The sequence below is a fragment of the Haloarcula rubra genome (assembly GCF_019599465.1).
Taxonomy (GTDB): domain Archaea; phylum Halobacteriota; class Halobacteria; order Halobacteriales; family Haloarculaceae; genus Haloarcula; species Haloarcula rubra.
Genome location: NZ_RKLR01000007.1, coordinates 1 through 111441, shown reverse-complemented (window position 1 = coordinate 111441; position 111441 = coordinate 1). Strand labels below are relative to the sequence as shown.

Sequence of the window (111441 nt, the reverse complement as noted above, 5' to 3'; positions counted from 1 at the left end):
CGAGTGCGGCCTCAACGGCCGCGTCGTCACGGTCGGCCTTGACCGCGTCGAGGCGGTCCCGCTGGCGGCGCTGGACGTCCTCGTCGACTCTCAGTACGTCCGGTTCGGTGTCCTCCGCGACGGTGTAGGCGTTGACGCCGACGACCACCTCGTCGTCGTCCTCGACGCGTCGCTGGTACTCGTAGGCCGAGTCCTGTATCTCCCGCTGGAAGTACCCCTGTTCGATGCCGGCGAGGACGCCGTCACGGACCGACCCGTCGCCCAGTTCGTCGCGGACGTGGTCGATGTGGGTCATGGCCTTCGACTCAATCTCGTCGGTCAGCGCCTCGACGGCGAAACTCCCGCCCAGTGGGTCGACGATGTCGGCCGCCCCGGACTCCTCGGCGATAATCTGCTGGGTGCGCAGGGCGACCCGGACGGCGTCCTCCGAGGGCAACGCGAGCGCCTCGTCGAAGCTGTTGGTGTGGAGGCTCTGGGTCCCGCCCATCACGCCGGCGAGTGCCTGAATCGTCACGCGGACGACGTTGTTGAGCGGTTGCTGAGCCGTCAGCGACTGCCCAGCGGTCTGTGTGTGGAACTTCAGTTGCTTGCTGGCGTCGGCCTCGGCGTCGTACCACTCGTCCATCACGCGGGCGTAGATGCGTCGGGCGGCGCGGAACTTCGCCACCTCCTCGAAGATGGAGTTGTGGGCGTTGAAGAAGAAGGACAGTTGCGGGGCGAACTCGTCCACGTCCAGTCCCCGGTCCAGACAGTCCTCGACGTAGGCGAAGCCGTCGGCCAGCGTGAAGGCGAGTTCTTCGACGGCCGTGGCCCCGGCCTCGCGGATGTGGTAGCCGGAGACGGAGACGGGCTTGAACTTCGGCGTCGTCTCGCTGGCGAACTCGATGACGTCCGTGACCAACTTCAGCGAGGGTTCCGGCGGGACGACCCACTCCTTCTGTGCGATGAACTCCTTGAGCATGTCGTTCTGGAGGGTGCCACGAACCTCCTCGCGTGGGACGCCCTGCTGGTCGGCGATGGCGAGGTACATCGCGTAGACGACCGGAGCGCTGGGGTTGATGGTGAACGAGGTGGACACCTCGCCGACGTCGATGCCGTCGAAGAGGCGTTCCATGTCCGCCAGCGTGTCGACGGCGACGCCCTCCTTGCCGACTTCGCCGTCGGCCATCGCGGCGTCGGAGTCGAGCCCCATCAGCGTCGGCATGTCGAAGGCCGTCGAGAGGCCGGTCTGGCCCTCGTCGATGAGGTAGTGGAACCGCTCGTTGGTCTCCTCGGCCGTGCCGAACCCGGCGAACTGCCGCATCGTCCACTGTCGGCCGCGGTACATCGTCGGGTAGACGCCGCGGGTGTACGGTTCCTCGCCGGGGAAGCCGAGGTCGGCCTCGTAGTCGGTGTCGGCCACGTCTAACGGGGTGTACAGGCGGTCGACCTCCAGGTTCGAGACGGTCGCGAACCGCTCGCTGCGTTCGCCGTAGGCGTCGAGTACCGGGTCAAGTGTCTCACGCTCCCACTCGCCCTTGGCGTCCCGTATCCGCTGGAGGTCATCCTCGTCGTACATACCACGCCATATGTCACCAGTCCGCAAGAGTGTTCGGGCGGTCGTGTCGGCGTCCGCCCCGTCCACGGGCGGCGTGTGGACGGACCTACGACGGGTTGCCCTCGTGAAAGTGTGCGCGAGGCCGCACGACGGTCACTCGTCTTGCAAGCGCTGTGTCGTCTCGACCAGTGGGTGGCGGGCGTAGTCGACCACCTCGATGTCGTCGATGCGTTCGAGGTCGGAGTCGGCGGCCGTCTCGGCCATCCCGAGTTCGACCGACCCCTCGAGGACGATGACGTAGGCGTCCATCCGGTCCACGCCGAGTCTGTCGGCCGCTTTCACCCGGTGGTGGCCGTCGGCGAGCAACAGGTCGCCGCCGTTGTCGATGACGACGAGCGGTTCGGCCAGTCCCCGTTCGAGTTCGTACACCCGCCCCTCCAGTTCGTCGGCGTACACCGTCTTCTGTGTCGGCGTCAGGCGGGCTAGCTCGACCTCGCGGCGCTCCTCGTGGGTGGTGATACCGTGGATGTTCTCCAGCGTCCGACCGAGTTTCTCCACCTTGTCCGGCGTCGCACGCTCTATCTGCGAGCGGATGACGTCCGCGTTCGAGATGATTCCGACGAGGTGCCCCGCGTCGTCGACGACCGGGAGTTTCTGGATGCCCGACCGGAGGATGACCCGGGCGGCGTCCTGCACCGCCATGTCCGGGTGAGCTACGAGGATGTCGCCGCTCATCACCCGGAACATCGGTTCGTGGTCACCCGCCAGCAGGAGGTCACGGGCGCTGACGAAGCCCTCGACGCGTCGGCCGTCGGTCACCGGGAAGCCGCTGAACTCGTCGCTCTCGGCGATTCGCTTCGCTACCTCACCGACCGTGTCGTCGAGTTCGACGGTCGCAACCTCTCGCGTCATGTACTCCCCGACCGTCGGCCGACTCGATTCGTCCATCACTTCGAGTTGACCGGGGACGATGAAAAAGTCTCGGCTACTCTTCGCCGTCGCCCGCCGAGTTCCCGACCGGGTCCGGTTTCATCTCGGCGTACGTCTCGGGGCCGTACTCCGAAGAGCCGTAGACGCTGCCGAGTAGCCGGTGCGAGCGAGACTGGACCGACTCGATGAACCGGTCGTTGACGACCGAGCGGACGATTTCGTGCAGGGACTCGTCCCGGTCGTCGATGGAGTCGAGCACCCCGAGCGTTATCTGAGCGCCGGCCATGTCGGCGTGGCCACCCGCCGACCCTATCTGTCCGAAGGCGTCGCGCAGGGCCTCGCCGAGGTCGATGTCCGCACCGCGGGCCCGCGCGGAGGCGAAGATGGTGCCGTCGATGACGCCGTACACCATCGTCGCGTGGACGTCCTCCAAATCGAGCAGTCTGTCGGCGGCCTGTGCCAGTGCGTCCCGGTCGCCGAGTTCGCCGACGCAACTCAACAGCACCGACCCCTCCTGCTCCCGGTTGTCGATGGCACGCCCGATGACCGACAGCGTCTCGGCGCTGACGCTGGGGTCCTCGATGCGCTGGAGCGCGCTCATGTCCGCACGTCGGACGAGGTGTGCGGCGGCCTCGAAGTCCTCGGCGGAGACCTCACGACGGAAGTCCTTCGTGTCGACCCGGATACCGAAGAGCAACCCCGTGGCGATGGGTCCGGGGATGTCGACGTCGAAGCGACGGAAGTAGTCGACGAGCAAGGTACTGGTCGCGCCCGCGGCGCTTCGCAGGTCGACGTAGCGGGCCTCGACCGGGAGGCGCGGTGGGTGATGGTCGATGACGATGTCGATAGCGAGGTCCTCCGGCAACTGATCGTTGACGCCGGGGCGGGAGTGGTCGACGAGCGCGAAGCCGTCGTACTCGTCTAGCGCGTCCGGGTCGTCGCCGGTGAGGTTCACGAGGTCGTAGTCGAGCAAGTTCACGAACGCGCGGTTCTCCTGGTGAGAGATGTCGCCGTAGTAGCAGATGGAGACGGTACAGCCGGCCCGCTCTGCGAGTTCCCCGAGTGCGACGGCGCTGGCGATGGCGTCCGGGTCGGGGTTGTCGTGGGCGACGATGGCGAGGTGGCCGCCGATGTCTCGGAGTACCTGCTGGAGGTGTCGGGTCCGGGTCCCGTCGGTCCCGACGGTCTGGTACAGTTTGTCGACCACGACCGTCGCACCGTCGACGACGCGGTCTGCGACGGCGCCGAGACGCGACCGCTGCTCGGCCGTCGCGTCGGTGCCGAGATAGCCGAGCAGGAACGCGTCGGCGAACAGCGTCCCGGCGGTCTCAGCGGCGGCGACGGTGACCGAGGGGGCCTCGGTCGCGACGACGACGCTGTCCGGGTCAACGTCGAGTGCGGCGAGCGTCGCCCTGTCGGTGGGATCACCGACGGTCACGGCCACGTTGTCGGTCCGTATCGTCTCGGCGCGGTGCTCGTCGTCGGTGACGACGTGGAGCGGGTCGTGACCGTCGCTGGCGGCGTCGATGAGCGCCAGTGCGGTCGAACCCGCTCCGAGGACCAACCGAGACGGCATACCTTCTGGTCTGCTCCGGAGCGTCTAAAAACCCGTTACTTCAGTCGTTCCTGCAGGAACGATGGGTGGGCGGCAGTGACGCCGTCGAGTGAGAGGATGTCGTCCTCTATGACTGCCGCCAGCGAGTCCCCGTCCGTCGCGCGAACCTCGGCCATCAGCATGTGGTCGCCGCTGGACGTGTACAGCGACTCGACGGCGGCTATCTCCTTCAACTTGCGCGTGGCCTCGACGTAGCGTTCGCTGGCGACGTCGATGCCCACCATCGCGATGGACTGCCCGGCGAGTTTCTTCGGGTCGACGTCGGCAGAGTACCCGACGATGACGCCCTCCTCCTCGAGTTTCTTGATGTACTTGCGGACGGTCGGCTTCGAGACGTCCGCTCTGTTCGCTATCTCTGCGTACGATGCTTGCGCATCGTCCTCCAGAACCGACAGGATTCGACGCTCCGTAGACTCGGCACTCATGTACGTTTCTTTTCCATGGACGAAAAAATATCTTCCGAACCGGAAACCCGGGTTCGGGTACCCCGATACACGCCACGGGGACACCCGGAACGGGCAGTTACTTGTGGTGTTCGAGGAGGTTGTCGTAGGTCCGCTCCCACTCCGCGTCCTCGTCGAAGTACCGCTCCGCGAGCGGTTCTTCCGGCATCTCGCCGATGGCGCGCTTCTCCGCTCCGTAGGAGGGACGTGCGTCCTCGACGTACATGCGACCGGTCAGCACTTCGCCCTCGTACAGTCGCTCCTCGGTCTTTCGCATCATCTCGGCGGCTTCGACGCGGTCCGAAACGTCGAAGTCGAACTCGTCGGACTGCTGGACGTCCGTGTACGGGACGTAGTGTTTCGCGTCCTTGTTCCAGGTCGGACACTGCGTCAGGAAGTCGATGTGCGCGAAGCCGTCGTGTTCGATGGCCTCGGCGATTATCTCCTTCGCCTGGTTGGGGTTGACGGCCGCTGTCCGGGCGATGTACGTCGCGCCGGCGTTCAGCGACTGGCTGAGCGGTCGGATGGGCGACTTCGCCGAGCCGTGAGGCTGGGTCTTCGACTTGTGACCCTTCGGCGACGTCGGCGACGTCTGGCCCTTGGTGAGCCCGAATATCTCGTTGTTGAACACGATGTACGTCATGTCGTGGTTCTCACGGGCCGTGTGGATGAGGTGGTTCCCACCGATACCGTAGCCGTCGCCGTCACCGCCGGCGGCGATGACCTCGAGGTTCGGGTTGGCCAGTTTCGCGGCCCGGGCGACGGGCAGCGAGCGGCCGTGGATGGTGTGGAAGCCGTAGCTGTTGAAGTAGCTGTTGAGCTTCCCGGAACAGCCGATACCCGTAAACAGCGCGACTTCGTCGGGGTTCTTCCCGACTTCGGGCATGGCCTGTTTCAGCGCCTTGAGGACGCCGAAGTCACCACAGCCCGGACACCACGTCGCCTGTGGTTCGATGCCGGGTGTAAACTCGTCACGGTCTATCTCGCGTTCTTCGCCGATTGCACTGAATGCACTCATGGTTAGTCACCCGCTGCGGGGAGGTACTTCATGTTGGTCGCGGCGAGGTCTTCGCCGTTGATACTGGACTCGAACCCGTCGACGATTTCGGCGGGTTCGAAGGGGTTGCCGTTGTACTTGAGGAGGCTCGACATCTTGTCGCCGTACTTGCCGATCTCCTTCTGGGTCAGGCCGCGGAACTGCGCCGTGGCGTTCATCTCGACGACGAGCGCTTCGTCGACGGAGTCGAGCCACTCGCTGACCTCTTCGACGGGGTAGGGCATCATGTCGGAGACGCCCAGCGCCTTCACGGAGTGACCGTTCTCGTTGAGGCGGTCGACGGCCTCGAAGACGGTGTCCTGCTGGCTCCCCCAGACGAGGACGCCGTAGTCGGCGTCGTCCGGACCGTAGTAGGTCTGGTGGCCCGCGTTCTCGTCTAAGTCCGCCCGGATGTCGTCGAGCTTGTTCAGCCGACGGTTCATCTGGGCGATGCGATTCTCGGGGTCCTCGCTGATGTGGCCCGACGGGTTGTGCTCGTTACCCGTGGCGAGGTAGCGCCCGTCCTTCTGGCCGGGGACCGAGCGCGGACTGACGTTCGAGCCGTCTTCCGGTTCGTGGAGGAACCGCTGGAACTTGCCCGAGGAGTGGTGGGCGGCGTCCTGAATCTCCTCTTCGGTCAGCACCGACCCGGGGTCGGCGTTCGGTTCCTCGTCGAAGTGGCTCGCCGGCAGATTCCGGAGTTCGCCCTGAATCTTCTGGTCGTAGACGACGATGGCCGGAATCTGGTACTCGTAGGCAATTCGGAACGCGGCGCGGGTCTGCGTGTAACACTCGCGGATGTTCGCGGGCGCGAACACGACCCGAGCGGAATCGCCCTGCGAGGTGTACAGGACGTGTTCGAGGTCGGCCTGTTCGGGCTTGGTCGGCATCCCGGTCGAGGGGCCGGCACGCATCGCTTCGACCAGCACGATAGGCGTCTCGGTCATCTCCGCGAGACCGAGCGGTTCGGACATCAGCGCGAAGCCACCACCGGAGGACCCGGACATGGCCTTCACGCCGGCGTGAGACGCACCGAGCGCCAGCGCCGCCGCCGCGATTTCGTCCTCGACCTGCTCGGAGATACCGCCGAACTCGGGCAGGTGTTGGGACATGATGGTGAAGACGTCGGTCCACGGGGTCATCGGGTACCCCGAGATGAACCGACAGCCCTCGTCGAGCGCACCGTAGGAGATGGCGTTCGACCCCGAGAGGATGACCTGCTCCTCGTCGTGGGAGTTCTCGGGTACCTCGATGTCGTGGTCGATGTCGAGTTCCGACGCCGCGTCGTAGGCGTCCTGCAGAACGTTGAGGTTGGCCTCCTGCATGTCGCCGGCCATGTTCTGCTCGATGAGTCCCTCGAACTCCTCGGTGCCGATGTCGAGGATGGCTGCCGTCGCGCCGATACCGGCCGTGTTCCGCATGATCTCGCGGCCGTGCTCCTTGGCGATGCCGCGGAGGTCCATCGGGACGACGTGCCAGCCGTTCTCCTCGGCGGCCTCTTCGAGTTCTATCTCTTCGACGTCTTCCTCGTCGAGGAGACCCTCGTCGTACAGGAGGACGCCGCCTTCGCGGAGTTCCTCGAAGTTCTCGTACAGCGGTTTCAGTTCCTCTTTGCCGTAGTAGGCCTCTTCCTGCGGGTTCCGGGCGAAGGAGTCGCCCAGTGCCAGCAGGAAATTGTAGCCGTCACCGCGCGACTGGACGGGTTCGTCCTTCGCGCGTACCTCTACGTACGTGTGACCGCCCCGGATGCGCGACGGGTAGTGACGATGTGTGAAAACGTGAAGTCCCGAACGCATCAGGGCCTTCGCGAAGTTCTGGCTGGTCGAGTCGATTCCGTCACCGGAACCACCAGCGATTCGCCAGATTAGTTCGTTGTCTGTCATGGTGAAATCCTCGGCCCCAGCTCTGGTGCCGTACCGGGAGATTGGGGGGCCACGACTAAAGATTTTCCACTACATCAAGGTTCATTAATCGTGATTAATGGGGCCTGTGACTCAGATTTGTGGCCAAACGGGCGAAACGAATTCCGTCCGAGAAGCGCGGTCAGAACGGCGTCGTCGCAAGGCCTAAATCGGTCGCTCACCACACTGTTCGTGTGAATGTCGCTCACGGAACTTATCGCTGGTGTTGAACACCACGAGAAAACGCTCACGGTGTTCAACGCCGACGAGTCGGCCGTCGACGAACTGCGAGAGCAGTTCGCCGACCGGAACGTCCGCGTCGTCACGGAGCGGACGGAGAGCGGCCGCCCCGGCGAGTTCCTCACGCTGAGCGACGAGGACGGCGTCGTCACTGCGACGGACCTCGACTCCTTCTACGAGACCATAGAGAATCGCGACCGGCACCTCACCGACGACGAGCAGCCGTATCGGTCCATCCTCGACCACCTCGACGAGACCATGTTCACGTCGTGGTCCATCGGCCGGATGGTCGCGGCCTCCCGCGAGATAGAGGACCGGGCGTGGCGCGTCGGCGAGGGCGCCCTGTACGCCGGGTTCCAGACCCTCTCGACGCTGAAAGGCGAACTCGACCTGTACGAGCGACTCGGCGAGTCCGCCGTCGACGTCCACGCCTACGCCGTGCCCGACGTCGAGCCACCCGAACGAAGCGCCTTCACGCTCCACCTCGAACGGAGCGACGAGATAGCCGACTCGTGGTTCGTCGTCTTCGACGGCGGGGGCGACCCGAGCCAGAAGTGCGCCCTGTTGGCCGAGGAGCGCGAGCCGAGACAGTTCTACGGCTTCTGGACGTACGACGGGGATACGGTCGACTGGATAATCGAGCATCTGGAGACGAGTTACGGGTTCGTAGAACAGTAGCGAACACCGAGGCACGGCGAGGTGCTGCTGATTGCGAACGGGCGAGTCGTACCACCACGTCGAGAACCACCTATCTAGTCCGAGACCCATGGCCACCGACCCAGCCGCGTACCGAATCGAGGAGACGGGCCAGCGAGTCACCGCCGTCGAACTGGACCTGCACCTCTTCTTCGGCGTCTGGGCCGCCGTCGACAGGTCAGACGGCGTGTGGACGGTCCGGACCGAGAACGGCGAGGAACTGACGCTCGTCCCCGACGATGGCTGATCAGGCCAGTGCTTCGAACGCCGAGAGGTCGTGGCCCAGCAGAACCTCGGCCCCAGTCTCGCGCTGGATGTTCCGGCACTGTTCCAGACTGTCCTTCCACGCGCCGTTGTTCCAGAGCAGGCTGGTCGCCATCGGGTGGCCCTCGTAGTTCGCTTCGACGTAGGCCTCGTCGCCGACGACCAGCAGGGGGTCGCTAGGTCTATCGACGAGGGCACCCAGCAGGCCCGGCGTGTGACCCGGCAGGTGGAGCAGTTCGACGCCGTCGGTGAGGTGGTAGCTGTCGCCGTGGACTATCTGCCAGTTCAGGTCGTGGTCGAAGTCGCTGGCGAGGTAGGCGATAGAGCCCTCGTCGGTCTTCGCGCTGTAGTACGCGAAGGGGAGTTCGTCGCGGTGGACGTAGATGGGCGTGTCCGTGCCGGCGAAGTTGTAGAGGCCGCCGGCGTGGTCGAGGTGGAGGTGGCTCGTCACGACGGCGTCGACGTCTTCGATGCCGTAGCCCACGGCCCCGAGGTCGTCGGCGAGGGTATGTTCGGCGGCGTCGACGTGGGCGAACGCCTCGTAGAGCGGTTCGGGCCAGTAGCCGTCGCCGGCCTCGGGATGCGAGCCAGTGTCCCAGAGAATCGTCTGCTCGGGCGTCTCTATCACGAGGTTCCAGACGACGTAGGTCTCGTACTCGTGGTCGGGGTGGGGGTTCGACGCCGTCGCGACGCTCGTGCCGTCGACGACGAAGTTGCGGTCTGCCTGCACGCGCCCGCGGTCCACGAACGTGACGCTGATATCGTCCATGATAGATGTAGGTACTCTGAAAGCAAAAACGCGGCGTGAGACGTGTACTCACGACCGGAAACTCGGCACCGACGACCACCCGACGCCGACGGGTTCGGGGCGGCCCTACTGCGGGGCCTGTCGGTAGATGAGGTTGCGCTGGATGTCGTTGGCACCCTCGTAGATGACCGGGATACGCACGTCGCGGTAGACGCGGGAGATGCGGTTCTCGGTCAGCACCGAGCGACCGCCGTGGAGTTGCATCCCCTTCTCGGCGCAGTCCATCGCGGCCTCGGTGGCCTCGGTCTTCGCCAGGGCGGCCCAGTAGCCGGCGTTCTCTTGGTTGGCGACCCGGTCGGCGGCGTCCCACGTGAGCGACCGGGCCGACTGGAAGGCCAGATGCATGTCCGAGAGTTTGTGTTGGACGGCCTGGAACTCGTCGACGCTCTTGCCGAACGCCTCGCGGCCGTGGACGAACTCCCACGCCTCCTCGATAGCGGCCGCCGCGAGGCCGATGCCGTGGCCCGCGACGACGACGCGGCCGTGGTTGAAGAACTCCGCGAGCATGTAGAACCCGGCGCCTTCGACGCCGACGAGGTTCTCCTCGGGGATGCGGCAGTCGTCTAAGACGATGTGGCCCTGCTTCGACGCCCGGAAGCCCATCTTCTCCGGGATGTGTTCGGCGTGGTAGCCGGGTGCGTCGGTGGGCACGATGAACATCGAGTAGTTGCCGTAGCGGTTGTTCGGGTCGTCGCCCGTCTTCGCGTAGAGGGTGAGCCAGTCGGCCTCGACGGCGTTGCCGACCCAGTACTTCTCGCCGTTGATGACCCACTCGTCGCCGTCCTTCTCGGCGCTGGTGGTCATCCCGGCGAGGTCGCTCCCCGTCTCGGGTTCGGAGACGGCGAGACCGGTAATCTGGTCGTTCTCGGCGACGGGCCGGAGGAACTCCTCGTGTTGCCAGTCGGCGCCGTGTTCCTCGACTATCTCCGCGCCGAAACTCGCCAACTGCAGTGTCAGGGCGATGCCGGCGTCGGCCTTGTAGAACTCCTCGGCGATGGCCAGCACCTGATGTAAGTCGTACCCCTCGCCACCGACCTCTTCCCCGAGGTCCTGTGCGACGAGGCCAGCGTCCATCCCCGCTTCGAGAATCTCCCAGGGGTACTCCCCCGAGGCGTAGTAGTCTGCGGCGTTGGGTGCGATGTGTTCCTCTGCGAACTCCCGGGACGCCTGCTTGACGTCGAGTGCGTGGTCCGGGACCGGGTAATCAGATAGTAACTCCATGGGGAGTATCATGGACGGTGTCACCATATACCTCGTGGAACTCCCAGAAACCTCTCAGAAGTTGTTCCCTCGAAAATACTGATAATCGGAACCGCACACTTTTTGAGCGGACTCGCCACCCACCGGTATGAACCGTCGTGACTATCTAGCCATCGGAGCGAGTGTTGGTGCCGCCGGGCTGAGCGGGTGTTCGTCGTTCTTCGCCGCCGCGGAGACGCCGCGCCCGTCGGTACCGACCGACCGACTCGAATCTGGAGGGTGGGAGCAAACCGAGGAGAACAGCGGCACCGTTCTCGAAGAGGCCTACGGCCCCGTGACGTTGACAGCGGTCCAGCACACCCTCCAGTATCAGGACGCAGAACTGGCACAGACTGTGGCCGACCGGACGCTCGGACAGGTCCAGACGGCGCTGTCGGTGTGGTTCGCCTCCCGCATCGACTTCAGCCCGAATCTGGACAACCTCCCGGCGGGTGTCGGACAAGAGCAGATAGTCGACCAGGTGCGGGCGAACGCCCGTAACCAGTTCGAACAGCAGATGCAGAACCAGGGGCTGACGGGCATCGAACAGACCGGCACCGGGAGCATCGACGTCGACACCGGCGAGACGGCCGAGACGGTGGACCTGACCGCCGTCTACCCCTTCGAGGGTATCAGTTTCGACGTCAGCGAGTCCGAGAGCGTCGAGATACCCCCCACGGACATCGCCATCGACGCGGTGCTGGCGGTGTGGCACCACGGCGACTACGTGCTGGTGTCCGGCGGTGCCTACCCCGCGGAGAACTTCGCCCAGAGCATCGACAGCGACCTGAGTGCGGGCATCAGCGTCACCGTCGACGTCGACCTCGGTCTAGAACCTGAAGCCTACCGCGAGGAAGTGCGCTCGCTGGTCGCCGGCGTGCAGTGAGACACGTCGACAGACGGTAGCAGCGGCTTACTCCGGCGAGGCGTCCTCCGGGACGCGGCCCTCCACGAGCGACTCGTCGGCGTACTCCTCACGGAGCGCCTTCTTGTTGAACTTCCCCGTCGCCGTCTTCGGCACCTCCTCGATGGTGACGACGTTGTCCGGCACCCACCACTTCGGGTACTCCTCGAGGACGTGGTCGCGTAACTCGTCGGCCAGCGTGTCCGTGTCGGCCCCCTCGCCCGGGACGACCAGCGCCAGCGGTCGCTCCTGCCAGCGCTCGTGGGGGACGCCGATGACGGCCGCCTCGGAGACGTCCTCGTGGGCCATCAGCGCGTTCTCCAGTTCCTGTGAGGATATCCACTCGCCGCCGCTCTTGATGACGTCTTTCGCCCGGTCGACGATTTTGATGTAGCCGTCCTCGTCGACGGAGACGACGTCACCGGTCTTCAGGTAGCCGTCCTCGAACTCCGACTCGTTGGCCTCCGGGCGCATGAAGTACTCCGTCGTCACCCAGGGTCCGCGAACCTGTAGTTCGCCGAACGCCTCGCCGTCGGCGGGCACCTCGTTCCCGTCGTCGTCGATGACCCGGTACTCCAGTCCGGGCGTGATGAGCCCCTGTTTGGACCGCTTCTGGAGTTGCGTCTCGTAGTCAGCATCTCGGAGGTCTGACTTCAGGTGGGCGACGGCGCCGACGGGGGCAGTCTCGGTCATCCCCCACGCGTGGACGAGTTCGACGTCGTGGTCGTCGAAGAAGCGAATCATCGCCTCCGGCGCGGCGCTCCCGCCGACGACCAGTCGGTCCAGCGAGGAGAGGTCCACGTCGTTCTCCTTGACGTACTCCATCAGGCCGAGCCACACCGTCGGGACGCCGGCAGTGACGGTGACGCCCTCGTCTTCAATGAGATGAGCGAGGTCCGCCGGTTCCGGCTGCGGCCCGGGGTAGACGTGTTTCGCGCCGCCGGCCGTCGCCGAGAACGGCAGGCCCCACGCGTTGACGTGGAACATCGGGACGACGGGCATCATCACGTCGTCGTCGTCCAGCGGAATCCCCTGCGGGGACTGGATAGCCATCGTGTGGCTCCACATCATCTGCTGGGTGTACTCGACGCCCTTCGGTTGGCCCGTCGTCCCCGACGTGTAACAGAGGCCGGCGGGTCGGTCCTCTTCGAGGTCGGGCCAGTCGTAGGTGGTCGGCTGGTCGCCGACGAACGACTCGTAGGCGACGGCGTCCAGTTCGGTGTCGGGCACGGACTCGCCCATCACCACGAAGCGCTCGACGGACTCGAACGGATCGGGGTCGTCTGCCACCGCACCCTCCAGTTTCGGCAGGAGCGACTGGTCGACGAAGATGGTCCGGTCCTGTGCGTTCTCCACGATGTACTGGATGTGCTTGTCGGGCAGGAGCGGGTTTATCGTGTGGAGTTGTGCCCCCATCCCCGGCACGCCGAAGTACGTCTCGAAGTGTCTGTGGTGGTTCCAGCAGAACGTCCCGAGACGCTCGCCGTCGCCGTAGCCGGCCTCGTCGAGCGCGTTCGCTAACTGGGCGGCCCGGTCGGCGAACTCGTCGTAGTCGTAGCGAACGATGCCCTCGTGGGTGCGAGAGACGATTTCCGTGTCCGGGTACAGTTGATCTGCGCGCCACAAGAACGGTCGCAGCGTCTGGGCTGAGCCACCTGGCATACCGTGTGGGTAGAGCGCATACTACAAGAAGGTCGGTAAATTAATCGTGAAGGACTAGGCGTTGTTTCACGTCAGACCTCTATCCGTTGCATCAGGTCGACCAGTTCCTCCAGTTCGGGGAACGTGTACACCTTCACGTTGATGTCGGAGTCGAGGGCGTGGACCCGCGAGTCGAACATCAGCGCCATCTCGTTGTCGCGGCCGCCGACCAGCTGGTCGACCATGCCGCTGCCGGGCCCGAAAGTGAAGTTCGGCGTCGAGATGTCGATGGTCGTCTCTAACACGTTCGCCCACCCGTCGATGAACCCGCTGGTCATGATGTTGCCTATCTCCTGAATCGCCGACCGCTCCATGTCGGTGAACCCGTTCGCGTTGGGGTCGGTCTCGCCCATGTCGCCTATCATGCCGTGTGCGAGGTCCTTCGCGCTCCGGGCGTTGAACAGGAAGAGGATGTGGCCGTGGGGTTTCTCGACCATCTCGATGCTGATGCCGATCTGCTTCTCGTCGCCGACGTGGGTCTTGATGTCCGGAATGTCGATGAAGTTGATCTTCGTGATCTCCATCTCCGTCTCCATCCCCGTCATCTGGCTCAGGTGGTTGGCGACGGTGTTGCCGCCCTCCTTCGCCATCTGGTTGAACAGGCCGAGTTTCCGGATATCTATCATCAGACTCATGAGTGTTCGGGTGGCGCTGACTTGCCGGGCCTGCCACATAAGCTATGCACCCCCATTTTCGCAGGCGAGAATGGGGCCCGCTCAGAACTGTTCGGCGGTGTCGATACCGACGACGACGCCCTCCTCGTCGGGCCCGAAGTGGTCGTCGCCGCGGACCGACTTCGCGAACAGGAGGCGGGCCTGTTCGGTGTGGGCGTACCGGACGGCCGCCTCGGTGTTCGACTCGAAGTCGAACTCGTCGAGGAAGTCGTCCCAGACGGAGTCCTCGACGCGGTACGCGCGGACGCCGCCCTCCGTAACGTACTCCGTGGTGCGTTCGAGGTTCGAGTGTCGGCCGATGAGTTCGGCGTGGAGGACGTCGAGCGCCCCCACCAACCGGTCCGTCTCCATCTCGGCTTTCTCGGCCGTCCGGTCGATGACGGCACCGTCTAGCCCGAACATGTCCGCCGTGGAATCCGAACCACTCTCTGCCATGGTGTGCGTAAACTATCAGCACGGACACGAATCATTCTTCGGGTCGGTCGGCGAGCAACCCGGAACTGTCAGGCCACTCTAACGCTCACGGCGACGCCCTCGCCCAGTGGCAACAGTCCAGTCTCGAAGTCGGGGTCGTCCCGCACCCGTTCGAGATAGGTCGCGATACCGCGGCTCGTCGCGTTGGCGTCCACGTCTTCGCCCGCGAGGAGCGCCCGCACGTCCTCGAACTCCAGCGGTCCGGCCTCGATGGCGTTGTCGGCGGCGACGACGCCACCGACCGGCACCTTCTCGCGGACGGCCTCGAACGCCTCCACGTACCGGTCCTTCTCGTTGTCTATCAACACCACGTCGAAGGGGCCGTCGTAGCGCTCGACGACGTCGATGGCGTCGCCGTGTTCGAACTCCGCCCGGTCGGCGAACCCGCCGCGGGCGAGGAAGTCGCGGGCCTCCGCGAGTTCGTCGGCGTCGACTTCGGTCAGGACTATCTCACCGTCTGCGGGAATCGCCGGTGCCATCCAGTACGCCGAGTAGCCGAACCCGGACCCGAACTCGAACACCTGTCGGGCGTCGGTCATGCGGGCGAGCATCCGGAGCCATCCCCCGACGGCGGGGCCGACGGTCGGGAACCCCTCGCGGTCGGCCTTTGCGTCCATCTCGGCGATGACCTCGTCCCGGTCGGGGGCCAGCGTCCGAGCGAACTGTTCGGTCACGTCCGGTAGCGGCGTCTCGTCCATACGGTGGCGTCCGACCGGGTGGGCGGTAAACCCTCGCCTCACCGGTTCCGACTGACGGGGAACTTCACCCGGTCGGGATGTTCGTTGAACGCCGCGAGGATGCGCCGGTACAGTTCGTTCTTCACTCGCTGTCCCCGTCGCGGGTGGGCCAGATACCGCAGGCGGAACTCCACCCACGACTCGTCTTGCACGACGTTGACCGTCGGCCGGTCCTGTACCTCCAGTTCCACCGGTGTCTCGTCGAGGCGCTCCCGATACCGACCGATTCGGGCGGCCATCTCGTCGCCTAGATAGTCGTCGGCGACGGTGCGCATCGTCTCGGTGGCGAACTCGAAGTCCGTCTCGTAGGCCACCTGCACCGAGAGTTCGTTCCAGACGTAGGGGAACTCCTCCTGCGTGAAGTTCTTCACGTGCGAGGAGAGGACGACGCTGTTCGGGAGCGTGATGGTCCGTCCGGACGGCTGGTTCGAGGAGACGAGGTCGCCGTTTATCTCCCACAGCGTCGTCACGAGGAAGGAGACTTCGACCACGTCGCCCTTCGAGTCCTCGATGGCGACGCGGTCACCGACCTGATACGGCCGCTTGACCATGATGTACAGCCACCCGATGAGGGAGAACAGGGGTTGCTGGAGCGCGAAGGTGACCGCGAACCCGACGATACCCAGCGAGAACAGGAGACCGACCCACTGTTCGGTGACGACCCCGAGTGCGGCGAGGGTCCCGGCGAGACCGAAGCCGAGTCGGAAGAGGTTCTTCGCGTCGTGTCGCCGTCGCTTGTCCGCCGTCCGCTGGTCGTAGACGCTCAGGAGGATGCGGTAACAGCCGTAGGTAGCGAACCCGACGGCCGTGAGCGAGAGCAGTTTGACGACGAGGAAGGCGACGGCGACGCCCTGCACGCTTCCCTCGACCCCGACTCGCTGGACGAGTGTGACGCCGGCGGCACAGACGACGGCGGACGCGAGCGACAGATATCCGACTGGACGACTCACACCAGTGCCCGACGAGAGGGGAGGACTAAACCGTTGGGTGACAGCAACACGATAATAGTTCACGCACGCCATTGGGGTGTATGGAGCGTACCGTCGCGGTCGTCCCCGAGGCAGGACTCCACGCGCGCCCGGCCTCGAAGTTCGTCCAGACAGTCAACCAGTACGACGCCACCGTCACCGTCGGCCGCGCCGACGACGGCGACGACGGCATGGTCGACGCGAACAGCATGCTGGCCGTCACCGGTCTCAACGTCGAACACGGCGAGTCGGTCCGCATCGTCGCCGAGGGTGCGGACGCGTCCGAGGCGCTCGACGCCCTCGAAACCGTGCTGACGACACCGGTCGAGGAGGGGTGAGCCGGCGTGGCGACGTTCACCGGCGTCGGCAGTACGCCGCTGTCGGGCGTCGGGACCGCTCGCTGGTTCCGGCCGTCGGCGCTCGAACTGCCCGACCGACCCGACCCCGCGACCGTCGATAGCGCGGCCGAGCGTGACCGCTTCGAGGACGCGCGGGACGCGGCCCGCGCGGCCATCCGCGAGGCCCGCGACCGGGCGGCCGCGGCCGTCGGCGAGGACGAGGCCGCCGTCTTCGAAGCCCACGAACAGTTCCTCGACGACCCGCAACTGGTCGGCGCTATCGAGGAGTCTATCGACGACGGGACGCCTGCCGAACACGCCGTCGCCGACGCCTACGCCGACGCTATCGCGCAGTTCGAAGGGATGGAGGGTCGGATGGCCGAACGTGCCGACGACCTGCGGGACGTGCGCGACCGTCTCCTCCGGGAACTGCTGGACGTCGACAGCGTCGACCTCGGGTCGCTTCCAGAGGGAACGGTCCTGCTGGCCGACCGCCTCACGCCCAGCGACACCGCCGGACTGGACCCCGACGCGGTGGCCGGCGTCGCGACGGTGACCGGCGGGCGCACCTCCCACGCCGCCATCATCGCCCGGTCGCTCGCGATTCCGGCCGTCGTCGGCGTGGGCGAGGCCCTGACAGACGTCTCCGACGGGGCGACCGTGCTGGTCGACGGCGAGGCCGGTGAGGTGGTCGTGGACCCCGACGCCGAGCGACGAGCGAGCGTCTCGGGGGTCGACGCCCCAGTCGTCACGGAGCACGTCGAGACGGCCGACGGCCGCAAAATCGAGGTTGCCGCGAACGTTGGCCGGCCCGCGGAACTGGACCCCGCGACGGCCCGCGGGGCCGACGGCATCGGCCTCTACCGGACCGAGTTCCTCTTTCTGGACCGCGACACACCGCCCGACGAGGACGAGCAGTTCGAGGCAATCACGGACGCACTGGCGGCGTTCCCCGACGAACGAGTCGTCGTCCGGACGCTGGACGTTGGCGGCGACAAACAGGTCCCCTATCTGGACCTCCCGGACGAACCGAACCCGTTCCTCGGTCGGCGCGGCGTCCGCCTCTCGCTGGGCGACCACGCCGACCTCTTCGAGACGCAGTTGCGGGCCCTCCTCAAGGCGGCGGCGACCGACGCCGGCGACGACCTCGCCGTGATGGTGCCGATGGTGGCCCGTGTCGAAGAAGTCGAGGACGTGTTGAGCCGTGTCGAGGCCGTCGCCGCGACGCTCGACGCCGAGGGCGTCGACTACGCCATCCCGGACCTGGGTGCGATGGTCGAGACGCCCGCCGCCTCCTACGTCGCGGGTGCGCTCGCGGACCGTCTAGACTTCCTCTCTATCGGCACGAACGACCTCACGCAGTACGTGATGGCCGCCGACCGGGAGAACGACGGCGTCGCCGACCTGCACGACCCCTTGCATCCGGCGGTCCTGCGGGCCATCGACCGAACGGTGACCGCCGCCCACGAACGCGGCGCGTGGGTGGGGATGTGCGGCGAGATGGCCGGCGACCCCGACTTGACCGAGCTCCTCGTCGGCCTCGGCCTCGACGAACTCTCGATGAGCGCCGTCACCGTGCCGGCAGTCAAAGCCCGGATTCGCGAGACGGACAGCGAGACTGCGGCCGCCCTCGCGAGGGAAGTACTCGCCTGCGAGACGCGGTCGGCGGTGGCGTCACGGCTCGACTAACGTCGCCGTCCCCACTCGGTGAAAATATTGGCAATCCTATACGTGTGGTCAGTGCCAACGTACGACGTATGAGCCGTATCGAACTGGACGGCGTCGAGATGACCGACTTCCTCGAGACCCAGCGCACGGGCGTCCTCTGTCTCGGGCGGGAGAACGACGGCTACGGCGTCCCACTCTCGTTCAACTACCGCGAGGACGATTCGAGCATCTACTTCCGGATGGGGTACGCGCCCGGGAGTCAGAAACGGCGGTTCCTCGAGGCAGCGGAGAACGTGACGTTCGTCGTCTACGACCAGACCGACGAGGGCTGGATCAGCGTCGTGGCCGAGGGGACCCTCGAATCCGTCTCCGAGGGCGACGTCGAGTCCGTCGTCGAGGAGGCCACCAGACACCTCGACATCCCCTACTACGAGGTCCACGAGAGACCGGTCGACGACCTCGAGTTCGAGGTCCTTCGGCTCCGAGTATCCAAACTGAACGGCGTCAGAGAGGGCCACGAAGGCCAGTAGCCGCTCAGAGTTTGTCCACGTCGCGGGCCGCCTCCGCCTGTTCTCGCACCGATTCGACGGTGGCCTTCGGACTGGTCGCCGCGACGGCGGCGTTGACCGCCCCCTCCAGTACCGGTGCGTCCGCGATGACCGCCTCCACGTCGCTCAGTTCGATGGCCACGTCTGCGTTCATCACCGCGCTCCCGAGGTCCACGAGGACGACGACGCCGTCACCGTCGTCGGCGGCCGCGAGGGCGTCCTCGATGTCGTCGGGGACCGTCCCGAACCCGCCCTGTCCGTCGCCGCCGACGGGTTCGATACGGGTGTCACCGCCCATCTCGGCGGCCACCTCGGCGATGCCCTCGGCGGCTTTCCGACTGTGTGAGACGACGACGAGACCGACCATCAGTCCTCGGCGGCCTCCTCGCCGTCCGGAATCGTCGGCGACGTGGCGTCGACGGGGGGCGTCTCGGCCACGTCTAACTGCTCTTCTGCGGCGGCCAGCAGTTCCTCCAGGATGTACAGCGTGCTGGTCGCGCCGGGGTCCTGATGGCCCACCGAGCGCCACCCGAGATACGACGCTCGCCCCTTCGAGGCCCGGATGGGGACCGTGAAGTCGACGCCGCGTTCGGCGGCCGCGACGGCTTTCGCCAGCGCCTCCACGGGCGGCAGGTCGTCAGTCTCGACGGACTTCTTGAACGTGTGGACCGCCGGCACCAGCGCGTCGACCATCGTCTTGTCGCCGACTCGCGCGTCGCCGCGGTCCTGCACCTTCTCGAGGTAGGTCTCGGCGAACGCCACCGCGGTCTCGGCGGTGATGCCATCTTCGAGTTCGGGACTGGCGAAGACGAGCGACCCGCCGTAGAGCGGTCCAGACGCGCCGCCGACCTCCGAGAGCAGTTTCTTGCCCGCCGTCTTGACCACCGTCGCCGGGTCGGGGTCGTCCAGCGCCGCTACTTCCTCGGCGGCGGCCTTCCAGCCACGGGCCATGTTCCCGCCGTGGTCGGCGTCGCCGATGGCCGAGTCGAGGTCGGTGAGGTGGGTCCGCTCGGCCTCCAACCGCTCGGCGACGGCCTGCACCGCGGCGACCACTGCCGCGCCCTCGTCGCTCATCGGACCGTCAGTGCCGGGGTGTCGGCCGGCGCACCGAGCAACTCCTTCAACTCGTCGTCGACGGCACAGACCGTGATGGAACACCCCATCATGTCCAGCGAGGTCATGTAGTCGCCGACCCACGCGTCCCACGTCTCCAGTCCGTGGTCGCCGAGCATCTCCTGCAGTTTCCGATTGACGACGAACAGTTCCATCTGCGGCGTGCCGCCCATCCCGTTGACGATTGTCACGACCTCCTGGCCTTCGTCTAGGTCGAGGTCGTCCAGCACCGTCTCGGTGAGTTCCTCGGTGATGGCGTCGGCGTCCATGATGTCGGTCCGCTCGACGCCGGGTTCGCCGTGGATGCCGATGCCGAGTTCTATCTCGTCCTCGCCGAGGTCGAACGTCGGTTCGCCCTTCTCCGGGGTCACACAGGAAGTCAGAGCCATCCCCATCGTACCGACGTTGTCGACCACCTTCTGGGCGACACGCTGGACCTCCTCCAGGGCCGCGCCCTCGGCGGCCTTCGCGCCGGCGGCCTTGTGGACGAGGATGGTGCCACAGACGCCGCGCCGGCCCGAAGTGTACAGCGAGTCCTCGACGGCCACGTCGTCGTTCACGACGACTTCGGCCACCTCGGCCCCCTCCATCTCGACCATCTCGCCGGCCGTCTCGAAGTTCATCACGTCGCCCTCGTAGTTCTTGACGACCATCAGGACGCCCTCGCCGCTGTCGGCGGCGGCGATCATCTCCTCCAGTTCGTCGGCCGTCGGCGAGGTGAACACCTCGCCCGCGGCCGCGCCGTCGAGCATCCCCTCGCCGAGATAGCCCGCGTGTGTCGGTTCGTGCCCGCTCCCGCCGCCGCTGACGACGCCGACCTTCCCGTCGACCGGCGCGTCCGCGCGGACCAGTACGTTCGTCCCGTCGAGGCGACGGACGCGGTCCGGATACGCCGCGACCATCCCGTCTAGCATCTCGTCGACCACGTCGTCCGGGTCGTTGATGAGCTTCTTCATGGTACGTGGTGACAATCGTCTCACTAGTCCTTAAAGATGAGCGAGCGGGGCGATAGGAACGAACGCGTGTGTTTTCGGACGAGACGGGAGCGCGACCCTACTGCGTGGGGTACTGAGACGGGCGACTGGTGGCGGGTCGTCGGCGTCGCGCCGTCGACTCGCCTGTCAGACGTCCCAGTAGTCGGGTTCGTTGCCCGCGGTCCACTTGATGGAACAGCCACGCGACGGCTTCTCGGCGCTCGTAATCTCGTCGCCGGCCAGCAGCGTCTCGACGTGGCCGGCCATCTCTCGGTCGCTCGGTTCGTCGTCGGGGTTCGGCGCGTCGTCGAGTCGTCCGTGGTAGGCAAGTCGGAATCGACCCTCGTCGTTGCGGAACAGGAACGGATCGGGTGTGCAGCGGGCCCCGTAGGCCGCCGTGACGGACTGGCTCTCGTCGCGGAGGTAGGCGTCGTACGCCACCTCGCCGCTCTCGACGAGTTCCTGCATCCGCTCGAAGGAGTCGTCCGGGTACGCCTCGGCGTCGTTGGGGTTGATGCCCACGACCGCGAGGTCGTCGTACTCCTCGGCGAGTCGGTTCAGTTCCGGAATCTTCGCTTTCGCGTAGGGACAGTGGTTGCACGTGAACACGACCAGTAACGCGTCGTAGCCGGCGAAGTCGTCGAGCGCGTACGTCTCCCCGTCGGCACCGGGCAGTTCGAACGACGGTGCGACGTCGCCACGTTCGAGTACTTCGGAGTCAGAGTCGAGCGAAACCATGTCACGAGGCGCTACGTGGTCGTCCGATAAAAGCCCACGGACCGCTCAGTCGCCGGGCTGGACGCTCTGTCGCCGACTCCCGCCGCCGACGGCCAGCACGACGGCCGTCAGGCCGATAGCGAGGACGCCGATACCCGCGACCGCCCAGAACGCCGCGGCGACCCCGGCCCGTTCGACGACGACTGCGAGGACGGGCGGGGCGACGGCCGCGCCGCCCGAGATACCGACGGTGAGCAAGCCGAAGTTCTTGCCCGCAGAGTCCGCCGAGGAGAGGGCATCGGCCAGCGACGCCCGCGCGGGCCGACTCCCGTCGACGGTGGCCGAGAGGACGAGGACGAGCGCCAGCGCCCCCAGAACGGGGACCGTCCCGAGCGCCAGCAAACCCGCGACCACGACGAGTGCGGCGTAGCCGCCCACCAACACCGGTCCCGGGGAGTACCGGTCGGTGAGCCACCCGCCGGCGAAGATGAGCACCGCGCCGGTGACCAGCATCGCCGAGACGGTGAAGTTCGCGGTGGCGTCGGGAATCGAGTAGCCCGACGAGAGCAACGTCGCGGTGTACTGTTTGATACCCCACCCGGCCATCGACGTGACGAACCAGAGGACGGTGAGCGCGACGATGGGTGGCGAGGCGAGGACGGTCCGGAGTTCGCTCCGGACCCGCTTCGCGAGCGGGGCGTCACGCGACTGCTCGGTGCTCGTCGGGTGCGTGATGGCCTCGTCGACGCGGCGGTCGAACGCGAGCAGACACGCGGCGCCGTAGCCGCCCCCGACGACGGCGATAGCGCCGATGGCGAGACGCCAGTCGATTCCCAGTGTAGTCGCCGTCGCGACGACGGCCGGCGGTGCGGCGAAGCCGAGCGCCCCGGTGAACCCGTGGACGCTGTACGCCCGACCGCGGGTGTCTGCCGTCGTCGCGGCCCCGATGAGCGGGTAGTGAGCGGGGTGGTGACCGGCGATACCGACGCCGGTGACGACGCTCGCGACGAGAAGCCACTCGTAGCTCTGTGCAGTGGCAGTGAGCATCGCACCGAGGGCACCGAAAGTGAGCGAGATGGCCAGCACCGACGTCCGACTCCGCGAGTCCGAGAGCGACCCGAACGGCAACTGCAACGCCGTGACGACGACGCCGACGGTCCCCAGCGCGACACCCAGTTGGGCGTCGGTCAGCCCGAGGTCGGTCTTCAGCGGGCCGAAGACGGGCGGCAACAGCATGAAGTACGCGTGGTTGACGAGGTGAGAGCCGCCGACCAGACCGACGACGAGACGGGACTGGGCGTCTGAGACCACGATAGTCCCCTGTGGGCGGGCCCCTGCAAAGAACGGTGTGGTTCGGCGTGCGTCACTCCTCGCTCGCCAACCGGTCCGCGATGGCGTCGTCGAAGGCGACTGCGGCCCGATAGACGCTCGTCTCCGTGTCGACGCCGAACCGTACCTCTTCGCCCTCTGTCACCTCTTTCTCCAGAAACCCCATCTCGACGAGGTGGTCCAGCGTCCCGTCGAGATACAGCGTCTTCAGCGGGACGCCGGCCTCGTCGCTCAGTTCCGTCTTCGTGTACGTGGCGTCGGTGTCGAGTCGCAGGATGGCGTCGATGACCGCCGGCGCGCCGTCGTGTGACGCGACGTGTCCCCACCCTGTGTCGACCGTCTCCTCGTGTGCGGCCTCCTCGAACATCAGCCGACCCGAGGGACGCGTCCTAATTAAACCTCGCGTCGGTTTCGACGACCGACCGGGGGCGTGCCAGTCCCTCTCACCATTGAGCAAGGCTTTTGTTCGGGACCGTCCGCCTCTGTGTATGAGCAGTCGCCGCGAGATTCTGAACCTGCTGCGGGAGAACGCCCGCTACACGACGGAGGACCTCGCCCACATGACGGGGTTCACCGAGAGCGAGGTGGAGACCATCGTCGACGAGTTCGAGGAGGCCGGCGTCATCTGTGGGTATCAGGCCGTCGTCGACTGGAGCGCCGTCGACACCGACGAGGAGCGGGTGCGCGCGACGGTCGAACTCAACGTCGCGCTGGACCGCGAGACCAACTACAGCGACATCGCCGACCGCATCGGGAAGTTCCCGGAAGTGACCTCGCTGCGCCTCGTCAGCGGTGACTACGACTTCGACCTCGAAGTCGAGGGCGACTCCATGCGGGAGGTGTCGCACTTCATCAGCGACAAGATAGCGCCCATCCCCGAGATTACGCAGACGGTCACCCACTACATCATGGAGTCGTACAAGGAACAGGGGATGAAGTTCGACGACCACGACGACGACGACCGACTCTCCGTCTCGCCATGACGTTCGAACCAGCGGACCGAGTCGACGCGGTGCCACCGTCGGGTATCCGACGGTTCTTCGAGTTGGCCGAGGAGATGGACGACATCATCTCGCTGGGCGTCGGGGAACCGGACTTCTCCGCGCCGTGGGCCGCCCGCGAGGCCGCCATCACCTCGCTGGAACGGGGTCAGACCTCCTACACTGCCAACCGCGGCAAGCGCGAACTCCGCGAGCGCATCGCGGGCTACGAGGACGAGCGCCACGGCCTGTCCTACGACCCCGACGACGAGATACTCGTCACCGCGGGGGCGAGCGAAGGTCTCGACTTAGCGTTTCGCGCACTGCTGGACCCCGGCGACAGCATCGCCGTCGCCCAGCCGTGTTACGTCTCCTACGTCCCCGGCGCGACGTTCGCCGGCGTCAACGTCGTCGACGTGCCGACCCGCGTCGAGGACGAGTTCAAACTCACCCGCGAGGTGCTGGAAGACTCCGGTGCGGCCGAGGCCGACGCGCTGGTCTACTGCTACCCGAACAACCCGACGGGCGCGACGATGACCGGCGAGGAACTCCGCGAGGTGGCGGCCTTCTGCCGCGAGAACGACCTCGTGGTGTTCGCCGACGAGATATACGCCGACCTGACCTACGAACACGACCACACCTCCATCGCGACGCTCCCGGGGATGCGCGAACGGACCGTCGTGTTCAACGGGTTCTCGAAGGCGTTCGCGATGACCGGGTTCCGCCTCGGCTACGCGATGGGGCCGCCGGAGGCCGTCGAAGCGATGAACCGTGTCCACCAGTACACGATGCTGTCGGCGCCGACCACCGCCCAGTACGCCGCCATCGAGGCGCTGGACAACTGCTGGGAGGACGTAGAGGAGATGACCTCGCAGTACGACCGGCGACGGAACTACGTCCTCTCCCGGTTGCGGGGGATGGGACTGGACTGTTTCCCCGCCGCCGGTGCCTTCTATGCCTTCCCGGAGTGTCCGTGGGACGACGCCAACGAGTTCGCCGAGGCGCTACTCCAGTCCGAGGGCGTCGCCGTCGTCCCGGGCACCGCGTTCGGCGAGGGCGGCGACGGCCACCTCCGCCTCTCGTACGCGACGGGGCTGGACGACCTCAAGGAGGCGATGAACCGCATGGAGTCGTTCCTCCAGTAACGCCGCCTACGCCGTTCCGAGTCGGGGCAGACGCCCAGTTATCAACCATAATAGAGGTGCCGAAAGCTTAAGTAGGGTTCCTACTCAATCACGTTCAAACTGTGCAGAATAGGGTCACCGTCAGGGGAATCGCGGGTCAGCTCACTGGCACCAAGTTTTTTCACACCAACCGGCAGATGAAACACAATGGCAATTGATGACACGGGGGGGACGGAGCCGAACGAGGTCGGCGAGGGTGGGACTGGCGCCGACCGGCCGGCGGCCGTGGGGGAGTACACCTGGGACGACGTGCGACGGGAGTTCCACGACGGGGGGCGCTTCGACCGGAGCGAGTACCTCGGGTTCGAGCCACGCCAACTCGACGACAAGGTGGAGGCGGCCGCGAGTGCGGCCCTCACGCTGAACGGACCGTTCGAGGAGTACCTCGACCCGACGACGACGCCGGTCACCAAGGACGTCTACACGTGGGAGCACTTCAAACAGGAGTACTACTACGAGGACGGTGCGCTCCCGCGGGACGGGGAGGGCGAAGTCGTCCCGTTCGACGGCGAGGAGCACCTCGGCTTCGACCCGGACCACACCGAGAACCGCCTCTCACGGGCCGAGGACTTCGCGTCCGAACTGGCCGACGTCGTCGACGAGAACACCGTCGACGTCAACCCGGAACTGGACGAGGACGCGTTCTTCTCGACCAGACAGGGCCACACGACCGTCGTCAACCGCTACGACCTCGAGAAGGCCGTCCCGCAGAGCAAGAAGTCGCATTTCAAAGAGTTAGAGCGGTACTGGGTCAACAAGCCCTACGCCTGCGTCGTCATCTTCCACTCTCGTAAGGAGAACGAGAAGAAGTACTACGTCGTCGAACCGTATCTCAACCCCATCGAAGACGACCTCAAGCAGTTCCTCTCCGGAAAGCTCAAGACGGCCATCAAGTACTCCGAGGACGAGGTCATCGTTCAGGGGTCGAACGCCGACCGGGCCGAGGTCATCCAGCGCGAGGCCGAGAACCTCCTGTCCAGATACGACCTCTACGACGGGACGGTCGGTGCCGACAGCGGCGAGAGCGGCGGCATCCTCGACCAGGTGAAAGAGTTGTTCGACATGGGTGAGGCGGCCGAGGAGTCCGAAGACGTCGGGCAACTCGACGGCATCTCGTCGCGGCCCGAACCGGCGTTTCTCGAGGACGACCCCGCGACGCTCAACGAGTATCAGGTCGAGAAACTGCTGTACGAACTCAAACGGGACTTCATCGGCTACGCCCGCATCGACGCCATCAAACACGACATCAACGTCGAGGACATCTCCTGTGACGGGTACAACTCCCGGGTGTTCGTCTACCACACCGACTACGAGCAGATAATCTCGAACGTCGAACACGGTCAGACAGAACTCGACGACTTCGTCGTCAAACTCGCCCAGCGGTCCGGGAAGGGTATCTCGAAGCGACAGCCACAGGTCGACGCGACGCTCCCCGACGGGTCGCGTGCCCAGTTGACGCTCGGCCGGGAGGTCTCGGACCACGGGACCAACTACACCATCCGTCAGTTCAAAGACGTCCCGTTCACCCCCATCGACCTCATCAACTGGAACACGTTCTCGCTGGACGAGATGGCGTTCCTCTGGCTCTGTATCGAGAACCACAAGTCGCTCATCTTCGCCGGCGGGACCGCCTCGGGGAAGACGACGAGCCTGAACGCCGTCTCGCTGTTCATCCCCTCCAACTCCAAAATCGTCTCTATCGAGGACACCCGCGAGGTCGAGTTGCCACAGCGCAACTGGGTCGCCAGTGTCACCCGCCCTTCCTTCGGTGAGGACGACACCGGCGACGTCGACGAGTTCGACCTGCTGGAGGCCGCACTCCGCCAGCGCCCGGACTACATCGTCATGGGTGAGATCCGTGGCGAGGAAGGTCGCACCCTGTTTCAGGTCATGTCGACCGGCCACACCACCTACACCACGTTCCACGCCGACTCCGTCGGCGAGGTCATCAAACGCTTCACGACCGAACCCATCAACGTCTCGAAGACGCTCTTTACGGCGCTGGACCTCGTCTCCATCCAGACCCAGACTCGGGTCGACGGCAACAAGGTGCGCCGGAACAAGTCACTCACGGAAATAAACGAGTACTCCGCCGAGAACGACGAGATAAACGTCCGCGACGTCTACGAGTGGCGCGCCGAGACGGACGAGTACATCCAGATGGGTAACTCCAACACTTTAGAGGAAGTCAAGTTCGACCGCGGGTGGACCCAGGAGAAACTCGACGAGGAACTGTTCAAGCGGAAGGTCGTGCTGGCGTACCTCATCGAACAGGGACTGAACACCTACACGCAGGTCGCCGCGACGATTCAGGCGTTCATCAACGACCCCGAGACCATCCTCACGCTCATCGCCAACGACCAACTCGAACAGTCGCTCGAAGACCTGCGGGAGATGGAGTCTGTCAAGATCAACATCGACCCCGAGAAAGAGGAGATGGTCCCGCGTCCCGACGCCCCGCCGGAGATGGTCGAGGAGACCAAAGCGGTGCTGGACAACGCCGGGCCGCTGTTCGACCAGTTCACCAGCGGCGACACGACGGACATCGTCTCGGCGCTGATGGACGGCGACGCACTGGCAGAGGCCGAGGACGACGACGACGAGAGCGACTTCGGACAGTTCGTCCCGAAGGCCGGGAAGGAGGCAGATAGCGGATGAGCCTCGACACGAAGGGCCAGCAACAACTCGGGAGCGGTGGCACTCTCGGCGACGCCTTCTATCCGGCCTTCCAGACGCTGTTCGACGAGGAGGGTGACTTCGTCGACAGCGTCGAGACGAAACTCGCGGAGGCCCGGATGGCCGACAACGTCGAGATGTTCCTCGCGCGGGCGCTGGCCGTGGGCGTCATCGCCGGGCTCGCGCTGTGGCTCGTCGGCACGCTACTCGGCTATCTGCTCGTCACCCTCCTCTTTTCGGGTTCGGAAGGGCCGACGTTCATCGGTATCGTCATCCAGAACGAGACGCTGCTCGCCGTCGTCGACGCGCTGAAGATTCCCTTCCTCGTGCTGGTGACCGGCGTCGTCTTCGGCGCTATCGGCTTCGGCATCGGATTCGGCTCGCTCGTCTCTATCCCGTACTTCCGAGCGAGCGCCCGCGAACGCGAAATCAACATCCTCCTCTCCGATTCCATCTCGTTCATGTACGCCCTCTCCGTGGGCGGGCTGAACCAACTCGAAATCCTGCAAGCGATGGGGAAGGCCGACGACACCTACGGCGAGGTGGCGAAGGAGTTCCAGTCCATCGTCCTGGAGACGGAGTACTTCGACACGGACTACCGGACCGCGGTGCGGAATCAGGCCCTCGAAACGCCCTCCGACAGCCTCTCGCAGTTCCTCACCGACATGCTCTCGATCATCAACTCCGGGGGGGACATGACCTCGTTCCTCGAGGACCAGAAGGAGAAGCACATGCGGACCGCCCGGCAGGAACAGGAGAAGATGCTGGAGACGCTGGAACTGTTCGGCGAGATGTACATGACCCTCTCGCTGTTCCCCCTCTTGCTCATCATCATCCTCGTCATCATGTCGATGATGGGCAACGCTCAGCAGACGCTCATCTACGGCACCGTCTACGGCCTCATCCCGCTGACCGGGATGGCCTTTTTGGTCTTGGTGTCGACGGTCACGCAGGACTCCATCGGCGACGGCTACCTCCGTCCCGACGCCAGCGAGGACGACATCGTCGTCGACGAGGGCATCGGCGTGTTCAACCTCGGCCTCGTCGAGCAGTACACCGGCACCTACGCCGTCTTCGACCGCGTGAAGAGCCGTGAGGGGACCTACGAACTCCTCCAGATTCTCAAGCAGCCACACCTGTTCTTCCGCGACCATCCGATGCTCGTACTGGGGCTGACGATCCCGCTCTCCATCCTCGCTGTCGTCGCCGCCGTCGTCCTCGGACAGGCACCGCTGTCGCTCGAAGGGATGATAAACCGGCCCGTGCCGGGGACGTTCTTCTGGGTGTACGTCCCGATGTACATCAACTTCGTCCCGCTGACCATCTTCTACGAGTGGAACCAGCGCTCGCGGAAGGCCATCATCGGCAACCTCTCGGACAACCTCCGGAAACTCGCCTCGGCCAACGACACCGGGATGACCCTGCTGGAGTCCATCAAAGTGGTCTCCGAGACGTCGGCCGGGAAACTCTCAGAGGAGTTCGAGACGATGCACGCGAAAGTCAACTACGGGACCAGTCTCAAGGAGGCCCTCCGGGAGTTCAACAACAAGTACCACGTCCCGCGACTGGCCCGGACGGTGAAACTCATCGCCGAGGCACAGGAGGCCTCCAGCCAGATTCAGGACGTGCTCTCGACGGCCGCACAGGCCTCCGAGAATCAGGACGACATCGCACGGGAACGGAAGTCGCGCACCCGGATGCAGATGGTCATCATCATCATGACCTACCTCACCCTGCTGGGCGTGATGGCCCTGCTGAAGACGCAGTTCCTGGACGTGATGTCCGGACTGGCGACTCAGGCATCCGGTGCCGGTGGCTCCGGGGCGACTGGTGGCGGGTTCGGTGGCAGCGTCGACGTCGACCTCCTGTCGATGCTGTTCTTCCACGCCGTCACCCTGCAGGCGCTCCTCTCCTCGTTCATCGCGGGGTACATCCGCGAGGTGAACCTCATGGCGGGCGTGAAGTTCGCCGTCGTCCTCTCGACGATAGCGCTCGTCGTGTGGATGGCCGTGGGGTAATCGGCCCGCGTCTCGGCCGCGAAACCCCGTCTTAGCGGACCCCCGGCCGAAGTAGTCCGAGCGAACTCACCCGGTAGGCACGACGCCGACGGCGTCGTACACGCTCGCGAGACACGGCTCCGAAGAACGGCCGAGATGGTGCCCGACGCGTCGAAATCGGTATCGCGGTCATAACTTTGCGCGGCCCGGGCGTGTTACCGTACACCATGGAACAGCGTGCCGACTCGTTCGACCCCGACGTGACACGACGGAACTACCTCGCCGCCAGCGCGGCGGGGCTACTCGGGCTGCCGGTACTGAGCGGTTCGGCCTCCGGACACGACGTCGCAGCGGCGACGAACGCACTCGTCGCACAGACGTCGGCGCCCGAGGACCCGGAGATACCCGAGAAGGGGTATCTGGTCGAGGAACTCGGCGACGGCATCTACTGGATTACCGAGGGCGTCTACCAGATACTGTTTCTCACGACCGGTGAGGGCGTCGTCGTGGTCGACGCACCGCCGACCATCGGGCAGAACATCCTCGCCGCCATCGGCGAGGTGACCGACGAACCGATAACCCACGTCGTCTACAGCCACTACCACGCAGACCACATCGGCGCCGCGACGCTGTACCCCGACGACGCCGAGTACGTCGCCCACGTCGAGACCGCCAGATTCCTCGACCGGTTCGGCGACGACAACCGGCCGTCGCCGACGACCGTGTTCGGCCCGAGAGAAGTGAGGACGCCGATGCAGGACGACCGACAGGAGGCGGACGACACCGGCGGCACCCCGGCCGACGGTACGCCAACCGACGGTACTCCCACCCCGGGCGGGCAGACCGAGACCGACCGTCGCCACGTCGTCGGCGACAGCTACACGCTCGACGTCGGCGACCAGCGCCTTCAACTCGACCACCGCGGCCCCAACCACTCCGTCGACAACATCTTCGTGTACGCACCGGACCACCGAGTCCTCGTGTTCGTCGACGTCGTGTTTCCGGGCTGGATTCCCTTCCAGAACCTCGCCGAGTCCTCGGACATCCAGGGCTACGTTCGAGCGCACGACCAGATTCTCGAGTACGACTTCGACACCCTCGTCGCCGGCCACCTGACTCGCCTCGGGACGCCCGCCGACGTCCGGACCCAGCGGGACTTCGTCAGTGACCTCGAAGCGAACGCCCGCGAGGCCATCTCGACGGTCACCCTCTCTGACGTCGTCGAGGAGGCCGGGCCGACCAACGTCTGGGAGACGTTCGCGGCCTACATCGACGAGACGTCGCGCGTCGCCGCCGAGGCCACGCTGGAGACGTGGGGGCCCGACCGGCTCCGCGGTGCCGACGTGTTCATGCAGAGCCACGCGGCCACCATGATCAAGTCGTTGCGTATCGACTTCGGGTTCCTCGGTCCGTTCGGACTCGACCAGGACTCGGGTGAGTGAGTCGGCGTGGACTGGACGGAACCGGGACTGCGACGCATCGCGCTGGTCGGCGACCCCGTGGTTGGTCGAGTGAAGCGGCGGAAGAAAATGGACTCGCCGGGACCGACGGACGGTGTCAGTCTTAGTGGATTCAAAACAGTACGCTGTGCACATGCCGGCGAACAACCGAAGCGAGTAGAGGAAGCCCTGGAGGAACTCATCGAAGAGGGTGCAGTCGACTACGACGGTGAGAAGCTCCGACCAGTAGATGAGTGAATATCAGACCACATCGTCGAGTGGTTTGTTTCTGAGAGCGGATATTTTGATGCACGAGACGCCCTTACTCTCGTGCAGACCGTAGTTCGATCCTCAATTAGTCAAACTGCAACAACCGATTAGCACACCTGCATACGACTACTGGTACAAATCTGCAATCCGGATTTAACAGTGTGTAACCGTCACCGCATAGACCTCGCCACAGTCACATCTCACTAGTTCTGTGTTGCTGGGCACGCTGAGCCAGTTGCCACATTCTTTACATTCGACTTTTGCCTGTACTGCATTCATTATCAGTAGCGCTGACAGGACTATGTATTAAAATTTTGGTAGTTCTGATATTTCGGCCGTTGATCGAGGGTCATACTGTAAATAGTATCGAAAACAGATTCGGCAGTCGAAAGGTCCGAATCACCAAATCTCGCCAGCAACAAGTAAAAAAGTATTATTGTAGCGATAATCATCAAAACATTCAGCCCAAGAGTTATATAATTCGAGAAGTCATTACTATTCGATGTCACAACGGCTGGCTTCCCGTTTAGAATCGTTTTTTCGCGCGGAAACCGATGGGAGCCTCCGGAGCATCGTAAACTACGAGCAGGGCGATTTCACGGTGATATATCTCCGAGACGATGTCGGTGACCAGTATGCTACTGAAGAAATTGACAAGGCGATCGACGACTCGCGACTGGAGTCGCTAGCAGCACCGATTTATAGCGATATCTTCTCTGAAGACCACGGTGAATTGACCTGTTTGGTAAAGTGCTTCGAGAACGTTATCGAGATGAATTTCGTCATCGAGGACGGTGTCGGGACGACAGTGGCGCTGGATAGCGATGCGTTTGGTGATACCCACGGGCTGGTGGCTGATGCCAGAGAGATTGCCATCCAAGAGCGCAGAGAGGCGATCGGGAACAACGGTAACTGAACGTGGTTCGTCTCATCACCGACACGAATTCCGAACACGAGTTTGCAGCCGTGTGTATCCGGGAGACAGGTCTATATCTCTGTTACGACGATGAGCCCACTGAAGCCAGCACCCCGGACACGATATTCGCAGCGAACAGTGTCGAGCAAGTCCACCCAGACGAGACTGTCGACGAAGCGCCTCGCCTAATCGACGTCGAAGGTGACGACTCGACCGGTGTCCCGGTCGATAAAATGAAACCCATGCGCGATAGCCGCGTTGTCGTCGACTGTTGGGTCCGATAACGCCATCGGCCACCAGTACGAAGCGGGTCCAGTCTCTGTACCGAACGATTTTCCGACGGGTAGCTGTGGTTTGCCAATCGTTCTATGACCTCATCTTATTCGGAGTGATTGTACGTACCGCCAAAGCCATCATCAGGGTAGCGCGGAGTCCTCAGATTCTTCGTCGAACCGATTATACTCTAGTTCTCCGTCGACGAATATCCCACCATCACTCCGGATAGTTTGTAGAAGTCGTGCTGAATACACAGCACGAGTCGGTCACTGGAATCAGTGGAAATTTCCGTCGGCACGACCGCTACAAACAGGTGACATACCCATCGGTGCGTGAAGAACCGTTTTCACTGAGAGAGTCCTTAGTACACGTATGTCTACGACTATAGAAACACCCGACGTCGACGAGGTATGTGTGTACTGCGGGTCGCGTATCTTCGACCACGAGCCCATCTGTGTCCGTGACTGTACCGATGACTGCGGGTCAGCGAAGTACTTCTGTAACCACGCCTGTCTCTCCGCTCACATCGACGAGGAGGGTCTCACAACGGGCGATGCGTGTGAATGGAATCCCGACGGGAACAACTGCTGCTAACCCGAAACGTCGAGCGGACGTGTCCGTCATCGCTGGTGACGATACCCTCAAGCCTCTGTAGCATCCGGTAGACGGTCGATTGCGACGTGTCGGTCGCGTCGGCAAGCTGCTCGGCGCGCATCCCGCCGTCGGTCGCGAGCGTCTCGGCCATCGACTGGTCGGCCGGCGTCATATCTCGCAGGACGGTCAGCAGCAAGTGCTCCTGCTGTGCCGCCAGACGATGAGCCAGCGCCGCTCACAGGGGCCACACATCTCGCGATACTCGCCGTCGGGCCACCGCACTCTGGTCGCCGACCGGTGGCACCGCAAGACTCGCACTCGTCGTCGTGCGACACCATCTAGACGTCACCTCCCGCGCGGTCCCACTCGAACTCGTGTTCGACCGTGACCTCGTCGTTCAGGACTCGCGAGGCGAGTGTTCGGTCGGGATAGTCGTGATTCCCGAACTCGCTGGTATCGGCGTCGTCGCCAGTGTCGATACTTCGGTGGAGTTTCGACCGCGTTCGACCGGTCGTCAGGAACGTCTCGACGTCTTTCTCGGTGACCGTGTCCCAGCCGTCGGGGAAACACTGGTCGCAGAGATCGTGCCCGTCGACACCTCGGGAGTCGGCCGGCCTGCGGACCCAGTTGCCGTCCGTGAGACACGGCGTCTCCAGCGTGACGGTCATGGGCGGCACCTCCCGTCGTCGAGGGCGGGACAGCGATAGTGCTGGTCGGCGAAGTCGCCACAGTAGCGACAGACTTCCCTCTCAGAAATCGCCGGACGGCGAGACCCGCGCTTGCAATCCTGTCGAACTCCCCTCTTCGAGGGAGCGTTTGCTAACCCGGAAATGGCGAATCCGGCTGTATCAGAGTCCGCACCTTGCGGTCGTGAACCCTTGTTACGGCGGAGAAATTGTAGTGGACTCGCCGGGATTTGAACCCGGGGCCTCTCCCATGCCAAGGGAGTGATCTACCCCTGATCTACGAGCCCTCGTTGCATCAAATGGTATCCGGTGGCATTTATTAAACCCATCGAAGCGTGGTGGGCGTGCGAGTCGGTGCCGTCCGTCAGTCGAGTCACACACGCCACAATGGATAAGAGCATTGAGTGTGAGGCTCAAGCAGGTACCACGGGTCGGTAGTGAGTATGCAACGGGATACGAAACGTACGTGCTCGGACGGAGAGCCGCGGGCGGGGTCTGCGTCGCGAGGACAGACCAACCTCGACTTCGCCATCGGCGTCAGCCTCTTTTTGGGGGTATTAATCTTCATATTTCTCTTCGTTCCGGGGCTGTTATCGCCGTTCACCGCGAGCGCGCAGGAGCAGACTGTGAGCGCCGACCGAGCGGCCGACCATCTCACCAAATCGGTGCTGGGGTCACCGCGTGACCCACACTCGTTGCGGACCCACTGCACGGTCCAGTTCTTCGAGAACACGACTGGGTGCGCGTTCTCGCCGGCACCTATAGCAAAGCAACTCGGCCTCGACCCGGCGACCCAGAGCGTCAACGTGACTGTCGTCGGAAACGCGTCGTCGACGGTGACCAGCAGAGACACCCTCTGTTGGGACTACGGCAACGATTCGCTGGTCGCGTCGACAGCCTGTCCGTCGACGGGGACGAACCTGACGCGTGGGGAAACAGTGCCGGCAGGCAACGAAGCGACGGTGACGGCCCTCAGAGTCGTCTGGCTGAACGGAGCGGACGTGACCGTCGTCGTGGAGGTGTGGTAAGTGCGGGGGCAGGCACACACACTGGAGGCTATCGTCGCCAGTCTCGTGCTCCTGACTGGGCTCATATTCGCGTTACAGATGACGGCGGTGACCCCGCTATCGGCGAGTACGTCGAGCCAGCACATCGAGAACCAACAGCAGTCCGTCAGCGAGGGGGTGTTGGCGACTGCGGCGGAGCGTGCCGCGCTCAAGCCAGCGCTGCTGTACTGGAACAACAGCAGCCAGAAGTACCACAACGAGAGCGGGACGGGGCTTGGTAAGTATGCCAGCACCCCCCCGAACAATACGTTCGGTACGATGCTCGAACGTGTCTTCGACGAGCGTGGCATCGCGTACAACGTCTACTTTCGGTACCGCGACGGCGGTAGTCAGAGCCGGATAATCTACCTGTACAACGGGCGTCCAAGCGACAACGCGGTGGCGGCCTCGTACACAGTCACGCTGATGGACGGTGACCACCTCTACGACTCCGATGGGACGCAGAACGAGACGACGCTGTCGGAAGCAACTGGCTTCCCGATTCCCGACCGGGGGGCAAACGTCTACAACACGGTCCGCGTGGAGGTGGTGTCGTGGCGGATCTGAGCGACGACGAGCGCGGGCAGCTCCTGCTCGTCGCCGGGTTGGCGCTCGCACTCGTGTTCATCGGACTGGCTCTCGTAGTCAACTCCGCCATCTTCACCGAGAACCTCGCGAGCCGGGGCGAGACAGCTGGGAGTGACGGTGCACTGGCCGCCAGGGCGAGCGTCGAAGCGAACGTAGGCGAGGCCATGGACCGTGCGAACTACTACAACGGGTCCGCGCCGGTCGCCGCGTTCAATCGGAGTCTCCGGAACGTGAGTACACAGAGCGAGTACCTGTCGGCTACATCCGGGACGCTGGTCAACGTCACCTACGTCGACCATCGGGAGGGAGAACGTATCAACGGGAGCATCGACCAGGGAGACGATAACTACACCGTGGTCGGCGACGTCGAGCGGGTGCCGGACGCGAACGGGACCAGAGGACTGGCGTTCAACTCCTCCGGGCTTCCGGACGGGAGCGACCCCCCACTGGTCGTGAAGGTGAACGACACGGATTTCGACGGCGACGAGCGGAGCTGGCGCGCCCGTATCTGGGAGAACAGCAGCGGTGTGCAGATACAGACGATACGGAACGGGACGACCCCGTCAGAGAACCGGACCGAGCACTGTTCGGTTTCGTCGGCACCGGAGAACCGCATCCAGGTGACTGCCGGACTGGTGAACGATCAACCGTGTGATGCCCTGCGGTGGAACGACGACGGGGAGAACTTCTGGTACGGGAACGGCGTCCTCGCTAGTGGGAGTGACTACGCAATCCACTTCGAGAACACGAACGGCGTGAGCGGGGAGTTCGAACTGGTGGTCTACGACGACGGTGGGCTATCGCTCCCGCTACTGTCCCCGTCGGGCGACGCCATCTACGACGCGACGGTCCGGTTCGTGTACGACGGTCCCGACGTGCGGTACAACACGACGGTGCGGGTCGCACCGGGTGAGCCCGATGTCTGAGTCACGGGCCGTCTCGACGGCACTCAACTACGTGCTCACGCTGTCAATCACGGCCATCCTAGTGACAGGGCTACTGATAGCGGGGACAGACTTCGTCGAGGGCCGACAGGAGAACGTCATCAGGGAAGAGCTGACAGTCGTCGGCCAGCAAGTCGCAGCCGACCTCGCACGGGTCGACAGACTGGTCGTAGCGGCGAACAGTAGCGGGTCGTCGCTGGAAGCCGAGACCCGACAGACCTTCCCCGAACGAGTGGCGGGTAGCGGCTACCAGGCGCGTCTCGACCCGAGTGCCGAGCGGCTCGTCCTCACTTCGACGGACCCCGAAGTCAGAGTCACGGTCAGCGTGACGAGCCGGACTGACCTCCGGGTATCGACAGTCGACGGCGGCGTCGTCGAGGTGGCCTACAACGGAACGAGTGACGCACTGGAGGTACGCGATGCCTGAGCCGACCGACTCTCGAGGGGTGAGCGAGGTCCTCGGGTACGTCCTCGTGTTCAGCCTTGTCGTCTCTACGGTCGCGGTCGTCTCTGTCGGTGGACTCGCCACGCTGGACGACGTGAAGAGCGCCGAGCAACTCGACAACGGCGAGCGGGCGTTCGACATCCTCGCCGACAACGTCGCCGACGTGTACAGACGCGGTGCCCCCAGCCGTGGGACCGAGGTGAGTGTCGGGGAGGCGACGCTGTACACCGGCAATCCCGCGACGGTAAACGTAACCGTAGACGGGGATTACGTCCTGAATCGAACCTCGACGCCCATCGTGTACCGCAACGAACGGGATCAGCGGTTGGTGTACAACATGGGCGCGGTCTTCAGGACCAACCCGGACGGTGGTCTCCTCGTCCGACAGCCACCTCACGTGGTCCGGGACGGCCGGTTCCTCCTCAATATGGTCGTCCTGCGCGCGTCTAACGGGACCAGCGTCGGCGGATCGACCGCGCTCGTCCGGACGCTCAATGACGGGTCGGCCGTTCGGTACGGCGACACTAGCGGTGCGGCGACCAACGTCTCAATCAAGATTGAGTCGACGCGGGCGCCACTGTGGAGCGACTACTTCCTCGGGCAGGGATTCGACTGTCCCACACAGACGTCGACCGTGATGCGCTGTGAATATCCGACGACCGGGTCGGTCGAGCGCACCTACGTCGTCAGCCACGACATCAGAATCGACATCGAGCGGTAGGTTAGGCGTCGCTCACGTTCACGTCGTTGACCGAGACGTGGAGGTACGTAATCTGCGTGTCGCTGGGGTTCGTTAGATCGAGGTCGATCTGCTGGACCGAACTGTTGTACGTGACGGTATTCGAGGGGTTGCCATTGATTTCCACGGTTTCACAGATTATCCCGCCTTCGATGTAACCGGCACCGTTCTGATTGCAGGACGACCCCGGCGCCACCAACAGGCCCACGAAGTTGGTACTCCCGCCGAAATCGACGTCCCCATCAGAGTGGACGAGTACCTTGAGTTCACTGGGGTCGCCGTCAACCACGTTGACCGAATCGCCGCCGTCGAGTCCCAGCGAATGCCTGACAAGGATAGACACACCATGGTTTCCGTCGACGCCGCGAAGTTCGATATCTTCGGTCTCGAACTCTGTCCCACCCGTGTTGACGACGATGGTGACGTTGCCACCGGGGTTATCTACGGTCAGACTGCCGGGGTCGTTGGCGTAGTAGTAGGTCCCGTCGCTATTAATTGTCGATGGTTCTGAAATATCACAACCGCCGCTCTGGCAGTCCGAAACCTCGTCCTCAATCCGTTCGTCAACGGAGGGGAACGCGACGCCCTGTTCGTTCGGTGTGGGCGGACTGCCGGCGCCGTCCACCGACAACCCTCCGGGGTCGGTGGTAGCAACGACGTTCTCGAAAGATGCGTTGAACGGGATGACGAGTTCGGCCGTCACCGTCTCGTTCGGGTGGTCGTATATCACGGTCCCATCGGTCCGCTCCTCGAAGTAGTGCCCCCACGCGCGGTAGTAGTCACTCTGGACGGTGACGTTGATGTCGCTCCCGTTGAGCGGGTTCCGGAACGCCTCGTCTCTGTCAGTGTCCGGGAAGTACTGTGTCGTGTCGTTTCGCGTGATGCTGGCCCGCCCCTCAAGATTCCCCTGTCCAGAGACAGTTACGAGTGGGAGGGTCAGCGTCCGACTCCGATAGTGGAACTCCGGGGGAGAGATCATGACCGATTCGCCGTCGTCGTCAGCACGCCAAACGCCACCACCTTGGTACGCGATTTCGGTCCCGCCACCATCGTAGACGACGGCACCGAGCGTGCCGTTTCTGATAGTCGTCACGTTCCCGGTGGCGTTCGTGTAGGTGAGGTTCATCCACCCCGCGTTCCCACGAACTTCGTAGTTAGAGCGACCTGCTGCCGGTAGTTCGACCTGCTGGACGTTCGACTGACCGAGGGCGACGAGCGCGGCTTGGGAGTCGAACTGCGTCATCGTCTTCTCGGTGCGTTCGATGTCGAGTTGACTCTGGGTCGCGGTGATGGCACCGGCTCCGACGACGACGACCGCGGTCGTCGAGGCGACGACTAAAGCCAACATGAGTACGAGGCCGAGTGGACCGCTCTGTCCACGACTACTTTCCAGAACCGTCTCACTCGCCATTCTCTTGATTAGATAATCACGGTGAGGCATAAACTATGTGGCCCGGGTTTCGAGCGTGATATCTCACGACTCGTACCTGACCGTCGTCTCCTCGGCGACCGGACTGAGCACGTACCGGCCGGTCTCACCCTGTGCGACGGGCGTGAAGTCGGCAGTGAAGCGCGTCGTCTCGTCGGCGCGAATCTCGAACGGATGGGGAAACTTCAGGTGGGCGTTCCCTGGCGTCGACACCATCGCCGTCCCGCCGTCGGACAGCGACGCCTCGACGGCGGACACGCCGAGTTTCAGGTAGACGTACTCCCCGGTCTGCAGTTCGACGGTGTCGGCGAGCGCGGCCGCCTCGCCGGTCAGGTCGACGAGGTCGAGGGTGACGCCGCCGACGGAGAACGTCAGTTCGTCCCCCTCGTGGTCCTCGGTCTCGGTCGCGGCCGCCGTCGGGAGGACGCGAATCTCGTCGACGGAGACGACACAGGAGTCGAAGTCGCCGATGTCGCCCGGGCGGTCGCTGACGTACGTCGCGAGCGTCCCCATCGGCGCGTCGCTGCCACAGCCGGCCAGCGCCACGCCGGCGACTGCGACGCCGCTGTGCAGGAACGCACGTCTATCCATGCACCCTCGGTGGACGTACCAGTACAAATGTCTACTGGCCACGGGCCCGAGATGGAAACGGTTTAGTCGCGCGACCGACGACCCACTCACGGGAACAGCACGACCGCAAATCTGACACGCCGTGGGCTTCCACGGCTCGGGATTGCGGCCGTGTTTGGCATCCACCGATGCCGATACGCCTCGCTACCGGCAGCGACGAGCGGTTCGTGCGGTTCCAACCAGACAACAATGGCACGAATGCACACACGCCGTCGTGGCTCGTCCGACTCGGACAAGCCCGCGGCAGACGAACCCCCGGAGTGGAGCGACGTCGACGACGACGCCATCGAAGCGCGCGTCGTCGAACTCGCAGAGCAGGGCCACTCGCCCAGCGAAATCGGCCTCAAACTACGCGACGAAGGTGTTCAGGGCACGCCCGTCCCGAACGTCAAACTCGCGACCGGTAAGAAGGTCACCGAGATTCTCGAGGAGAACGACGCCGAGGGCGACCTGCCCGAGGACCTCCGGAACCTGATGGAGCGCGCAGTGCGTCTGCGCGACCACATGGACGAGAACCCCGGCGACCACCAGAACAAGCGTGCACTCCAGAACACGCAGTCGAAGATTCGCCGACTCGTCGACTACTACCGCGGTGACGAGATCGACGAGGACTTCACCTACAGCTACGACAAGGCCGTCGCGCTGCTCTACGACGAATAATGTCGACCACCGGTCGGGAACAGACGCCAGCCCCCGCCGCCAGTGACGTCGCCGCGTCACTCGACGATGCCGACTTCGTTCGGCTCGTCAGCGACGCGACCGGCGCCTCGCTGGCCGCGGCGGGCGTGGTGGCGCGGGCACTCGACGCCGCCGGGACGCCGTTCCAGGCGAGCGTCGTCGCCTCCTTCGCCGACCCCGACCGGACGACGGAGGCCGACGCGACAGTCGCCCTCGGTCGCTCGCTCCCGACCGCCGACCACGCGCTGGCCGACCGGCCGGCCGCGGCCGCCTTCGAGGTGGCGCGCGAACTCGGCACCGCGACCAGTCCGACCCTCGCGCTCGCCGGCACTATCGCCGGCGGCGACGTGGACGGGTCGGTCGAGAGCGCCGCCGGGCAGGCGGGCCTCGACCGCCGCCCCGGACTCGCGATACCGGTCGCGGACCTCGCCGACGGGCTGGCCCACTCGACGCTGCTCTCGGGCCCCTTCTCGGGGGACGAGGAGCAAGCGCGAGCGACGCTGGCCGAACTGGACCTGCCCGCCGACCCGACCGACGACGACCACCGGCGCGTCGCGTCGCTGGTCGCGCTGTCGGTCACTGGTGTGGACGACGCGCCGCCGCGGGCCGCCGACGCCCTCGGCCGCGTCCTCCACCCCTACGTGGGCGGGCCGTTCGAGACGGTCGGCGGCTACGCCGACGTGCTAGACGCCGTCGCCCGGGAACGGCCCGGAGTCGGCATCGCACTCGCGCTCGGTCACGACGGCGTCCGCGAGGACGCTCTCTCCGCGTGGCGGACCCACGCTCGCCGAGCCCACGCCGCCGTCGACGACGCGACGACGGGCCGATACGACGGCCTGTTCGTCGCCCGCGGCGACCAGATGCCGGTCGGCACCGTCGCCCGTCTCGTGGCCGACTTCCGCGCGCCCGAACCCGTGACGCTCGTCGTCACGGACGGCGAGGCCGCGGCCCGGGCCACCGACGGCCGGGACGTGGCCGCGACGATGCGGGCCGCCGCCGACGCCGTCGACGGCAAGGCCGCAGGACGCGGTACCCGCGCCAGAGCGCGCTTCGACGTGCCGACCGCGGACCTCATCGAAGCGTTCAGGGAGGCACTATGAGGCGGGCCGAGATTCGCACGACGCACGGCTCACAGACCCGCGCAGAGCGCGTCGCGGCCGCACTCCGGCCGGACAACACCGACGAGATGACCACCCGCGTCAAGGACGACGCCGTGGTCACCACCGTCGAGCGCGACTCGACGGGCGGGTTGCAGTCGACTGTCGACGACTACGTCGTCAACCTCCGGGTCGCAGCACAGCTATCCGACCAACCAACACAATCCAACCATGAGTGAACGAAGCGTCTCCAAGCGCAAACAGCAGAAGCGGTGGTACACCGTGCAGGCTCCCGAACAGTTCGACCGGGAGGTTCTCGGTGAGACACCCGCAGACGAACCGGACAAGGTGCTCGGTCGCACCATCGAAACGACGCTGGGCGAACTGAAGAACGACGCCAGCGAGAACAACACGAAACTGACCTTCAAGATCAACGAGGTCGCCAGCGACTCCGCGTACACGGAGTTCATCAAGCACGAGTTGACGCGGGACTACCTGCGCTCGCTCGTCCGCCGTGGCTCCTCGAAGGTCGAGGCCTTCGTGACCGTGCTGACGACGGACGACTACCGCGTCCAGATTCAGCCGGTCGCGGTCACGACGAAGAAGGCCGACGCCTCTCAGGAGAAGGCCATCCGCCGCACGATGATCGATCTCGTCGAGGAGACCGCGAAGGACCGCACCTTCGAGGAACTCGTCGACAGCGTCGTCGAGGGGCGTCTCTCCTCGGCCATCTACGGTGAGGCCAAGGAGATCTACCCGCTCCGCCGCGTCGAGATTCAGAAGACCACCCTCGAGGCTCGCCCCGAGGAAGTCGCCGCCGAAGAGGAGACGGCCGTCGACGTCGACGAGGAAGACGTCGAAGTCGAAGAAGCCTAACTCCGTTCGGCACGCGCCCGACTATTCTTCGGTCGTTCCCGGGTCGTCAGTGACGACCACGGTGCCGACCATCCCGCCGCGTTCGTGCGGGATACAGAAGTACGGATACTCCCCGCGCACCTCGAAGGTGTGTTCGTAGGACTGGCCCTGAAACAGCGTCCCACCGGAGCTGTTGCCCCACGCGTCCCGAGCGGCCTGTTCCGACTCGAACCCCCCCGATGCGAAGAAGTCGGCGCCCTCGGGGAGGGTGTCCTCGTAGGCGGTGACGGTGTGGCCCTGTTTGCTCGTGTTGAGCCACGTCACGGTGGTCCCCGGTTCGACCCGGAGTTCCTGTGGCCGGAACACCTTCGCGCCCATGCCGACGTCGTAGTCGGTGTTCGCGCCGCGTCCGCCGATACAACCGGCGAGTCCGACCGCCGCGGCCGGTCCGACCGCCCGGAGGAAGGCCCGTCGCTCCATACGCCCGCATCGGGACCGGACGGACAAAGACGCCTCGGTTCTGTGCCGTCCCGTCGAGCCCGTGACCATCGGATGCAGTGAGCGACTACCTGACCCGTATCTGGAAATCCGAAGCTATACTGTCGCACAACTAACACTAACGTGGTGTTACACCATGGTATACGTACTGATTCGACACGAAGTGGCCGACTTCGACGAGTGGAAGCCGGTGTTCGACGAAGACGACGCACGGCGGGAGGAGGCTGGGCAGTTGTCGTACCGACTGTTCCGGACCAGCGAGGACCCCGACGAGTTGGTCGCTATCTTCGAGATGGAGTCGATGGAGGGTGCGAGAGAGTTCATCGACTCGCCCGAACTCCGCGAGAAGATGGAGACGGCCGGCGTGGTAGGCGACCCCGAGATGACGTTCCTCGAAGAGATAGAGTCGAAGTCGGTCTCACAACCGTCGACGTAACCGACGCCCTGTTACCCACTTTTTGCTCCTGACGAGGACGCCGACGGTCGTCTCAGTCTCGGAAGGTCAGGCCGTCTCGCAGGTCCCGCGCGTCCGAGAGGAGCGTCTCGGTGTCGTCGCCGGTCACCGTGACGTGGCCCATCTTCCGCAACTCGTACACCTCGTGCTTGCCGTACCAGTGCAGGTGCGCCCGGTCGGCCGCGAACACCGCCTCGTCGCCGTACAGCGTCGCTGGCTGTCGTTCGTCGACGTCGCCGAGGACGTTCGTCGAGACGGTCGGGTCGCGCTGTTCGGTCGTGCCCAGCGGCATCCCCATCACGGCCCGGACGTGCTGTTCGAACTGCGAGGTGTGACAGCCCTCGATGGTCCAGTGCCCGGAGTTGTGGGGGCGTGGAGCGATTTCGTTCAGCAGAATCTCGTCGTCGGCCGTCTGGAACAGTTCGATGCCGAAGACGCCGCGGCCGTCCATCACGTCTAAGACGTCCAGCGCCACCTCGCGGGCACGGTCACGGACCGCCTCGCTCGCGCGTGCCGGCGCGACGCTCTCGCGGAGAATCTCTTCCTCGTGGATGGTCTCGGTGACCGGGAAGGTGTCGCGTTCGCCGTCGCCGCGACAGCCCATCACCGCCAGTTCGCGCTCGAAGTCGACCATCTCCTCGACCATCGCCGGGCCCGCGACGTCGTCGATGGCCGCCTCGACGTCCTCGGGGCCGGAGACTGGCACGTTCCCGCGGCCGTCGTAGCCGCCGGTTCGGGCCTTCAGCATCGCGGGGTACCCCAGTTCGTCGCAGGCCTCGCGCAACTCCTCGGCCGTCTCGACGGCGCGGAACTCGGGGACCGGGACGCCCGCCTCGGAGAGCCGTCGCTTCTGGACGAGTTTGTCCTCGATGGTCCGGAGCGTGTCCGGGTCGGGGTGGACCGGCGTCCCCGTCTCCTCCGCGACCCGTTCGAGGACGTCGGGGTCCGCGAGTTCTATCTCGTAGGTGAGGACGTCCGCGCGTTCGGCCAGCCGGCGGAACGTCTCCTCGTCGTCGAAGCCACCGACCAGTTGGTCGCGGACGACCGGTGTCGCCGGGCAGTCCGGCGTCGGGTCGGCGACGACGAGTTCGACGCCCAGCGGTGCGGCCGCCTCGCCCATCATGCGTCCGAGTTGGCCCCCGCCGACCACGCCGACGGTCGGGCCGGGAGACGTACGTGTCATGTGCCGCGCTTTCGCTGGCGAGCGCTTAAGCGTTGATTTCTGGACCGAGGAGGAGACCGGGCCTCGTGCGGCGTCACCCGGCCGTCGCGTTGGCCGCGTACTCCTCGTGGGTCCAGACCGTGAAGGTGTTCTTGTAGCCGCTGGTGCGCATCATGTAGCTCTCGTTCGTGTAGCCCGCCGACCGGAGGCGCTCGCTGGGCACCGTCGAGTCGTACGCCTGCGTGATGACGATGGGTGGCTGGTTCTGCATCGCCCGCACGCCCAGCGCCGTCTCCTGGTTCTCGCAGGCGACGCTCACGTCGTTGGCCGCGAAGTACCACGGCATCGGGAGCGTGTTGTACCACTTGAGACAGGTGGGCTGGGTGTTCCACCACGCGTCGTCCCACGAGTCCCTGCTCTCCTCGACGTAGGCGTTGTTCTCGTCGTAGTCCTCGCCGGTCTCGCCGTGGTAGACGACGACGTCGGGGCCGCCGTCGTGGGCCACGGCGATGCGGTCCATCTCGGTCAGCGCCTCCCTGACCGACTGGTCCGGTTGGGCGAACTGGACGAGTTCGTTGCTGTCGGCGGTCGTGTTGGTGTAGACGCGCGTGACGGCGACGTTGGCGACCAGCACCGTCAGCAGGAGGAACACGACGGCCGCGATGGCGACGCCCGTCTCGTCGTCGGTCGACAGTGACTCCAGTCCCCAGCGGAACACCGCCGCGAGGGCGACGCCCGCGGGCACGGCGAGGGGGACGACGGCGTGGGCGACGATCCACGGGGCGCCGATGTCGGTCCCCAGCGGGTAGCCGAAGACGGAGACGAACCCGCCGTAGAAGAGGAACGGGACGAGGTGTCGCGGTGCGGTGTACCCCAGTCGGTCGAGGACGTAGCCGAGGCCGGCGAACGCCGTCAGGGGGGCCGAGGCGTACGCCATCGCCTTGACGAACACGCCGAGGTGCCGCTCGTAGTCGTCGAGCGTCTTCTCCGAGGCGGGGTTGAGCCACTCGCTCCACTGGTCGACGACGCGGTCGACGGTGGCCTGCACCATCTCGCCGAACAGCGCCGGGTTGGTCACGCCCTCCCAGAAGCCGACGGAACCGGCGGACGGCGGCGCTGGCGGGTGCTGGATGCCGGCGACGCCGGCACCGCGCGGCGCGTAGAAGAACAACGAGACGGCAGCGAACAGCAGGACGGCGAGCGCGACGTGGCCCACGTAGATGCCGAACGTACCGAGGGGGCTGTCGTGGCGGTCGCGGAACGACCGGACCGTGCCGACGACGAGTGCGACGTCGCCTCTCACTCGGCCGACGACGCGGTCGCGAATCTCCCCCGCCGAGGGCGTGTCGGTGATGAACAGCACGGCGTCGCGGAAGCCGTTCGGCAGGACGAGGACCTTCGCGAGCAGCAGTCCCGTCGCGCCGAGCCACGTCAGCACGTAGACGAGCGCGTTCTCCTTCGAGGCGAAGCCCAGCGCCATGAAGAAGGTGACGGCGTAGAGGTAGCGCGGTCTCCGGGTGTCGTAGAACCGGACGATACAGCCGAAGGCGGCGAACATGAACGCCGCGACGAGGATGTCGCTGCGCATGAACCGCGAGTAGTACAGGAGGACCGGGTTGACCGCGAGCAAGAGCGCGACGGCGACGACTTCCGTCCGACGGAGGTGGCGGCGAAAGAGGAGTGCGACGAGCGGCATGAGGCCGCCGACGACGGCGACGGGGAGCCGCATCGCGAAGTCGGAGGGGCCGACGACGGCGAACAGCCACCGGTCGACGTGCTGGATGAACGGTCCGTGGATGATGTATCGATAGGCGAACGACCCGGTGTCGCCGTAGTGCCACGCCCAGTAGGCGACGCGCCCCTCGTCGAAGTGCGCGACCCGTTGCCCGAGCGAGACCAGTCGCAGGGCGAGCGCGAGGAGCGTGATGCCGACGACGAGTTTGACCGTCGCGTGCTCGTCGGCCCGCGCCCACGAACTGACGCGGCGGCGCGTGTTCTGGAGGGCGGGCAGGAAACGGCTCGACGTAGCCATATGGTGGTGGCAAGCAGGGGCAGGATTAGAACCCTTCTGGTTCGCCGTGCCGGAACGGTAGTTCTTTAGGGTCCACAGCCACCCACACAGACATGGTGCAGCTCGGATTGGTCGTCGCCCAGTACGACAAACACGGTGCCGTCATCGAGGCGATGAGACAGTCGGCCAGCGCTGCCGCGGCCGACCACGACGCAGACGTCGTCGAGACGGTGACCGTGCCCGGAGCCTACGACACGCCGCTGGCGGCCGACCGACTGGCGCGTCGGGAGGACGTCGACGCCGTGGCAGTGCTGGGGGTCGTCATCGAAGGCGACACCGACCACGACCAGGTCATCGCCGACGCCGCCGCACAGGGCCTGACCGACGTCTCCCTCGAACGGGACACCCCCGTCACGCTGGGCATCATCGGTCCGGGCATGAGCAAGGACGAGGCCGAGGCCCGCACCCACAAGGGCGGGTCGGCCGTCACGAGCGCCATCGAACTCGCAAACCTATGACTATGGACTTCGCTTCCCGCGTCGAACGTGTAGAACCGAGCGCGACACTCGCGATTAGCAACAAGGCCGCCGAACTCGAAGCAGAGGGCAAGGACGTCGTCGACCTCTCGGTCGGCGAACCCGACTTCGACACGCCCGAGAACATCAAGGACGCCGCGAAGGACGCGATGGACGCCGGCCACACCGGTTACACGCCGTCGAACGGCATCCCCGAACTCAAGAACGCCCTCGTCGACAAACTCCACGACGACGGCCTCACCCAGTACGAGGCCGAGAACCTCATCGTCACGCCCGGCGGCAAGCAGGCCCTCTACGAAATCTTCCAGACCGTCATCGACGACGGCGACGAGGTAGCCCTGCTGGACCCCGCGTGGGTCTCCTACGAGGCGATGGCGAAACTCGCCGGCGGCACGCTGACGCGGGTCGACACCGCGGCCCACGACTTCCAGCTAGAGGGCGCGCTCGACGACCTCGCCGCCGCCGTCTCCGACGACACCGAACTGCTCGTCGTCAACTCCCCGGGCAACCCCCACGGGGCCGTCTACTCCGACGCCGCACTCGAAGGCGTCCGTGACCTCGCCGTCGAACACGACATCACCGTCATCTCCGACGAGATTTACAAGGAGATCACCTACGACGGCGTCGAGGCGACGAGCCTCGGCACCCTCGACGGGATGGAGGACCGCACGGTCACGCTCAACGGCTTCTCGAAGGCCTACTCGATGACCGGGTGGCGGCTGGGCTACTTCGCCGGCCCGGAAGAACTCGTCTCGCAGGCCGGGAAGGTCCACTCACACTCCGTCTCCTGTGCCGTGAACTTCGTCCAGCACGCCGGTATCGAGGCGCTGACGAACACCGACGAGGCCGTCGAGGAGATGCGACAGGCCTTCGCCGAACGCCGCGAGTTCCTCATCGGCCTGTTCGAGGACCACGGCGTCCACGTCCCCGAACCGCAGGGCGCGTTCTACATGATGCCCGAAGTCGCGCCCGACGGCGACGACACCGAGTGGTGCGACGCCGCGATTTCGGACGCGCAGGTCGCCACCGTTCCCGGGAGCGCGTTCGGGACGCCCGGCTACGCACGTATCTCCTACGCGAACAGCAAGGAGCGTCTGCAGGAAGCGGTCGACCGACTGGCCGAACACGACCTCATCTAATCAGCGTCTTTCTCGCCGTTTCGAAGTCGCGCTAGGGACGCGGCCCCGAGTCCCGCTAGCGCCGCCAGTGGCCCGAATCCAGGGCCGCTGTCCCCGGTCGTCGTCTCGGTCACGTCCGTCGGTGGCGGTGGATAGGGCGTCACCTCGGTGTCGGTTCCCGTCCGCGTCGTCCGGGTCCGCGTGGCGGTCCCCGTCGGCGTCCCGGCGTCGCCGAGGCGAACCACCCAACTACCGCCGTCCGAGGCCGACTCGAAATCGCCGGTCAGCAGGACACCACCGTCGACGGGGAACAGGTCGTGGGGCGCGACGGCGGCGTCGAACGGTTCGAGCGTGACGGTGTCGGGCGACCCCTGCGGACCGGTCCGGAGGAGTCGAACCCGAGCCGACTCGTCCCGTTCGCCGACGAACACGGCGCTCCCGTCGGCCAATCGCAGGGCCGCCCCGGGGCTCGCTCGGTCGTCGCCCGCGAAGTTGTGGCGCCACTCGCGCTGTATCCGACCGTCGGCCGAGAGGTAGCTGATGCGCCACGCGTCCGTCCCGTCGTCCTCGTAGACGCCGGCCGCGGCGACGCCGCCGCCGGGTCCGAACTGAGCGGCGTCCGTGTACTCCTCCGGCCACCGGTGGCTCCAGACTCGCCGGCCGTCCGCATCGATTCGGTCGAGCCAGCCGCCGAACGCCGATTCGAAGGCGTAGCCACCGGCGACCAAGTCGCCGTCGACCACGTCGGCGATGGTCGCGGCGAACCCGTCGCGGGTGTGGTCCCAGCGGACGGTCCCCGACGCGTCGAGACACTGGAGGCGTGCCGAGACGGCGTGTGTCCCGATACTGTTGGAGACGAGAGCGACCCTGTCGCCGTCGAGCGGTTGGACGCCGGTTTTCTGGTCGTGGTACCCCACCGATACGCGGTGTCGCCACGACAGCGTCCCGTCGGCCGTCAGCCGTGCGACCATCATCTGGTCGTCACGCCCCGTGCGTCCGGCGGCGAGGACGCCACCGTCGTCGGTTCCGGTGACGGTCTCGGGCGAGGGGACGTCGTCGAACTGCCGGGACCAGACGCTCGACCCGTCGTCGTCGACGGCGTGGAGCGTGGCGGTCCGGTCGGCGTGGTCGGTGAGCAACAGCGTCTGACCGTCGACCCGGGCGCTGTCGAGGAGTCCGGCGTCACCGACCGTCGTCCGCCAGTCGACGGCAAGCGACCGTCTCTCCGTCGCACCGACGCGGCGGACGGCTACCGGGGACAGTGCGAGTGCGGCGAGGAGGGAGCGGCGATGGAGGGGCACGAGCGACTGACAGCACCCTCACGGGCAAATACTTTGGGCCGCCAGCGTCGCTCGAACTCGATAGCACCGTATCGACGCGCGAGGGAGTACCCGTCGACGAGCGGGTAGGCGACTACGGCAAGGCCGCGTCAACTGGTGAAACGGGTGTGCTTCTCTGTGAACCCGCCCCTTCTCTTCAGGCCCGTTCGTCGAGCACCCGGTCGATGATGCGGCCCGTCGAGAGCAGACGGTCGGGGTCCTCGCGGTCCAGCGGACTCGCACGCCGAATCTCACAGTCGATGCCGCGGTCGGCCAGCGCCGCCTGTAGTTTCTCTTCGTCGTGGTGCTGGTCGTACCCCAGTGCGATGACGTCCGGGTCGATGCGCTCGATGGGGACGAAGATGTCCTCCGGATGACCGAGGTGCGCCTCGTCGACGGGTTTGAGCGCGGCGACCATCTCCCGGCGCTGGTCGTCCGGAATCACGGGGGGTTCCTTGTGCGTGACGTTGACCGACCGGGCGACGATGACGTGGAGTTCGTCGCCCATCGCCTTCGCGTCCCGTAGGTAGTGGACGTGGCCGGGATGGAGGATGTCGAAGGTGCCCTGTGCGACGACGCGGGTCACGAGTCGAACTCCTCCTCGCGCAGTTCCCGGTCGATGTCCGTCTGGTCGAAGTCGAAGAAGGACTCCTCGGGCGGGTCGACGTCGAGTACCGGCAGGTCGATCGGTTCGCCGTCGTTGTCGAAAGCCTGCCAGTCGTCGGGTCCGTACGGGTAGCCGACGATGATGTGGACGTCCCCTCGGCCGAACGTGGCGAGGTCGGCGTCGCTCGGTTGTAGCACGCCGTTCGGATGTGAGTGAATCGACCCCGCGGCGCGCATGTCGTTTGGCACCATGCTCGTCTTGACCGTCGCGCTCACCGGGTTCGACTCGGTCCCCGGGATGACGAGGACGTCCGTGAGAACGGTGCCGTCCTCGTCGAGTCCCAGTTTGGCGGCGTCGTCGCCGCGAAGCAGTCCCATGTACTCGTTCGGATGGGATTCCTCGGACGCGGCCCGCGCGAAGTCGAGCGCCGACTCGGCGATGCCGAGGATGCCGCCCGAACGAAACAGCCCCATACCTGTACGCTCGGGTCGGGCGCTTTCTAAGGGTTCCGCTCTCGGCAGTTCGGCTGGCGGTCGGCGCGCACGGTGGACGGCCACCAGATACACGCACCGGCTAGCCAGCGATTCCGAAGGGTACAAACGGGGGAGTGCCGAAGTGACGCCAAATGTCTCCGCCAACTGGCACCGACGACGGTGCCGCGGTTCCCGACGGGGGGACCATCGTCTACGATCTCGCCGCCGAGTGTACCGCCGACGACGTAGAGGAAGGTGCCCGCTACCGAGCGACAGTCAACGGCGTCGTCGACTACGGCGTCTTCGTCGACCTCTCCGAGGAAGTGTCCGGCCTCGTCCACAGTTCGAACCTGCTGGGCGCCTACGAGGTCGGCGACGACCTCGTCGTCGAACTGGGCGAGGTCCGCCCCGACGGCGACCTCAGTTTCGAGGAGGTCCGCCTGACGGACTACGAGGAAGAACACGTCCCGCACGGGACCGCGGCCGACGTCACCGACCTCGGCGGGGAGACGGGCGACACCGTCGTCGTCGAGGGACAGGTCGTCCAGATAAAGCAGACCGGCGGCCCGACGGTCTTTCAGGTCCGTGACGGCACCGGCATCGTCCCGTGTGCCGCCTTCGAGGAGGCCGGCGTGCGTGCCTACCCCGACGTCGAGATGGACGACGTGGTTCGGGTCTCCGGCCGCGCCGAGGAGCGAGACGGCGGCGTGCAGGTCGAAGTCGACTCGCTGACCGTCCTCGAGGGCGACGAGGCCGCCGCCGTCGAGACGGAACTCGACGAGGCGCTCGCCGCCGCCGCCGAACCGACCGACATCGACCCGCTGGTCGAGTGGCCCGCCTTCGAGAAACTGTGGGACGACCTGCGCGACGTCGCCACGGAGCTTCGTAAGACCGTACTGGAGGGGCGCCCCATCCGGATGCGCCACCACGCCGACGGCGACGGCCTCTGTGCCAGCGTCCCACTGCAGGTCGCCCTCGAACGGTTCATCGCCGACCACTACGAGGACGGGGACGCCCCCCAGCACCTCCTCAAGCGCCTGCCGAGCAAGGCCCCCTACTACGAGATGGAGGACGTGACGCGGGACCTCAACTTCGCGCTGGAGGACCGCACCCGCCACGGGCAGAAACTCCCCCTCGTGCTGATGCTCGACAACGGGTCGACCGAGGAGGACACGCCCGCCTACCGGAACCTCCGGCACTACGACATCCCCGTCGTCGTCGTCGACCACCACCACCCCGACCCGGAGGCCGTCGAACCGCTCATCGAACAGCACGTCAATCCCTACCTCCACGGCGAGGACTACCGCATCACGACGGGGATGCTCTGTGTGGAACTGGCCCGGATGATAGACCCGGACCTCACCGACGACCTCCAACACGTCCCCGCCGTCGCCGGCCTCTCGGACCGCTCCGAGGCCGAGGCGATGGGCGACTACCTCGACCTCGCCAGCGAGAAGGGGTACGACGAGTCGGACCTCCGCGACATCGGCGAGGCGCTCGACTACGCCACCCACTGGCTCCGGTACAGTTCCGGCGAGCAACTCATCAGCGACGTGCTCAACGTCGACTCGGACGACCGGGACCGCCACGGCGAACTCGTCGACTTCCTCGCCGAGAAGGCCGAACGCGACGTTGAGGAGCAACTCGACGCCGCGATGAGCCACGTCGAACACGAGCGACTGGACAACGGCGCGCACCTCTACCAAATCGACGTGGAGAACCACGCCCACCGCTTTACCTACCCCGCTCCGGGGAAGACCACCGGCGAGATACACGACCGGAAAGTCGCCGAGACCGGCGACCCCGTCATCACCATCGGGTACGGTCCGGACTTCGCCGTCCTCCGGAGTGACGGCGTCCGTCTGGACATCCCGCGCTACGTCTCGGAACTGACCGAGGAGGTCGACGGCGGCGGCGTCTCCGGCGGCGGCCACCTCGTCGTCGGCTCTATCAAGTTCGTCTCCGGGATGCGCGACGCCGTCATCGAGGCACTGGTCGAGAAGATGGCCGACGCCGAACTCGACGAGGAACTCGGTAGTTCGACCGCACTCCCCGAAGAAGTCTGAGCGACGCGACGGCCCGTTGTCGACGCCTCATCTCGTGAACTGCACCCGTCGAGCGGCGAGTGCGCCGACCACGAGGACGCCGAGCGTGGCACCGACCAGCCCCAGCGGTACCGCCGGGCGACCCCCGGACCAGTCCGCCTCGAACACCCGGCCGAAGTACTCGGCCGCTTCGGGGCCGTGCAACACGAGGACGACTTCGCGGTTCGTCGTCGCGGCCTGCTCGTTCCAGTTGAGGCTCCCCAGCACCACTCGCTTGCCGTCGAGGACGGCCCCCTTCGCGTGAACCTTCGCGAACCGACCACCGGGGTCGGCCAGTCTGGCAGACAGCGGGGCCCCCGTCCGCTCGGCCCACGACTCGAACCGGGCGACTGTGCGCTGGTTCTCCTCGCGGACGTACCACGTCGAACTCAGCAGGAGACGGACCTCGACACCGCGGTCGGCGGCCCGGCGGAGGGCTCGCAGCAACGGTTCGTCCCACCCGCCGACGGTCGGTTGGACCACCGCGACGGACTCGTCCGCGGCGTCGAGTTCGGCGACGAGTTCGCGCTGTGCGTTGTCCGGCGTGACGAGCAGGTCGGTCCGCTCGACGGCGACGGACGCTGCGTCGAACCGCGACGGGTACGTCTCGTCGGCGGGTTCGCCGCGTTCGAACTGCCGCCCGCGTCGGTACTCGGCCCACGGGACGGCGTCCCGCCAGCCAGCGTCGGCACGGAACGTCGCCGCGAGACCGTCGACTACCCGTGGCTGTGTCGTCGTGACGCCCCAACCGCGACTGCTGTTGCCCCCAGTTCCGGCGGGCTTCCAGTTCTCCGTGAGGACGACCGCGGCGTCCCCCGTGACGGCGTACTTCGCGTGGTGGTAGGCGTAGCGAGCGTGCGGCCCGGCGACGAGCCGCACGTTCACGCCCGCGGCGGCGAGTCTGTCGAGCGTCTGGGCCTCCGCGCGGGTTCGGCCCCCGACTGGCGACCCCTCCAGCAGGACGCGCACGTCGGCCCCGCGACGGTGGGCGGCCACGAGTGCGTCCGCGACCCGGGCCGACGAGAGCGTGTAGCCGGCCAGATAGAGTCGGTCGTCGGCGTCGCGGAGGGGTGCGAGCGGTGCCTTCGGAGCGTCGGGGAGCGTGAAGGCACGGACGTCGTCCGCTCGGCCGGAGACGACCGGTCGGTCCGTGGCACCGAGCGGTCGCCAGCGTATCGTGGCCCCGCGAACGACGCCGACCGCACCCTCGTCGGCGTCGCGGTACCGTATCCTGTCGACGACGGTGCCGTTCCGGAGTAATCGGAGCGTGTCGCCGCCGTTCGCGAGGGCGACGGGCGAGTCGAGACCGTAGACGAACTCGCCCGTCAGGTTCCGTACGCGGTCGGGGTGAGCCGTGAGGTAGACGCGCCCCTGGACGGTCCGGTTCGGGAGTGGGGCGGTCGTGTGGCCGTCCGTGAGCGCGTACGCGCCGAGGTCGGTTATCCCGGGCACGTCGAGGACGACGAACTCGCCCCGGTCGCCGCCGGCCACCGGGTCCGGGTAGACGGCGTGGATGGTCGGTCGGTCGCCGTCTGCCGACAGCGTCGGGGACGCGACTCCGGTCGCGGCCGTGACGGTCGCGAGGAGCAACAGGGCGGCGAGTGCGAGACGGCCGGCCGTCGTCGTTATCTGTCTACGACTGGCCGGCCGTGCGGGGGACGACTGCATCGGCGGGGCTGGTCGCCCCTTCGTACAAAAAGCTCGGGACTACGCGCTCTCGGCCTTCTCGGCCTCGGCCTGCACGAGGTAGGCGCGGTCGTCGGCGTACTTCGCCGCCTCGTCGAGTGCGTCTTCGGTGCCGATTTGGCGGAGCGCCCACGCGGCGGAGGCGCGGACTTCGTCGCTCTCGTCGCTCTCGAGAACGTCAGCGAGGGGGTCGACGGCGCGGGTGTCGCCGAGCAGGCCCAGCGACCGGGCCGCGACGGACCGGACCTCGTCGTTCTCGGCGTCGAGTCGGTTCGCGACCGGTTGGACCGACTCGGGGCTCCCGATAGCGCCCAGCGAGCGCATCGTCACCTTCTGGAGCGCGGGGTCGCCGTCCCCGTCGATGAAGTCGTGGAGCGTCTCGGTGGCACGGTCGTCGCCTATCTTTCCGAGGACCTCGATGGGGCCCTTGTCGCGCTTCTGGGCGCGCTGGTGCATCACGTCGAAGGCGGGTTCGGCGTCGCTCCCGAGGTGGTAGAGGATGTCGACGAAGTACTCCTCGATGAACTCCGACCCGAGAATCTCCAGCGCGAAGAGGACGATATCGAGGTTGCCCTCCTTGGCGTGAATCTTCGCGGCGTTCCACTCTGCCGGGAAGTCCTTGCGGTTCTCGTTGGTGAGGACGTCGTAGAACCCCTTGGCGTCGAGTTGCTCGTGGACGGTGAGGTCGTCCCAGACCTCCGCCGCTTCGAGGTCGTCTTCGAGGGTCTCGGCCGCTTCGAGGAGGCCAGCGATGGTCTCCTCGTCCTCGTCGGCATCGAGGGCCGCGCTCTCGATGGTGTCTGCGACCGTTCCGAGGGCGTCGGCCGCGGCGTCGAGGTCGGACCCGGCGTCGGCGTCGTGGTCGACGTACTCCTCGCTGGCCGCGAGGAACGTCTCGACGGCGTCGTGGGCCGCCGCCTCGCCGTCGTCGGTCCACTCGCTGTCGGTGACGGTGCTCTGTGCGGTCTCGACGATGTCGACGACGTCCTCGGCGTAGGGTCCGCGCTGGGATTCGAGGTCGTCGCGGAGGTCCGAGAGGCGGGCTTCGAGTTCCTCGCGGGGGTCCTCCGCGTCCTCGTCGTCCTCGTCGGGTTCGGGCAGGTCGGCGGCCTCGAGGTCGCTCTCGACGTCGTCGAGCGCCGCTTCGACCTCATCGAGGTCCGCTTCCGTCTCGGCGGCCTCGAGGCTCTCGCTGGCCTCGTCGAGCCGCGATTCGAGTTCCTCGCTACCGACGCCCTCGCCGTCTTCCTCGGCAGGGGCGTCCTCGGCGGTCTCGTCGTCCCCGTTGCTCATGTACGCAGATGTGTCGGTCCGGGCTAAGAGCGTTTTCCTTTCGGTGTGGCCGTCCAGCGCTCTCGTGCGGCCGAGGGCGACCTAACTGGCAAGAAATTTGTGGCCCCACACTCAGTTCCACCATAGTTGGCACATGGGCTCTGACAGCGCGGACGACTTTGAGGAGGTGGAGAAAGACTTCACGCCGGAGGGCGACGTCGCGGGCGAGACGTCGGCCGCCGGGTTCGTGGAGTACGGCATCGAAGACAGACCACCGAGCGGCGAGTCGATACTGCTGGGCGTCCAGCACTACCTGACGATGATAGGGGCGTCCGTCGCCATCCCGCTGGGCCTCGCGGGCGCGATGGGGATGTTCGAGGCGGCGCCCAGTCAGGTCGGTCGGCTCATCGGGACGTTCTTCGTCGTCTCGGGCATCGCGACGCTGGCCCAGACGACCATCGGGAACCGGTACCCCATCGTGCAGGGCGGGACGTTCTCGATGCTCGCGCCCGGACTGGCCATCATCGGCGTCCTCGCACAACAGGGGGCCGACTGGCAGACGATGCTCGTCGAGTTACAGGGCGCGGTCATCGTCGCCGGCCTCGTCGAGATGGGCATCGGCTACACCGGCGTGATGGGGAAACTGAAACGGTACATGGGGCCGGTCGTCATCGCGCCCGTCATCGCGCTCATCGGTCTCGCGCTGTTCAACGTCCCCCAGATTTCGAACCCGAACTTCGGTGCGCCCGGCACCGGACAGAACTGGTGGTTGCTGGGTCTGACGATGCTCGCCATCGTCGTCTTTTCACAGTATCTCGACCGGCGCCACCGCGCGTTCAAACTGTTCCCCGTTCTGCTCGGTATCACCTTTGCGTGGGGCATCGCCGCCGTGCTGTCGGTGACCGGCGTCTTCGCCGAGGGGTCGGTGAGCTACGTCGCCCTCGGGAGCGTGACGAGCGCCCCGCTGCTCCAGCCGATCTACCCGTTCCAGTGGGGTCTCCCTCAGTTCACACCCGGGTTCGTCGTCGGCATGATGGCGGGGATGCTCGCCTCCGTCGTCGAGAGCTTCGGCGACTACCACTCCGTGGCCCGCATCGCCGGGAAGGGCGCACCGAGCGCGAAGCGCATCGACCACGGCATCGGCATGGAGGGGGTCGGCAACGTCTTCGCCGGGATCATGGGCACCGGTAACGGCTGTACCTCCTACACCGAGAACGTCGGCGCCATCGCCATCACCGGCGTCGCCTCCCGCTACGTCGTCCAGATAGGCGCCGCGGTGATGATACTCGTCGGCTACTTCGGCCCGATGGGGGAACTGTTCGCGACCATCCCCGCGCCCATCATCGGCGGCCTCTACATGGTGATGTTCGGCCAGATAGCCGCCGTCGGTCTCTCGCAACTGAAGTACGTCGACCTGGACGCCAACCGCAACGTCTTCATCGTCGGGTTCGCGCTGTTCGCCGGCCTCGCCGTCCCCGAGTACATGAGTCAGGTCGGGCAGGGACTCGACGCCGGTGGCGCGACGGCGCTCCAGCAGGGTCTCGCCGGCGTCCCGGTGCTCGGCGCAGTGCTGGGCACCGACGTCGTGGCGACGACGCTGTTCGTCGTCGGCGGCACCGGGATGGTCGTCGGCGGCATCGTCGCCTTCGTCCTCGACAACACCATCCCCGGAACCCGCGAGGAACGCGGCCTGACGGCGTGGGCGGAACTCACCGAGGACGACGACGAGTTCGTCTCGGCGTTCGACCGCGTCCGCGGTCGCGGTGGCGACCGACCGCCGGTCTCGGGCGACGACTGACTCGCGATGTCCGACGAGAGCGAGGCGGTGTACGACGGCGCGCTCCGACGAGGGGGCCGAATCACCGTCACGGGTGACCGACTGCTGGTGGACCGGCCGGACGACGAGTCCGTCGCCGTTCCGCTCTCGGGCGTCGTCGACGTGACCCTTCAGGACGTCGACTGGTTCCTCGTCGTGATGAGCCTCGGCCTCGTCGGGTTCGGTCTCGCCTCGGTCGGTCGCGACCTCCTGTTCGCGGCCCTGTTCGTCGTCGCCGGCCTCGTCAGCACCGCCCTCACTTACCGGAAACGCGGCGCGCTCAGGGTCAGCGTCTCCGGCCAGACCCGCCCGCTCAGACTGTTCCCCGCCGACCCGCAGGCCTGCTACGACGCGCTCGCGGCCGTGCTCGACGCCGAGTGACGGACTGGAATCGCCTACACTTACACTCCCGCCGGTCGGACACCCGCGTATGACCGCAGACAGCGTCCAGTCGCTCGTCGACCAGCTGCACGAGGAAGCCGAGATGGACCGCCCGAACGACCTGACGCCCGACGTGGGCATCGTCATGGGGTCGGACTCGGACCTCCCGACGATGGCCGGCGGGAAGGGGAAACGGCCCGGGGCCTACGCCGCACTCGCCGACGAACTCGGCTTCGAGGAACAGACCGACTACACCGACGCGCCCGACGCCCGCTTCACCTTCGAGACGTTCGTCTGTTCGGCCCACCGCACGCCCGACCTGATGTACGCGTACGCGGCGACGGCCGAGGACCGCGGCGTCGACGTCGTCATCGCCGGCGCGGGGGGGAAGTCCGCCGACCTGCCGAACATGACGGCGAGCATCGCCTACCCCCTGCCGGTCATCGGCGTCCCGGTCCAAGAGAAGTCCGTCGACTCCGTCATCGGGATGCCACAGGGAGCCCCCATCACCGCCGTCGACGCCGGCAAGTCGTTCAACGCCGCGTTGACCGCGGTCCAGATGCTCTCCCGCGAACACGACGAACTCCGCGACCGTCTGGTGGAGTACCACGAGGGTCTACAGGAGGAGGTCGGTGAGGTGTCTCGCGACCTACACGAACTCGGAACGCCGGGGTTCAAGGACGAATACTGGGACTGACGACCGCACTGGCCGCCCGTTTTAAGGACCGCCGAACCGCCCGAAAACCGCCGCCGTAGTGGTTATCAACCCTTATATGCCAGTACTTCTAACCGTCGCACGATAGGAGATTTCGGAATGAGTAATCCATGGATTGCCATCGGCGCACTCGCGGTCGTGGCGCTCGCTATCCCCATCACGATGATGGCTGTGTCGAGCCTCCTGCGTCCGCGCGTGCCCGAGCAAGGCAAAACCGCCACCTACGAGTCCGGTGAGGTGCCGACCGGCAGCAGCAGGCAGATCAAGTTCAATATCCAGTACTACATGGTCGCCCTGCTGTTCGTCGTCTTCGACATCGAGACGGTCCTCATCTTCCCGTGGACCGTCATCTACCGCGACGCCGTCAGCGCGGTCGGGATGACGAAGGCCCTGTTGCCGATGGTCGTATTCATCGGCGTGCTCGTCGTCGGACTCGGCTGGGCGTGGCGTAACGGCGCAGTCAGATGGGTGCGCAGTCCGCGTGCCACGAAGGGGGCAGACACATATGAGTAGTGACCAGACACCGCCGGCAGTCGAAGATGTATCGACGCAAGAAGCCCGCATGGGTGACGGCGTGGACGACCGGTTCAACTCCACGCTGCGAGAGGCGTTCGGGTCGACGCCGTTCATCCTGACCAAGTTCGACAAGTTCATGAACTGGGTCCGGGGCTCCTCGATGTTCATGCTGCAGTTCGGTATCGCCTGTTGCAGCATCGAGATGATCCACACCTACGCCATCAAACACGACCTCGACCGCTTCGGGGCCGGCATTCCGCGCGCGTCGCCGCGACAGGCCGACGTCATCATCGTTCCGGGGACCATCGTCTCGAAGTTCGCCCCGCGGATGAAGCGCGTCTACGACCAGATGCCGGAACCGAAGTTCGTCGTCTCGATGGGCTCGTGTACCATCTCCGGCGGCCCGTTCCAGGAAGGGTACAACGTCGTCAAGGGCGCCGAGGAGGTCATCCCCGTCGACATCCACGTTCCCGGGTGCCCGCCGCGCCCCGAGGCGCTGGTCTACGGCGTCGCGAAACTGCAGGAACGCATCGCCAACGGCGAGTCCTCGCCGGTCACGGTCAAACCGTACGAACTCGAACAGTTCGGTGACCTCGAACAGGACGAACTCGTCGACAAACTCGCCGACGAGATAGACGAGGACGACCTCGTCATGCGGTACAACTGGGACAACTCGCCATAACCATGAGTCTCGAAAAACCCACACCCGACACGGCGACAGAGGTCGGCGTCACCGAGGACGGCCTCGACTACGACGCGCTCGCGGACCTGCTCGGCGGCCACGTCCTCGACCGCGAGGAACACGTCAACGCAGAGGGGTTCGTCATCCGTCCCGACGAGGTACAGGAGGTCCTCTCGACGCTGAAGAACGAGGCGGGGTTCGACCACTGTGCCTGCGTCACGGCACAGGAGTACGACGACCGGTACGAGTCTATCTACCATCTCCGGAAGTTCGACGACCCGACCCAGGAACTGTCGGTCGTCGTCCCCACGACGAAAGACGACCCCCACAGCGAGTCCGCGGCCCGCGTCTACGACACCGCCGACTGGCACGAGCGGGAAGCCTACGACCTCGTCGGCATCGACTACGACGACCATCCCGACCTGCGGCGCATCCTCCTGCCAGAGACGTGGCAGGGCCACCCGCTCTCGCAGGACTACAACCAGGACCAGCCACAGATAGTCACGCTGCGTGAGAACGCCAACCCGCTGGAGGAGGACCACCGTAGCGAGGACGACCCGGACACGATGTTCGTCAACATCGGCCCCCACCACCCGGCGACCCACGGCGTCCTGCACGTGAAGACGGTGCTGGACGGCGAGCAGATAGCCGACATCGAACCGGACATCGGCTACCTCCACCGCTGCGAGGAGCAGATGTGCCAGCAGGGCACCTACCGGCACCAGATCATGCCGTACCCGGACCGCTGGGACTACGTCTCGGCCGGCATCCTCAACGAGTGGGCGTACGCCCGCGCGGCCGAGGACTTAGCGGACATCGAGGTGCCCGAGTACGCGCAGGTCATCCGGACGATGAGCGCGGAACTGTGTCGCATCGCGGCACACATGCTCGCGCTCGGGACCTTCGCACTGGACGTCTTCGGCGACTTCACCGCCATCTTCCAGTACGCGTTCCGCGACCGCGAGGTCGTCCAGAACATCCTCGAAGACCTCACCGGCCAGCGCCTGATGTTCAACTACCTGCGCCTCGGTGGCGTCGCGTGGGACCTGCCGGAACCGCGCGAGGAGTTCTTCGAGAAGACCCGCGACTTCCTCGACGACCTGCCGCACAAACTGGAGGAGTACCACGACCTCATCACGGGCAACGAGATCTTCCAGATGCGGTGTGTCGACACCGGCGTCCTCTCCGAAGAGATGGTCAAGCAGTACGGCGCCACCGGCCCGGTCGCCCGTGGCTCCGGCGTCGACTACGACCTCCGGCGGGACGACCCCTACGGCTACTACGACGAACTCGACTGGAACGTCGTCACCGAGGAGGGCGGCGACAACTTCAGTCGCGTCCTCGTCCGCATGCGCGAAGTCGAGGAGTCGGCTCGCATCATCGAGCAGTGTGTCGACCTCCTCGAACAGTGGCCCGAGGACGAGCGCGAGATACAGGCCAACGTCCCCCGGACGCTCCGTCCGGACCCGGACGAGGAGATATACCGCGCCGTCGAAGGCGCGAAGGGCGAACTCGGCATCTACATCCGGTCGGACGGCACCGACAAGCCCGCCCGGTTCAAGATCCGGAGTCCGTGCTTCTCGAACCTCCAGACCCTGCCCGAGATGTCCCAGGGCGAGTACGTCCCGGACATGGTCGCCTCGCTGGGTAGCCTCGACATCGTCCTCGGGGAGGTGGACCGCTGATGCAGTCGGCCCCGCTCCCGGAGACGCTGGCCAACCTCGTGGGGCTGGACCCCAACAGCACGCCGGTCATGATCGTGATGAGCCTCGTCGGCGCGGCGCTCATCGGGACGCTGATGATGACCAACACGGCGCTGGCCGGGCCGTGGGCGAAGCGGAAGATCACCGCCGCGTTCACCGACCGTATCGCCGTCGACCGTATCGGCCCGTACGGCCTGTTCATCATCGTGGCCGACGCGGTCCGACTGCTCTCGAAGGAGCTCATCGTCCCCGACGGCGTCGACCGCCCCGCGTGGGACCTCGCACCGCTGGTCATCGCGAGTTCCGCGCTGCTGGGCTTCGCCGTCATCCCGATGGGGAGCGGCATCCACCTCGCGGACCCGGAGGTCGGTCTGGCGTACGTCTTCGCGACGGCCTCTATCGCGTCCGTGGGGCTGGTGATGGCCGGCTACGCATCGAACAACAAGTACTCGTTCCTCGGCGGCCTGCGCGCCGTCGCACAGAACGTCGCCTACGAGATTCCGCTCATCCTCACCGGAGCGTCGGTGGTCATCTTCGCCGGCTCGCTCCAGATGAGCGAGATCGTCGCGGCCCAACAGCAGGCGCTTATCGGCCCGATTCCCTCGTGGTACGCGTTCGTCAACCCGTTCGCGTTCGTGCTGTTCATGATCGCGAACCTCGCGGAGGTCGGCCGCAACCCCTTCGACATCCCGGAGGCACCGACCGAGATCGTGGCCGGGTACCAGACCGAGTACTCCTCGGTGTACTTCGTCCTCATCTACCTGGGCGAGTTCATCCACATCTTCCTCGGCGGGGCGATCATCGCCACCATCTTCCTCGGCGGCCCGGCCGGGCCGGGACCGGCGAGCCTCGGCATCGTCTGGTTCCTCGTCAAGATATGGGGCGTCTTCCTGTTCACGCAGTGGGCCCGCTCGGCGGTGCCGCGCGTCCGCATCGACCAGCTCATAGAGATCGGCTGGAAAGGGATGCTCGTCCTCTCGCTCGCGAACCTGCTGCTGACCGCGGTCATCGTCGGGGTGATCGCCTGATGACCGCACCCACGACCGACTACGCTGGAGGTAACCCACAATGATTGGCATCCTGAAGTCCATGGCGACGACGATGAAACACGCCCTCGACGGGGAGACGTTCACGGTGGAGTACCCGGACGTCGCCCCCGAGGTGAGCCCCCGCTTCCGCGGCGTCCACAAGTGGAGTCAGGAGCGGTGTATCTGGTGTCGGCAGTGTGAGAACGTCTGTCCGAACAACACCATCCAGATCGTGATGGACGACCAGCGCAACGGCGAGCAGTACAACCTCCACATCGGCCAGTGTATCTACTGCCGGCTGTGTGAGGAGGTCTGCCCGACCGACGCCATCCTGCTGACCCAGAACTTCGAGTTCACCGCGGACACGAAAGACGAGTTCGCCTACGACAAGGAGCAACTCAAGAACGTGCCGTGGTACAAAGACATCGACCCGCTCGAGTCGCGCGAACCCGACCGGGGCGCGTGGATCGGCGAGGGCGACGGCGAAGTCGACTACCAGTAACCTGCGGCCTCTTCTCTTCGGCGAGCAGACGGGGGCACTAGCTGCCGGTGGGTCCCTCGTGACACCGTCCCGGCACGCTACTGAGTGCCCGTTCACACGAGACGAAAGAGGAATCTTCAAAGGGACGCCGCAAAGAGTCTCAAAGTAAGATGGCACTGTACGAGTCAATCGCGTTCGCGCTGTTCGCGTTGGTGACGGTGGGCAGCGCGGCAGGCGTCGTGTTAGTTCGGGACGTCTGGCATTCGGCGCTGTTACTGGGCGTGTCACTGGTCAGCGTCGCCGTGTTCTACGTCATGAACCAGGCGGCGTTCGTCGCAACGATGCAGATTCTGGTGTACGTCGGCGGCGTCCTCATCCTCATCACCTTCGCGGTGATGCTGACTCGGGAGGACGACTCCGTCATCGAGGTGGCACCATGACCAGCAAACCGAGACTCAACACCGAGGGGAACTTCGTCGCGGGACTGGCGGCAATCGCACTGTTCGTCGTCCTCGGCGTCGTGTTCCTCGGCGCCTCGTTCCCGAACCCGGTCGGGTTCGGCGAGTCCGCGGCGATTACGAAGAGTCTGGGCGCGGCGATGTTCGACATCGCGCCGAGCGCGATAATGGGCGAGAACGAGGCCGCGGTGCCCGGCGAAGGGTTCCTCGTGGCCTTCGAGATTATCGACGTCGTGCTGGTCGCGGCGCTGGTCGGCGCCATCATGCTGGCCCGCCGCGAGGAGGCCGGCGAGATCGTCGACATCGGCGTCGAGGACACGAGCGACGACGAACCCGCTGTCGCGGCCGACGGCGGCGACGCGGACGGCGTGGGAGGTGACGAGACGTGATTCCGGCGGAACTGTACCTCCTGCTCTCGGCCGCACTGTTCTGCATCGGCCTGTTCGGCATTCTCACTCGACGGAACGCGCTCGTCTTCCTGATGTCCGTCGAACTGATGCTGAACGCGGCGAACATCAACTTCGTCGCCTTCTCGCTCCAGCATGGCAACCTGACCGGACAGGTGTTCGCGCTGTTCGGGATGGCACTCGCCGCGGCCGAGGTGGCTATCGGCATCGGCATCATCCTGGTGCTGTACCGCAACTTCAGTGACGTGGACGTCACGAAGGCGACGACGATGAGGTGGTAACAGATGGCTGCATTCACATACGCTCCGGCGATCGTCCTGCTGCCGTTCGTATCGTTCCTCGTCGCACTGTTCGCGGGCGACCGCATGCCGAAAGGCGGCGCGCTCGCGGGCATCACCGCGACGGGCGGGTCGCTGCTGCTCTCTATCTGGGTCGCGCTCACCGTCGCCGGTGGGGGCTACCACAACGAGTTCATCTACACGTGGGTCGCCGGCGTCGAGTCGGTCACGCTCCGGTTCGGCCTGCTACTCGACCCGCTCTCCGCGCTGATGCTGCTCATCGTGACGCTCATCTCGTTCCTCGTCCACATCTTCTCGCTGGGCTACATGAACGACGAGGGCGAGACGGGGCTACCGCGCTACTACGCCGGCCTCGGTCTGTTCACGGCGAGCATGCTCGGGTTCGTCGTGGCAAACAACCTGCTGATGGCCTTCATGTTCTTCGAACTGGTGGGCCTGTGTTCGTACCTGCTCATCGGGTTCTGGTTCCGCGAGGACGGCCCGCCGAGCGCCGCGAAGAAGGCGTTCCTCGTCACCCGCTTCGGTGACTACTTCTTCCTCGTCGGCGTCGTCGGCATCTTCGCCACCTTCGGCACCGGCCTGTTCGCCCCCGTCACGCAGAACGGCGAAGTGGTCGCCCAGAGCTTCCCCGTGCTCGCAGAGCACGCCGTCGTCGACGGCGAGACGGGCCCCATCGCGATGCTCGACACCGTCGGCCTCGGCGCGCAGGCGTGGTTCACGGTGCTGGGCCTGCTCGTTCTCGGTGGCGTCATCGGCAAGTCCGCGCAGTTCCCGCTACACACGTGGCTCCCCGACGCGATGGAGGGTCCGACGCCCGTCTCCGCGCTCATCCACGCCGCGACGATGGTCGCCGCGGGTGTCTACCTCGTCGCCCGGATGTACGGTTTCTACGCCATCTCCCCGACGGCGCTGGCGGTCATCGCACTCGTCGGCGGCTTCACGGCCCTGTTCGCAGCGACGATGGGCCTCGTCAAACAGGAGATAAAGCAGGTCCTCGCGTACTCGACTATCTCCCAGTACGGGTACATGATGCTCGCGCTGGGATCCGGTGGCTACATCGCCGCCGTCTTCCACCTGACCACCCACGCCGTGTTCAAGGCGCTGCTGTTCCTCGGTGCCGGGTCGGTCATCATCGCCATGCACCACAACGAGAACATGTGGGACATGGGTGGTCTGAAAGACAAGATGCCGGTGACCTACTACACGTTCCTCTCCGGGTCGCTGGCACTGGCCGGCATCCTCCCGTTCGCCGGTTTCTGGTCGAAAGACGAAGTGCTGTACGAGGCGCTCATCCACGGCCTCGGCAGCGAGGGCGGCCTCGCGACGGCCTACGTCCTCGCGTACGCGATGGGGCTGCTGGCCGTCTTCTTCACTGGCTTCTACACCTTCCGGATGGTGTTCCTCACCTTCCACGGTGACGCTCGCTCCGACACCGCACGCGACCCCCACGGCGTTCGCTGGAACGTCAAGGGGCCGCTGGCGGTGCTGGGCGTGCTGGCCGCGACGGTCGGGTTCATCAACATGAAACCCGTCGCGGAACTCACCGGTGCACACATCGACTTCCTGCACGCGTGGCTCGCCGGGCCCGACGAGGGTGGCTGGCCGGCCGCACTCGTGACCAGTTCCCACCACTACGAGGAACTGCTCCACAACGTGGCGGGTGTCGCTGCCGGTGAGCCACTCGGTGCTACCGGGACGCTACTGGCCTCGGCGGCCGTCTCGCTGGGGCTGGCGCTGGCCGGTGCCGGCGCCGCGACGATGCTGTACCGCGGCCCGGACCCGGTCGAACACACGGACAAGTTGGGCGGTCTGAAGACGCTACTCATGCACAACTACTACCAAGACGAGTATCAGGTGTGGCTGGCGACGGGGCTGACCCACCCGCTGGCCCGTGCGATGGACAAGTTCGACCAGGGCGTCGTCGACGGCGTCGTCAACGGCATCTCCAGCGTGAGCCTGTTCGGCGGGAGTCGCATCCGCCGCATCCAGTCGGGCGTCGTCAACAACTACGCGGCGCTGCTGACGCTGGGGCTCGTACTCTTGCTGGCCGCCTTCGGCCTCGCAGGGGGGTGGTTCTGAATGTGGGTCGCTGCACTGCTCGCAGTGACACTGCTCGGGAGCGCCGCCGTCATGCTCTCGCCGGACCGCTACGCCGGCAAACTCGCCGCCGCCATCAGCGCCGTCCCGGCGCTGGCCTCGGTGTACATGTACTACGTCTTCCTCACCCAGAACGGCGGGGCGGGCAACGCCCTCCTCTCGCCCGGTGAGGTTGCCTTCGGCCAGCAGATTCCGTGGATAGACCTCGCGGGCTACCAGATCTCCTACTACGTCGGGCTGGACGGCGTCAGCATGCCGTTGCTCGCGCTGACGACCATCCTGACCACGCTGGCCATCGTCTCGGCGTGGACGCCCATCGACGAGCGCCAGTCCCAGTTCTACGGGCTGATGCTGTTCATGGAGACGAGCCTCGTCGGCGTCTTCGCGGCGCTCGACTTCTTCCTCTGGTTCGTCTTCTGGGAGGGCGTGCTCATCCCGATGTACTTCCTCATCGGCGTCTGGGGCGGTCCCCGGCGGAAGTACGCCGCTATCAAGTTCTTCATCTACACGAACGTGGCCTCGCTCATCATGTTCGCGGGCCTGTTCGCGCTGGTGTTCAACACCGACCTCACGTCGCTGGCCCTGCCCGCGATGGCAGAGGCGTTCCGTAACGCCAGCGGCCTGCCGACCATCGCCGGGTTCAGTCTGGCCACCATCTCGTTCGTCCTGATGTTCTTCGGGTTCGCGGTGAAGGTGCCAGTCTTCCCGCTGCACACGTGGCTCCCCGACGCTCACGTCGAGGCGCCGACGCCGGTGTCGGTGATGCTGGCCGGCGTCCTCCTGAAGATGGGGACCTACGCGCTACTGCGCTTCAACTTCACGATGCTCGCGGAGACGGCACAGGCACTCGCGATTCCGCTGGCCATCGTCGGCGTCGTCAGCGTCATCTACGGGGCGATGCTGGCGCTGGCACAGCGTGACCTCAAGCGCATCGTCGCGTACTCCTCCATCTCGTCGATGGGGTACGTCATCCTCGGACTGGTCGCGTTCACGCCCCACGGCATGGGCGGGGCGACGTTCCAGATGGTCGCACACGGCCTCATCTCGGGGCTGATGTTCATGACCGTCGGCGTCATCTACAACACGACCCACACGCGCATGGTCGGGGACATGTCCGGCCTCGCGGACCGGATGCCGTGGACGGTGGGCATCTTCGTGGCCGCCGCGTTCGGCTACATGGGCCTGCCGCTGATGGCCGGGTTCGCCGGGGAGTTCCTCATCTTCCAGGGCGCGTTCGACGCGGCCACGCTCGGGAGCGCCGCGCCGGTGCTGACCTCGGCCGCGATGTTCGGTATCGTCGTCGTCGCTGGCTACCTGCTGTGGGCGATGCAACGCACCCTGTTCGGTGGCTTCAGTCTGGAGACCGACTACGAGGTCGGTCCGGCCGCGTTCCACGACGTCGCGCCGCTGGCCGTCCTCCTCCTGCTGGTCATCGTCCTCGGTGTCGCCCCCGACCTCTCGTACGACATGATTCAACACGCGATTACGCCGCTCACTGGAGGTGGTGCATAGATGGTCCATCAGCTACCGAGTTGGGCAGGCCTCGCACCGGCACTCGCGCTCGCCGCGACCGCGCTGGTCCTGCTACTGGTCGACAGCGTCGACCCCGATACGACGAACACGAGTCTCCTCGGCGGCGTCTCGGTCGTCGGGTCGCTGGCGTCGCTGGCGTTCGCCGTGTGGTTCATCTTCGGCGGCACCGGCATCCCGACCAGCGAGGGCGGCGTCGGGACGCCCGTGCTGTTCAACGGGCAACTGGTCGTCGACCAGATGGCCCTGTTCTTCATGATAATCGTCGCGAGCGTCACGGCGCTCGTGACGCTGGCCAGCACGGACTACGTCGAGAACCACGCCTATCAGGCGGAGTTCTACGCCCTCGTCCTGCTGGCCGCGACGGGGATGTCCGTACTGAGTGCCGCGAACAGTCTGGCGACGGCGTTCGTCGCGCTGGAACTCGTCTCGCTGCCCTCCTACGCGCTCGTCGCGTTCCTCAAGAAGAACCGCGGTAGCGTCGAGGCCGGCCTGAAGTACTTCCTCATCGGCGCGGTGTCCTCCGCGGTGTTCGCCTACGGCATCTCGCTGGTGTACGCCGCGACGGGCGTCCTCCGGTTCGACGGCGTCGCGACGGCCATCGAGAGCGGCACCGTCCAGACCGTCGTCGACGGCACCGTGCAGGCCCAGGCCGGGTCGCCCGCCGTCCCGATGTCCGTGCTGGGCGTCGGCATCATGATGGTCATCGGCGGCGTCGCGTTCAAGATAGCCGCCGTCCCGTTCCAGTTCTGGGCGCCGGAGGCCTACGAGGGCGCGCCCGCGCCTATCTCGGCGTTCCTCTCGTCGGCCTCGAAGGCCGCCGGGTTCGTGCTCGCGTTCCGCACCTTCGCCGTCGCGTTCCCCATCGAGTCGCTCGTCTCCAGCGGCGAGGCGCTGAACTGGTTCGTCGTCTTCCAGGTGCTGGCCATCGCGACGATGTTCGTCGGGAACTTCGCGGCCGCCACCCAGGAGAAGGTCAAGCGGATGATGGCCTACTCCAGCGTCGGCCACGCCGGTTACATCCTCATCGGCCTGGCCGCGCTGTCGGCCACCGGTGACGGCATGGCCCTCAGCATGAGCGCCGGGATGGCCCACCTGCTCGTCTACGGGTTCATGAACACCGGCGCGTTCCTGTTCATCGCGCTCGCCGAGTACTGGGGCGTCGGCCGCCGCTTCGAGGACTACAACGGCCTCGGCCGGCAGGCACCGCTGGCCTGTGCCGCGATGACCGTCTTCCTGTTCAGCCTCGCCGGCCTGCCCATCGGCGGCGGGTTCTTCTCGAAGTTCTACCTGTTCTCGGCGACGCTGGACGTCGGCGCGTGGTCGCTCGCGGCCGCGCTCGTCATCAACAGCGCCCTGTCACTGTTCTACTACTCCCGCGTCGTCAAGGCGATGTGGATAGAGGAACCGACCGGCGACCGGTCCATCGAGTCGTACCCGACCGGCCTCTACACCGCAATCGTCTCGGCCGCCGTCGTGACGGTGCTGCTGATCCCCGGCTTCGACTACGTCTCCAGTCTCGCGTTCCGGGCCGTCGAACTACTGTAACTCGTAGACGAAGACGCCACCGCTCTCCCGTTTTTCGACCCGACCCTGCGTTTCTAGCACGTCCAGATGGCCGATAGCCTCGCTCATCCCCGAGAAGTACTCCGTCGCCGGCAGGTCCCCGAACAGCACCGTCATCACGTCCGCGGGCGTCGTCGCGCCCTCGCTCACGATATCGACGACCTCCTCGCTTCGCTGGTCGTGTTCGGCGAGGATGGCGTCGATGCGCTCTCGGGGCGACTCGACCGGTTCGCGGTGGCCGGTCAGGAACCGGTCGTGGCCCTGTTCGCGGAGCCACCGTAACGAGTCGTTGAACGCGGGCAACACCCGTGGCCGCTGGCCGCCACGGTCCTCTGGAGGCTGGAGGAACGGATTCGGTGTGATGTCGCCCAGTACGTTGTCGCCGACGATGGCCTCGCGGCGGCCGTCGTAGTCGTACGAGAAGATGAGTTCGCCGGCGGCGTGCCCGGCGACGCTGTCGACAGTTATCCGTTCGTCGTTCACCGTGAGCGTGTCACCGGCCGTCAACTCTCTGTCCGTAGCGACGCTCTGAGCGTAGGCCAGAAACGCTTCGGGGAGCTGTGTGACCGCTTCTGCGGTCTCTCTGGAGATACCACAGCGTTCGAACAGGTCCGAGAAGTACGACTGCTCGTACTTCAGGCGGGCGGCGAAGTCCTGCATGATGGCCGCGGCGTCGGGACTGGCGTGGACCCGTGCCCCCTCGGCGCGCAACCGACTCGCCAGTCCGAAGTGGTCCGGGTGCGGGTGGGTGACGACGACCTGTGAGACGTCGCCGGGAGTGAGTTCCCGCGCCTCCAGCGTCTCCAACAGCCGCGACCACGCCTCCTCGCTGTCCGGTCCCGGGTCAACGACGGTGCGGCCGGCGACGTAGGCGTTGACCGCCCCGACCTGAAACGGCGTCGGGATAGATACACGTGTGAACATACCACGACGATGTGTGGCGGGATGGAAAACAGTTCGTACACGCCCGGTCGGGCACAAAGGATTTATTCGTCGTTCGCCAAGGGACAGATATGAACAAACACTTCGAAGATGCTCGGTACTACCTCAAGCGCGCCGGCGAAACCGCGAGCAAGGGCGTCAAAGAGGAACTCGAACCCGTCGAGCAGCGGTTCCGAGAGTTGACCGGTAAGGAGAGCGAACCGGAGCCGGGCCGCCTCGACAAGGTCAAGACCGACCTGAAAGACCTCCAGCAGAACGCCGAGGGTGAGGCAGAGCAGGCCATCGCCGACGCACGGTCGAAAATCGAATCCTACCGCCAGAAAGACGAGACGGAAGCGTAGACGGAACGCAATTCTTAATGTATCCGGTCGAATAGCCACCGATGTAGTCGGGTTGGTGATCTAGTCCGGTTATGATACCTCCTTCACACGGAGGAAGTCGGCGGTTCGAATCCGCCCCAACCCACTGAACTTCTCGCGCCGCTCCACTCCGAGCGTCGCGTGTATGAAGCGTGTGGCGGATTCGAACCCCGGAACGAGCGAGCGTTACGAGCGAAGTTCAGTCGGTGAGAAGCCGCCCCGACCCATTTTACCTTCGCGAGTCGACGAGTGGAGCGACCACAGGTTAGTCGCGTACGTCGGAGGAGGTGGGAGGGCAGTTCGTTTCGGTGAGTCGCCGGACCCGTAGCGGCGACGGGCGTCGACCCTGCCGGCCGAACACGGGCTCCGCCGGCGACGCTGGACGTCCTCGACGTCGCTGGCGGCGGGTGTATCCCGACGAGACCGTCGTCCGGTACCGACCAGACGAACGCCGTCTCGGTCGTGTTAGGCTCGTTCGACGAACTGCGCGTCGGCGGAGGTGTGGCCACGGTTGAACGACAGCACCTGCGCGCGGACGACGTCGCCCTCCGAGAGCGACGCGGGGACGTCCTCGGTGAAGAGGACGAACCCCTCCACCTTCCCGACGGCGACGCGGTCGCCGGAGTGGTGGTCCGTGAACTCCGTGATACCGAACTCGTACGTCTCGCCGATATCGACCGGTGGGTCGCGTTCCTGTGCGTCCTCGTGGGCACGTCTGGACTGTGCCGCGTCTGACGACCCGTCGCGTCGGAGCACTACCAGACCCAGCAGGAGAGTGAGCATGCCGCCGCCGGCCGCGAACCAGATGAGTTCCATGTCCGGTGTCTCAGGCCCCGCGTTCTAATAGGTTGTAGAGTCGACGCCCGGATTACTCGCCGTCGTCGTCGAGGCTGTCGGCCTCGTACTCGTCTTCGTACTTCGCGACGGCGGCCGCGAAACTCTCGCCGGCGCGTTCGTACGTCTCGCGCAGGTCGGCTATCGGCGTCCGCGTGGCGTCGACCCGGAGGTCTTCGTCGTACGGTTCCATCTCCCGGTCCTCGGTTGTCGTCACTCGCAGCGCGGCCGACTGGATTTCGAGGTCGGTGCGCTTGTCCCCGCCCTCCTCGTGGCCCGCCTCCAGCGCGTCTATGAGACGCTCCGGGAGCGGCGTGTCGGGGTCGGCCGCCTCGAACGCGTCCGCCGTCGCCTCGATGACTGCCTCGCCGGTGAGGAGGTTCCCCGCGACGGTCAGTCCCTCGCGTTCGAGGTGGCCGAACCACTCGCCACACTCCTCGCCGGAGAAGGCGAACGTCCCGTCGCCGTCGACGCCGTGGAGTTGCCGCGATGGTTTCCCCTCGTCGGCGGCCAACAGCGCCGAGAGTGCGTCGTCGACGGCGAGGCCGTCGGCGAGGTACTCGACGCCCTTCCGCCCGAGGTCGACGTTGACGAGCGACTGCGTCGCCACTGCCCCGTGCTCGTTGGCGAACGGACACAGCGTCCCGACGCCGGCCAGTCGCGTTGTGACAGCGACGCCGTACCGCGTCTGCTCGGCCCCGCTCTCGTCCTCGTAGGACTCGCGAACGCAGATGCTGAAAGTCACGCGTCCGCATCGGCGCCGGCGAACTAAAAACGGCCGGGCGGGCGGCGGACCGCACTCAGAGCCCGAGTTTGTCCCGGAGGCCGCCGGTCGACGAGGAGTCGCTGCCGGGCGGTTCCCACTCGGCCGGCAGTTCGTCGGCCAGTTCGGCTACCTCCTCGTCGCCGAACCGTGGGTCCGAGACGGCCGACTCCAACCACTCGGCCCACTCCTCGTCCGAGAGCAGGCCCCGCGAGTCCGTCTCCCACTGGTCGACGAGCGCTTCCCGGTCGCGGAACGGGATGTCCATGCCGCTGTCGCCCCAGTACAGCGGCGACAGTTCGAAGGCGTGCGTGTCGCTATCGAGCCAGACGAGCCGATAGGGGTAGTCGTTGTACAGGAAGACGTCCTCGGGCGACACCTCGTCGCCGTTCGGGAGTTCGAGCGTCTCGCTCATGGCCACGGCTACGGGCGGGCGACGTTTCAGGGTTGTGCGGACCACGCTCGGTCCGCGGAGAGGAATGTCGTGGCGGCCGGTCGGTCGCCGCGTCAGTACTCGTTGAGGGGGCGCTGGCGTATCTTACGGCGCAGGTCGCCGATGGACGGGTCGCCGTCGCCGACGAACTGCTGGCACACCGCGTGGACCTCCTCGCGAGTTATCTTCACGTTGCCCTGCTCGATGACGTCGGCCGGGCGAGCGCGGAGTTCGCGGATGGTCCCGACGGCCAGCAGGAAGGGGATGGCCCACGCCGACAGCGAGTTGCCCCGCGTCTCGGGCATGGCGTCGAGCCACGTCTGGGCCCCGTCGAGGTAGCTCTCGGCCCGGGCGGTCACCTGCTCGATGACCGGGACCAGCGAGTCGACGTTGCTCGGGTCGCCCACGTCGCCGTGGTCGAGCCCCTCCTCGCGGAGCAGTTCCAGCGGGAGGTAGACGTTGTTCTCCTCCTCCATGTCCGTCGCGGCGTCCTTCGCGACGTTGACCAGCTGGAGCAAGAGCGCGAACGAGCGGGCGTTCTCCTCCATCCGCTGGACCTGCTCCTCGGTGGCCTCGTGGGAGACCAGCCCGGTCACGAGGGTGCCGACGGTGCCGGCGGCGTACCAGCAGTACTCCTCGAGTTCTTCGAGGGTCTTGATGCGCAGGCCGCCCTCGTCGGCGTAGCGGTCGACGAACATCGCCATCCCGTCGACGAGTTCGCGGACCGGGCCGCGAATCGCGTCCAGCGAGTGGCTGTCGAGCGAGCGGAAGACGCCGACCGCGCGACCGGCGTTGTCGACGACCTCCCAGTCGTCGGTCATGGTGGCGGGGAGCCACTCCGACGCCGCGTCGTCGAACGCGCGTATCGAGGCGTCCGCCGAGGGGTCCAGCGTCCGACTGTACAGTCGGAGGAGGTCCGCCTGTACCGCCGGGGGGATGTGGCCCGCGTCCTCGATGGTGTCGGCGACGCGGCAGAGGAGATACCCGACACAGATGTCGCGTGCCATCGGCTCGTCGAGTTCCGCAATTGTCAAACTAAACGTCCGCGAGACCCGGTGGACGGCGTCGTAGCACCACTCAATATCTTCTTCTGACGACCGGCCAGTGTGGTTCTGAGACATTCCCGTCACCCGGCGTAGGGCGTACTGTAATAAAAATGGGTTGGCTGTGGAGCGAGGGTCGGACCCCGCTCTCGGCCGCCGACTGTCGGGCAAACGCCACGCCTAAACAGCGCCAGCGCGTACTCGCGGCCATGACCGTCCCCGGAGCGGTGGTGAGGGGCCGATGAACCGCGACGACACGATAGTCCTCGGCGTCACCATCGCCGCCGTGGTAATCGTCCCCGGCCTCGCGAACGGGTTCTTGAGCCAGATGGGATACCCGTGGGTCGGGAGCGCCGTCTGGGCGCTGGGGTACGGCCTCGGCGTCGTGTACATCTGGTACGAGTGGATTCGACCGCTCGATATCGGCGCGCCCGACGGCGTCGGCCTCCCGGAGGACGAGGACTCCGCGGAAGAGTAATAACTCACACCGTCGGGATTATTAAAATACACCAACGGAACCGGGTTTCGTAGCAGCTGGATTAATAAGACACCACCGACTACCGTCGCACATGAGCAGTGAGGACGCACGAACGCTCCGCCTCCGGGTCCCGGAGATGGACTGTTCGTCCTGTGCGGCGACGGTCGACTCGGCGGTGGCCGACCACCCCGGCGTCGAGTCCGTCGACACGCGGCCGGGGAGCGGTATCGCAGTGGTCACGTACGACCCCGACGCGGTCGACCGGGAGACGCTCGTCTCGGCCGTCGAACGGGCGGGGTACCCGGTCCAGAGCGCGAGCGACGGCGACGAGGCGGACGTACCGAGGAGCGACGAGCGCGCGTCCGTCTGGCAGTCGGCCCGCGCGAAGAAGACGGCCGTCGGCGGTGTGTTACTCGCCGTCGGCCTCCTCGCCGAGTTCGGACTGGCCCCGATACCGGTCGCCACCCTCGGTCCGGTCGGACCGGTCGGTCTGGTGGAGTTCGTCCTCGCGGACCTCCTCTTTCTGGGGGCCGTCGCCGCGGCCGGACAGGAGATTCTGCGCGGCGGCGTCGTCGCCGCACGGCAACGCAACCTCGGTATCGACTTCCTGATGTCGGCGGCCATCGTCGGCGCCATCACGGCCTCGCTGGTCGGCGACGAGACGCTGTACGTCGAGGCGGCGACGCTCGCAGTGCTGTTCAGCATCGCCGAGTTGCTGGAGGGGTACGCGATGGACCGGGCCCGCAACTCCCTGCGGGAACTCGTGGACCTCGCGCCCGACGAGGCGACGGTCCTGCGGGACGGCGAGGAAGTGACCGTCCCCGTCGACGACGTCACCGTCGGCGACCGGGTGGTCGTCCGGCCGGGCGAGAAGATTCCCGCAGACGGCGACGTACTGGAGGGCGAGTCGGCCGTCGACGAGTCCCCCGTCACAGGCGAATCCGTCCCCGTCGACAAAGCCCCCGGCGACGCCGTCTACGCCGGCACGATGAACGAGGGCGGCTACCTCGAACTGCAGGTGACCGCACCGCCCGGCGAGGACACCCTCTCGCAGGTCATCCGTCTCGTCGAGGACGCCGAGGCGAAGAAGACCGAGCGCGAGCAGTTCGTCGAGCGGTTCTCGAACTACTACACGCCGCTGATGGTCACGCTGGCAATCGCCGTCACCGTCGGCCCACCCCTCCTGCTCGGCGCGCCGTGGCTGGAGTGGTTCGTCACCGGCATCACCCTGCTGGTGTTGGCCTGCCCCTGCGCGTTCGTCATCTCGACGCCGGTGACGGTGGTCGCCGGCATCACCAGCGCCGCCCGGCACGGCGTCCTCGTGAAGGGCGGGACCCACCTCGAAGCGATGGGCGGCGTCGACGCCATCGCGCTGGACAAGACGGGGACGCTCACGAAGGGCGAACTCTCCGTCACGGACGTCGTCCCCGTCGGCGACCGGACCGAGACGGACGTCCTGCGCTGTGCGCGGGGCCTCGAAGCCCGGTCCGAGCACCCCATCGGCGAGGCCATCGTCGCTCGCGCCGACGAGGCGGCCGTCGAAGTCACCGAGCCGTCGAGTTTCGAGAGTCTGACCGGCGAGGGCGTGCAGGCGACGCTCGACGGCACGCGCCACTACGCCGGCAAACCCGGTCTGTTCGACGACCTCGGCTTCGAACTCGACCACGCCCACGTCGTCGAGCCGTCGGGTAATCTCGCGACCGAGGTCCGAGACATGTGTGACCGACAGGGCTGTCTCAACCTCGTCGAGGACACCATCCCGCGACTGCAGGACGAGGGCAAGACCGTCGTGCTGGTGGGGACGGAGGACTCGCTGGAGGGTATCGTCGCCGTCGCCGACGAACTGCGCCCCGGCGCCGCCGAAACCGTCGCGCGCCTCCGTGACCTCGGTATCGAACCGGTGATGCTCACCGGCGACAACGAGCGCACGGCCCGCGCCATCGCCGAACGGGTCGGCATCACCGACTTCCGGGCCGAACTCATGCCCGACGAGAAGGTGGCCGCCGTCGAGGAACTGTTAGAAGAGTACGACGACGTGGCGATGGTCGGTGACGGCGTCAACGACGCGCCCGCGCTGGCGACGGCGACGGTTGGCATCGCGATGGGGGCGGCCGGGAGCGACGCGGCCATCGAGACGGCCGACATCGCGCTGCTGGGCGACGACATCGGCAGGCTACCCTACCTCGCCGTCCTCTCGAAGAAAGCGACGGGCGTCATCAAGCAGAACGTCTGGTCCAGTCTGGGCCTGAAACTCCTGCTGGCGGTCGGTGCGGTCACCGGCTACGTCGGCGTCGCGCTGGCGGTGTTGCTCGGCGACGCCGGGATGACCGTCGGGGTCACCGGCAACGCGATGCGCCTCTCGCGCGTCGAGGCCGAGGAGTTCGGCGACGCCAGCGAGTAAGTCCGCGTGAGAACGCGCAGAAAAACACGTACAACAGCAGTTGTAGTCATCCAGAAACCCTTATCCCGGTCGTGGACACACACCGAAGCATGGCTAACGACTCGCTCGGCGACGGGGCTCCCGGTTTCAGAGCCCGCGCCGGCTGGACACGCGAACACGCGGCACGCATCGAACGGACCGACGACACCGTCGCGCCCGTCATCTACCCGCCCGAGGACGACCAGATTCCGCACCTCCACATCTGGGACACGTGGTTCCTGCGCAACCGGGACGGCACGCTCGCCGAGGTGGACGGCTACCGCGTCTGTTTCTCGCTGACCGCGCCCTCGGACCTCCTGCCGGGCAAGCGCCACGACGTCGCGAACATCCGCTGTTTCTACTCGGACGACGGGCGCGACTGGCACGACGGGGGCCCGGTCTTCGAGGACGCACTGGGTCAGCGCCAGTGGGCCGGGTCGGCGCTGTACGACGACGACGGCTCGGTCTACCTGTTCTACACCGCCGCCGGCGAGGACGGCGCGGACGACCTGACCTACGGCCAGCGAATCGTCGGGGCCGGCGGTGGCACCATCGACACGGCCGAGGGGTTCTCCCTGCGCGGCCCGTGGACCCACCACGAACTCCTCCACCCAGACGGCGAGCGCTACGAGCGCGAGGACCAGTCCCGCGCGATGATATACACGTTCCGCGACCCGTGGTTCTTCGAGGACCCCGAGACGGGCGAGACGTGGCTCCTCTTCGAGGCCAACTCACCCGTTCCCGAGGGGAGCGACGTGTGTGACGGCGACGCCGCCCAGCAGGGGTTCAACGGCAGCGTCGGCATCGCACGCTCGCCGACTGGCGACCCACTGGAGTGGGAACTGGAAGACCCGCTACTGGACGCCGTCGGCGTCAACCAGGAACTCGAACGGCCCCACATCGTCTACACGGACGACCTGTACTACCTCTTCATCTCCAGCCACCTCCACACGTTCGCGCCGGGGCTGGAGGGGTACGACGCACTGTACGGCTTCGTCGCGGAGGAACTGCGCGGCGACTACGTCCCGCTGAACGAGTCGGGCCTCGTCGCGACGAATCCCGAGAACGCGCCGTTCCAGTCGTACTCGTGGATGGCGTTCCCCCACGACGACGAGGTGCTCGTCCAGAGCTTCTTCAACTACTACGACTTCGCGGGGGAGACGCTGGACGAAATCGCCCACCTCCCCGAGTCGGAGCAGATGCGACGTTTCGGCGGGACGCTCGGCCCGACGCTCAGACTGACCGTCGAAGGGACGAAGACACGTATCGTCGGCAAACTCGGTCACTGGCACGTCCCGATGGCCGGTGAGAAACTGCCGCCGACCGAGCGGGAACTGATTCGCCGTGCCCAGACGGACGACGACGACCGCGGCGGCTACGCCTCCGACTGAATCAGCGCCGTATCGACGGTTTCTCGCGGGGACTCGGGTCGCGTTCCGCGTCCCACGCACTCTCCATCTCCCAGACGTCGAGCGACGCCACCGTCGCACGGCCCCCCTCGGCGGCCAGCGAGACGCCGGTCGCGTCCTCGTTCGTCGGGTAGACCCGACTGGTCAGGCAGTGGCGCTCGTTGGCGAACACTTCGACGACGCTCCCGTCGACGAACACCCGTAGCGACAGGGGCGAGTCGTACGGCGTGACACGCATCTGCTGGGTGGCGGTGGTCGCTTGCTGGTCGTGGCTCGACGTCGAGCGGTCGACGAATATCTCGCTGTTACGGGTGTATCGAACCGGCGTCCGCTCGGCCCGGTCGGGCGTCTCCAGCACGGAGAGTTCGACGGCTTCGGCGTCCTCGAGTCGGACCGTCGCACGCAGTTCGAACGTGCGACTCTCGACGTCCAGACGCCGGCGGTCCCCACTCGACAGGCGGAGTTCGTCGTGGTGGGTGTTGGCCCCGCGGAGGTCGGTCAGTTCGGGCGCGGGCCGCTGACAGAGGCCGCCGTCGTCGGCCAGCGTCAGTTCGCGCGGGAGCGACATGGTGCCGGACCAGCCAGCGTCCCACTGGGCGCTCACGTCCCGTGCCTCCGGAACCCAGCCCCACGTGAGGATGCGGCCGTCGTCGGTCCACATCGACTGGGGCGCGTAGAAGTCGCCGTGGTCGAGTTTGTCCCGGCGTTCGGGCGTGAACTCGCCGTCCTCGTAGGTGCCGAGGAAGTACACCACGTCCTCGTAGTTCGAGACGTGCAGGAGGTACCTGTCGCCGAAGTCCAGCAGTTCTGGACACTCCCAGACGGTGCCGGCGGTGTCGCGGTCGCCGCTGAGGATGGGCCCACGGTACTCCCAGTCCCGGAGGTTCTCGGAGACGTACAGCAGGGCCGCGCCGCCGCCGCCCTCCATGCCGGCGCCGATGAGTTGGTGCCAGACGCCGTCCTCGCGCCAGACGCAGTGGTCGCGGAACTCGCCCTCCCAGTGTTCGGTCCGGAGGACTTCGGGTTCGGCGGGCGTCTCCTCGATGACCGGATTGTCGGGGTCTTTGACCCACGACGAGAGGTCCTCGTCGGCCGCCGTCGCGATACACGGCAACTGCTTCTTGTCCCGGCCGCCGGTGTAGAGGATTGTCGCGGTGCCGTCGTCGTCCACCGCACACCCGGACCAACAGCCGTCCCGGTCCGGGCCGTCCGGCGACGGCGAGAGCGCCACGGGCTTGTCCTCCCAGTGTATCAGGTCGTCGCTGACCGCGTGGCCCCAGTGGATGGTGTTGTGGAAGGGACCGGTCGGGTTGTACTGGTAGAACAGGTGGTACTGCCCGTTCCAGTGGATGAGGCCGTTCGGGTCGTTGAGCCAGTTTGCCGGCGGGGTGACGTGGTACGTCGGGCGGAGCGAGTCGTCGGCCAGTTCGCCGCGCATCTCCGTCAGCGTCGCCACGTCTTTCGGGCGGCCGGTCAACCCGACCGCGTCGCCGTCCACGAGGTGCTCCAGCGCGTTCGACACGAGCGTCTCGCGGTTGCGGTGACAGATGTCGTGGGTCGGTTGGCGGAAGGAGACGGCCGAACCGATGCCGAGGACGCGTCCCTCGTCGGGTTCCCAGACGACTGTCGCCATCCCTTTCACGACGTCGGTGTCGCCCCGCGCCGTGCTGGCGAGGACGTCGCCCTCCATCGGCGCGACGTGTTCGTATCGGGCGTAGGGCACCGTCACCCCGGGACCGCGCGTGTGGACGCGGAGCGTGTCGAACCCCTCGGCGACCGGGTGGTCGGCGTACAGCGCCTTCCAGAGCGGTCCCGTGGGTTCCGGAATCTCCTCCCACCCGACCGCGTCGGGGCCGACCGGGTCGAACCCGAGCGGTTCGACGGCGGCCATCGCACCGAGCGTCAGCAGGAGCGCCCCGCCCGACCGGACGTAGGTGGCGAGTGCCTCTCCTTCGGGGCCCGCGACCGCCTCCCCGTCGAAGGGATCGTCCCGGTGCCACCAGAGGACGTCGTAGTCGGTCGGGTCGACAGTTGCGAGGGAACACCGCTCGACGTCGTCGAACGTCTCCTCGCACCACTCGTACGCTGCTGCCTGTTCGTCGGAACAGGCGTCGACGAACAGACAGCCGACACGTCGCGACTCTACCATTGGGGGAACTCACCCTTTCAAATATAAAAGGATTCGGCAATCGTTCGTGTCTGTTCCTGTGCGAACGTGACCGGACGGGCGGCGGAACCTCTTCCGACCGGCCGAGGCGGCGAAAACCGTGCTGTCGGGTCAGTCGATGCGCGCGTTCCGGGCCTCAGGTTTCCAGTCGATGAGCGTGTCGTGGCAGTTCGGGCAGACGAACTCTGTCAGTTTCGTCGTCTCGTCGTTGTACGTCATCCGTGTGCCGCATCGCGAACAGTACATTATAGTTGATGATAGACTATCGGCAGTATTAAGCGTTGGTTCTTTCGGGCCGCTCTCGGGTGATTTTCCCGGTAGTGCGTGGCCGAGTCGGCCTCCGATAGAGCCAGACCGGGAGTGCTCCGGGTCGCGCGGCCGGTATTCGGCGCTTGCGAGAACCGCCGAGACGTCGGTTACTCCTCGAGAACGCGCCGCGTCGACTCCGGGAGCGCGACGTCCTGTGCGTCGACGATAGCCGAGAGCGAGCCGCCGTCGAGGACTCGCACGTCCCGTTCGGCCGCGAGCGAGGAGAGTCCGTCTTCGAGCGGTACCGCCGCCGCGAGCAACGCCGCGTCGACGTCGTCGTCGGACGCGAGGTCGGCACAGCGCTCGACGGCCGCCGCACCCACCGCCTCGTCCCCCGAGTCCGCGACGACGACGCCCATCACGTCGTCGTCCCGCCGGACGAGCAGGTCGAACGGCGACTGGTCGGCCTCGGCGGTCGACCACACCGTCTCGTCGAGGGCGTCTGCCACCACCGCCGTCAGTTCGTGCTGGTCGAGTCGACGGAGGCGCGCCGCCGTCGACTCCGGGGCACCCTGTCCGGTGAGGGACGGCCCGGGCCGTGTCCCCGTCGACTCGATGGCCGCCTCGATGGCCGTCGGGCCGTCGTCCTCCGGAACCGGGTCGCCGATGGTCGCCGTCACCGAGTAGTCCGGGTCCGCGTCGCCCTCGATGTGGTCGCCCACCTCGTCGCCGGCCAGTATCGCTTCGGTCCGTTCTATACGCTGTGTGACCGCCTCGCGTTCTGCTTCGAGGTGGTCGACCGCGTCCGGGTAGCAGTCCCGGGCCGTCGCGAGCGCCGTCTCGAAGGCCTCGGCGGCGGCCTCGAACTCCGCGAGTGCCGCCTCGTACTGTTCGGCGTCGCTGTACCAGTCCCCCGCCCGCATCGCGTCGACGGCGACCGCTCGCTGGGCCCCGGTCAGTTGCTCCGCGACGGTCCCGAGTCGGTCGCGCACCTTCTCGGGGTCGCCCGCGAAACGCCGGTCGCCGCTCCCCCAGTCCAGTTCCAGCACGCGCCGGTAGTGAGCCATCGCCTCCGTCCAGCGGTCGGCCGCGACGGCCGGGTCGTCCGCGTCGACGGCCGCGTTGTCGGCCCTGACGGCACGACGGAGCGGCGACTGTTCGAGGTGGCCGACGATGCGGTCGAGGCGCTCCCGTTCCTCGCGTATCCCCTCGACGTCGTCGAGGCGGGTCTGGTCGAGCGACAGGACGGCCTCGTACTCGCTCCGGGCGCGCTCGTAGGCCTCGTAGGCGGCCTCGTAGTCGTCCTCGCGCCAGTGGGCCTCGCCCTCGTCCGTGGCCTGTCTGGCGCGGCCGACCCGAATCTCGGCGACGGTGTTCACACAGCGCGATTCGACCGGGTCCAGTCGCTTGCGGAGGGCGTCGCCGGGTCGGTCCGTCGAGAACCGCAACGCCGTCGCCCGCGCGGTTTCGAGGTGGTCCTCGGCGCGCCGAGCGGTCGAGAGCGCCTCGTCGTACTCGCCGTCGTCCCTGTGGTCCGTGGCGGTCACGAGCGTCTGTGTGACTCTGTTGCACTCGTTCTCGACGCGTATCCAGGCCTGCGAGGCGGCGGCGAGGTAGTCGGCGACCTCGGCCAGTCCGTCGGCCCCGGTGTGGACGTGCCACGTCGACCCGCCCTCGCGGCGGAAGGTGAGCCGACCGCGCCGGATGCTCGTCGTGTGTTCGACCTGTTCGATTTCGACCAGTGGCACGGCGAACTGCGTGTCGCCGTCCGCGTCACCCACCAGGACGACGACGCGGCGGTCGGTGAGGACGGCGACTGTCCGATACCCACTGCCCGGCGTGACGTGGTCGGTCGACGACGGAGACTCGATACTGACGCCGTTCTTGCGGTTCGTGAGGACGAACTGTGGTGTCTCGGCGTCGTCGAGGACCGCCGCGGCCGGCCGGTCGCAGAGATAGCCCGTGGACAGGAACCCACCCTGTCCGATCCGAGTGAGTACGTCGGGTGTGGTACCCCCTCGATTATCTACTTTGATAACCTGACCCATCAATACGGCGTACAGCGTCGGTGACTATGATATTCACTTATCTAATCCGATAATACTCGGTGGAATTTTCCGGTATCTACCTTACTTTCTCGCGTCGATAGCGTGATTATGGCTCCGTCCTTCAATTACCTTTGTGTGCGGCTTTCCGACTGTCGAGACGGCAGACGGGCGTCTGACTGAGGTTTACAAATCATGGTTCCATAGCCAGCGCCATGCCACGGGTACGGTTGGATACGACGGACCACAGTGGGGGACAGAACCGTGTCGAGGGGCGACTGGACGTCCGAATCGACACCGACGTGTTCGCCATCCTCTCGGGTGAGCGGCCACGGCGTGACCGGGCGATGCGGCCGGTCGTCGAGCGGTGGCTCGACTGCTGGAGCGGTTAGCTGTTCTCGACGAGGCGCGCGGCGATGCGCTGTGCGCCGACGGTCGGTGCGACGTCCGGTTGGTCGGCCGCCGTCGCCTCGATTTCCCGGTTCAGTTCCTCGCTGAGTCGTCGCTCGAACTCCTCGACGATGCCGGGGATGCAGGCCATCCCGCCCGTGAGGACGACGGGGCGGTCAAGCGCCAACTTGTACACCTTCATGTAGTCGTTGGCCAGTTCCGGCAGGAAGGTGTTGGCGAGTTCGTCGACGGCGTCGTCCAGATACTCGTCGACGGCGTCCATCACCGAGCGCTCGATGGTGAACTCGTGGGTGCCGCCGCCGGGTTGCTGGATGATGTCCGTAAAGGGTTCGAACGCCTCGAAGTCGGCGTGTTCCTCCTTGTACTCGCGGGCGGTCTGGGTGTCGATGTTGACCCGACCTTGGGTCTCCTCCTCGACGTAGTTCGCTATCATCCGGTCGACCTCGTTGCCGGTGACCGCGCCCGTCGTGAACGGCGCGAGCTGCTCGCCGCGGCGGTAGGCAGATGCTTCGAGGTTCGTCGACCCCATGTTGACCGAGATGAATATCTCGTCGATGGCCTCGAGGTCGTCGCCGAAGGCGGGAATCGACCCGCACAGCGACTCGGGGTAGCTCTCGACCATGTCGAGGCCGATGGAGGAGTCCTCGATGACCGCCCGGAGGTTCTCCAGTCCGGTGGGATTGTCGATGGTCGGGATGGCGTAGACGACACCGCTGTCGGCCGGGAGGTCGTTCTCCTCGATGAGCGCCTCGAAGAACGTCTTCGTCATCTCCGCGCGGTCGCTGTCCTCCGGCAGGCCCGACCGGAGCATGTACTGTACGCGGTCGGGGTACTCGCGGGCGGCCTCCTCGCCGTAGAGGACCTTCTCCTCGCCGGTCAGCGCGTCCTCGTAGGTGGCCATGCAGGTCAGCGTCTTGATGATGCGGTTCTCGGTCCCGTGTTCGTCGGGGAGGGCGATGACCGTCCGGGTGCTACCGAGTTTCACACCGATAGGGACCGAACGGCCACTTCCACCACTGGCCTCCGCGTCGTCGTCACTCATGTACGGTGGCGTGTTGTCGCCGCCCCGGTATATAACCTCACGTCAAGAATCAGCGCTGATACCGACCTCAGGTCATCGCGGTGAGTTTCGCGATGTACACCAGACTCAGCATGTGGTCGTCGACGCTGAGGTCGTTGCCGTCGTTGGTCGAGGACTCGTCGATGCCCAGCAGGTAGTCCGAGAGGTCCGACTGGACGGCCTCGGTTATCCAGTCGATGGACTCGTAGTAGTCCAGCGCTTCGTCGGCGCCCTGATACCCGGAGTGCATCAACAGGAACTCCAGCCACTCGAAGACGACGAACTCGGCGGCGTACGTCTCTGGCAGCGAGGTCAGGTACGGTTTCTCCTGTCCGTCGCCGGCGAGGAACGGGAGCAGTTCGCGGTACAGCCCCGACCGGAAGGAACTGCCAGCCAGTACCTCCTCGTCGGCGTCTTCGAGCCCTACTCCCAGATTCGACGGGTCCGGCATCTCCTCGTCGTCACCCACCCCGCCGCTCCGGTCACCGCGCTTGCGAGCCATCTTGCGCAACTCGTCGAGGTCGTAGTCGCGCGGATTGATAGTCATATCTTCTCCATTTTATCTACGCTAAGTTAAATCTTGCACCCCGTCTGACTGCCGTCAGACGCTCGCTCACGCCGCCTGCCCGCCGATTCGTCTGCCGGCCCCGAGTTACGCCGTTGATAATCGGGGGCGTATTTTTATAGTGACCCACGACCGAGGTGGAGCCACTTCGACGATGAGCCGGCACGCAACGACCGACCCCGCTCGCATCTGCGTGACGAACGCGAAGGGCGGGACCGGCAAGACGACGGTAGCCATCAACGTAGCCGGTGCGTTGAACGACCGTGGCCGGGACGTCCTCTTCGTGGACCTCGACCCGCAGGGCAACGCGACGGAAGGGTTGGGCCTCACCGAAGTGTACGACGCCCAGCCACCGACGCTGTTCGACGCCCTGACGAGCGACCCCACGCTACTGGGTGACCTCGTGGTCGAACACGACGAGATGGACGTGGTTCCCTCCAGCATCGACATGCTCCAGGCGGAACACGAACTGACCATCGCGGACCTCGTCGCCCGGGTCCGCACGCAGGGGTACGACGTCGACCCGGCGGCGCTCTCGCAGTTCGCCATCAACGTCACGCCGGAGACGGTGACCGGCGACCACGCGCTGGACACGCTGGACCGCGCGCTGGAGACGGTGACGGGCTACGACTACGTCGTCGTCGACTCGCCGCCGTTCTACGGGAAACTGACCGACACCGGCGTGTACGCCGCCGGGAACATCCTCATCCCGGCGCTGGCCGAAGCCACCTCCGAGCGAGCCATCGAACTCCTGATGGACCAGATGGCCGCCATGGAGCGCCAGACCGGGACCACTATCGGGACGCTGGGCGTAGTGGCGAACCGCATCGAGACGACGTCCGAGGACGAGATGATGCTGGAGTGGTTCGACGCCGCGTTCCCGGACAGTCCCGTGTGGGAGGTCCGCAAGCGCGTGGCCCTCCAGCGGGCCTACACCGAGGGGAAGTCCATCTTCGCGACCGAGGAGCGCTGTGACATGGCCGACGTCTTCAGCGACATCGCCGCGACGCTCGACGAACAGTTCGGCTACACTGAGGTAACAGCATGAGTGACGACGACCGCATGGACCGAGCAGAGCGTATCAGGGAGATGCGCACGGGGAACAGGAACGACGACGAAGCCGACGACGGCGAATCGACCGCGTCGACGGACGAGCGGACCACCGAGACGGACGCCGAGGCGCCCGGCACCGACACGTCCGACTCCGAGCGGACGACCGACGACCCACCCGTCGAGACGACCACCGAGGGCGACGCCGAGACGGAGGCGGCCGGCGAGGACTCCGGGACCGAGGCGGACCCGACAGAGGTGGCCCAACGGGCGGCGGCCGCCGCCGCACAGATTACAGGCGAGGGGACCGACGCCGACGCCGGCACCGCGACCCAACCCGGCGACGTCTCGGCGACAGCGTCCCCGATGCAGGGCCCGACCGGCGTCGAACTCCCCGACCAGCAACTCCTCGAGGAGGCGATGGCGACGGGCCAGACCGGTCGGACGGAGGGCGCACGCGGCGCCGCGATGGACGAAGCGGCGACCCAGACCGAGGAACTCGTCCGCGTACTGGAGTTCGCCCTCGGCGAGGAGTACTACTGTCTCGACATCGAGTACGTCGAGGAAATCGTCAAGCGCGACGCCGTGACGCGGGTCCCGAACACGCCCGACTACGTCGAGGGGGTCGTCGACCTGCGCGGGCAGATTACCACCATCCTCGAACCGAAGCAGATGATGGACATCCCCGAGGACGGCAGTCAGGACCTCATCGTCGTCTTCGACCCCGAGGTGTTCGAGGAACAGGGCGCCGTCGGATGGGTCGTCGACAGCGTCCGGCAGGTCGTCCCCGTCGCCGAGTCGGAGGTCAACGACCCGCCGGTCGACGCCGAGTACGTCCGCGGCGTCGTCGACCGGGAGGACCACGACCAGTTCGTCATCTGGGTCGAACCCGACGACGCACTCGAAGCGGCGACCAGCGAGGACTGAGCGGCCTACTTCTCCGAGACGTCGACCACGTCCGGCACGTCCGCGTCGACGTCGGCCTCGTCGACAGCCACGTTCAGTTCCTCCCGGACGAGGTCCGTCGCGTTCTGGATGGCGCCCACGCTACCGAGGTAGCCCGCGCCGACCGTCGTCTTCAGCGCGAGCGCCGCCCGTCCGGTCACCACCGTGGGACCGACCTTCGCGACGGCGTCGTTCCCCACGGAGACGAGCCACCCCGGCACGTCGAAGTTGTACTGCGTCAGGCGCGGTTCGAACCCGCCGTCGCCGTCGAGGCGGTGGTCGACGAGTGCGGCGACGTTGTCGGCGGCGACGCGGGCCTCGCGGATGGCAGCCGAGGCGCTCGCCGGCACCGCTTCGCCGTCGCTGTCGACGACGCGGGCGGTGTCCCCGACGGCGAACGTCGACTCGCCCAGTCTGAGGTCGGCCCGGACGACAGGGCGTTCGTCGTGTAACGCCTCGGGCCCCCGAATCCCGCCGGTCCAGACGAACTGGTCGTAGGCGAGGGGGTCGCCGGATTCGAGCGCGATGGCGTCGGCGTCGGCCCCCGAAACGCCGGTGCCGGTGCGGACGGTGACGCCGGCGTCGACCAGTGACTCGTGGACTGCTCGCTGGAAGGACTCGGGGAACGTCGGCGCGACGTGGGCCTCCTGTTCTAGCAGGACGACCTCCACGTCGACGGCCTCCTCGTCGGCCAACGCCGCGAGTTCGCCGGCGACCTGCACGCCGGAGAGGCCCGCGCCACCCACGACGACCCTGTCACCGTCGCCGAGCGCGAGGAAGTCCTCGCGAATCTGCCGGGCGTGGTCGAGACGCTTGAGTGGCGTCCCGTGCTCGCGGACGCCCGGGAGGTCGTAGTAGGCCGTCTCGGCCCCCAGACAGACCGCACCGACGTCGTAGTCCAGCGTCTCCCCTCCGTCGGCCGTCCGGAGCGTCGCGCGCCCCGCGTCGGCGTCGACGTCCGTGACTTCGGCCCGCCGAACCTCGCAGTCGAGCACCTCGGTCAGCGAGACGGTGATGTCGTCGGCGAGCGAGGGCCGTCGGACGACTCGATGGAGTTCGTGCTGGACGAGGTGGTCGCGTTGCTCGTCGACGACGACGAGGTCCACGGCCTCGGGGAGTGTCCGTTCGAGCGAGCGAGCGAGTGTCAGGCCGGCGTATCCGGCACCCAGAACGGCGACGCGCATGGCAACTGGTTGGGTCCGGAGCGGGATAGTCCTGTCCCAGCCCGTCGGTCAGAAGTAGCTTCAGAACAGCGCGGCGTCCTCGTCGAGGACGCGGGCGGGGCCGCCGACGTCCCAGACACGGGTGTCGACGCCGCAGTCGGCGACCGTCTCCTCGACGCGGTCGACGTACTGCTCGGTCGTGTTGACGTAGACGCTCGCGCCGGTGTCCACCGAGAAGTAGACCGGCACGTCGTGTTCCGAGCGCAGTTCCCGCACGGCGTTGAAAATCTCGATGGTGCGCGGTTGCCAGTACACCCACCCCGCGGGACCGGTCATCGTCGTCGCCGCCAGCGACAACGAGTCGTGTTCGGCGAGTTCGAACGCCCGGTCGAAGTCCGCGTCGTAGAGAGCGTCTCGCATATCCGAAATCTGGCCGTGCATGTGGGCCATCCGGGCCTCGAACATGTGGCTGTCGGCGGCCTCGGCGTGGGCGGCCTCCGTCTCCTTGTAGGACGGGACCATCCCCGCGACGACGCGCAGGTCGTCTTCGAGGTCGGTCTCGATGCGCTCGCTCCGGCAGTCTTTATCGTTCATCCCCGTCCGGAGGTGCGAGAACGCACCGGTGACCGCGCGGGCCGCAGACGAGGAGCCACGGCGGGCGACCGTCGAAATCTCGGGTCGGGTCATGTCCAGTCCGGCGGCCTCGACGAGCGCCATCGCGGCGGCGGCGAAACCCGACGAGGAAGAGCCGAAGCCGATGTTGGTCGGGAAGTTGTTCGTCGACTCGAAGCGGACGCCGTGGTCGATGCCCGCCAGTTCGCGGACGTGGTCGACGACGGCGTCGATGCGCTCGGCCCCGCGGCCCTCGACTGTCTCGCCGTCGATGACGTAGGTGTCGTCCTCACGGGCCGGGTCGAACTCGGCGGTGGTCTTCGAGTGACTCGGCGCCGTACAGACCGAGATGCTGTCGTGGTACGGGAGGCGGAGCTCCTCGTCGCGCATCCCGTGATACTTGACCAGACCCTGAATCGGGTGGGCTTTCGCGGTCGCTTTCATACCTCACCCTTCCGGGCCGGTCACTTTGCTATTGCGAACCCGTGCCGGTCGTCACTGCTCTTCGACGTCGGCGTCCGGGGCGTTAGACTTCACGCTCTCGATACCCTGTTTGGCCTTCGCCTTGCTGGCGTAGCCCTCGCCGCTGTCGGCGATGATGTTGCCGTTCGAGTGGCGAAGCCGCCACCGCCACTGGTCTGCACTGTCGGTGTAGAGTTCGAACGTCGCTGCCATCGGTCCGTACCACGGTACCATCCGACAAGTAGCTGGTGGGCAGACCGGTGGTAACCGGTCGAGCGTCCGAAGCCGTACGGCTACCCGTCTACGGACGCCGAGTCGCCGCTGTCCCGGTGCTCGGTCGGTACGTCGTCCGCGGCGAGCGCCGCCGCGTCCCGCGCTTCGATTCGTTCGAGCCACTCGGCGAACTCCTCGGACTCCATGATCTCGTGTTCGCGGTCCAGCCCGAGATAGACCGTGTAGCACATCAGCAGGAGGACGACCGCGAAGGGGAGCCCGGTCGTGATGGAGGCGGTCTGGAGCGCGCCGAGCCCGCCGCCGACCAGTAGCACGGCCGCGATGACGCCTTCGATGACGGCCCAGAAGATACGCTGAGCGACCGGCGCGTCGTGCTTGCCACCCGAGGTCAGGTGGTCTATCACGAGCGACCCGGAGTCCGAAGACGTGACGAAGAACGTGACGACCAGCACGACGCCGAGCACCGACAGCAGCGCGGTCAGCGGGAAGAACGAGAACATCTCGAACAGCGCCGTCGCCACGTCGGCGTCGACCGCGTCGACCAGCGTCCCGGGCGTCTCCAGTTCGACGAACAGCGCCGACCCGCCGAAGACGGACATCCAGAAGAAGGAGAACAGCGACGGGAGCAGGAGGACGCTGAGCACGAACTCGCGGACGGTGCGCCCTTTCGAGATGCGCGCGATGAACATCCCGACGAACGGCGACCACGATATCCACCAGCCCCAGTAGAATATCGTCCACCCGCTCTGCCACGTCGTGCCGCCGGCGGTCTCGGTCCAGAACGCCAGTTCCGGGAGCACGCCGACGTACGTGCCGATGCTCGACACGAAGGTGCCGAGGAGGAACAGCGTCGGGCCGAGGACCAGCATCAGGGCCAGCAGCGCGACCATCAGGTAGAGGTTGAGTTCGCTGAGACGACGGACCCCGCCGTCCAGTCCCGCGGCGACCGAGAGCGTAGCGATGGCAGTGATGAACCCGATGAGGACGATCTGCACTCCAATCGTCTGCGGGACGGTCACCGGGAGAAACTGACGCGAGAGGACGTTCACGCCGGCATTTATCTGCTGGACGCCGATTCCGAGCGAGGTCGACAGGCCGAACAGCGTCGCCATGACCGAGAGGACGTCGATTACGTGGCCCGTCCACCCGTAGATACGGTCACCGAGGAGCGGCCAGAATATCGACCGGAAGGTCAGGGGCAGGCCGCGGTTGAACGAGAAGAACGCCAGTCCGAGGCCGACCAGCCCGTATATCGCCCATGGGTGGAGTCCCCAGTGGAAGTACGTGGTCGCCATCGCGGCCCCGCTGGCCGCGGCCGTCCCGCTCTCGACACCCTCGAAGAACGGTGGCACGGCCCCGTAGTGGAATATCGGTTCGGCGACGCTGAAGAACATGAGGCCGATGCCCATGCCGGCGCTGAACAGCATCGCCATCCACGCGAAGTCGCTGAACTCCGTCTCCGCCTCGACGCCGCCCAGACGGATGCTGCCGTACTTGCTGAACGCGAAGTAGAGAATGGCGACGATAAAGACGTTGACCGAGAGGATGTAGAACCACCCTGCTGTCGCCGAGATGGCCGTCTGAACCGCGTCGAAGACGGCCGCGGCCTGTGCCCTGAACGCCAGCGTGAGGCCGACGAAGCAGGCGATAACCAGACAGGAGAGCGGGAACACCTTCGGGTGGACGTCGACCCCCCACTTGCGGACGTTCGTGTCGCCGGCTTTCCGGTCGGTGTCCGGGTGGAACAACTCGACCTGGATGCCGTCCGATAACTCGCCCACGACGTCGTCGTCAGTGCTCATGGGCCTCGTCTCCACCGACGCACCGGTCAGGCGGGCGACGTTGCCCTGCGACCGACAGCCGGGGCCTCGGGCCCCCGCTCGGCCGTGCCGGGTCTGGTGACGTACCTGTCGAACGAGCCGCCGTCGACGGCCGCACAGTCGTGGCTTCGTACTTCATGGTGAACGTCACCACTCAGCACGATTAACGGTTCGCCTCACAGACACATCAAGACACCAACCACTCCTATTTATAAAATGCCAGTTTGGCATCCTTTATTCAGCAGATGCGAACGACTCGACGACGGTCGACGGGTGTGAGACGGCCCTCTATAACGATAGCCGGAGCACGCCGGCGCGTCGCTGTCCGCATCGGCACGGCCACCCCCGAGGTAGTCCGGGGCGTCGCCGTGCGGTCGTACGACAAGTGGTGCGCCGCGACCGTCAGTCCATCTCCCAGTACGTCCGCGCGTCCGAGAGCGTCTCGCCGGCGACGAACCCCTTGTAGCCGAAGATGTCCTGATAGCCACACTCGGACATCAGGATGGGGACGAACGGTTCGTCGGCGAGGACCTGTTCGCCGTCGATGGTCGCCCAGACGGTGCCTTCCGGGACCAGTTCGAAGTTCTCGGCTTCGAGGTCGTACAGTTCCTTGCACGCCGCGCCCGGTGGTGCGTCGTCTGGCTTCTCCACGACGTCGTCCAGTTCGTAGAACGTCGGGTCGCCCTCCGGGATAGCGCCCGGGAGCACGTCGTGAATCCGGAGGAACGTCTCGACGAGCATCGTCGCCGTGTCCGTCGCGTCCTCGGTCCGCTGTCGCCCCGCTTCGACCGTGACCACGGGGGCGAACTGGTTGAGCGTCCCGTCGACGTTCCGACTCGTGTCGACGACAGAGGGCGTCGGGAGCGCCGCCGCCGTCTCCAGCGCCGTCGGGTACTCGCGCGAGACCAGCGTCATCGGTTCCGGTTGCGAGTGCGTCGCGTGCAACGAGAGGGTGGGCGTGTCGCCGACGACGTCCAGCAGTTCGGCGGCGAGCCGCTGTTCCTGTGCTTCGCTGTCCGAGTCGCCCGGGAAGGCCCTGTTCATGTCCACGTCGACGTACCGGCGGTCCGCCGCCAGCGCCGGCGGGTTCGCGTAGACGAACTGCACCGGGCGCTCGAACTCGTGGCCCGCGTCAAGGACTCGCTGGATGGCGCGCACCCCGCTGGGTTCGTCGCCGTGTATCCCCGCGACGACCGTCACTTCGGGGTCGCCGTCCGGACCGCGTACCGTGACATCGGGCGAGACTGTGTCCGACATTCCTGCCTCGACGAAACGCCCCGACGCGGAAAAATGCAGAGATTGTCGTCAGTAGTCCGGGCTCTCCTCGCGGACGCCCTCGCGCTTGTTCACCAGTCGCGCGAGAGTGAACAGCGCGTCCGAGAGGCGGTTGAGGTAGACGATGGCCGTCTCGTTGACGCCGGCCTCCTCGGCGGCCAGCGAGACGGACCGGCGCTCGGCCCGGCGACAGACCGCCCGCGCGTGGTGGAGTTTCGCGCCGGGTTCGGACCCCGACGGGAGGATGAACGACTCCAGGGGGTCCAGTTCCTCGTCGGCCTCGTCGATGATGGCCTCTATCTCGTCGACGTGGGCCTCGGTTATCTGCGGGTCGTCCTCGTCGGGTTGTGGGTTCGCGAAGTCGGCCTGCACGATGTGGAGGTGGTTCTGTACCTCCCGGAGGTGGTCGTCTAAGTCGTCGTAGCCCGTCGGTCGGACGACCCCGACGAGGGCGTTCACCTCGTCGACGGTGCCGTAGGCCTCGATGCGGCGGGAGTCCTTCGAGACGCGGTCCATGGTCCGCAGGTCCGTCTGCCCTTGGTCGCCGCGGCCGGTGTAGATGGTCATACCGGAAGTGGGTCTGCCACGCTCTTATAGCCGTGGGCGAACCGTTCGGGCGCGCGGCGAGGCGTCCGGCGAGACCGCCCGGTCGGGGTCAGAGCCGTCGGCGGACCTCCGAGAGGGCCGCCGGGGTGAGGTCGAGTTCGGCGAGCAGGTCGCGCCGCTGGTCGTCGTCGCCGTGGCCGGCGACGAACCCGTTGAGGCGGGCGGCGACCGTCGACTCGACGAACGCCGGGCCGTAGACGTCTTCGAGTTCGTCGGCGACGACCGGCGTCGACCGGAGTTCGTACTTCTGGTGGTACGCCTCTGCCCCGTAGAACTCCGTCAGCGTCTCGATCGACGTCTGGACCGTCTTGCCGGTACGCTCTTCGAGCGCCGCCTTCGACGTTTCTGCGGCCTCTCGCTGGGCGTCGTCGTGGACGAGGACGACGCCGCGGTACTGGCGCTTGTGCGGCGCCGAGAACGGACTGTGGTTCGCCCAGAACACGTCCAGTAGGTCCTCGTAGGCGAGTTCCTCGGGGTCGTACTCGACCTGTACGACCTCCGTGTGGTCGCCGAGCGAGTAGTAACTCGGGTCTGGGTCGTTCCCGCCCGCGTACCCGACGCGCGTTCGGACGACCCCGGGCATGGCGCCGAAGCGGGCGTCCGGTCCCCAGAAACAGCCCATGCCGAACGTCGCCGTCTCTGTGGCCTCGGGCCGCGGCGCCGCGGCGTCTAGTGCCAGTGCGGTCGGTCGCGTCGATTCCCGGTCCGGTCGTCCCATACGGGCGGGACGGGCGCGAGCGGTTTGCGTCTTCGGGTGCCGGTGGGACCGCGAACCGGCCGAAACCGGGACCTTCAATTGGGGCCGTACAGAACCGTAGTGCATGAGCCTCGAACTGGAGCACTACTGTCCGGCGTGTGAGGAGTACCGCGACTTCTGGAAGGTCGCCAGCACGACGATGCACCTCGGGACGAAGGTCAAGTGGCACTGCCCCGAGTGTGACTATGGCTTCGTCCGCATCGACGGCGAAGTCGACACCGGACAGACCGCATAGACGGCTCAATAGCCGTATAGAGAGCTCTTAGCAGGCGTTTTATCCGTGATGGACGACCCGTCGGATAGAGCCAATGAGCCTCGACCCGGACTGGGTGACCGGTGACGCACGCGGTGGTCCCGACGACCTAGACGTCGAACTGTCCCTGACGGTCGTGCAGTACGCCGACGGGTCCGACCGATGTACGATGTACCCGCCCGGCCTCTCCGGCGTGCCACGGATGTCGACGTGGCTCACGGCCGACCGGTCGGCGTTCGTCCCGCTGGACGAGATGCAGTGACCGGGAGTTTTACCACCTCGGGCCGGAACTACTGTATGATGAGTCTGGAGGTCCTACTGGTCGACGAAGACCGTGACGTACTCGAGATCGTGGAGACGTTCCTCGGTCAGGAAGACGACCTCTCCGTGACGAGCGAGGCCGACCCCGAGACGGCTCTCGAGATGGCGCTGACCGGCGAGTACGACGCCGTCGTCAGCGACCTCAAGATGCCGCGACTCGACGGGTTGGAGCTGTGTGCGGCGATTCGCGAACAGGACGAGTCGCTCCCCTTCTTCCTGTTCAGCGCGCGGGAACCGGGGGACGTACAGCCAGCGGCCACGCAGGCCGGGGTGACCGCGTTCGTCCAGAAAGGGACCGGCACCGAGCAGTACAGCGCCCTCGCCGACCGCATCCGAGACGCCGTCTAGACGTCCGTCCGTGGGAGGTCGAGCGTGACCGACGTGCCACCCGTCGCCGACTCGCCGAACGTCACCGTTCCCCCGTAGGACTCCGTCACCCAGATGACCAGCCACAGGCCGAGGCCGCTGCCGTGACTCAACTGCGTGATCGGTTCGTCGCCAGTCACGACGTCCAGTTCGTGCTCGGGAATCCCCGGCCCGTCGTCGGCCACCGTCACCGAGACGCGGTCGGCGGTCACGTCGACGGCGACGGTGATGGCCGGGTCCGGCCCGGCGTACTCGAGACTGTTCTCCAGTAACTCGCCGACGACGCGCGTAAAGCGTCCGTCTGCGGCCGACGCCTCGACCGACGGGATGGTCGTCTCGATGTGCCCCCCGTACTCCGCCTCGTAGGTGTCGACCAGCGAGGCCACGGCGTCGGGGACATCCACCGGTTTCGTCCCGGCGTCGTCCCGGCGGACGGCACGCTCGATGTCGCGGGCCCGGTCGCTGACCGAGGCCACGTCGGCGGCCTTCCGCTGGAGTCGTTCGACCAGTGAGAGTCGCGTCTCGTCGTCGAGTCGCTCGGCCAACTCGTCTGCCAGCCCCATCACCACGGTGAGGTCGTTCCGGAGGTTGTGGCGTAGTACGCGGTTGAGCACTTCGAGTCTGCGCTCGCGCTCTTTCTGTTCGGTGATGTCCGTGTAGATGCCGAAGCCCCACATGCGGCCGTCGTCGCGCTGGTAGGGGATCCCCCGGTAGAGGAAGTCACGGAACCCGTGGTCGGTCCGGCGGCGTATCTCGGCCTGCACCGACTCGCCGGTCGCGTTGGCCTCCGCGAGACGGTCGGCCTCCAGCCGGGCGGCCTCGTCGGGCGGGACGATGAGGTCCGTCAGTTCCCGGTCGAGGACCGCCGCGTGGTCGAACCCGAACACCTCGGTGAACGCGGGGTTCACCGAGCGCACCGCCTGCCTGTCCCCTGTGAACTCCGTCTCGACGACGGCGTCCGGGAGGTTGTTGAACAGGTAGGAGAAGCGGTCACGCTCGTCGCGGAGTTCTTCCCGGGCCTGTTTGAGTTCGGTCAGGTCCCGGACCACCCCGACCGTCCCCCGGAACACGTCGTCGTCGATGAGCGACACCTCTATCTCGGCCGGGCGCTCGACGCCGTCGGCCGTGACCAGCGACGTCTCCAGTTGTATCGACCCGTCGTCGGTCTGCTGTCGGAGGTCACGGATGCCCTGTTCGAAGGCGGCCACGGAGTGGTCGTCCAGCACGGACCGTGGATGCTGCCCGAACATCTCCTCTCGGTCGAAGCCTAACCAGTCGGCGAGCGGTTCGGTGACGAGTTGGAAGGTCCCCTCCTCGTCTAGGACGTACACCATGTCACGGACGTTCTCGACGGCCGTCTCGTAGCGCAGGAGGTCCTCCTCACGTTCGACGCGGTCCAGCGCGGCGGCGGCGTTCGACGCGAGGATTTCGGCGACCGAGACGTCGGCGTCGTCGAAGTTGTTCGTCTCCGCGGCGGCGACGCTGAGCACGCCGTGGTCGCCGATGGGGACGTACATCGCCGCCTCGGCGTGGCGGTTGTCGTACTCGCCGACCTCGGCGAAATCGTCGACCCGGACGGTCTCGCCGCGCTGGAACGCCTCGCCGGGGAACGCCTCGTCGGCGTCGTACACCGGTCGCTCGGGCAGTGAACTGGACCCCACGACTGGCTGTAAGGTGTCCGTCTCCGGGTCGTGGAGTCTGACGAGATTGAGGTCGAACCCGAGTTGTGCCCGTGCGGCCTCGACGACCGTCTCGGCCACCGCCTCCGCGGTGTGAGCCTGCATCAGGGACCGCGTGGTTTCGAGGAGGCCCGAGAGCTTCGCGTCGCGTTCCTTCTGGTCGGTGATGTCGTGGAAGTACACCGAGAGCCCGTTCTCCGAGGGGTAGGCGTTGACCCGGAACCACCTCTCGACGGGCGGGTAGTACTCCTCGAAGGAGACCGGCGCTTGCGTCTCCATCGCCTCGTGGTAGGCCTCGTAGAACGTGGACCCGACGGTCTCGGGGAACATCTCCCAGAGGTTCTCGCCCATCACCGTCTCGGCGTCTCGCCCGAGGACCTCTTCGGCGCGGTGGTTCCAGTAGGTGAGTTCCCACGTGTCGTCGACGGCGAAGAAGGCCTCGCCGATGCGGTCCAGTATCTGCTGGATGCGCTGGCGTGCCTCGCGGAGTTCCCGTTCGCGTTCGACGCGGTCGGTGACGTCCCGGATGACGCCGGCGCTCCCCACGAACGCGTCGTCCTCGCCGTAGAGGAGCGTCATGTGGTCCTCGGCCGGGAACGAGGTCCCGTCGGCCCGCTGGATGTCGAGGTCGAAGGTGGCCTCGTCGTCGCGGTCACCGAACAGCATCTCCCGGATGACCGACTCCGCGCGCTCGACGCTCTCGTCGTTCTTGACCGCTCCCGTGTACGTACCCAACAACGCGTCTTCGTCGTAGCCCGTGAGGTCGGTCATCGCCCCGTTGACGAACTCGAAGTTGCCCTCGTCGTCGAGCGCGTAGACGCCGTCGTCCACGGCCTCGATGATGTCCTCGTAGCGTTCGAGTTCGTCCTCCCGCAGACGCCGTTCGAGTTCCCGACTGACCCACTCGACGAGGAGTTCGACGAACGTCCGCTGACCCTCGCTGAACGGTTCAGACCGTGGCTCCTCGTCGGCGAAACACAGCGTGCCGTACAGTTCGCCGTCGACGTGAATCCCACCGCCGAAGTAACAGGCGAACCCGCTCATCTCGTAGGCCGGTTCGCCGGCCCACCCCTCGGCTGGGGCGTCGAGGATGCTGAGCGTCTCGCCCGTCTCGACGATGCGCTTGCAGTACGTGTTCGCCAGTTCCGTCGTCAGACCGGCCTCTATCACGTCGCTGTCGCCGACGACCTGGACGACTTCGTAGTCCTCGTCGTCGATGCGGTTCATGTACCCCACCGGCATGTCCAGTCGCTCGGCGCCGAGTTCGAGCACCGCGTCGATTGTCTCGGCGTTGGTGAGGTCGTCGCGCGTCGCCAGTCGCGTCAGTTCCCGCAACGCCTCGTTGTTCGTCTGGAGTTCGCGCTCCCGTTTCTTCTGTTCGGAGATGTCGGTGGCGATGGCGACCAGTCGCGGGGCCTGTGCGTCGCGTTCCTCGACGACGCCGTCGGTGTGAATCCAGCGCGTCTCGCCGTCGACGAGCGTCCGGAACTCCGCCTCGTACTGCTCGCCGCGTTCTCGGGCGGCCTCGAAGGCGTCTTCAAGGGCCTCGCGGTCGTCCGGGTGGACGTACCGGTAGAAGTCCTCGACGGTCCCGCCGAACGCCTCCGGCGTCGTGTCGAACAGGGCCGCGGTCGCCTCGTCCCAGACGATGTCGCCAGTCCCGAGGTCCCACTCGTAGACGCCCGTGTCCGTGCCGTCCAGTGCGAGGTCGAGTCGTTGGTTGGTCTCCGCCAGTCGCTGTTCGCGCGCCTTGCGCTCGGAGATGTTCCGGATGACGCCCGTACAGTACCACTCGCCGCCGCGTTCGAAGTCGCCGAAGGAGACCGACACCGTCAGTTCCGTCCCGTCGGCGTCGACGAGTGGGAGTTCGAGGTAGTCCCAGTCCAGCGACTTCTCGCCGGTGTCCAGATACCGGGCGACCCCCGCCTCGTGGGCCGAGCGGAGGTGTTCGGGGATGAGCTTCACGAACGGTTCGCCGACCAGCTCCGAGCGGTCGTAGCCGGTCAGGTCCGAGAGGTACTCGTTGGCGTAGACGACGGTGCTGTCGGCGTCGATGGTGACGATGGCGTCCGAGACGCTCCCGGCGATGGCGTCGAACGACGCCGAGAGGTCGTTCGGCAACGACGGGGCGGCGGCGTCGGTGTCGTCCGTCTCTCTCTCGGGGCCGTCCCGTCCGGTCCGTACCGCCCGAATCCGCTCGACCGGGTCCGTCTCGCTCCGGGGGACGTACTCGGTGGCGCCGCGGCGCGTCGCCTCGGCGGCCACGCTGCCGTCTGGGTCGGGCGTACACAGCAACACCGGAACGTCGGGATGCCGGTCGGTGAGTGCGTCGAGAACGGCGAGGCCGTCGAGGCCAGCGCCGGGGACGTGTTCGCAGACGACGACGTCGGGGTCGACGGCGGCCGCGGTGTCGAGGGCTGCATCGCGAGACGTGACCGACGTCACCTCGGCGGCGGGGCCCGCCGAGAGCGAGAGCGAGGTGACACCGTCGGCCACAGTGGCGGGACGGACGTGCAAGACGACGAACTGCTCGGACATGCTGGTGGTTACATCGTAAGCGAGGGCCCTGCACTAATAAACTCGGCCCAGATTATCAGGTTTCAGAATCGAGCGCCTGCCACGAGAGTCGCGGGTTCCGCGCCGCCTCGACCTGGTCGATGCGTCCGGCGGCCGTCCGCTCGGGCGCCGACGCCAGCGTCTCGTCGTCCTCGTCGTGGACCGCCGAGAACGCCGCCGCCAGTTGGTCCAGCGAGCGCTTGCTCTCGGCCTCCGTCGGTTCGGTCATCAGCGCCTCGTCGACGATCTCCGGCCACTTCGTCGTCGGCGGGTGGACGCCGTGGTCGAGCATCCGCTTGGCGGCGTCGGCGGCGTCCTGCGGACTGGCGCTCGCGACGAACTCGTGGTGGAACGGGCCGAACGGTACCTCGTAGGGAATCTGCTCGGCGAGGTAGTTTGCGTTCAACACCGCCTTCGCGCTGGCGTCGGCCAGTCCCGCGTCGCCGAGTCGGGTGACGTAGGCGAACGTCTTCAGCAACACCGGCCAGTTGCCGTAGAAGCCGTGGACCTTGCCGATGGAGTGGTCGGGCGTGTAGTACTCGTAACCGCCCTTGCTGGACTGCACGTGTGGGTCCGGCAGGAACTGCGCTAGCTCGTCGGTGACGCCGACCGGGCCGGCACCCGGCCCGCCGCCGCCGTGGGGCGTCGCGAACGTCTTGTGGACGTTGTAGTGCATCACGTCGAACCCCATGTCGCCCGGTCGCGCGCGGCCGAGGAGGGCGTTGAGGTTCGCGCCGTCGTAGTACAGCAACCCGCCGGCGTCGTGGACGACGTCGGCAATCCGTTCGATGTCTCGCTCGAACAGACCCAGCGTGTTGGGGTTGGTGAGCATCAGCGCCGCCGTCTCCTCGCCGACGGCCGCCTCCAGTGCCTCGGGGTCGACCCGGCCGTCGTCGCCGCTGGGGAGTTCGACCACGTCGTACCCGGCCATCGCCGCCGTGGCGAAGTTCGTGCCGTGGGCGGAGTCGGGGATGACCACCTCCGAGCGCTCGTCGTCGTTGTGCTGGTGGTAGGCCTTCGCAATCTGGATGCCCGTGAACTCGCCGGCCGCGCCGGCGGGTGGCTGGAGCGTCACCGCGTCCATCCCGCCGATACGGCCCAGATAGTCCTGCAGGCGGTGACAGAGCGCGAGCGTCCCCTGCACGGTGCTGTCGGGACGGTCGGGATGGACCGCGGCCTCGGCCCGCCGCGAGACGTCCTCGGTGAACGACGGGTTGTACTTCATCGTACACGAACCGAGCGGGAACGGCCCGTTCTCGACGCCGTAGTTCATCTGCGAGAGGCGCGTGTAGTGCCGTGCCAGTTCCGGTTCGGCGGGGTCGGGCAGTTCCAGCGAGTCCCGCGTCAGGTCGTCGGGGAGCGGCGAGTCCTCGACCTCTACCTCGCGGTTGGCCTTCTCGGAGAGCAGCGGTTCGTAGCGCTCGTCTCCGTCGTCGGTCCAGCGGGCCTGGTCGTACTTCACGCCGCCACCTCCGCGACCGCCTCGACGAACGCCTCTTCCTCGGCGGCGGTCACCTCCGTCGTGCACACCTGAATCAGGTGTTCGTCGACGGCGTGGACGGCGTAGCCGCGCGCCGCGAGGTCCTCGACGACCGCCCGCGCTGGCTGGTCGGTGTGGGCGACGAACTCCCGGAAGTGGTGGCCGTCGTGGACCGGGGCCTGCAAGCCGACGACGTCGTCGAGTTCTGCCGCGAGGTCACGGGCGCGCGTCACGCACTCCTCGGCGAGGTCCACCAGTCCCTGCGGGCCCAGCCACGCCGCGTGCATCGCGGTGCGGAGCGCGACCCACGCCTGATTCGTACAGATGTTCGAGGTGGCCCGCTCCTTGCGGATGTGCTGTTCGCGGGTCTGGAGCGTGAGGGTGTAGGCGCGCCGGCCGTCGGCGTCGTCGCTGGCACCGACCAGACGCCCCGGGACCTGTCGCAGGTACTCCTCGCGAGTGACGAACATCCCGAGGCCGAACCCGTAGGCGGTACCGATACCCAGTGAGGCGGCGTCGCCGACCACCACGTCGGCGCCCACGTCGGCCGGGCGCTCTAGGAGAGACAGTGCGACCGGGTCCGACCCGAGACAGAACAGGGCGTCGTGGTCGTCGGTCACGTCGCCCACGTCGGCGAGACGCTCCGCGACGACGCCCCGAACGCTGGGCGTCTCGGCGTACACCATCGCCACGTCCTCGTCGGCCGTCTCCGCGAGTGCGTCGACGTCGGCCTGTCCGTCGGCCATCGGGTACGACTCGACGGAGAGGTCCGGGCCGTCGGCGTAGTTCTCCAGGACGGCGCGTTTCCCGTCCCGCAGGTGCTCGGGGACCAGAATCCGGTCGCCCGACACCGAACGGACTCGCTGGGAGAGCGTCGCCGCTTCGCCCAGAGCTGTCGCGGCGTCGTACATCGAGCAGTTGGCGACGCCCAGTCCCGTCAGTTCGACCAGCATCGACTGGTACTCGAAGAGGGCCTGCAGGAACCCCTGTGCGACTTCTGGCTGGTACTGCGTGTAGGAGGTCAGGAACTCCGACCGCTTCGACAGGTCGTCGACGACGCTCGGCACGTAGTGGTCGTAGTGGCCCCGCCCGAGAAACTCGGTCAGGTCGTCGTTGCGCCGGAGGAGGCGGACCGCCTCCCGGCGTGTCTCACGCTCGCCGTGGGCGTCGATGCCGAAGTCGCCGTCGAAGGCGACCGCGTCGGGCACGTCGAACAGCGCTTCGACGTCGTCGACGCCGATGGCGTCGAGCATCGCCGCCGTCTCGGCCGGCGTGTGCGGTGCGTACGGACTGCCAGTGGGGGATACGTCTCTCTCGCTCATAGGTCAGAACGCCCATCCGCACGGGTGGACATGATGAGTGATGCTAACAACTGGCTGTACATTAGCCTACTCCTTCCTTCGGTCCGCGCGAGAGACTCGCACGCGGGCGAACGCGGAGCTACGCTATCTGGTCGCGGTACGCGTCGGGCGAGAGGAGGGCGTCGAGTTCGTCCTCGTCGGCCAGTTCGAGTTCGACCATCCACCCCTCGCCGAAGGGGTCCTCGTTGACCAGTTCCGGGTCGTCGAACAGCGCCTCGTTGACGCCGGTCACGGTCCCCGAAACCGGGGCGTACACGTCCGAGACGGCCTTTATCGACTCGACGACGCCGAACTCGTCGCCGGCGGTCAGTTCCTCGCCTTCGTCGGGCAGTTCGACGAAGACTACGTCGCCCAGTTCGTCCTGCGCGAAGTCGGTGATACCGACACGCGCGGTGCCGTCGTCTACGCGCACCCACTCGTGGGACTCCAGATATCGCAGGTCCTCGGGAACGTCGAAGCTCATCAGTCGATGAATGGGGTGGCCCGGGTACGTGCCTTCTTCGGTTCGCCGCGGACGATGACCCGCACCGACGTGCCGGGGTCGCGGTACTCGGTCGGGAGGTACGCCAGCGCGATGGCGTCGCCGAGCGTCGGACTCATCGTCCCACTGGTCACGTGGCCGAGGGACTCGCCGTCGGGCGACGTGACCTCGTAGCCGTGGCGCGGAACCCCGCGGTCGACGAGTTCGACGCCGACCAGTTTCTCCGCGACGCCCTCGGCGTCCTGCTGTTCGAGCGCGTCACGGCCGACGAACTCGGTGCCGAGGTCGACCGTCCATCCGATGCCGGCCTCGTACGGGGTCCGCGGTTCGTCCTCGGGGTCGAAGTCCTGCCCGGAGAGGAGGAATCCCATCTCCAGACGGAGGGTGTCGCGCGCGCCGAGACCACAGGGCTGGCACTCTAACGCCGACCACACCGCCTCGGCCTCGTCCCACGGACAGAGAATCTCGAACCCGCGCTCGCCCGTGTAGCCCGTGCGCGCGACCAGCGAGTCGACGCCGGCGACGGCCCCGCGTTCGACGTCGAACCGGTCCATCCGGGTCAGCGAGAGGTCCGTCACCTCGGCCAGCAGGCCCGGTGCGTCCGGGCCCTGAAGCGCGACCATCGCGTATTCCGTCGTGCAGTTCGTCACCGTCGCGTCGAGGTCCCACGCCTCGCGGTGAGACGCCCACCGCTCGGCCATCTCCTCGTCGTGGCCCGCGTTGGGGACGAACAGGAACTCGTCGGCCTCGCCCTCGGGGAGGCGGTAGACGACGGTGTCGTCGAGCATGACGCCGTCGTCGTTCGTGATTGCGGCGTACTGTGCCTCGCCCGGGTCCAGCGCCGCCACGTCGTTGGTCGTCAACCGCTGGGTGAGGCGTTCGGCGTCGGGGCCGTCCACGGTTATCTCGCCCATGTGCGAGACGTCGAACTTCCCGACCGACGACCGGACGGCGGCGTGTTCCTCCCGAATCGACGCGAACTCGACCGGCATCTCCCACCCGCCGAAGTCGGTCATCTTGGCGCCCGCCGCCTCGTGGACTCCAGCGAGCGGGGGTGAGCGGAGTGTCATAGCCGGGAAATCGCCCCCAGCCACCTTACTACTTCGCCTCCGACGCCGTCGAATCACGCTCTCGACCCGACGTATAAATCGCATAGTGCGATATCAAATACCCGCGCTATCCGAAAACCACGGCTCCGTCTGGACCGCCGACAGCGACTTGCTCGTCCCCGTGGCGGAGACGCGGCCGCAGCCCGGCCACGAACCGGAACCACGCTCCGGCCGACCGTCGAACGGTCTGCCGATAGGTTCGTGTGTCTCGTTCGTTCTCTTCGACCGCGCGATAGACAGGTCGGGGGGACGGCCTCGTCGAGGGGGGAGGTGCCGTCGACGAGTTCGTCGCGGCGACGCCACGGGAGCACGTCGTCGCCGGCGCCTCACCGACGTGACCGAACGCGAATGGTGGCCGACGCCGTCGACTGTCTCGGCGCGTTCTACGCGGCCGCCGTCGGAGGGGCGCGGACCGCTGTTGTCTTCGAGGCCGGCCCGAACCAGTTCGCCGCACTCGCCGGCGACCTGTAGTCGGCCGTCGTGACCAGCGCGGCCGGCGTCGAGAGGGGACCGTCGAGCAGTCGTACTGGTTCGGGAAGTCCCGCGCGCGCGTGACGGTCGAATCGTTCGGCGGCGACCGCCTACTCGGGGCACCCGGCCGAGGCGTCGACGACCTGCGTCCCGGGGCCACGCTGTTCGTCACCTGTCCGGGCCCCCTCGCGCCGCCGTTCGATTCCCTCGACGCCGGCGAAGACAACTCGGTGTTTCGGGCAGGACCTACTGGGCGAGTGTGCCAAGCGCGGACCGGCACCTCCGCCACCGAGGTCACCCGTGAGCGTGCCACCGTATCGGTCTCCGAGAGCGTTCGGACCCGGTCGAACCCATAGCTATCGCGGCCCGGGACGGATTCGGTATAGCGATATGCTGTTTACGCTCGTTCGGGGCCGGACGACCGAAACGCCACACATAAGCCCAGTGGCGGGCGAGAAGCGCCATGAACCTGTTCCGTCGCCTCGTCGGCGAGGATGCCGACGACCGGACACGCGTCGGGTTGTACGTCGACGGCCCGAACGTGTTGCGCTCGGAGTTCGACGTCGACCTGGACGAGGTCAGGACCATCGCGGAATCGTACGGGCCACTCACCACGACCAGACTCTACCTCGACGAGAACGCCTCGCCGGGACTGATTCAGGCCGGCGAGGCCCGCGGTTTCGAGGTGGTCACGACCAGCGGCGACGTCGACGTGCGACTGGCCGTCGACGCGACGGAGGCCGTCGCGGCCGACCGCATCGACGTACTGGTGGTCGCCTCGCGTGACACGGACTTCAAGCCGGCACTCGAGGTGGCCGCCCGGAACGACGTCCGAACCGTCGCGCTGGCGCCCGGCGAACACGGGAAGTCGGACGCCCTGCAGAACGCGGCACAGGACTCGCTGTCGCTGGAAGCCGACGTCGAATAGCCAACCCCTTTTTGCGCGGGGACCGGACCCCGAGACATGGATATCGAGGCAACGCCGGTGCTCGACAACCACATGCATCTGGACCCGGTGCAGGGCCGGAACGTCAAGGCCGTCGAGGAGTTCGCCGAACAGGGCGGCACCCACCTGCTCGTCCTCAACAAGCCGTCGTGGCACCTCGTCGAGGCGGCCACCGGCGAGGACACCTTCCGCGAGGCGTTCGACCTGACCGTCGGCGCCGTCGAGTCGGCGACCGAGGTACTGCCCGGCCGAGCGTGGCCGGTGCTGGGCGTCCACCCGGCGCTCGTCTCGAAGTTGGTCGACGACGGCTACACACCAGAGGAAGCCCGCGACATCATGCAGGCCGGGCTCGACGTGGCCGCGGAGTACGTCAGGGACGGCCCGGCGCTGGCCATCAAGTCGGGGCGACCCCACTACGACGTCGACGACGACGTCTGGGACGCTTCGAACGCCGTGATGTGTCACGCCTTCGAACTGGCCGCCGACGGGGACTTCGCGGTGCAGTTGCACACGGAGGGCGGCGAAGACTTCGAGCAGGTGGCCGAGTGGGCCGAGGAGCGCGGCCTCGACCGCCGGCAGGTCGTCAAGCACTACTCCGGCGGCCGACTGCAGGGCCCGACGAAGTCCGTCCTCGCGGACAAGGACGAACTGGAGATAGCCATCGAAGAAGACGACCCGTTCCTCATGGAGACGGACTACATCGACGACCCGGACCGACCCGGCGCGGTACTCGGGCCGAAGACGGTCCCACGGCGCGTCCGCTGGCTGTTAGAAGAGGGCCACGAGGACGCGGTGCGGACCGCACACGTCGAGACGCCGCGTGCGGTGTACGGTATCGACACCGAGGCGACGCTGGCAGAGTGACGACGAGCGAAGGAGTGCGACTGCGGCGACGTTACCCGAACTTGCCGGTGATGTAGTCCTCGACGCGCTGGCTGTCGGGGTTCTCGAATATCTTGTCCGTGTCGTCGAACTCGACGAGTTCCCCGCCGGTGAGGAAGACGGCCGTCTTGTCGGAGATTCGGGCCGCCTGTTGCATGTTGTGGGTGACGATGACGACGGTGTACTCCTCGGAGAGTTCCTCGATGAGGTCCTCGATTTGGGAGGTGGCGATGGGGTCCAGCGCCGACGCCGGTTCGTCCATCAGGACGACTTCGGGGTCGACGGCGATGGCCCGGGCGATACAGAGTCGCTGTTGCTGGCCACCGGAGAGGTCCAGCGCCGACTCGTCGAGGCGGTCCTTGACCTCGTCCCAGAGTGCGGCCTTCTTCAGGGACTCCTCGATGACCGCGTCCATGTCGTCGGTCTTGTCCTGCGTGCGCAGGCCGTAGGCGACGTTGTCGTAGATGCTCTTCGGGAAGGGGTTGGGGTGCTGGAACACCATCCCGATGCGGCGGCGGAGCGCCACCGGGTCGACGTCGTCGTCGTAGACGTTCTTGCCCTTGAAGGAGAGTTCGCCCTCGACCCGGGCGATGTCGATGAGGTCGTTCATGCGGTTGATACACCGCAGGAACGTCGACTTCCCGCACCCGGACGGACCTATCATCGCGGTCACCTGGTTCTCTGGAATCTCGAGGTCGATGTGCTGGAGCGCCTGCGTCTCGCCGTAGAACACGTCCAGGTCACGCGAGTGGATGATGGTCTTCCCCGACGTGACGCCGCCGCGGTCGGCGTTCTCGTCCAATCCGCCCTTGCCGGGGTCGGTGCTGATGAGCGAGTCCTCGTCTGCCTCGTCCTGTGCCTCGGTCTCTGTCGCCATGTCCTCTGTCGTCATTAGTGTGCCTCCTGTTGGTATTTGTTCCGCACGAGAATCGCCACGCTGTTCATCGTCAGCAGGACGATGAGCAGTGTGACGACCCCGGCCGCGACGACGCCGTAGCGGAAGTCGGGCGAGGGCTGGAACGCCCACGCGTATATCTGCATCGGCATCGCGGTGAGTTTGCTGAACAGTCCGGACGGCGGCGAGAACTTCGTCGTCGCCGCACCGATCATGATGAGCGGTGCCGTCTCGCCGATAGCCCGGCCCAGCGCCAGAATCGTCCCCGTCAGGATGCCCGGTAGGGACCGGGGCAGGACGACGTTCCGAATCGTCTGCCACCGGGTCGCACCCATGCCGTAGGACGCCTGCCGGAGCGAGTCGGGCACGGACCGGATGGCTTCCTGTGCAGAGATGACGACGATAGGGAGGATGAGCAGGGAGAGCGTCAGCGACGCGGTGAACACCGTCCCGACGCCGAACCCGGCGTAGGTAATCGGTCCGAGTTGGGCGTTGATGTTGACGAAGATACCCAGTCCGAGCAGTCCGTACACGACGGACGGGACGCCGGCGAGGTTGGAGATGTTGACGTTGACGAGTCGTGTAATCGTCCCGAGCGGCCCGGTGGCCGGTGCGTACTCTTCGAGGTAGATAGCGGTGCCGACGCCGAAGACGAACGTGAACACGCTGACGAGGACGATGAGGAACACCGACCCGATGATGGCCGGGTACAGTCCCGCTTCGGCGGCGTTGGATATCGACGGCCCGCTCGTGACGTACTGCCAGTCGAGCCACGGAGAGGGCTCCGTCGCGCCGACGACGCCGACGACGAACTCGCCCAGCAGGAAGCCGAGGATAGCGATAGCCGGGAACGCGAAGGCGGCCCACCGCTCGCGTCGCTGCGCGGTGTTGACGACGGTGAAGCCGACTGGCAACCCGAACATCACGAGACCGATGAGCCACACCGACCGGGCTATCTGTGGGACCATGTCGACGACCGGCACGCCGACGATAGCCAGCACCGGGAGGCCGACGCCGATGCCGATGCTCTGTCGCTTCGAGAGTTCCAGTCGGTCGTGCGCGAGGAAGGCGGCCATCCCCGCGCCCGGCAGGACCAGCGACAGGAAGTAGATGCCCGGTGCGCCGAGCATCGCACCGAGCGAACTGAACGTGCCGAGACCCAGCGTGCCGACGACGGGGCCGACGACGACGGCGGCGAGGATACCCAGTCCGACCCACGTCGCCTCGCGGTTGTACTGACCGTAGACGTACATGCCGATGGCCGGACCGACGACGGTCAGGAAGTAGGCGAACCAGACCGGTGGGCTGGCGATGACGGAGAGGACGATGACCGTCGCGACGGTGAGCATCACGCCGCCCAACGTGAGGCTGAACAGTTCGAACGCGCCGGCGACGACGTCGGGTCTCGTCCGTGCGTACGCGAAGAACGCGAGGAGCGGCACCAGTAGCGTCACGGTGTAGGAGAGGTACCACGTCGTCCCCGCCGACTCCAGCCCGAAGGCGTCCCAGAACACGTACGCGAGCAGGACCCCCAGCGCGAGGATACCGACGATAGACGCGGCGAACGAGGTGTACTTGAACGCGATGCCCTTGAGTCGGCTGACTTCGCCGAACTCTGTCGTCTCCTGTGTCGGTGTCTGTGTCGCCATTTACTCGTACTCCTCCCGGTATCGGCTCGCCACGACGTCGCTCACGACGTTCATCGCCAGCGTGATGACGAACAGCGTGAGGCCGATGGCGAACAGCGACTTGTAGGCGGTCGACCCCCCCGAGATGTCCCCGCTCGCGATGTCGATCATCGCGACGGTCATCGTCGCCGAACTCTCGGTGTACAGTCCGAGGAGGTCACCCGGCGCGACGTACGGGATGCCGAAGGCCGACTGGACCGTAGGGATGTCCGGTGGCTGTGAGCCAGCGGCCAGCACCACGGCCATCGTCTCGCCGATGGCCCGAGAGATGGCGAGGATGAACGACGACGCGATGCCCGAGACGGCGGCCGGGACGACGATGCGGAGCGAGACGTTGAACTTCGTCGCCCCGAGGCCGTAGCCGGCCTGTCGCAGCGAGTCCGGCACGGAGCTCATCGCGTCCTCGCTGATAGAGGAGACCATCGGGATGATCATGATACCGACGACGATGGAGGCAGAGAGCCCGTTGAACAGACCGAGATTGGGCAGTCCGAGCCCCAGCGTCGAGTTCAGCCAGTCGAGGGCGACGTTGAGCGCGGGCGTGATGTAGACGATAGCGAAGTAGCCGTAGACGACGGTCGGGACGCCGGCGAGCACTTCCAGCATCGGCTTGAGAATCGAGCGGGTCCGCTGGGTCGCGTACTCGCTGAGGTAGATGGCCGTCAGTAGGCCGACGGGGAGCGCGATGACGGCCGCCCCGATAGTGATGAGGAGCGTCCCGAGGATGAGCGGGAGGACGCCGAAACTCCGGGGCTGGAGGTTCGGACTGAACCGCGTCCCGCCGAGGAACTCCGCGATGGGAACGACCGAGAAGAAGTCGGCCGCGTCGAGAACCAGCACCGCGATGATGCTGACGGTCGTCAGGACGGACAACACGGCACACCCGGCAAGGGCGTATCTGTACGTCGACTCCCGGACCGTCCTGAACCCCCGGTCCCCTGTGAGGTCCGGAGTCTGTCCCTCGTTGCTCATCGTGGTCGTTGAGTCATATACCGTATCTCGGGAAAAAGTACCCGGATTGTATCTATAGGGCTATCGTGTCTCAATATCGGGATACGTAGTCGTTACTGGGCCTCGTCGATGACCTCGTTCAGCGCGTCGAGTTCCTCCTGCATGGCCTCCTCCGTCTTCGGAACGTAGCCGATTTCGTCGGCGATGAGCGAGGAGTTGGCGCTCTGCTCGACGTAGTAGCGGGCGAACTCTGCGATGTGTTCCTCGGCGAGGGCGCTCTTCCGGGGGTAGGTGAACAGCGGGCGGGAGAGCGGCTTGTACTCGCCAGCTTTGGCGGTTTCGAGCGACGGTTTGACACAGCCGCTGCCGTTGTCGATGCCCAGCGCCTTCACCGCGCTCTTGTTGCCCTGATAGTACGCGAAGCCGAAGTAGCCGATGCCGTACTGGTCGCTCTGGACACCCTGAAGGATGAGGTTGTCCTGCTCGGTCGCCTCGTAGTTGCTCGTGTGGTTGGCCTCCTCGCCGAGGATGGCCTCCTTGAAGTAGTCGAACGTCCCGGAGGTGTCGGCGGCGCCGAAGCGGCTGATGGGCTCGTCGGGCCACTCGCTCTTGACGTCGGACCAGTTCGAGGCGCCGTCGGCGCGCCAGATCTGTCGGAGTTGTTCGGGGGTCATGCAGTCGACCCAGTCGTTCTCGTCGTTGACGATGACCGTCAGCGCGTCCGTGGCGACGTTGACTTCGTGGTACTCGATGTCGTTGTCGCTACAGAGCTGTTTCTCCTCTTCGGTGATGGGACGAGACGCGTTGTTGAAGTCCGAGTTGCCGACACAGAAGTGGTTGCTGAACCCACCGCCGGACCCGGTCGAACTCACGCTGATGTCGATGCCGGAGTGTTCCTGCTGGAACCGGTTCGCGACGGCCGTCGCGACGGGGTAGACCGTACTGCTCCCGGTGATGTTTATCTCCCCGGAGAGTCCGCTCGAACCGCTATCACCGCTGGAACCGCCGCCGTCGCCGGAGCCCCCACTAGACGGGCCTTCGGTACACCCTGCGAGGGCGAGTGCTCCGACGGCACCGGTACTTGCCAGAAAACTACGACGCGAGACGCCGCGGTTCGGTGAGTCTGTCATCATCGGGACGGAGACCAGTGATAAATAAGTACTCTACTATGACGTGTATAGTTGGCTACGTTGTCTATATAGCAAAAAGTTGAGAACGTGTGTCAGGGGAACCGATATGATACGGATATTAGCCCCTCATCGGCCGAAACGGCGACAGAGGAGGGTTTCTCGAAAACCCGACGGACCCCCGCGCCACGGTGACCGACGACGTACTCAGCTGGGCTGTCAGCCTATTTGGAGGTGTTTCGGCACTGCAAAGACAGATAAATCATCGAATATATAGATAGGGCGGGATTTATGTCACGGGGGGACTGATACGGACGTACATGGAGACCCGTAAGGTGCAGGTGACCGGTGGTTCGACGTACACCGTCTCGCTTCCGAAAGACTGGGCCACGGAGAACGACGTGAGCGCCGGCAGCGTCGTCGAGTTCCACGCCGAGGAGGACCTGTTGTTGCTCGCACCGAAGCGCGACGACGACAGAGTCGAGGGGACCCTCGACGTGGGTGGGTTGGACAACAAGCACGAACTCACGCGCGCGGTGATGACGATGTACGTCAGCGGGTTCGACGTCATCCGTCTCGAAGCACCTCGCATCACCGCCGAGCAACGCCGCATCATCCGCGACGCCACACAGGGGCTGGTGGGGTTAGAGGTCATCGAGGAGACATCGGACCGCGTCGTGTTGCAGGACCTGCTCGACTCCTCGGAACTGTCCGTCCACAACGCCATCACGCGCATGCGACTCGTCTCGCTGACGATGCTCTCGGACGCCGTCGAGGCGCTCATAGAGGACGACGACGACCTCGCTCAGGACGTGATGCAACGCGACGACGACGTCGACCGCCTCTGGTACATGGTCTCACGGGTGTTCCGGACGGTCCTCCGGAACCCGACGGCGGCCAACGAAATCGGGTTCCCCCGCGAGACGGTGTTCGACTACCAGTCCAGCGCCCGTCAACTGGAGCGCATCGCCGACCACGCGACGAAGATCGCCGGGCTGTCACAGGAGATAGGCGAGATAACCGGCGAAACCGCCGACTTGCTCCGGCAACTGGAGGAGGAGGCCACGGCCGTCTCGGAGACGGCGATGGACGCTCTCCTCGCGGAGGACTCCGACGACGCCGTCGAACTGGCGAACGAGGCCCGGAGCCAGATTCCCGGCGTCGACGAGACGGCACGCGAAGTCGATAGCGACGTCCGCGAACTCGACCCGCAGAGTGCGCAGATTCTCGGCCGCGTCGTCGACTCGCTCTCCCGGACGGCCGACTACGGCGGCAACATCGCCGAGAGCGCACTCCAGAAGGCCGCACCGCGCCCCTAGTCGGAACGCCGTTCCAGCGACGACGCCGCTTTGTCACTCGTCCTCGGGTATCGCCTCTCGGCGGCGGCCCTGCACCAACCGCCGTCACCGACCGTCGCAGCAGTGACTATAGCAATCGTTAGAACTTTCCGCCCGTAGTACGTTGAGTAGTATAATGGATCATCTTGACGAGATATCCGTCAAGGAACTTCAAGACGCTCTCGACAACGTGGACGGAAACAAGCCGACACAAC

Annotated in this window: 111 protein-coding genes, 2 tRNA genes and 1 pseudogene (1 of these 114 only partly in view); 57 read left to right on the top strand and 57 right to left on the bottom strand. The window is 66.3% G+C overall.

The window, feature by feature from the left end; all coding sequences use genetic code 11:
- From EGH21_RS16220 to EGH21_RS16195, 6 genes are all read right to left on the bottom strand, one after another.
- A protein-coding gene (locus EGH21_RS16220) for a methylmalonyl-CoA mutase family protein (RefSeq protein ID WP_220619531.1) crosses the window boundary here: on the bottom strand, positions 1-1558 show its 5' portion. It extends 146 nt beyond the left edge of the window; only the first 1558 of its 1704 coding nucleotides appear in the window; it begins with the start codon at positions 1556-1558; its stop codon lies off the left edge, out of view.
- A 132-nt stretch (positions 1559-1690) separates the two neighbouring features.
- The gene (locus tag EGH21_RS16215) at positions 1691-2485 is read right to left on the bottom strand and encodes a CBS pair associated ParBc domain-containing protein (RefSeq protein WP_220619530.1); all 795 of its coding nucleotides are present in this window, start codon (positions 2483-2485) and stop codon (positions 1691-1693) included.
- 37 nt (positions 2486-2522) lie between these two features.
- On the bottom strand, positions 2523-4043 hold the full coding sequence (locus EGH21_RS16210; protein WP_220619529.1) for a DHH family phosphoesterase: 1521 nt from the start codon (positions 4041-4043) through the stop codon (positions 2523-2525).
- Positions 4044-4078: 35 nt separating this feature from the next.
- On the bottom strand, positions 4079-4507 hold the full coding sequence (gene lrpA1 / locus EGH21_RS16205; RefSeq protein WP_220619528.1) for an HTH-type transcriptional regulator LrpA1: 429 nt from the start codon (positions 4505-4507) through the stop codon (positions 4079-4081).
- A 97-nt stretch (positions 4508-4604) separates the two neighbouring features.
- Entirely contained in the window at positions 4605-5543 is a 939-nt protein-coding gene (locus EGH21_RS16200; RefSeq protein WP_220619527.1) for a thiamine pyrophosphate-dependent enzyme, read from the bottom strand.
- Positions 5544-5545: 2 nt separating this feature from the next.
- Entirely contained in the window at positions 5546-7444 is a 1899-nt protein-coding gene (locus EGH21_RS16195; RefSeq protein WP_220619526.1) for a 2-oxoacid:acceptor oxidoreductase subunit alpha, read from the bottom strand.
- A 216-nt stretch (positions 7445-7660) separates the two neighbouring features.
- On the opposite strand from EGH21_RS16195, the gene EGH21_RS16190 reads away from it, so the two are divergent.
- Together EGH21_RS16190 and EGH21_RS16185 are read left to right on the top strand one after the other, a co-directional pair.
- Positions 7661-8380, top strand: a complete 720-nt coding sequence (locus EGH21_RS16190; RefSeq protein ID WP_220619525.1) for a DICT sensory domain-containing protein — start codon at positions 7661-7663, stop codon at positions 8378-8380.
- Positions 8381-8468: 88 nt separating this feature from the next.
- Entirely contained in the window at positions 8469-8645 is a 177-nt protein-coding gene (locus EGH21_RS16185) for a hypothetical protein (protein WP_220619524.1), read from the top strand.
- Here EGH21_RS16185 and EGH21_RS16180 read toward each other — a convergent pair whose 3' ends face one another.
- Both EGH21_RS16180 and EGH21_RS16175 read right to left on the bottom strand, forming a co-directional pair.
- A complete protein-coding gene (locus tag EGH21_RS16180) occupies positions 8646-9431 on the bottom strand; it encodes an N-acyl homoserine lactonase family protein (RefSeq protein WP_220619523.1) in 786 nt (261 codons plus the stop codon). It lies immediately after the preceding gene.
- Positions 9432-9536: 105 nt separating this feature from the next.
- The gene (locus EGH21_RS16175; RefSeq protein ID WP_220619522.1) at positions 9537-10691 is read right to left on the bottom strand and encodes an acyl-CoA dehydrogenase family protein; all 1155 of its coding nucleotides are present in this window, start codon (positions 10689-10691) and stop codon (positions 9537-9539) included.
- 127 nt (positions 10692-10818) lie between these two features.
- On the opposite strand from EGH21_RS16175, the gene EGH21_RS16170 reads away from it, so the two are divergent.
- Positions 10819-11595, top strand: a complete 777-nt coding sequence (locus tag EGH21_RS16170; RefSeq protein ID WP_220619521.1) for a DUF6517 family protein — start codon at positions 10819-10821, stop codon at positions 11593-11595.
- Between the two features lie 27 nt (positions 11596-11622).
- Here EGH21_RS16170 and EGH21_RS16165 read toward each other — a convergent pair whose 3' ends face one another.
- The 5 genes from EGH21_RS16165 to EGH21_RS16145 all read right to left on the bottom strand — a co-directional run bounded on the left by EGH21_RS16165 (position 11623) and on the right by EGH21_RS16145 (position 16149).
- Positions 11623-13275 (bottom strand): long-chain fatty acid--CoA ligase, encoded by a 1653-nt coding sequence (locus tag EGH21_RS16165; RefSeq protein WP_220619520.1) that lies wholly within the window; start codon positions 13273-13275, stop codon positions 11623-11625.
- A 71-nt stretch (positions 13276-13346) separates the two neighbouring features.
- A complete protein-coding gene (locus EGH21_RS16160; protein ID WP_220619655.1) occupies positions 13347-13949 on the bottom strand; it encodes a chemotaxis protein CheC in 603 nt (200 codons plus the stop codon).
- Between the two features lie 81 nt (positions 13950-14030).
- A complete protein-coding gene (locus EGH21_RS16155; RefSeq protein WP_220619519.1) occupies positions 14031-14423 on the bottom strand; it encodes a DUF8048 family protein in 393 nt (130 codons plus the stop codon).
- 68 nt (positions 14424-14491) lie between these two features.
- Positions 14492-15160, bottom strand: coding sequence for an O-methyltransferase (locus EGH21_RS16150; RefSeq protein WP_220619518.1), 669 nt, complete (start codon positions 15158-15160; stop codon positions 14492-14494).
- Between the two features lie 38 nt (positions 15161-15198).
- Positions 15199-16149 carry a mechanosensitive ion channel family protein gene (locus tag EGH21_RS16145; protein WP_328765671.1) on the bottom strand — a complete coding sequence of 317 codons (951 nt, stop codon included), beginning with the start codon at positions 16147-16149 and terminating at the stop codon, positions 15199-15201.
- Between the two features lie 80 nt (positions 16150-16229).
- Here EGH21_RS16145 and ptsH1 point away from each other — a divergent pair, with 80 nt between their 5' ends.
- The 3 genes from ptsH1 (at position 16230) to EGH21_RS16130 (ending at position 18703) form a co-directional block, all read left to right on the top strand.
- Positions 16230-16505, top strand: coding sequence for a phosphocarrier protein HPr (gene ptsH1 / locus EGH21_RS16140; RefSeq protein ID WP_220619516.1), 276 nt, complete (start codon positions 16230-16232; stop codon positions 16503-16505).
- 6 nt (positions 16506-16511) lie between these two features.
- On the top strand, positions 16512-18194 hold the full coding sequence (ptsP, locus tag EGH21_RS16135; RefSeq protein WP_220619515.1) for a phosphoenolpyruvate--protein phosphotransferase: 1683 nt from the start codon (positions 16512-16514) through the stop codon (positions 18192-18194).
- A 68-nt stretch (positions 18195-18262) separates the two neighbouring features.
- Entirely contained in the window at positions 18263-18703 is a 441-nt protein-coding gene (locus EGH21_RS16130) for a pyridoxamine 5'-phosphate oxidase family protein (RefSeq protein ID WP_220619514.1), read from the top strand.
- A gap of 4 nt (positions 18704-18707) precedes the next feature.
- On the opposite strand, the gene dhaM is transcribed toward EGH21_RS16130, so the two are convergent.
- The 6 genes from dhaM to EGH21_RS16100 form a co-directional block, all read right to left on the bottom strand.
- Positions 18708-19088, bottom strand: a complete 381-nt coding sequence (gene dhaM, locus EGH21_RS16125) for a dihydroxyacetone kinase phosphoryl donor subunit DhaM (RefSeq protein WP_220619513.1) — start codon at positions 19086-19088, stop codon at positions 18708-18710.
- Positions 19088-19795 (bottom strand): dihydroxyacetone kinase subunit DhaL, encoded by a 708-nt coding sequence (gene dhaL, locus EGH21_RS16120; RefSeq protein ID WP_220619512.1) that lies wholly within the window; start codon positions 19793-19795, stop codon positions 19088-19090. Before dhaL ends, dhaM begins: the two co-directional genes overlap by 1 nt.
- The gene (gene dhaK / locus EGH21_RS16115; RefSeq protein ID WP_220619511.1) at positions 19792-20790 is read right to left on the bottom strand and encodes a dihydroxyacetone kinase subunit DhaK; all 999 of its coding nucleotides are present in this window, start codon (positions 20788-20790) and stop codon (positions 19792-19794) included. Before dhaK ends, dhaL begins: the two co-directional genes overlap by 4 nt.
- Before the next feature lie 165 nt (positions 20791-20955).
- Positions 20956-21546, bottom strand: coding sequence for a thioredoxin family protein (locus tag EGH21_RS16110; protein WP_220619510.1), 591 nt, complete (start codon positions 21544-21546; stop codon positions 20956-20958).
- 45 nt (positions 21547-21591) lie between these two features.
- Positions 21592-22836, bottom strand: coding sequence for an MFS transporter (locus EGH21_RS16105; protein WP_220619509.1), 1245 nt, complete (start codon positions 22834-22836; stop codon positions 21592-21594).
- A gap of 52 nt (positions 22837-22888) precedes the next feature.
- Positions 22889-23221: a hypothetical protein gene (locus EGH21_RS16100; RefSeq protein WP_220619508.1), complete on the bottom strand. Its 333-nt coding sequence runs from the start codon at positions 23219-23221 to the stop codon at positions 22889-22891.
- A gap of 121 nt (positions 23222-23342) precedes the next feature.
- On the opposite strand from EGH21_RS16100, the gene EGH21_RS16095 reads away from it, so the two are divergent.
- The 8 genes from EGH21_RS16095 to EGH21_RS24110 all read left to right on the top strand — a co-directional run bounded on the left by EGH21_RS16095 (position 23343) and on the right by EGH21_RS24110 (position 33186).
- Positions 23343-23837, top strand: coding sequence for an Lrp/AsnC family transcriptional regulator (locus EGH21_RS16095; protein ID WP_220619507.1), 495 nt, complete (start codon positions 23343-23345; stop codon positions 23835-23837).
- Positions 23834-24979 (top strand): pyridoxal phosphate-dependent aminotransferase, encoded by a 1146-nt coding sequence (locus EGH21_RS16090; protein WP_220619506.1) that lies wholly within the window; start codon positions 23834-23836, stop codon positions 24977-24979. Before EGH21_RS16095 ends, EGH21_RS16090 begins: the two co-directional genes overlap by 4 nt.
- Before the next feature lie 186 nt (positions 24980-25165).
- Positions 25166-27676 carry a type II/IV secretion system ATPase subunit gene (locus EGH21_RS16085; RefSeq protein WP_220619505.1) on the top strand — a complete coding sequence of 837 codons (2511 nt, stop codon included), beginning with the start codon at positions 25166-25168 and terminating at the stop codon, positions 27674-27676.
- Entirely contained in the window at positions 27673-29712 is a 2040-nt protein-coding gene (locus EGH21_RS16080) for a type II secretion system F family protein (RefSeq protein ID WP_220619504.1), read from the top strand. The genes EGH21_RS16085 and EGH21_RS16080 overlap by 4 nt, the downstream gene beginning before the upstream one ends.
- Before the next feature lie 206 nt (positions 29713-29918).
- Complete coding sequence (locus EGH21_RS16075) at positions 29919-31133, top strand: MBL fold metallo-hydrolase (protein ID WP_220619503.1); 1215 nt, start codon at positions 29919-29921, stop codon at positions 31131-31133.
- Between the two features lie 6 nt (positions 31134-31139).
- A complete protein-coding gene (locus EGH21_RS16070) occupies positions 31140-31388 on the top strand; it encodes a hypothetical protein (RefSeq protein WP_220619502.1) in 249 nt (82 codons plus the stop codon).
- A gap of 514 nt (positions 31389-31902) precedes the next feature.
- The gene (locus tag EGH21_RS16065) at positions 31903-32316 is read left to right on the top strand and encodes a DUF7522 family protein (protein ID WP_220619501.1); all 414 of its coding nucleotides are present in this window, start codon (positions 31903-31905) and stop codon (positions 32314-32316) included.
- Positions 32317-32964: 648 nt separating this feature from the next.
- On the top strand, positions 32965-33186 hold the full coding sequence (locus EGH21_RS24110) for a hypothetical protein (RefSeq protein WP_236035602.1): 222 nt from the start codon (positions 32965-32967) through the stop codon (positions 33184-33186).
- Here the strand turns inward: EGH21_RS24110 and EGH21_RS16060 are convergent.
- From EGH21_RS16060 to EGH21_RS16050, 3 genes are all read right to left on the bottom strand, one after another.
- Entirely contained in the window at positions 33134-33358 is a 225-nt protein-coding gene (locus tag EGH21_RS16060) for a winged helix-turn-helix domain-containing protein (RefSeq protein ID WP_220619500.1), read from the bottom strand. The genes EGH21_RS24110 and EGH21_RS16060 overlap by 53 nt on opposite strands.
- Positions 33359-33524: 166 nt before the next feature.
- Positions 33525-33854: a hypothetical protein gene (locus EGH21_RS16055; RefSeq protein ID WP_220619499.1), complete on the bottom strand. Its 330-nt coding sequence runs from the start codon at positions 33852-33854 to the stop codon at positions 33525-33527.
- A gap of 233 nt (positions 33855-34087) precedes the next feature.
- Positions 34088-34159: transfer RNA gene (locus tag EGH21_RS16050), tRNA-Ala, on the bottom strand.
- Positions 34160-34315: 156 nt separating this feature from the next.
- Between EGH21_RS16050 and EGH21_RS16045 the strand changes: the two genes are divergently transcribed.
- The 5 genes from EGH21_RS16045 to EGH21_RS16025 are packed head-to-tail and all read left to right on the top strand — an operon-like array spanning position 34316 to position 37616.
- Complete coding sequence (locus EGH21_RS16045; RefSeq protein ID WP_220619498.1) at positions 34316-34900, top strand: DUF7287 family protein; 585 nt, start codon at positions 34316-34318, stop codon at positions 34898-34900.
- On the top strand, positions 34901-35485 hold the full coding sequence (locus EGH21_RS16040; RefSeq protein WP_220619497.1) for a DUF7288 family protein: 585 nt from the start codon (positions 34901-34903) through the stop codon (positions 35483-35485).
- Positions 35473-36432 carry a DUF7261 family protein gene (locus EGH21_RS16035; RefSeq protein WP_220619496.1) on the top strand — a complete coding sequence of 320 codons (960 nt, stop codon included), beginning with the start codon at positions 35473-35475 and terminating at the stop codon, positions 36430-36432. Before EGH21_RS16040 ends, EGH21_RS16035 begins: the two co-directional genes overlap by 13 nt.
- Positions 36425-36877: a DUF7266 family protein gene (locus EGH21_RS16030; RefSeq protein WP_220619495.1), complete on the top strand. Its 453-nt coding sequence runs from the start codon at positions 36425-36427 to the stop codon at positions 36875-36877. Before EGH21_RS16035 ends, EGH21_RS16030 begins: the two co-directional genes overlap by 8 nt.
- Positions 36870-37616 carry a DUF7289 family protein gene (locus EGH21_RS16025; RefSeq protein ID WP_220619494.1) on the top strand — a complete coding sequence of 249 codons (747 nt, stop codon included), beginning with the start codon at positions 36870-36872 and terminating at the stop codon, positions 37614-37616. Before EGH21_RS16030 ends, EGH21_RS16025 begins: the two co-directional genes overlap by 8 nt.
- Before the next feature lies 1 nt (position 37617).
- Here the strand turns inward: EGH21_RS16025 and EGH21_RS16020 are convergent, their stop codons facing one another.
- The gene (locus tag EGH21_RS16020; RefSeq protein ID WP_220619493.1) at positions 37618-39045 is read right to left on the bottom strand and encodes a DUF7289 family protein; all 1428 of its coding nucleotides are present in this window, start codon (positions 39043-39045) and stop codon (positions 37618-37620) included.
- Between the two features lie 63 nt (positions 39046-39108).
- Positions 39109-39654, bottom strand: coding sequence for a DUF4382 domain-containing protein (locus EGH21_RS16015; RefSeq protein WP_220619492.1), 546 nt, complete (start codon positions 39652-39654; stop codon positions 39109-39111).
- A gap of 228 nt (positions 39655-39882) precedes the next feature.
- On the opposite strand from EGH21_RS16015, the gene EGH21_RS16010 reads away from it, so the two are divergent.
- From EGH21_RS16010 to EGH21_RS15995, 4 genes are read left to right on the top strand one after another with little or no spacing between them, the layout of a single operon-like run.
- Positions 39883-40353 (top strand): 30S ribosomal protein S15, encoded by a 471-nt coding sequence (locus tag EGH21_RS16010; RefSeq protein ID WP_220619491.1) that lies wholly within the window; start codon positions 39883-39885, stop codon positions 40351-40353.
- Positions 40353-41471: a hypothetical protein gene (locus EGH21_RS16005; protein ID WP_220619490.1), complete on the top strand. Its 1119-nt coding sequence runs from the start codon at positions 40353-40355 to the stop codon at positions 41469-41471. Before EGH21_RS16010 ends, EGH21_RS16005 begins: the two co-directional genes overlap by 1 nt.
- Positions 41468-41707: a KEOPS complex subunit Pcc1 gene (locus tag EGH21_RS16000; RefSeq protein WP_220619489.1), complete on the top strand. Its 240-nt coding sequence runs from the start codon at positions 41468-41470 to the stop codon at positions 41705-41707. Before EGH21_RS16005 ends, EGH21_RS16000 begins: the two co-directional genes overlap by 4 nt.
- Positions 41700-42344, top strand: a complete 645-nt coding sequence (locus EGH21_RS15995) for a 30S ribosomal protein S3ae (RefSeq protein ID WP_220619488.1) — start codon at positions 41700-41702, stop codon at positions 42342-42344. Before EGH21_RS16000 ends, EGH21_RS15995 begins: the two co-directional genes overlap by 8 nt.
- Before the next feature lie 21 nt (positions 42345-42365).
- Here EGH21_RS15995 and EGH21_RS15990 read toward each other — a convergent pair whose 3' ends face one another.
- Positions 42366-42803 carry a plastocyanin/azurin family copper-binding protein gene (locus EGH21_RS15990; protein ID WP_220619487.1) on the bottom strand — a complete coding sequence of 146 codons (438 nt, stop codon included), beginning with the start codon at positions 42801-42803 and terminating at the stop codon, positions 42366-42368.
- 154 nt (positions 42804-42957) lie between these two features.
- Here EGH21_RS15990 and EGH21_RS15985 point away from each other — a divergent pair, with 154 nt between their 5' ends.
- Positions 42958-43257, top strand: coding sequence for a hypothetical protein (locus tag EGH21_RS15985; RefSeq protein WP_220619486.1), 300 nt, complete (start codon positions 42958-42960; stop codon positions 43255-43257).
- 52 nt (positions 43258-43309) lie between these two features.
- Here the strand turns inward: EGH21_RS15985 and EGH21_RS15980 are convergent, their stop codons facing one another.
- The gene (locus tag EGH21_RS15980; RefSeq protein ID WP_220619485.1) at positions 43310-44458 is read right to left on the bottom strand and encodes a 5-(carboxyamino)imidazole ribonucleotide synthase; all 1149 of its coding nucleotides are present in this window, start codon (positions 44456-44458) and stop codon (positions 43310-43312) included.
- A gap of 73 nt (positions 44459-44531) precedes the next feature.
- Positions 44532-46469 (bottom strand): flippase activity-associated protein Agl23, encoded by a 1938-nt coding sequence (locus EGH21_RS15975; RefSeq protein ID WP_220619484.1) that lies wholly within the window; start codon positions 46467-46469, stop codon positions 44532-44534.
- Between the two features lie 92 nt (positions 46470-46561).
- On the opposite strand from EGH21_RS15975, the gene ribH reads away from it, so the two are divergent.
- Both ribH and EGH21_RS15965 read left to right on the top strand, forming a co-directional pair.
- Positions 46562-46966: a 6,7-dimethyl-8-ribityllumazine synthase gene (gene ribH, locus EGH21_RS15970; RefSeq protein WP_220619483.1), complete on the top strand. Its 405-nt coding sequence runs from the start codon at positions 46562-46564 to the stop codon at positions 46964-46966.
- Positions 46963-48123, top strand: a complete 1161-nt coding sequence (locus EGH21_RS15965) for a pyridoxal phosphate-dependent aminotransferase (RefSeq protein ID WP_220619482.1) — start codon at positions 46963-46965, stop codon at positions 48121-48123. The genes ribH and EGH21_RS15965 overlap by 4 nt, the downstream gene beginning before the upstream one ends.
- Here EGH21_RS15965 and EGH21_RS15960 read toward each other — a convergent pair.
- The 3 genes from EGH21_RS15960 to EGH21_RS15950 all read right to left on the bottom strand — a co-directional run bounded on the left by EGH21_RS15960 (position 48120) and on the right by EGH21_RS15950 (position 50501).
- Complete coding sequence (locus EGH21_RS15960) at positions 48120-49403, bottom strand: PGF-CTERM sorting domain-containing protein (protein WP_220619481.1); 1284 nt, start codon at positions 49401-49403, stop codon at positions 48120-48122. The two genes, EGH21_RS15965 and EGH21_RS15960, sit on opposite strands and share 4 nt — an antisense overlap.
- Before the next feature lie 175 nt (positions 49404-49578).
- Entirely contained in the window at positions 49579-50007 is a 429-nt protein-coding gene (locus EGH21_RS15955; protein ID WP_220619480.1) for an FAD synthase family protein, read from the bottom strand.
- Positions 50004-50501: a Mov34/MPN/PAD-1 family protein gene (locus EGH21_RS15950; RefSeq protein WP_220619479.1), complete on the bottom strand. Its 498-nt coding sequence runs from the start codon at positions 50499-50501 to the stop codon at positions 50004-50006. The genes EGH21_RS15955 and EGH21_RS15950 overlap by 4 nt, the downstream gene beginning before the upstream one ends.
- Before the next feature lie 152 nt (positions 50502-50653).
- On the opposite strand from EGH21_RS15950, the gene han reads away from it, so the two are divergent.
- Complete coding sequence (gene han / locus EGH21_RS15945) at positions 50654-52567, top strand: Hef-associated nuclease (RefSeq protein ID WP_220619478.1); 1914 nt, start codon at positions 50654-50656, stop codon at positions 52565-52567.
- A 27-nt stretch (positions 52568-52594) separates the two neighbouring features.
- Here han and EGH21_RS15940 read toward each other — a convergent pair whose 3' ends face one another.
- Both EGH21_RS15940 and EGH21_RS15935 read right to left on the bottom strand, forming a co-directional pair.
- Positions 52595-54253, bottom strand: coding sequence for a phospholipase D-like domain-containing protein (locus EGH21_RS15940; protein ID WP_220619477.1), 1659 nt, complete (start codon positions 54251-54253; stop codon positions 52595-52597).
- Between the two features lie 39 nt (positions 54254-54292).
- Positions 54293-55564, bottom strand: coding sequence for a HEAT repeat domain-containing protein (locus tag EGH21_RS15935; RefSeq protein ID WP_220619476.1), 1272 nt, complete (start codon positions 55562-55564; stop codon positions 54293-54295).
- Positions 55565-55697: 133 nt separating this feature from the next.
- Between EGH21_RS15935 and EGH21_RS15930 the strand changes: the two genes are divergently transcribed.
- The 14 genes from EGH21_RS15930 to EGH21_RS15865 all read left to right on the top strand — a co-directional run bounded on the left by EGH21_RS15930 (position 55698) and on the right by EGH21_RS15865 (position 69204).
- Complete coding sequence (locus tag EGH21_RS15930; protein ID WP_220619475.1) at positions 55698-57341, top strand: uracil-xanthine permease family protein; 1644 nt, start codon at positions 55698-55700, stop codon at positions 57339-57341.
- 6 nt (positions 57342-57347) lie between these two features.
- Positions 57348-57740, top strand: a complete 393-nt coding sequence (locus tag EGH21_RS15925; RefSeq protein ID WP_220619474.1) for a hypothetical protein — start codon at positions 57348-57350, stop codon at positions 57738-57740.
- 49 nt (positions 57741-57789) lie between these two features.
- On the top strand, positions 57790-58437 hold the full coding sequence (locus tag EGH21_RS15920) for an AIR carboxylase family protein (RefSeq protein WP_220619473.1): 648 nt from the start codon (positions 57790-57792) through the stop codon (positions 58435-58437).
- A gap of 117 nt (positions 58438-58554) precedes the next feature.
- Positions 58555-58968, top strand: coding sequence for an NADH-quinone oxidoreductase subunit A (locus EGH21_RS15915; protein WP_220619472.1), 414 nt, complete (start codon positions 58555-58557; stop codon positions 58966-58968).
- The gene (locus tag EGH21_RS15910; RefSeq protein ID WP_220619471.1) at positions 58961-59653 is read left to right on the top strand and encodes an NADH-quinone oxidoreductase subunit B; all 693 of its coding nucleotides are present in this window, start codon (positions 58961-58963) and stop codon (positions 59651-59653) included. The genes EGH21_RS15915 and EGH21_RS15910 overlap by 8 nt, the downstream gene beginning before the upstream one ends.
- A 2-nt stretch (positions 59654-59655) precedes the next feature.
- The gene (locus tag EGH21_RS15905; protein WP_220619470.1) at positions 59656-61338 is read left to right on the top strand and encodes an NADH-quinone oxidoreductase subunit D; all 1683 of its coding nucleotides are present in this window, start codon (positions 59656-59658) and stop codon (positions 61336-61338) included.
- Positions 61338-62384, top strand: coding sequence for a complex I subunit 1/NuoH family protein (locus EGH21_RS15900; protein WP_220619469.1), 1047 nt, complete (start codon positions 61338-61340; stop codon positions 62382-62384). Before EGH21_RS15905 ends, EGH21_RS15900 begins: the two co-directional genes overlap by 1 nt.
- Positions 62385-62424: 40 nt before the next feature.
- Complete coding sequence (locus tag EGH21_RS15895; RefSeq protein WP_166971403.1) at positions 62425-62886, top strand: NuoI/complex I 23 kDa subunit family protein; 462 nt, start codon at positions 62425-62427, stop codon at positions 62884-62886.
- Between the two features lie 149 nt (positions 62887-63035).
- The gene (locus EGH21_RS15890; RefSeq protein WP_220619468.1) at positions 63036-63305 is read left to right on the top strand and encodes an NADH-quinone oxidoreductase subunit J; all 270 of its coding nucleotides are present in this window, start codon (positions 63036-63038) and stop codon (positions 63303-63305) included.
- Positions 63302-63712, top strand: coding sequence for an NADH-quinone oxidoreductase subunit J family protein (locus EGH21_RS15885; protein ID WP_220619467.1), 411 nt, complete (start codon positions 63302-63304; stop codon positions 63710-63712). The genes EGH21_RS15890 and EGH21_RS15885 overlap by 4 nt, the downstream gene beginning before the upstream one ends.
- Complete coding sequence (gene nuoK / locus EGH21_RS15880; RefSeq protein WP_220619466.1) at positions 63709-64011, top strand: NADH-quinone oxidoreductase subunit NuoK; 303 nt, start codon at positions 63709-63711, stop codon at positions 64009-64011. Before EGH21_RS15885 ends, nuoK begins: the two co-directional genes overlap by 4 nt.
- 3 nt (positions 64012-64014) lie before the next feature.
- A complete protein-coding gene (gene nuoL / locus EGH21_RS15875; RefSeq protein ID WP_220619465.1) occupies positions 64015-66108 on the top strand; it encodes an NADH-quinone oxidoreductase subunit L in 2094 nt (697 codons plus the stop codon).
- A complete protein-coding gene (locus tag EGH21_RS15870) occupies positions 66109-67638 on the top strand; it encodes a complex I subunit 4 family protein (RefSeq protein WP_220619464.1) in 1530 nt (509 codons plus the stop codon). It begins immediately after the preceding gene.
- On the top strand, positions 67639-69204 hold the full coding sequence (locus EGH21_RS15865; protein WP_220619463.1) for an NADH-quinone oxidoreductase subunit N: 1566 nt from the start codon (positions 67639-67641) through the stop codon (positions 69202-69204).
- Here EGH21_RS15865 and EGH21_RS15860 read toward each other — a convergent pair.
- Positions 69196-70146, bottom strand: coding sequence for an MBL fold metallo-hydrolase (locus EGH21_RS15860; RefSeq protein ID WP_220619462.1), 951 nt, complete (start codon positions 70144-70146; stop codon positions 69196-69198). The genes EGH21_RS15865 and EGH21_RS15860 overlap by 9 nt on opposite strands.
- Before the next feature lie 89 nt (positions 70147-70235).
- On the opposite strand from EGH21_RS15860, the gene EGH21_RS15855 reads away from it, so the two are divergent.
- Together EGH21_RS15855 and EGH21_RS15850 are read left to right on the top strand one after the other, a co-directional pair.
- Positions 70236-70505: a DUF7553 family protein gene (locus EGH21_RS15855; protein WP_220619461.1), complete on the top strand. Its 270-nt coding sequence runs from the start codon at positions 70236-70238 to the stop codon at positions 70503-70505.
- A gap of 49 nt (positions 70506-70554) precedes the next feature.
- A tRNA-Val gene (locus tag EGH21_RS15850) sits at positions 70555-70629 on the top strand.
- A gap of 359 nt (positions 70630-70988) precedes the next feature.
- Here EGH21_RS15850 and EGH21_RS15845 read toward each other — a convergent pair.
- The 4 genes from EGH21_RS15845 to EGH21_RS15830 form a co-directional block, all read right to left on the bottom strand.
- Positions 70989-71339, bottom strand: a complete 351-nt coding sequence (locus EGH21_RS15845) for a TRAM domain-containing protein (RefSeq protein WP_220619460.1) — start codon at positions 71337-71339, stop codon at positions 70989-70991.
- Positions 71340-71391: 52 nt separating this feature from the next.
- Entirely contained in the window at positions 71392-72102 is a 711-nt protein-coding gene (locus EGH21_RS15840) for a DUF1028 domain-containing protein (RefSeq protein ID WP_220619459.1), read from the bottom strand.
- Positions 72103-72157: 55 nt separating this feature from the next.
- Positions 72158-72535: a hypothetical protein gene (locus tag EGH21_RS15835; RefSeq protein WP_220619458.1), complete on the bottom strand. Its 378-nt coding sequence runs from the start codon at positions 72533-72535 to the stop codon at positions 72158-72160.
- A 92-nt stretch (positions 72536-72627) separates the two neighbouring features.
- Positions 72628-73674, bottom strand: coding sequence for a phytoene/squalene synthase family protein (locus EGH21_RS15830; RefSeq protein WP_220619457.1), 1047 nt, complete (start codon positions 73672-73674; stop codon positions 72628-72630).
- A 163-nt stretch (positions 73675-73837) separates the two neighbouring features.
- Here EGH21_RS15830 and EGH21_RS15825 point away from each other — a divergent pair, with 163 nt between their 5' ends.
- From EGH21_RS15825 to EGH21_RS15815, 3 genes are all read left to right on the top strand, one after another.
- Entirely contained in the window at positions 73838-74074 is a 237-nt protein-coding gene (locus EGH21_RS15825; RefSeq protein ID WP_220619456.1) for a DUF7996 family protein, read from the top strand.
- Between the two features lie 91 nt (positions 74075-74165).
- Positions 74166-76475, top strand: a complete 2310-nt coding sequence (locus EGH21_RS15820; protein ID WP_220619455.1) for a heavy metal translocating P-type ATPase — start codon at positions 74166-74168, stop codon at positions 76473-76475.
- Between the two features lie 89 nt (positions 76476-76564).
- A complete protein-coding gene (locus EGH21_RS15815) occupies positions 76565-77884 on the top strand; it encodes a glycoside hydrolase family 68 protein (RefSeq protein WP_220619454.1) in 1320 nt (439 codons plus the stop codon).
- 1 nt (position 77885) lies between these two features.
- Here EGH21_RS15815 and EGH21_RS15810 read toward each other — a convergent pair whose 3' ends face one another.
- Entirely contained in the window at positions 77886-80051 is a 2166-nt protein-coding gene (locus EGH21_RS15810; RefSeq protein WP_220619453.1) for a GH32 C-terminal domain-containing protein, read from the bottom strand.
- Positions 80052-80485: 434 nt separating this feature from the next.
- Positions 80486-82366, bottom strand: coding sequence for a hypothetical protein (locus EGH21_RS15805; protein ID WP_220619452.1), 1881 nt, complete (start codon positions 82364-82366; stop codon positions 80486-80488).
- Between the two features lie 212 nt (positions 82367-82578).
- On the opposite strand from EGH21_RS15805, the gene EGH21_RS15800 reads away from it, so the two are divergent.
- Positions 82579-82755 carry a hypothetical protein gene (locus tag EGH21_RS15800; RefSeq protein WP_220619451.1) on the top strand — a complete coding sequence of 59 codons (177 nt, stop codon included), beginning with the start codon at positions 82579-82581 and terminating at the stop codon, positions 82753-82755.
- On the opposite strand, the gene EGH21_RS15795 is transcribed toward EGH21_RS15800, so the two are convergent.
- Positions 82752-83816, bottom strand: coding sequence for an actin-like salactin (locus tag EGH21_RS15795; RefSeq protein ID WP_220619450.1), 1065 nt, complete (start codon positions 83814-83816; stop codon positions 82752-82754). The genes EGH21_RS15800 and EGH21_RS15795 overlap by 4 nt on opposite strands.
- 67 nt (positions 83817-83883) lie before the next feature.
- A complete protein-coding gene (locus EGH21_RS15790) occupies positions 83884-84381 on the bottom strand; it encodes a FlaD/FlaE family flagellar protein (RefSeq protein ID WP_220619449.1) in 498 nt (165 codons plus the stop codon).
- Between the two features lie 172 nt (positions 84382-84553).
- Between EGH21_RS15790 and EGH21_RS15785 the strand changes: the two genes are divergently transcribed.
- Positions 84554-85447, top strand: a complete 894-nt coding sequence (locus EGH21_RS15785; protein ID WP_220619448.1) for a ParA family protein — start codon at positions 84554-84556, stop codon at positions 85445-85447.
- Positions 85444-86376: a chemotaxis protein CheW gene (locus EGH21_RS15780; protein WP_220619447.1), complete on the top strand. Its 933-nt coding sequence runs from the start codon at positions 85444-85446 to the stop codon at positions 86374-86376. The genes EGH21_RS15785 and EGH21_RS15780 overlap by 4 nt, the downstream gene beginning before the upstream one ends.
- A gap of 5 nt (positions 86377-86381) precedes the next feature.
- Here EGH21_RS15780 and EGH21_RS15775 read toward each other — a convergent pair whose 3' ends face one another.
- The 7 genes and pseudogenes from EGH21_RS15775 to msrA form a co-directional block, all read right to left on the bottom strand.
- Complete coding sequence (locus EGH21_RS15775; protein ID WP_220619446.1) at positions 86382-87578, bottom strand: NAD(P)/FAD-dependent oxidoreductase; 1197 nt, start codon at positions 87576-87578, stop codon at positions 86382-86384.
- Between the two features lie 60 nt (positions 87579-87638).
- Positions 87639-88613: a phosphomevalonate decarboxylase MvaD gene (mvaD, locus tag EGH21_RS15770; protein WP_220619445.1), complete on the bottom strand. Its 975-nt coding sequence runs from the start codon at positions 88611-88613 to the stop codon at positions 87639-87641.
- A gap of 51 nt (positions 88614-88664) precedes the next feature.
- Positions 88665-88844 (bottom strand): annotated as a pseudogene (locus EGH21_RS15765) (HVO_2922 family protein); the annotation flags it as partial.
- Between the two features lie 80 nt (positions 88845-88924).
- Positions 88925-90667 (bottom strand): BCCT family transporter, encoded by a 1743-nt coding sequence (locus tag EGH21_RS15760; protein ID WP_220619444.1) that lies wholly within the window; start codon positions 90665-90667, stop codon positions 88925-88927.
- Positions 90668-91087: 420 nt separating this feature from the next.
- A complete protein-coding gene (locus EGH21_RS15755) occupies positions 91088-91942 on the bottom strand; it encodes a M14 family metallopeptidase (protein ID WP_220619443.1) in 855 nt (284 codons plus the stop codon).
- 48 nt (positions 91943-91990) lie between these two features.
- Positions 91991-92527: a cob(I)yrinic acid a,c-diamide adenosyltransferase gene (locus EGH21_RS15750; RefSeq protein ID WP_220619442.1), complete on the bottom strand. Its 537-nt coding sequence runs from the start codon at positions 92525-92527 to the stop codon at positions 91991-91993.
- An 88-nt stretch (positions 92528-92615) separates the two neighbouring features.
- A complete protein-coding gene (gene msrA / locus EGH21_RS15745) occupies positions 92616-93284 on the bottom strand; it encodes a peptide-methionine (S)-S-oxide reductase MsrA (protein ID WP_220619441.1) in 669 nt (222 codons plus the stop codon).
- 103 nt (positions 93285-93387) lie between these two features.
- Between msrA and EGH21_RS15740 the strand changes: the two genes are divergently transcribed.
- The 3 genes from EGH21_RS15740 (at position 93388) to EGH21_RS15730 (ending at position 94245) form a co-directional block, all read left to right on the top strand.
- On the top strand, positions 93388-93558 hold the full coding sequence (locus EGH21_RS15740; protein ID WP_220619440.1) for a DUF7838 family putative zinc beta-ribbon protein: 171 nt from the start codon (positions 93388-93390) through the stop codon (positions 93556-93558).
- Positions 93559-93631: 73 nt separating this feature from the next.
- A complete protein-coding gene (locus EGH21_RS15735; protein WP_236035600.1) occupies positions 93632-93838 on the top strand; it encodes a DUF7511 domain-containing protein in 207 nt (68 codons plus the stop codon).
- A gap of 38 nt (positions 93839-93876) precedes the next feature.
- Complete coding sequence (locus EGH21_RS15730) at positions 93877-94245, top strand: response regulator (protein ID WP_220619439.1); 369 nt, start codon at positions 93877-93879, stop codon at positions 94243-94245.
- Here EGH21_RS15730 and EGH21_RS15725 read toward each other — a convergent pair.
- The 5 genes from EGH21_RS15725 to gcvT all read right to left on the bottom strand — a co-directional run bounded on the left by EGH21_RS15725 (position 94242) and on the right by gcvT (position 102890).
- Complete coding sequence (locus EGH21_RS15725) at positions 94242-98480, bottom strand: PAS domain S-box protein (protein WP_220619438.1); 4239 nt, start codon at positions 98478-98480, stop codon at positions 94242-94244. The genes EGH21_RS15730 and EGH21_RS15725 overlap by 4 nt on opposite strands.
- A 55-nt stretch (positions 98481-98535) precedes the next feature.
- Entirely contained in the window at positions 98536-99960 is a 1425-nt protein-coding gene (gcvPB, locus tag EGH21_RS15720) for an aminomethyl-transferring glycine dehydrogenase subunit GcvPB (protein WP_220619437.1), read from the bottom strand.
- The gene (gene gcvPA / locus EGH21_RS15715; protein WP_220619436.1) at positions 99957-101300 is read right to left on the bottom strand and encodes an aminomethyl-transferring glycine dehydrogenase subunit GcvPA; all 1344 of its coding nucleotides are present in this window, start codon (positions 101298-101300) and stop codon (positions 99957-99959) included. The genes gcvPB and gcvPA overlap by 4 nt, the downstream gene beginning before the upstream one ends.
- 118 nt (positions 101301-101418) lie before the next feature.
- Positions 101419-101802 (bottom strand): glycine cleavage system protein GcvH, encoded by a 384-nt coding sequence (gcvH, locus tag EGH21_RS15710; protein ID WP_220619435.1) that lies wholly within the window; start codon positions 101800-101802, stop codon positions 101419-101421.
- Positions 101802-102890, bottom strand: a complete 1089-nt coding sequence (gcvT, locus tag EGH21_RS15705; RefSeq protein ID WP_220619434.1) for a glycine cleavage system aminomethyltransferase GcvT — start codon at positions 102888-102890, stop codon at positions 101802-101804. The genes gcvH and gcvT overlap by 1 nt, the downstream gene beginning before the upstream one ends.
- Positions 102891-103277: 387 nt before the next feature.
- Here gcvT and EGH21_RS24440 point away from each other — a divergent pair, with 387 nt between their 5' ends.
- From EGH21_RS24440 to EGH21_RS15690, 4 genes are all read left to right on the top strand, one after another.
- Complete coding sequence (locus tag EGH21_RS24440) at positions 103278-103400, top strand: hypothetical protein (protein WP_268899072.1); 123 nt, start codon at positions 103278-103280, stop codon at positions 103398-103400.
- 80 nt (positions 103401-103480) lie between these two features.
- On the top strand, positions 103481-103756 hold the full coding sequence (locus EGH21_RS15700; RefSeq protein ID WP_220619433.1) for a hypothetical protein: 276 nt from the start codon (positions 103481-103483) through the stop codon (positions 103754-103756).
- Between the two features lie 107 nt (positions 103757-103863).
- Positions 103864-104328 carry an NYN domain-containing protein gene (locus EGH21_RS15695; protein ID WP_220619432.1) on the top strand — a complete coding sequence of 155 codons (465 nt, stop codon included), beginning with the start codon at positions 103864-103866 and terminating at the stop codon, positions 104326-104328.
- A gap of 36 nt (positions 104329-104364) precedes the next feature.
- Positions 104365-105210 carry a TatD family hydrolase gene (locus EGH21_RS15690; protein ID WP_220619431.1) on the top strand — a complete coding sequence of 282 codons (846 nt, stop codon included), beginning with the start codon at positions 104365-104367 and terminating at the stop codon, positions 105208-105210.
- 31 nt (positions 105211-105241) lie between these two features.
- Here the strand turns inward: EGH21_RS15690 and pstB are convergent, their stop codons facing one another.
- From pstB to EGH21_RS15670, 4 genes are all read right to left on the bottom strand, one after another.
- The gene (gene pstB / locus EGH21_RS15685; protein ID WP_425433309.1) at positions 105242-106120 is read right to left on the bottom strand and encodes a phosphate ABC transporter ATP-binding protein PstB; all 879 of its coding nucleotides are present in this window, start codon (positions 106118-106120) and stop codon (positions 105242-105244) included.
- Entirely contained in the window at positions 106120-107772 is a 1653-nt protein-coding gene (pstA, locus tag EGH21_RS24105; RefSeq protein ID WP_236035599.1) for a phosphate ABC transporter permease PstA, read from the bottom strand. Before pstA ends, pstB begins: the two co-directional genes overlap by 1 nt.
- Complete coding sequence (gene pstC / locus EGH21_RS15675) at positions 107773-108783, bottom strand: phosphate ABC transporter permease subunit PstC (RefSeq protein WP_220619430.1); 1011 nt, start codon at positions 108781-108783, stop codon at positions 107773-107775.
- Positions 108784-108875: 92 nt separating this feature from the next.
- Positions 108876-109892, bottom strand: coding sequence for a phosphate ABC transporter substrate-binding protein PstS family protein (locus EGH21_RS15670; protein WP_220619429.1), 1017 nt, complete (start codon positions 109890-109892; stop codon positions 108876-108878).
- A 317-nt stretch (positions 109893-110209) separates the two neighbouring features.
- Between EGH21_RS15670 and EGH21_RS15665 the strand changes: the two genes are divergently transcribed.
- Entirely contained in the window at positions 110210-111208 is a 999-nt protein-coding gene (locus EGH21_RS15665) for a phosphate signaling complex PhoU family protein (RefSeq protein ID WP_220619428.1), read from the top strand.
- Positions 111209-111441 lie beyond the last annotated feature (233 nt).

Excerpts from the sequence above, each read along its gene's own strand:
- EGH21_RS16215 (WP_220619530.1), bottom strand. The coding sequence starts at position 2,485 with ATGGACGAATCGAGTCGGCCGACGGTCGGGGAGTACATGACGCGAGAG.
- EGH21_RS16210 (WP_220619529.1), bottom strand. The coding sequence starts at position 4,043 with ATGCCGTCTCGGTTGGTCCTCGGAGCGGGTTCGACCGCACTGGCGCTC.
- lrpA1 (WP_220619528.1), bottom strand. The coding sequence starts at position 4,507 with ATGAGTGCCGAGTCTACGGAGCGTCGAATCCTGTCGGTTCTGGAGGAC.
- EGH21_RS16200 (WP_220619527.1), bottom strand. The coding sequence starts at position 5,543 with ATGAGTGCATTCAGTGCAATCGGCGAAGAACGCGAGATAGACCGTGAC.
- EGH21_RS16195 (WP_220619526.1), bottom strand. The coding sequence starts at position 7,444 with ATGACAGACAACGAACTAATCTGGCGAATCGCTGGTGGTTCCGGTGAC.
- EGH21_RS16190 (WP_220619525.1), top strand. The coding sequence starts at position 7,661 with ATGTCGCTCACGGAACTTATCGCTGGTGTTGAACACCACGAGAAAACG.
- EGH21_RS16185 (WP_220619524.1), top strand. The coding sequence starts at position 8,469 with ATGGCCACCGACCCAGCCGCGTACCGAATCGAGGAGACGGGCCAGCGA.
- EGH21_RS16180 (WP_220619523.1), bottom strand. The coding sequence starts at position 9,431 with ATGGACGATATCAGCGTCACGTTCGTGGACCGCGGGCGCGTGCAGGCA.
- EGH21_RS16175 (WP_220619522.1), bottom strand. The coding sequence starts at position 10,691 with ATGGAGTTACTATCTGATTACCCGGTCCCGGACCACGCACTCGACGTC.
- EGH21_RS16170 (WP_220619521.1), top strand. The coding sequence starts at position 10,819 with ATGAACCGTCGTGACTATCTAGCCATCGGAGCGAGTGTTGGTGCCGCC.
- EGH21_RS16165 (WP_220619520.1), bottom strand. The coding sequence starts at position 13,275 with ATGCCAGGTGGCTCAGCCCAGACGCTGCGACCGTTCTTGTGGCGCGCA.
- EGH21_RS16160 (WP_220619655.1), bottom strand. The coding sequence starts at position 13,949 with ATGAGTCTGATGATAGATATCCGGAAACTCGGCCTGTTCAACCAGATG.
- EGH21_RS16155 (WP_220619519.1), bottom strand. The coding sequence starts at position 14,423 with ATGGCAGAGAGTGGTTCGGATTCCACGGCGGACATGTTCGGGCTAGAC.
- EGH21_RS16150 (WP_220619518.1), bottom strand. The coding sequence starts at position 15,160 with ATGGACGAGACGCCGCTACCGGACGTGACCGAACAGTTCGCTCGGACG.
- ptsH1 (WP_220619516.1), top strand. The coding sequence starts at position 16,230 with ATGGAGCGTACCGTCGCGGTCGTCCCCGAGGCAGGACTCCACGCGCGC.
- EGH21_RS16130 (WP_220619514.1), top strand. The coding sequence starts at position 18,263 with ATGAGCCGTATCGAACTGGACGGCGTCGAGATGACCGACTTCCTCGAG.
- dhaM (WP_220619513.1), bottom strand. The coding sequence starts at position 19,088 with ATGGTCGGTCTCGTCGTCGTCTCACACAGTCGGAAAGCCGCCGAGGGC.
- dhaL (WP_220619512.1), bottom strand. The coding sequence starts at position 19,795 with ATGAGCGACGAGGGCGCGGCAGTGGTCGCCGCGGTGCAGGCCGTCGCC.
- dhaK (WP_220619511.1), bottom strand. The coding sequence starts at position 20,790 with ATGAAGAAGCTCATCAACGACCCGGACGACGTGGTCGACGAGATGCTA.
- EGH21_RS16110 (WP_220619510.1), bottom strand. The coding sequence starts at position 21,546 with ATGGTTTCGCTCGACTCTGACTCCGAAGTACTCGAACGTGGCGACGTC.
- EGH21_RS16100 (WP_220619508.1), bottom strand. The coding sequence starts at position 23,221 with ATGTTCGAGGAGGCCGCACACGAGGAGACGGTCGACACAGGGTGGGGA.
- EGH21_RS16095 (WP_220619507.1), top strand. The coding sequence starts at position 23,343 with ATGAGCAGTCGCCGCGAGATTCTGAACCTGCTGCGGGAGAACGCCCGC.
- EGH21_RS16090 (WP_220619506.1), top strand. The coding sequence starts at position 23,834 with ATGACGTTCGAACCAGCGGACCGAGTCGACGCGGTGCCACCGTCGGGT.
- EGH21_RS16085 (WP_220619505.1), top strand. The coding sequence starts at position 25,166 with ATGGCAATTGATGACACGGGGGGGACGGAGCCGAACGAGGTCGGCGAG.
- EGH21_RS16080 (WP_220619504.1), top strand. The coding sequence starts at position 27,673 with ATGAGCCTCGACACGAAGGGCCAGCAACAACTCGGGAGCGGTGGCACT.
- EGH21_RS16075 (WP_220619503.1), top strand. The coding sequence starts at position 29,919 with ATGGAACAGCGTGCCGACTCGTTCGACCCCGACGTGACACGACGGAAC.
- EGH21_RS16065 (WP_220619501.1), top strand. The coding sequence starts at position 31,903 with ATGTCACAACGGCTGGCTTCCCGTTTAGAATCGTTTTTTCGCGCGGAA.
- EGH21_RS24110 (WP_236035602.1), top strand. The coding sequence starts at position 32,965 with ATGTCTACGACTATAGAAACACCCGACGTCGACGAGGTATGTGTGTAC.
- EGH21_RS16060 (WP_220619500.1), bottom strand. The coding sequence starts at position 33,358 with ATGACGCCGGCCGACCAGTCGATGGCCGAGACGCTCGCGACCGACGGC.
- EGH21_RS16055 (WP_220619499.1), bottom strand. The coding sequence starts at position 33,854 with ATGACCGTCACGCTGGAGACGCCGTGTCTCACGGACGGCAACTGGGTC.
- EGH21_RS16045 (WP_220619498.1), top strand. The coding sequence starts at position 34,316 with ATGCAACGGGATACGAAACGTACGTGCTCGGACGGAGAGCCGCGGGCG.
- EGH21_RS16030 (WP_220619495.1), top strand. The coding sequence starts at position 36,425 with ATGTCTGAGTCACGGGCCGTCTCGACGGCACTCAACTACGTGCTCACG.
- EGH21_RS16025 (WP_220619494.1), top strand. The coding sequence starts at position 36,870 with ATGCCTGAGCCGACCGACTCTCGAGGGGTGAGCGAGGTCCTCGGGTAC.
- EGH21_RS16020 (WP_220619493.1), bottom strand. The coding sequence starts at position 39,045 with ATGGCGAGTGAGACGGTTCTGGAAAGTAGTCGTGGACAGAGCGGTCCA.
- EGH21_RS16015 (WP_220619492.1), bottom strand. The coding sequence starts at position 39,654 with ATGGATAGACGTGCGTTCCTGCACAGCGGCGTCGCAGTCGCCGGCGTG.
- EGH21_RS16010 (WP_220619491.1), top strand. The coding sequence starts at position 39,883 with ATGGCACGAATGCACACACGCCGTCGTGGCTCGTCCGACTCGGACAAG.
- EGH21_RS16005 (WP_220619490.1), top strand. The coding sequence starts at position 40,353 with ATGTCGACCACCGGTCGGGAACAGACGCCAGCCCCCGCCGCCAGTGAC.
- EGH21_RS16000 (WP_220619489.1), top strand. The coding sequence starts at position 41,468 with ATGAGGCGGGCCGAGATTCGCACGACGCACGGCTCACAGACCCGCGCA.
- EGH21_RS15995 (WP_220619488.1), top strand. The coding sequence starts at position 41,700 with ATGAGTGAACGAAGCGTCTCCAAGCGCAAACAGCAGAAGCGGTGGTAC.
- EGH21_RS15990 (WP_220619487.1), bottom strand. The coding sequence starts at position 42,803 with ATGGAGCGACGGGCCTTCCTCCGGGCGGTCGGACCGGCCGCGGCGGTC.
- EGH21_RS15985 (WP_220619486.1), top strand. The coding sequence starts at position 42,958 with ATGGTATACGTACTGATTCGACACGAAGTGGCCGACTTCGACGAGTGG.
- EGH21_RS15980 (WP_220619485.1), bottom strand. The coding sequence starts at position 44,458 with ATGACACGTACGTCTCCCGGCCCGACCGTCGGCGTGGTCGGCGGGGGC.
- EGH21_RS15975 (WP_220619484.1), bottom strand. The coding sequence starts at position 46,469 with ATGGCTACGTCGAGCCGTTTCCTGCCCGCCCTCCAGAACACGCGCCGC.
- ribH (WP_220619483.1), top strand. The coding sequence starts at position 46,562 with ATGGTGCAGCTCGGATTGGTCGTCGCCCAGTACGACAAACACGGTGCC.
- EGH21_RS15965 (WP_220619482.1), top strand. The coding sequence starts at position 46,963 with ATGACTATGGACTTCGCTTCCCGCGTCGAACGTGTAGAACCGAGCGCG.
- EGH21_RS15950 (WP_220619479.1), bottom strand. The coding sequence starts at position 50,501 with ATGGGGCTGTTTCGTTCGGGCGGCATCCTCGGCATCGCCGAGTCGGCG.
- han (WP_220619478.1), top strand. The coding sequence starts at position 50,654 with ATGTCTCCGCCAACTGGCACCGACGACGGTGCCGCGGTTCCCGACGGG.
- EGH21_RS15940 (WP_220619477.1), bottom strand. The coding sequence starts at position 54,253 with ATGCAGTCGTCCCCCGCACGGCCGGCCAGTCGTAGACAGATAACGACG.
- EGH21_RS15935 (WP_220619476.1), bottom strand. The coding sequence starts at position 55,564 with ATGAGCAACGGGGACGACGAGACCGCCGAGGACGCCCCTGCCGAGGAA.
- EGH21_RS15930 (WP_220619475.1), top strand. The coding sequence starts at position 55,698 with ATGGGCTCTGACAGCGCGGACGACTTTGAGGAGGTGGAGAAAGACTTC.
- EGH21_RS15925 (WP_220619474.1), top strand. The coding sequence starts at position 57,348 with ATGTCCGACGAGAGCGAGGCGGTGTACGACGGCGCGCTCCGACGAGGG.
- EGH21_RS15920 (WP_220619473.1), top strand. The coding sequence starts at position 57,790 with ATGACCGCAGACAGCGTCCAGTCGCTCGTCGACCAGCTGCACGAGGAA.
- EGH21_RS15915 (WP_220619472.1), top strand. The coding sequence starts at position 58,555 with ATGAGTAATCCATGGATTGCCATCGGCGCACTCGCGGTCGTGGCGCTC.
- EGH21_RS15910 (WP_220619471.1), top strand. The coding sequence starts at position 58,961 with ATGAGTAGTGACCAGACACCGCCGGCAGTCGAAGATGTATCGACGCAA.
- EGH21_RS15905 (WP_220619470.1), top strand. The coding sequence starts at position 59,656 with ATGAGTCTCGAAAAACCCACACCCGACACGGCGACAGAGGTCGGCGTC.
- EGH21_RS15900 (WP_220619469.1), top strand. The coding sequence starts at position 61,338 with ATGCAGTCGGCCCCGCTCCCGGAGACGCTGGCCAACCTCGTGGGGCTG.
- EGH21_RS15895 (WP_166971403.1), top strand. The coding sequence starts at position 62,425 with ATGATTGGCATCCTGAAGTCCATGGCGACGACGATGAAACACGCCCTC.
- EGH21_RS15890 (WP_220619468.1), top strand. The coding sequence starts at position 63,036 with ATGGCACTGTACGAGTCAATCGCGTTCGCGCTGTTCGCGTTGGTGACG.
- EGH21_RS15885 (WP_220619467.1), top strand. The coding sequence starts at position 63,302 with ATGACCAGCAAACCGAGACTCAACACCGAGGGGAACTTCGTCGCGGGA.
- nuoL (WP_220619465.1), top strand. The coding sequence starts at position 64,015 with ATGGCTGCATTCACATACGCTCCGGCGATCGTCCTGCTGCCGTTCGTA.
- EGH21_RS15870 (WP_220619464.1), top strand. The coding sequence starts at position 66,109 with ATGTGGGTCGCTGCACTGCTCGCAGTGACACTGCTCGGGAGCGCCGCC.
- EGH21_RS15865 (WP_220619463.1), top strand. The coding sequence starts at position 67,639 with ATGGTCCATCAGCTACCGAGTTGGGCAGGCCTCGCACCGGCACTCGCG.
- EGH21_RS15860 (WP_220619462.1), bottom strand. The coding sequence starts at position 70,146 with ATGTTCACACGTGTATCTATCCCGACGCCGTTTCAGGTCGGGGCGGTC.
- EGH21_RS15855 (WP_220619461.1), top strand. The coding sequence starts at position 70,236 with ATGAACAAACACTTCGAAGATGCTCGGTACTACCTCAAGCGCGCCGGC.
- EGH21_RS15845 (WP_220619460.1), bottom strand. The coding sequence starts at position 71,339 with ATGGAACTCATCTGGTTCGCGGCCGGCGGCGGCATGCTCACTCTCCTG.
- EGH21_RS15835 (WP_220619458.1), bottom strand. The coding sequence starts at position 72,535 with ATGAGCGAGACGCTCGAACTCCCGAACGGCGACGAGGTGTCGCCCGAG.
- EGH21_RS15830 (WP_220619457.1), bottom strand. The coding sequence starts at position 73,674 with ATGTCTCAGAACCACACTGGCCGGTCGTCAGAAGAAGATATTGAGTGG.
- EGH21_RS15825 (WP_220619456.1), top strand. The coding sequence starts at position 73,838 with ATGAACCGCGACGACACGATAGTCCTCGGCGTCACCATCGCCGCCGTG.
- EGH21_RS15820 (WP_220619455.1), top strand. The coding sequence starts at position 74,166 with ATGAGCAGTGAGGACGCACGAACGCTCCGCCTCCGGGTCCCGGAGATG.
- EGH21_RS15815 (WP_220619454.1), top strand. The coding sequence starts at position 76,565 with ATGGCTAACGACTCGCTCGGCGACGGGGCTCCCGGTTTCAGAGCCCGC.
- EGH21_RS15810 (WP_220619453.1), bottom strand. The coding sequence starts at position 80,051 with ATGGTAGAGTCGCGACGTGTCGGCTGTCTGTTCGTCGACGCCTGTTCC.
- EGH21_RS15805 (WP_220619452.1), bottom strand. The coding sequence starts at position 82,366 with ATGGGTCAGGTTATCAAAGTAGATAATCGAGGGGGTACCACACCCGAC.
- EGH21_RS15800 (WP_220619451.1), top strand. The coding sequence starts at position 82,579 with ATGCCACGGGTACGGTTGGATACGACGGACCACAGTGGGGGACAGAAC.
- EGH21_RS15795 (WP_220619450.1), bottom strand. The coding sequence starts at position 83,816 with ATGAGTGACGACGACGCGGAGGCCAGTGGTGGAAGTGGCCGTTCGGTC.
- EGH21_RS15790 (WP_220619449.1), bottom strand. The coding sequence starts at position 84,381 with ATGACTATCAATCCGCGCGACTACGACCTCGACGAGTTGCGCAAGATG.
- EGH21_RS15785 (WP_220619448.1), top strand. The coding sequence starts at position 84,554 with ATGAGCCGGCACGCAACGACCGACCCCGCTCGCATCTGCGTGACGAAC.
- EGH21_RS15780 (WP_220619447.1), top strand. The coding sequence starts at position 85,444 with ATGAGTGACGACGACCGCATGGACCGAGCAGAGCGTATCAGGGAGATG.
- EGH21_RS15775 (WP_220619446.1), bottom strand. The coding sequence starts at position 87,578 with ATGCGCGTCGCCGTTCTGGGTGCCGGATACGCCGGCCTGACACTCGCT.
- mvaD (WP_220619445.1), bottom strand. The coding sequence starts at position 88,613 with ATGAAAGCGACCGCGAAAGCCCACCCGATTCAGGGTCTGGTCAAGTAT.
- EGH21_RS15760 (WP_220619444.1), bottom strand. The coding sequence starts at position 90,667 with ATGAGCACTGACGACGACGTCGTGGGCGAGTTATCGGACGGCATCCAG.
- EGH21_RS15755 (WP_220619443.1), bottom strand. The coding sequence starts at position 91,942 with ATGTCGGACACAGTCTCGCCCGATGTCACGGTACGCGGTCCGGACGGC.
- EGH21_RS15750 (WP_220619442.1), bottom strand. The coding sequence starts at position 92,527 with ATGACCATCTACACCGGCCGCGGCGACCAAGGGCAGACGGACCTGCGG.
- msrA (WP_220619441.1), bottom strand. The coding sequence starts at position 93,284 with ATGGGACGACCGGACCGGGAATCGACGCGACCGACCGCACTGGCACTA.
- EGH21_RS15740 (WP_220619440.1), top strand. The coding sequence starts at position 93,388 with ATGAGCCTCGAACTGGAGCACTACTGTCCGGCGTGTGAGGAGTACCGC.
- EGH21_RS15735 (WP_236035600.1), top strand. The coding sequence starts at position 93,632 with ATGAGCCTCGACCCGGACTGGGTGACCGGTGACGCACGCGGTGGTCCC.
- EGH21_RS15730 (WP_220619439.1), top strand. The coding sequence starts at position 93,877 with ATGAGTCTGGAGGTCCTACTGGTCGACGAAGACCGTGACGTACTCGAG.
- EGH21_RS15725 (WP_220619438.1), bottom strand. The coding sequence starts at position 98,480 with ATGTCCGAGCAGTTCGTCGTCTTGCACGTCCGTCCCGCCACTGTGGCC.
- gcvPA (WP_220619436.1), bottom strand. The coding sequence starts at position 101,300 with ATGAGCGAGAGAGACGTATCCCCCACTGGCAGTCCGTACGCACCGCAC.
- gcvH (WP_220619435.1), bottom strand. The coding sequence starts at position 101,802 with ATGAGCTTCGACGTTCCCGAGGACCTGCGATATCTGGAGTCCCACGAG.
- gcvT (WP_220619434.1), bottom strand. The coding sequence starts at position 102,890 with ATGACACTCCGCTCACCCCCGCTCGCTGGAGTCCACGAGGCGGCGGGC.
- EGH21_RS24440 (WP_268899072.1), top strand. The coding sequence starts at position 103,278 with ATGGTGGCCGACGCCGTCGACTGTCTCGGCGCGTTCTACGCGGCCGCC.
- EGH21_RS15695 (WP_220619432.1), top strand. The coding sequence starts at position 103,864 with ATGAACCTGTTCCGTCGCCTCGTCGGCGAGGATGCCGACGACCGGACA.
- EGH21_RS15690 (WP_220619431.1), top strand. The coding sequence starts at position 104,365 with ATGGATATCGAGGCAACGCCGGTGCTCGACAACCACATGCATCTGGAC.
- pstB (WP_425433309.1), bottom strand. The coding sequence starts at position 106,120 with ATGACGACAGAGGACATGGCGACAGAGACCGAGGCACAGGACGAGGCA.
- pstA (WP_236035599.1), bottom strand. The coding sequence starts at position 107,772 with ATGGCGACACAGACACCGACACAGGAGACGACAGAGTTCGGCGAAGTC.
- pstC (WP_220619430.1), bottom strand. The coding sequence starts at position 108,783 with ATGAGCAACGAGGGACAGACTCCGGACCTCACAGGGGACCGGGGGTTC.
- EGH21_RS15670 (WP_220619429.1), bottom strand. The coding sequence starts at position 109,892 with ATGACAGACTCACCGAACCGCGGCGTCTCGCGTCGTAGTTTTCTGGCA.
- EGH21_RS15665 (WP_220619428.1), top strand. The coding sequence starts at position 110,210 with ATGGAGACCCGTAAGGTGCAGGTGACCGGTGGTTCGACGTACACCGTC.